Annotated in this window: 105 protein-coding genes, 2 tRNA genes and 1 riboswitch (1 of these 108 only partly in view); of the genes, 48 read left to right on the top strand and 59 right to left on the bottom strand. The window is 64.2% G+C overall.

Annotation, left to right across the window (positions count from 1 at the left end; genetic code table 11):
* The 6 genes from B0G57_RS14890 to B0G57_RS14865 all read right to left on the bottom strand — a co-directional run.
* Positions 1-492, bottom strand: partial view of a CorA family divalent cation transporter gene (locus B0G57_RS14890; RefSeq protein ID WP_158256619.1) — the 5' end (the start) only. Its footprint begins 495 nt before the window's first position; 492 of the gene's 987 nt are visible here — the first part of the coding sequence; the start codon lies at positions 490-492; its stop codon lies off the left edge, out of view.
* Positions 493-631: 139 nt separating this feature from the next.
* Positions 632-2,449 (bottom strand): glutamine--fructose-6-phosphate transaminase (isomerizing), encoded by a 1,818-nt coding sequence (glmS, locus tag B0G57_RS14885; protein ID WP_018441204.1) that lies wholly within the window; start codon positions 2,447-2,449, stop codon positions 632-634.
* A gap of 85 nt (positions 2,450-2,534) precedes the next feature.
* Positions 2,535-3,893: a bifunctional UDP-N-acetylglucosamine diphosphorylase/glucosamine-1-phosphate N-acetyltransferase GlmU gene (glmU, locus tag B0G57_RS14880; RefSeq protein ID WP_018441205.1), complete on the bottom strand. Its 1,359-nt coding sequence runs from the start codon at positions 3,891-3,893 to the stop codon at positions 2,535-2,537.
* 121 nt (positions 3,894-4,014) lie between these two features.
* A complete protein-coding gene (gene ttcA / locus B0G57_RS14875) occupies positions 4,015-5,064 on the bottom strand; it encodes a tRNA 2-thiocytidine(32) synthetase TtcA (RefSeq protein WP_018441206.1) in 1,050 nt (349 codons plus the stop codon).
* Positions 5,061-5,462 carry a dihydroneopterin aldolase gene (locus tag B0G57_RS14870; protein ID WP_018441207.1) on the bottom strand — a complete coding sequence of 134 codons (402 nt, stop codon included), beginning with the start codon at positions 5,460-5,462 and terminating at the stop codon, positions 5,061-5,063. Before B0G57_RS14870 ends, ttcA begins: the two co-directional genes overlap by 4 nt.
* 64 nt (positions 5,463-5,526) lie before the next feature.
* Positions 5,527-6,360: an SDR family oxidoreductase gene (locus B0G57_RS14865; protein ID WP_018441208.1), complete on the bottom strand. Its 834-nt coding sequence runs from the start codon at positions 6,358-6,360 to the stop codon at positions 5,527-5,529.
* A 13-nt stretch (positions 6,361-6,373) separates the two neighbouring features.
* Between B0G57_RS14865 and B0G57_RS14860 the strand changes: the two genes are divergently transcribed.
* The gene (locus B0G57_RS14860; RefSeq protein ID WP_018441209.1) at positions 6,374-7,594 is read left to right on the top strand and encodes a class I SAM-dependent methyltransferase; all 1,221 of its coding nucleotides are present in this window, start codon (positions 6,374-6,376) and stop codon (positions 7,592-7,594) included.
* Here the strand turns inward: B0G57_RS14860 and B0G57_RS14855 are convergent.
* The 4 genes from B0G57_RS14855 to B0G57_RS14840 form a co-directional block, all read right to left on the bottom strand.
* Positions 7,591-8,823, bottom strand: a complete 1,233-nt coding sequence (locus tag B0G57_RS14855) for a multifunctional CCA addition/repair protein (protein WP_018441210.1) — start codon at positions 8,821-8,823, stop codon at positions 7,591-7,593. The two genes, B0G57_RS14860 and B0G57_RS14855, sit on opposite strands and share 4 nt — an antisense overlap.
* Before the next feature lie 6 nt (positions 8,824-8,829).
* The gene (locus tag B0G57_RS14850) at positions 8,830-9,483 is read right to left on the bottom strand and encodes a glutathione S-transferase family protein (protein WP_018441211.1); all 654 of its coding nucleotides are present in this window, start codon (positions 9,481-9,483) and stop codon (positions 8,830-8,832) included.
* Positions 9,484-9,543: 60 nt separating this feature from the next.
* Positions 9,544-10,500, bottom strand: a complete 957-nt coding sequence (locus tag B0G57_RS14845) for a complex I NDUFA9 subunit family protein (protein WP_026229768.1) — start codon at positions 10,498-10,500, stop codon at positions 9,544-9,546.
* Between the two features lie 99 nt (positions 10,501-10,599).
* On the bottom strand, positions 10,600-12,573 hold the full coding sequence (locus B0G57_RS14840; protein ID WP_018441213.1) for a lytic transglycosylase domain-containing protein: 1,974 nt from the start codon (positions 12,571-12,573) through the stop codon (positions 10,600-10,602).
* Positions 12,574-12,593: 20 nt separating this feature from the next.
* Here B0G57_RS14840 and B0G57_RS14835 point away from each other — a divergent pair, with 20 nt between their 5' ends.
* A complete protein-coding gene (locus B0G57_RS14835; protein ID WP_026229769.1) occupies positions 12,594-13,193 on the top strand; it encodes a 5-formyltetrahydrofolate cyclo-ligase in 600 nt (199 codons plus the stop codon).
* Between the two features lie 38 nt (positions 13,194-13,231).
* On the opposite strand, the gene B0G57_RS14830 is transcribed toward B0G57_RS14835, so the two are convergent.
* Positions 13,232-14,869 (bottom strand): gamma-glutamyltransferase family protein, encoded by a 1,638-nt coding sequence (locus B0G57_RS14830; RefSeq protein ID WP_018441215.1) that lies wholly within the window; start codon positions 14,867-14,869, stop codon positions 13,232-13,234.
* Positions 14,870-15,064: 195 nt separating this feature from the next.
* On the opposite strand from B0G57_RS14830, the gene pxpB reads away from it, so the two are divergent.
* The 3 genes from pxpB to pxpA are packed head-to-tail and all read left to right on the top strand — an operon-like array spanning position 15,065 to position 17,538.
* Positions 15,065-15,718: a 5-oxoprolinase subunit PxpB gene (pxpB, locus tag B0G57_RS14825; protein ID WP_018441216.1), complete on the top strand. Its 654-nt coding sequence runs from the start codon at positions 15,065-15,067 to the stop codon at positions 15,716-15,718.
* On the top strand, positions 15,715-16,764 hold the full coding sequence (locus B0G57_RS14820; protein WP_018441217.1) for a 5-oxoprolinase subunit C family protein: 1,050 nt from the start codon (positions 15,715-15,717) through the stop codon (positions 16,762-16,764). Before pxpB ends, B0G57_RS14820 begins: the two co-directional genes overlap by 4 nt.
* A 21-nt stretch (positions 16,765-16,785) precedes the next feature.
* Entirely contained in the window at positions 16,786-17,538 is a 753-nt protein-coding gene (gene pxpA / locus B0G57_RS14815) for a 5-oxoprolinase subunit PxpA (protein WP_018441218.1), read from the top strand.
* Positions 17,539-17,629: 91 nt separating this feature from the next.
* Here pxpA and B0G57_RS14810 read toward each other — a convergent pair whose 3' ends face one another.
* Genes B0G57_RS14810 through B0G57_RS14790 form a run of 5 tightly spaced genes read right to left on the bottom strand, consistent with a single transcriptional unit; the run spans position 17,630 to position 22,755 of the window.
* Positions 17,630-18,778, bottom strand: a complete 1,149-nt coding sequence (locus B0G57_RS14810) for a TraB/GumN family protein (RefSeq protein ID WP_018441219.1) — start codon at positions 18,776-18,778, stop codon at positions 17,630-17,632.
* The gene (locus B0G57_RS14805) at positions 18,771-19,787 is read right to left on the bottom strand and encodes a peptide ABC transporter ATP-binding protein (RefSeq protein WP_018441220.1); all 1,017 of its coding nucleotides are present in this window, start codon (positions 19,785-19,787) and stop codon (positions 18,771-18,773) included. The genes B0G57_RS14810 and B0G57_RS14805 overlap by 8 nt, the downstream gene beginning before the upstream one ends.
* Positions 19,784-20,812, bottom strand: a complete 1,029-nt coding sequence (locus B0G57_RS14800) for an ABC transporter ATP-binding protein (protein WP_018441221.1) — start codon at positions 20,810-20,812, stop codon at positions 19,784-19,786. The genes B0G57_RS14805 and B0G57_RS14800 overlap by 4 nt, the downstream gene beginning before the upstream one ends.
* 5 nt (positions 20,813-20,817) lie before the next feature.
* Positions 20,818-21,735, bottom strand: a complete 918-nt coding sequence (locus B0G57_RS14795) for an ABC transporter permease subunit (protein WP_018441222.1) — start codon at positions 21,733-21,735, stop codon at positions 20,818-20,820.
* Positions 21,736-21,744: 9 nt separating this feature from the next.
* Positions 21,745-22,755: an ABC transporter permease subunit gene (locus B0G57_RS14790; RefSeq protein ID WP_020566240.1), complete on the bottom strand. Its 1,011-nt coding sequence runs from the start codon at positions 22,753-22,755 to the stop codon at positions 21,745-21,747.
* Here B0G57_RS14790 and B0G57_RS31360 point away from each other — a divergent pair.
* The gene (locus B0G57_RS31360) at positions 22,700-22,909 is read left to right on the top strand and encodes a hypothetical protein (RefSeq protein ID WP_189595313.1); all 210 of its coding nucleotides are present in this window, start codon (positions 22,700-22,702) and stop codon (positions 22,907-22,909) included. The genes B0G57_RS14790 and B0G57_RS31360 overlap by 56 nt on opposite strands.
* Here B0G57_RS31360 and B0G57_RS14785 read toward each other — a convergent pair.
* From B0G57_RS14785 to B0G57_RS14760, 6 genes are all read right to left on the bottom strand, one after another.
* The gene (locus B0G57_RS14785) at positions 22,876-24,510 is read right to left on the bottom strand and encodes an ABC transporter substrate-binding protein (protein WP_018441225.1); all 1,635 of its coding nucleotides are present in this window, start codon (positions 24,508-24,510) and stop codon (positions 22,876-22,878) included. The two genes, B0G57_RS31360 and B0G57_RS14785, sit on opposite strands and share 34 nt — an antisense overlap.
* Before the next feature lie 202 nt (positions 24,511-24,712).
* Complete coding sequence (gene metF / locus B0G57_RS14780) at positions 24,713-25,555, bottom strand: methylenetetrahydrofolate reductase [NAD(P)H] (protein WP_018441226.1); 843 nt, start codon at positions 25,553-25,555, stop codon at positions 24,713-24,715.
* A gap of 29 nt (positions 25,556-25,584) precedes the next feature.
* A complete protein-coding gene (locus B0G57_RS14775) occupies positions 25,585-25,938 on the bottom strand; it encodes a phage holin family protein (RefSeq protein WP_018441227.1) in 354 nt (117 codons plus the stop codon).
* 159 nt (positions 25,939-26,097) lie between these two features.
* Positions 26,098-27,519, bottom strand: coding sequence for an adenosylhomocysteinase (ahcY, locus tag B0G57_RS14770; RefSeq protein ID WP_018441228.1), 1,422 nt, complete (start codon positions 27,517-27,519; stop codon positions 26,098-26,100).
* Positions 27,520-27,552: 33 nt separating this feature from the next.
* A riboswitch (S-adenosyl-L-homocysteine riboswitch) is annotated at positions 27,553-27,661 on the bottom strand.
* A 102-nt stretch (positions 27,662-27,763) separates the two neighbouring features.
* Positions 27,764-28,495: an LrgB family protein gene (locus B0G57_RS14765; RefSeq protein WP_018441230.1), complete on the bottom strand. Its 732-nt coding sequence runs from the start codon at positions 28,493-28,495 to the stop codon at positions 27,764-27,766.
* A gap of 54 nt (positions 28,496-28,549) precedes the next feature.
* Complete coding sequence (locus B0G57_RS14760) at positions 28,550-28,984, bottom strand: CidA/LrgA family protein (RefSeq protein ID WP_018441231.1); 435 nt, start codon at positions 28,982-28,984, stop codon at positions 28,550-28,552.
* Between the two features lie 225 nt (positions 28,985-29,209).
* On the opposite strand from B0G57_RS14760, the gene B0G57_RS14755 reads away from it, so the two are divergent.
* The 3 genes from B0G57_RS14755 (at position 29,210) to B0G57_RS14745 (ending at position 33,776) form a co-directional block, all read left to right on the top strand.
* The gene (locus tag B0G57_RS14755; RefSeq protein WP_018441232.1) at positions 29,210-30,148 is read left to right on the top strand and encodes a LysR substrate-binding domain-containing protein; all 939 of its coding nucleotides are present in this window, start codon (positions 29,210-29,212) and stop codon (positions 30,146-30,148) included.
* 273 nt (positions 30,149-30,421) lie between these two features.
* Entirely contained in the window at positions 30,422-32,155 is a 1,734-nt protein-coding gene (locus B0G57_RS14750) for an isovaleryl-CoA dehydrogenase (protein ID WP_018441233.1), read from the top strand.
* Positions 32,121-33,776, top strand: a complete 1,656-nt coding sequence (locus B0G57_RS14745; RefSeq protein ID WP_399276344.1) for a coniferyl aldehyde dehydrogenase — start codon at positions 32,121-32,123, stop codon at positions 33,774-33,776. Before B0G57_RS14750 ends, B0G57_RS14745 begins: the two co-directional genes overlap by 35 nt.
* Here the strand turns inward: B0G57_RS14745 and B0G57_RS14740 are convergent.
* Both B0G57_RS14740 and B0G57_RS14735 read right to left on the bottom strand, forming a co-directional pair.
* Entirely contained in the window at positions 33,766-34,863 is a 1,098-nt protein-coding gene (locus tag B0G57_RS14740) for a serine/threonine protein kinase (RefSeq protein ID WP_020566242.1), read from the bottom strand. The two genes, B0G57_RS14745 and B0G57_RS14740, sit on opposite strands and share 11 nt — an antisense overlap.
* A gap of 88 nt (positions 34,864-34,951) precedes the next feature.
* On the bottom strand, positions 34,952-35,167 hold the full coding sequence (locus B0G57_RS14735; protein ID WP_018441236.1) for a hypothetical protein: 216 nt from the start codon (positions 35,165-35,167) through the stop codon (positions 34,952-34,954).
* 242 nt (positions 35,168-35,409) lie between these two features.
* Between B0G57_RS14735 and B0G57_RS14730 the strand changes: the two genes are divergently transcribed.
* Both B0G57_RS14730 and B0G57_RS14725 read left to right on the top strand, forming a co-directional pair.
* A complete protein-coding gene (locus B0G57_RS14730) occupies positions 35,410-35,592 on the top strand; it encodes a hypothetical protein (RefSeq protein WP_018441237.1) in 183 nt (60 codons plus the stop codon).
* 244 nt (positions 35,593-35,836) lie between these two features.
* Positions 35,837-36,022, top strand: a complete 186-nt coding sequence (locus tag B0G57_RS14725) for a hypothetical protein (protein WP_018441238.1) — start codon at positions 35,837-35,839, stop codon at positions 36,020-36,022.
* A gap of 25 nt (positions 36,023-36,047) precedes the next feature.
* Here the strand turns inward: B0G57_RS14725 and mgrA are convergent, their stop codons facing one another.
* Entirely contained in the window at positions 36,048-37,094 is a 1,047-nt protein-coding gene (mgrA, locus tag B0G57_RS14720) for an L-glyceraldehyde 3-phosphate reductase (protein ID WP_018441239.1), read from the bottom strand.
* Positions 37,095-37,243: 149 nt separating this feature from the next.
* On the opposite strand from mgrA, the gene B0G57_RS14715 reads away from it, so the two are divergent.
* Entirely contained in the window at positions 37,244-37,459 is a 216-nt protein-coding gene (locus B0G57_RS14715) for a DUF3185 family protein (protein WP_018441240.1), read from the top strand.
* A gap of 13 nt (positions 37,460-37,472) precedes the next feature.
* Here B0G57_RS14715 and B0G57_RS14710 read toward each other — a convergent pair whose 3' ends face one another.
* Complete coding sequence (locus tag B0G57_RS14710) at positions 37,473-38,234, bottom strand: phytanoyl-CoA dioxygenase family protein (RefSeq protein WP_018441241.1); 762 nt, start codon at positions 38,232-38,234, stop codon at positions 37,473-37,475.
* 478 nt (positions 38,235-38,712) lie between these two features.
* Here B0G57_RS14710 and B0G57_RS14705 point away from each other — a divergent pair, with 478 nt between their 5' ends.
* The 3 genes from B0G57_RS14705 to B0G57_RS14695 all read left to right on the top strand — a co-directional run bounded on the left by B0G57_RS14705 (position 38,713) and on the right by B0G57_RS14695 (position 39,755).
* Positions 38,713-39,066, top strand: a complete 354-nt coding sequence (locus B0G57_RS14705; protein WP_018441242.1) for a hypothetical protein — start codon at positions 38,713-38,715, stop codon at positions 39,064-39,066.
* A gap of 199 nt (positions 39,067-39,265) precedes the next feature.
* On the top strand, positions 39,266-39,478 hold the full coding sequence (locus B0G57_RS14700; RefSeq protein WP_026229771.1) for a hypothetical protein: 213 nt from the start codon (positions 39,266-39,268) through the stop codon (positions 39,476-39,478).
* Between the two features lie 46 nt (positions 39,479-39,524).
* A complete protein-coding gene (locus tag B0G57_RS14695) occupies positions 39,525-39,755 on the top strand; it encodes a hypothetical protein (RefSeq protein ID WP_018441244.1) in 231 nt (76 codons plus the stop codon).
* Between the two features lie 151 nt (positions 39,756-39,906).
* On the opposite strand, the gene metK is transcribed toward B0G57_RS14695, so the two are convergent.
* On the bottom strand, positions 39,907-41,094 hold the full coding sequence (gene metK / locus B0G57_RS14690; protein WP_018441245.1) for a methionine adenosyltransferase: 1,188 nt from the start codon (positions 41,092-41,094) through the stop codon (positions 39,907-39,909).
* 295 nt (positions 41,095-41,389) lie between these two features.
* Between metK and B0G57_RS14685 the strand changes: the two genes are divergently transcribed.
* The 7 genes from B0G57_RS14685 (at position 41,390) to dksA (ending at position 48,616) form a co-directional block, all read left to right on the top strand.
* On the top strand, positions 41,390-42,274 hold the full coding sequence (locus B0G57_RS14685; RefSeq protein ID WP_018441246.1) for a lipid A biosynthesis lauroyl acyltransferase: 885 nt from the start codon (positions 41,390-41,392) through the stop codon (positions 42,272-42,274).
* A gap of 44 nt (positions 42,275-42,318) precedes the next feature.
* Positions 42,319-43,185, top strand: a complete 867-nt coding sequence (gene dapF, locus B0G57_RS14680; protein WP_018441247.1) for a diaminopimelate epimerase — start codon at positions 42,319-42,321, stop codon at positions 43,183-43,185.
* A 47-nt stretch (positions 43,186-43,232) separates the two neighbouring features.
* The gene (locus B0G57_RS14675) at positions 43,233-44,000 is read left to right on the top strand and encodes a DUF484 family protein (RefSeq protein ID WP_026229772.1); all 768 of its coding nucleotides are present in this window, start codon (positions 43,233-43,235) and stop codon (positions 43,998-44,000) included.
* Positions 44,001-44,080: 80 nt separating this feature from the next.
* Complete coding sequence (xerC, locus tag B0G57_RS14670; protein ID WP_018441249.1) at positions 44,081-45,010, top strand: tyrosine recombinase XerC; 930 nt, start codon at positions 44,081-44,083, stop codon at positions 45,008-45,010.
* Positions 45,011-45,082: 72 nt separating this feature from the next.
* Entirely contained in the window at positions 45,083-46,405 is a 1,323-nt protein-coding gene (locus tag B0G57_RS14665; RefSeq protein ID WP_104489584.1) for a class I SAM-dependent rRNA methyltransferase, read from the top strand.
* A gap of 176 nt (positions 46,406-46,581) precedes the next feature.
* Positions 46,582-47,658: a CobW family GTP-binding protein gene (locus tag B0G57_RS14660; protein ID WP_018441251.1), complete on the top strand. Its 1,077-nt coding sequence runs from the start codon at positions 46,582-46,584 to the stop codon at positions 47,656-47,658.
* Between the two features lie 538 nt (positions 47,659-48,196).
* The gene (dksA, locus tag B0G57_RS14650) at positions 48,197-48,616 is read left to right on the top strand and encodes an RNA polymerase-binding protein DksA (protein ID WP_018441253.1); all 420 of its coding nucleotides are present in this window, start codon (positions 48,197-48,199) and stop codon (positions 48,614-48,616) included.
* 146 nt (positions 48,617-48,762) lie between these two features.
* On the opposite strand, the gene B0G57_RS14645 is transcribed toward dksA, so the two are convergent.
* Positions 48,763-49,815 carry a GSU2403 family nucleotidyltransferase fold protein gene (locus B0G57_RS14645; RefSeq protein ID WP_035468743.1) on the bottom strand — a complete coding sequence of 351 codons (1,053 nt, stop codon included), beginning with the start codon at positions 49,813-49,815 and terminating at the stop codon, positions 48,763-48,765.
* A gap of 330 nt (positions 49,816-50,145) precedes the next feature.
* On the opposite strand from B0G57_RS14645, the gene hslV reads away from it, so the two are divergent.
* Together hslV and hslU are read left to right on the top strand one after the other, a co-directional pair.
* Complete coding sequence (gene hslV / locus B0G57_RS14640) at positions 50,146-50,682, top strand: ATP-dependent protease subunit HslV (protein WP_026229773.1); 537 nt, start codon at positions 50,146-50,148, stop codon at positions 50,680-50,682.
* A gap of 15 nt (positions 50,683-50,697) precedes the next feature.
* Positions 50,698-52,050 (top strand): ATP-dependent protease ATPase subunit HslU, encoded by a 1,353-nt coding sequence (gene hslU / locus B0G57_RS14635; protein WP_026229774.1) that lies wholly within the window; start codon positions 50,698-50,700, stop codon positions 52,048-52,050.
* A 256-nt stretch (positions 52,051-52,306) separates the two neighbouring features.
* Here the strand turns inward: hslU and B0G57_RS14630 are convergent, their stop codons facing one another.
* On the bottom strand, positions 52,307-52,735 hold the full coding sequence (locus tag B0G57_RS14630; protein WP_018441257.1) for a type II toxin-antitoxin system VapC family toxin: 429 nt from the start codon (positions 52,733-52,735) through the stop codon (positions 52,307-52,309).
* Positions 52,732-52,986 (bottom strand): type II toxin-antitoxin system Phd/YefM family antitoxin, encoded by a 255-nt coding sequence (locus B0G57_RS14625; RefSeq protein WP_018441258.1) that lies wholly within the window; start codon positions 52,984-52,986, stop codon positions 52,732-52,734. The genes B0G57_RS14630 and B0G57_RS14625 overlap by 4 nt, the downstream gene beginning before the upstream one ends.
* 369 nt (positions 52,987-53,355) lie before the next feature.
* Here B0G57_RS14625 and B0G57_RS14620 point away from each other — a divergent pair, with 369 nt between their 5' ends.
* On the top strand, positions 53,356-54,396 hold the full coding sequence (locus tag B0G57_RS14620; protein WP_051090048.1) for an alpha/beta hydrolase: 1,041 nt from the start codon (positions 53,356-53,358) through the stop codon (positions 54,394-54,396).
* A 23-nt stretch (positions 54,397-54,419) separates the two neighbouring features.
* On the opposite strand, the gene B0G57_RS14615 is transcribed toward B0G57_RS14620, so the two are convergent.
* Genes B0G57_RS14615 through B0G57_RS14605 form a run of 3 tightly spaced genes read right to left on the bottom strand, consistent with a single transcriptional unit; the run spans position 54,420 to position 56,526 of the window.
* Complete coding sequence (locus B0G57_RS14615; protein ID WP_018441260.1) at positions 54,420-54,962, bottom strand: response regulator transcription factor; 543 nt, start codon at positions 54,960-54,962, stop codon at positions 54,420-54,422.
* The gene (locus tag B0G57_RS14610; protein WP_018441261.1) at positions 54,959-56,230 is read right to left on the bottom strand and encodes an ATP-binding protein; all 1,272 of its coding nucleotides are present in this window, start codon (positions 56,228-56,230) and stop codon (positions 54,959-54,961) included. Before B0G57_RS14610 ends, B0G57_RS14615 begins: the two co-directional genes overlap by 4 nt.
* 8 nt (positions 56,231-56,238) lie before the next feature.
* Positions 56,239-56,526, bottom strand: coding sequence for a cysteine-rich CWC family protein (locus B0G57_RS14605; protein ID WP_083925643.1), 288 nt, complete (start codon positions 56,524-56,526; stop codon positions 56,239-56,241).
* Positions 56,527-56,761: 235 nt separating this feature from the next.
* Here B0G57_RS14605 and argB point away from each other — a divergent pair, with 235 nt between their 5' ends.
* From argB to B0G57_RS14550, 11 genes are all read left to right on the top strand, one after another.
* Complete coding sequence (argB, locus tag B0G57_RS14600; protein WP_026229775.1) at positions 56,762-57,661, top strand: acetylglutamate kinase; 900 nt, start codon at positions 56,762-56,764, stop codon at positions 57,659-57,661.
* Positions 57,662-57,767: 106 nt separating this feature from the next.
* The gene (locus B0G57_RS14595; RefSeq protein ID WP_018441263.1) at positions 57,768-58,508 is read left to right on the top strand and encodes a pyrimidine 5'-nucleotidase; all 741 of its coding nucleotides are present in this window, start codon (positions 57,768-57,770) and stop codon (positions 58,506-58,508) included.
* 109 nt (positions 58,509-58,617) lie between these two features.
* On the top strand, positions 58,618-59,313 hold the full coding sequence (gene slmA / locus B0G57_RS14590) for a nucleoid occlusion factor SlmA (RefSeq protein ID WP_018441264.1): 696 nt from the start codon (positions 58,618-58,620) through the stop codon (positions 59,311-59,313).
* A gap of 220 nt (positions 59,314-59,533) precedes the next feature.
* On the top strand, positions 59,534-60,688 hold the full coding sequence (gene metX / locus B0G57_RS14585; protein ID WP_026229776.1) for a homoserine O-succinyltransferase MetX: 1,155 nt from the start codon (positions 59,534-59,536) through the stop codon (positions 60,686-60,688).
* Positions 60,685-61,293 (top strand): methionine biosynthesis protein MetW, encoded by a 609-nt coding sequence (metW, locus tag B0G57_RS14580; RefSeq protein ID WP_104489583.1) that lies wholly within the window; start codon positions 60,685-60,687, stop codon positions 61,291-61,293. The genes metX and metW overlap by 4 nt, the downstream gene beginning before the upstream one ends.
* A gap of 70 nt (positions 61,294-61,363) precedes the next feature.
* The gene (locus B0G57_RS14575) at positions 61,364-62,650 is read left to right on the top strand and encodes an AmpG family muropeptide MFS transporter (RefSeq protein ID WP_026229777.1); all 1,287 of its coding nucleotides are present in this window, start codon (positions 61,364-61,366) and stop codon (positions 62,648-62,650) included.
* Positions 62,632-63,645 carry a M48 family metallopeptidase gene (locus B0G57_RS14570; RefSeq protein ID WP_018441268.1) on the top strand — a complete coding sequence of 338 codons (1,014 nt, stop codon included), beginning with the start codon at positions 62,632-62,634 and terminating at the stop codon, positions 63,643-63,645. The genes B0G57_RS14575 and B0G57_RS14570 overlap by 19 nt, the downstream gene beginning before the upstream one ends.
* Before the next feature lie 187 nt (positions 63,646-63,832).
* Positions 63,833-65,674, top strand: coding sequence for a carboxylesterase/lipase family protein (locus tag B0G57_RS14565; protein ID WP_018441269.1), 1,842 nt, complete (start codon positions 63,833-63,835; stop codon positions 65,672-65,674).
* A 95-nt stretch (positions 65,675-65,769) separates the two neighbouring features.
* Positions 65,770-67,422: a carboxylesterase/lipase family protein gene (locus tag B0G57_RS14560; RefSeq protein ID WP_018441270.1), complete on the top strand. Its 1,653-nt coding sequence runs from the start codon at positions 65,770-65,772 to the stop codon at positions 67,420-67,422.
* A 159-nt stretch (positions 67,423-67,581) separates the two neighbouring features.
* On the top strand, positions 67,582-69,306 hold the full coding sequence (locus B0G57_RS14555; RefSeq protein WP_020566246.1) for a carboxylesterase/lipase family protein: 1,725 nt from the start codon (positions 67,582-67,584) through the stop codon (positions 69,304-69,306).
* A gap of 147 nt (positions 69,307-69,453) precedes the next feature.
* A complete protein-coding gene (locus tag B0G57_RS14550) occupies positions 69,454-70,359 on the top strand; it encodes an O-acetylserine/cysteine exporter (protein WP_018441272.1) in 906 nt (301 codons plus the stop codon).
* Positions 70,360-70,396: 37 nt separating this feature from the next.
* Here the strand turns inward: B0G57_RS14550 and B0G57_RS14545 are convergent, their stop codons facing one another.
* The 5 genes from B0G57_RS14545 to gatC form a co-directional block, all read right to left on the bottom strand.
* The gene (locus tag B0G57_RS14545; protein WP_018441273.1) at positions 70,397-71,173 is read right to left on the bottom strand and encodes an exodeoxyribonuclease III; all 777 of its coding nucleotides are present in this window, start codon (positions 71,171-71,173) and stop codon (positions 70,397-70,399) included.
* 28 nt (positions 71,174-71,201) lie between these two features.
* Positions 71,202-72,041, bottom strand: coding sequence for a PPK2 family polyphosphate kinase (locus tag B0G57_RS14540; RefSeq protein WP_020566247.1), 840 nt, complete (start codon positions 72,039-72,041; stop codon positions 71,202-71,204).
* Between the two features lie 128 nt (positions 72,042-72,169).
* Positions 72,170-73,645 (bottom strand): Asp-tRNA(Asn)/Glu-tRNA(Gln) amidotransferase subunit GatB, encoded by a 1,476-nt coding sequence (gatB, locus tag B0G57_RS14535; RefSeq protein ID WP_018441275.1) that lies wholly within the window; start codon positions 73,643-73,645, stop codon positions 72,170-72,172.
* 5 nt (positions 73,646-73,650) lie between these two features.
* Positions 73,651-75,144, bottom strand: coding sequence for an Asp-tRNA(Asn)/Glu-tRNA(Gln) amidotransferase subunit GatA (gene gatA / locus B0G57_RS14530; RefSeq protein ID WP_018441276.1), 1,494 nt, complete (start codon positions 75,142-75,144; stop codon positions 73,651-73,653).
* 34 nt (positions 75,145-75,178) lie between these two features.
* Entirely contained in the window at positions 75,179-75,478 is a 300-nt protein-coding gene (gene gatC / locus B0G57_RS14525) for an Asp-tRNA(Asn)/Glu-tRNA(Gln) amidotransferase subunit GatC (protein WP_018441277.1), read from the bottom strand.
* A gap of 406 nt (positions 75,479-75,884) precedes the next feature.
* Here gatC and B0G57_RS14520 point away from each other — a divergent pair, with 406 nt between their 5' ends.
* The 5 genes from B0G57_RS14520 to rodA all read left to right on the top strand — a co-directional run bounded on the left by B0G57_RS14520 (position 75,885) and on the right by rodA (position 82,415).
* A complete protein-coding gene (locus B0G57_RS14520) occupies positions 75,885-76,928 on the top strand; it encodes a rod shape-determining protein (protein ID WP_017772379.1) in 1,044 nt (347 codons plus the stop codon).
* Positions 76,929-77,077: 149 nt separating this feature from the next.
* Positions 77,078-78,208 carry a rod shape-determining protein MreC gene (gene mreC, locus B0G57_RS14515; protein ID WP_018441278.1) on the top strand — a complete coding sequence of 377 codons (1,131 nt, stop codon included), beginning with the start codon at positions 77,078-77,080 and terminating at the stop codon, positions 78,206-78,208.
* The gene (gene mreD, locus B0G57_RS14510) at positions 78,205-78,717 is read left to right on the top strand and encodes a rod shape-determining protein MreD (protein ID WP_018441279.1); all 513 of its coding nucleotides are present in this window, start codon (positions 78,205-78,207) and stop codon (positions 78,715-78,717) included. Before mreC ends, mreD begins: the two co-directional genes overlap by 4 nt.
* A gap of 33 nt (positions 78,718-78,750) precedes the next feature.
* Positions 78,751-81,249: a penicillin-binding protein 2 gene (gene mrdA / locus B0G57_RS14505; protein WP_018441280.1), complete on the top strand. Its 2,499-nt coding sequence runs from the start codon at positions 78,751-78,753 to the stop codon at positions 81,247-81,249.
* 14 nt (positions 81,250-81,263) lie between these two features.
* The gene (gene rodA / locus B0G57_RS14500; protein ID WP_018441281.1) at positions 81,264-82,415 is read left to right on the top strand and encodes a rod shape-determining protein RodA; all 1,152 of its coding nucleotides are present in this window, start codon (positions 81,264-81,266) and stop codon (positions 82,413-82,415) included.
* Positions 82,416-82,493: 78 nt separating this feature from the next.
* On the opposite strand, the gene B0G57_RS14495 is transcribed toward rodA, so the two are convergent.
* The 14 genes from B0G57_RS14495 to def all read right to left on the bottom strand — a co-directional run bounded on the left by B0G57_RS14495 (position 82,494) and on the right by def (position 94,844).
* Positions 82,494-83,276: a tetratricopeptide repeat protein gene (locus B0G57_RS14495; protein ID WP_018441282.1), complete on the bottom strand. Its 783-nt coding sequence runs from the start codon at positions 83,274-83,276 to the stop codon at positions 82,494-82,496.
* Complete coding sequence (locus B0G57_RS14490) at positions 83,273-84,055, bottom strand: HpcH/HpaI aldolase family protein (RefSeq protein WP_018441283.1); 783 nt, start codon at positions 84,053-84,055, stop codon at positions 83,273-83,275. The genes B0G57_RS14495 and B0G57_RS14490 overlap by 4 nt, the downstream gene beginning before the upstream one ends.
* Positions 84,056-84,119: 64 nt before the next feature.
* The gene (gene queD / locus B0G57_RS14485) at positions 84,120-84,566 is read right to left on the bottom strand and encodes a 6-carboxytetrahydropterin synthase QueD (protein ID WP_026229778.1); all 447 of its coding nucleotides are present in this window, start codon (positions 84,564-84,566) and stop codon (positions 84,120-84,122) included.
* Positions 84,567-84,576: 10 nt separating this feature from the next.
* Positions 84,577-85,209, bottom strand: coding sequence for a 7-carboxy-7-deazaguanine synthase (queE, locus tag B0G57_RS14480; RefSeq protein WP_018441285.1), 633 nt, complete (start codon positions 85,207-85,209; stop codon positions 84,577-84,579).
* Between the two features lie 48 nt (positions 85,210-85,257).
* On the bottom strand, positions 85,258-85,989 hold the full coding sequence (queC, locus tag B0G57_RS14475) for a 7-cyano-7-deazaguanine synthase QueC (RefSeq protein ID WP_026229779.1): 732 nt from the start codon (positions 85,987-85,989) through the stop codon (positions 85,258-85,260).
* Positions 85,990-86,247: 258 nt separating this feature from the next.
* A tRNA-Phe gene (locus tag B0G57_RS14470) sits at positions 86,248-86,323 on the bottom strand.
* Between the two features lie 59 nt (positions 86,324-86,382).
* Complete coding sequence (esaR, locus tag B0G57_RS14465; RefSeq protein ID WP_018441287.1) at positions 86,383-87,075, bottom strand: response regulator transcription factor EsaR; 693 nt, start codon at positions 87,073-87,075, stop codon at positions 86,383-86,385.
* Positions 87,076-89,511, bottom strand: a complete 2,436-nt coding sequence (locus tag B0G57_RS14460) for a sensor histidine kinase (RefSeq protein ID WP_018441288.1) — start codon at positions 89,509-89,511, stop codon at positions 87,076-87,078.
* Entirely contained in the window at positions 89,501-90,094 is a 594-nt protein-coding gene (locus tag B0G57_RS14455) for a DUF4390 domain-containing protein (RefSeq protein ID WP_018441289.1), read from the bottom strand. Before B0G57_RS14455 ends, B0G57_RS14460 begins: the two co-directional genes overlap by 11 nt.
* Positions 90,091-91,551 carry a 16S rRNA (cytosine(967)-C(5))-methyltransferase RsmB gene (gene rsmB / locus B0G57_RS14450; RefSeq protein ID WP_018441290.1) on the bottom strand — a complete coding sequence of 487 codons (1,461 nt, stop codon included), beginning with the start codon at positions 91,549-91,551 and terminating at the stop codon, positions 90,091-90,093. The genes B0G57_RS14455 and rsmB overlap by 4 nt, the downstream gene beginning before the upstream one ends.
* 120 nt (positions 91,552-91,671) lie before the next feature.
* The gene (gene htpX, locus B0G57_RS14445) at positions 91,672-92,529 is read right to left on the bottom strand and encodes a zinc metalloprotease HtpX (RefSeq protein ID WP_018441291.1); all 858 of its coding nucleotides are present in this window, start codon (positions 92,527-92,529) and stop codon (positions 91,672-91,674) included.
* 130 nt (positions 92,530-92,659) lie between these two features.
* The gene (locus tag B0G57_RS14440; RefSeq protein WP_018441293.1) at positions 92,660-93,307 is read right to left on the bottom strand and encodes a LysE family translocator; all 648 of its coding nucleotides are present in this window, start codon (positions 93,305-93,307) and stop codon (positions 92,660-92,662) included.
* Positions 93,308-93,329: 22 nt separating this feature from the next.
* Positions 93,330-94,313, bottom strand: a complete 984-nt coding sequence (gene fmt, locus B0G57_RS14435; protein ID WP_018441294.1) for a methionyl-tRNA formyltransferase — start codon at positions 94,311-94,313, stop codon at positions 93,330-93,332.
* 27 nt (positions 94,314-94,340) lie between these two features.
* Positions 94,341-94,844 carry a peptide deformylase gene (gene def, locus B0G57_RS14430; RefSeq protein ID WP_018441295.1) on the bottom strand — a complete coding sequence of 168 codons (504 nt, stop codon included), beginning with the start codon at positions 94,842-94,844 and terminating at the stop codon, positions 94,341-94,343.
* A 257-nt stretch (positions 94,845-95,101) separates the two neighbouring features.
* Between def and dprA the strand changes: the two genes are divergently transcribed.
* The 3 genes from dprA to B0G57_RS14415 all read left to right on the top strand — a co-directional run bounded on the left by dprA (position 95,102) and on the right by B0G57_RS14415 (position 99,593).
* On the top strand, positions 95,102-96,268 hold the full coding sequence (gene dprA / locus B0G57_RS14425) for a DNA-processing protein DprA (RefSeq protein WP_408646727.1): 1,167 nt from the start codon (positions 95,102-95,104) through the stop codon (positions 96,266-96,268).
* A gap of 68 nt (positions 96,269-96,336) precedes the next feature.
* Positions 96,337-96,714 (top strand): thioredoxin family protein, encoded by a 378-nt coding sequence (locus B0G57_RS14420; protein ID WP_018441298.1) that lies wholly within the window; start codon positions 96,337-96,339, stop codon positions 96,712-96,714.
* Between the two features lie 224 nt (positions 96,715-96,938).
* Positions 96,939-99,593, top strand: coding sequence for a DNA topoisomerase III (locus B0G57_RS14415; protein WP_020566248.1), 2,655 nt, complete (start codon positions 96,939-96,941; stop codon positions 99,591-99,593).
* Positions 99,594-99,707: 114 nt separating this feature from the next.
* On the opposite strand, the gene B0G57_RS14410 is transcribed toward B0G57_RS14415, so the two are convergent.
* A complete protein-coding gene (locus B0G57_RS14410; RefSeq protein ID WP_026229780.1) occupies positions 99,708-100,808 on the bottom strand; it encodes a LysR family transcriptional regulator in 1,101 nt (366 codons plus the stop codon).
* A gap of 245 nt (positions 100,809-101,053) precedes the next feature.
* Positions 101,054-102,913 carry a phosphoenolpyruvate carboxykinase (GTP) gene (locus tag B0G57_RS14405; protein WP_018441301.1) on the bottom strand — a complete coding sequence of 620 codons (1,860 nt, stop codon included), beginning with the start codon at positions 102,911-102,913 and terminating at the stop codon, positions 101,054-101,056.
* Positions 102,914-103,229: 316 nt separating this feature from the next.
* Here B0G57_RS14405 and B0G57_RS14400 point away from each other — a divergent pair, with 316 nt between their 5' ends.
* On the top strand, positions 103,230-104,243 hold the full coding sequence (locus B0G57_RS14400; protein WP_018441302.1) for a D-2-hydroxyacid dehydrogenase family protein: 1,014 nt from the start codon (positions 103,230-103,232) through the stop codon (positions 104,241-104,243).
* Positions 104,244-104,247: 4 nt separating this feature from the next.
* On the opposite strand, the gene B0G57_RS14395 is transcribed toward B0G57_RS14400, so the two are convergent.
* Entirely contained in the window at positions 104,248-105,135 is an 888-nt protein-coding gene (locus B0G57_RS14395; protein ID WP_018441303.1) for a patatin-like phospholipase family protein, read from the bottom strand.
* A gap of 40 nt (positions 105,136-105,175) precedes the next feature.
* A complete protein-coding gene (locus B0G57_RS14390) occupies positions 105,176-105,580 on the bottom strand; it encodes a PaaI family thioesterase (protein WP_018441304.1) in 405 nt (134 codons plus the stop codon).
* A 218-nt stretch (positions 105,581-105,798) separates the two neighbouring features.
* Between B0G57_RS14390 and B0G57_RS14385 the strand changes: the two genes are divergently transcribed.
* The 3 genes from B0G57_RS14385 (at position 105,799) to B0G57_RS14375 (ending at position 110,405) form a co-directional block, all read left to right on the top strand.
* Positions 105,799-105,874, top strand: a tRNA-Lys gene (locus B0G57_RS14385).
* Positions 105,875-106,113: 239 nt separating this feature from the next.
* Positions 106,114-107,700 carry a site-specific DNA-methyltransferase gene (locus tag B0G57_RS14380; protein ID WP_104489582.1) on the top strand — a complete coding sequence of 529 codons (1,587 nt, stop codon included), beginning with the start codon at positions 106,114-106,116 and terminating at the stop codon, positions 107,698-107,700.
* 8 nt (positions 107,701-107,708) lie between these two features.
* A complete protein-coding gene (locus B0G57_RS14375; RefSeq protein WP_104489581.1) occupies positions 107,709-110,405 on the top strand; it encodes a DEAD/DEAH box helicase in 2,697 nt (898 codons plus the stop codon).
* A gap of 34 nt (positions 110,406-110,439) precedes the next feature.
* On the opposite strand, the gene B0G57_RS31355 is transcribed toward B0G57_RS14375, so the two are convergent.
* Genes B0G57_RS31355 through B0G57_RS31115 form a run of 3 tightly spaced genes read right to left on the bottom strand, consistent with a single transcriptional unit; the run spans position 110,440 to position 111,293 of the window.
* On the bottom strand, positions 110,440-110,670 hold the full coding sequence (locus B0G57_RS31355) for a hypothetical protein (protein ID WP_199189637.1): 231 nt from the start codon (positions 110,668-110,670) through the stop codon (positions 110,440-110,442).
* A 60-nt stretch (positions 110,671-110,730) separates the two neighbouring features.
* On the bottom strand, positions 110,731-111,129 hold the full coding sequence (locus tag B0G57_RS14365; protein WP_104489580.1) for a DUF6573 family protein: 399 nt from the start codon (positions 111,127-111,129) through the stop codon (positions 110,731-110,733).
* A complete protein-coding gene (locus B0G57_RS31115) occupies positions 111,126-111,293 on the bottom strand; it encodes a hypothetical protein (RefSeq protein WP_158256618.1) in 168 nt (55 codons plus the stop codon). Before B0G57_RS31115 ends, B0G57_RS14365 begins: the two co-directional genes overlap by 4 nt.
* Positions 111,294-112,401: the final 1,108 nt, after the last annotated feature.

The raw sequence follows: 112,401 nt of genomic DNA, 5'->3' as shown, positions 1-112,401 counted from the left end.
CTGACCGTCGATTTCACTGACTGCATGTTCCAGTATTCCGAGTAGCAATTGCAGCACGATCGCGGCAGCACGATAAGGAGTCCCTTTCAACTGCCCAACGCGCTCGGCAAAACCTGTCATCGCTCCGTCTAGGGTGGCGGCGTCACCGTTCCAAATGGTCAGGATGAAGTTCCGCGTGCGTAGAAGGTGAATTTCGGTAAGGCCGCCGTTCGCCTCTTTGGCAAGCCATGTGACCGCACGCAATTTTTCGCGGTTGATGGTGATCCGGCCGGCTTGTCCAAAGCGCTGTGCCCATTCCCTATCGGTGTCTTCAAGCCCGAGTTGCTGCAATAGATCGGCTTGCGTGGGTTTCTCGCCGCCGACAATGTCGATCCAAAACAGGTCGTCGGAATCCAGCCACTTCGGCAGATTGGCTCCGTTTTCCAGTTCTTCGACCCCACGAACGCTCGATATCCTCGCAAGAGGGAAAGACGCTTCGTGCATTTGTTCCATAGGACCTCCCGTGAGGCGGATTAGGCACATCCGGCCGCGAGGAGATCGACATCATTGAGCCGGCCGTGCGCGGACTGCGGGCGCGCGAGTGGTGGTATCAGATTCGAGACCAGTACCATTCGCGACGCAAATACCCCCCTCACTCCACCGTCACCGACTTCGCCAAATTCCGCGGCTTATCGACATCCGTCCCGCGCGCACACGCCGTGTGATAAGCGAGCAACTGCAGCGGCACGACGTGAAGAATCGGCGAGAGCATCCCATAGTGCTCGGGCATCCGAATGACATGAATACCCTCGCCATTGACGATGCGTGTATCCGCATCGGCAAACACATAAAGCTGCCCGCCTCGCGCCCGCACCTCTTGAATATTGGACTTCAGCTTCTCGAGCAGCGCATCGTTCGGCGCGACCGTCACCACCGGCATCGCCTCCGTCACGAGCGCGAGCGGCCCGTGCTTGAGCTCACCGGCCGGATAAGCCTCGGCGTGAATATACGAAATCTCCTTGAGCTTCAACGCGCCTTCGAGCGCGATCGGATAGTGCATGCCGCGCCCGAGGAAAAGCGCATTCTCCTTGCGCGAAAACTCCTCCGACCAAGCGATGATCTGCGGCTCGAGCGCGAGCACGCTATTGAGCGCCGCCGGCAAATGCCGCAAGTGCTTCACATAGTCAGCCTCGGCCGCGGCATCGACATGTCCGCGCAGTTTCCCAAGCGTCACCGCGAGCGAGAACAACGCGACGAGCTGCGTCGTGAACGCCTTCGTCGAAGCAACGCCGATCTCCTGCCCGGCCCGCGTGAGAAACGCCATCTCGGTCAGCCGCACCATCGCGCTCGTCGAAACGTTGCAAATCGAGAGCGTATGACGATGCCCGAGCTTCTGCGCATGCTTCAACGCAGCCAACGTATCGGCGGTCTCGCCCGATTGCGAAATCACCACGACGAGTGCCTTCGGATTCGGCACGGAATCGCGATAACGATACTCGCTCGCAATTTCCACCTGCGTCGGAATCTTCGCGATCGATTCGAGCCAATACTTCGCCGTAAGCCCCGAGTAATGGCTCGTGCCACACGCGAGAATCAGGAGGCTGTCGATCTCGCGAAATGCCGCTTCGGCCGCATCGCCGAAGAGCGGCGCGTCGAACGTGTCCGTCTGTGGCACCGTGTCCGCAATCGCGCGCGGCTGCTCGAAGATTTCCTTCTGCATGAAGTGGCGATAGGGTCCAAGCTCGACGGCCCCGCCGTACGCATGCACGGTGCGGACCTCGCGCTCCGCGTCGCGGCCTTCGCGGTCGCGAATGCGCACGCCACCGAGCGTCAGTTCGGTCACATCGCCTTCTTCGAGGAAAACGAATCGCTCGGTGCTGCCCGCGAGTGCAAGCGCGTCCGATGCAAGGAAGTTCTCGCCTGCTCCTAGCCCGACGACGAGCGGCGATCCTTGTCGCGCACCCACCACGGTATTCGGCTCGTTCTTGTGCACGACGGCTATCGCATAGGCACCGTGCAATTGCTTCACGGCCTCGCAAACGGCGTCGTACAGGCTGCCGCGGTAAAGACTGTGAATCAAATGCGCGATCACTTCGGTATCGGTCTGCGTGACGAACTCGTAGCCCTTGCCGCGCAACACCTCTCGCAGCGACTCGAAGTTCTCGATGATCCCGTTGTGCACGAGTGCGACCGCATCGCGCGAGAAAATCGGATGCGCGTTATCGGTGACGGGCGCTCCATGCGTTGCCCAACGCGTATGCGCGATGCCCGTCACGCCCTCGAGGCGCGCCTCGCCCACTTGGGCGTCCAGATCGGCCACTCGCGACACGCTGCGCGCACGGTGCGGCTCGCCGCCCGCCAGCACGGCCACGCCGCACGAGTCGTAGCCGCGATACTCGAGCCGGCGAAGTCCTTCGATGAGGACGGAAACGATGTTACGTTGCGCAACCGCGCCGACAATGCCGCACATGGGTCGTTCCTTTTTCGAGTGATGCTGTTGCCGTTTCGGCGGGCGCGCTTCGTGGGCGCGCCGGCTCGCGAGACGGTCAGCCGTTTCAGCCTTTTTTCTTCACGGGACGCGTGTAATCGCGCGTCTTCTGCGTCTTCTCGTTCAGCACGAGCGTGCCCTCGGGCACGTCCTTCCAGACGGTCGTGCCCGCAGCGATCGTCACGCCGCGGCCCACGCGTACAGGCGCGACAAGCTGCGTATCAGAGCCGACGAAGACGTCGTCTTCGATGATGGTGCGATGCTTGTTCGCGCCGTCGTAGTTGCAAGTGATCGTGCCCGCGCCGACGTTCACGCGCGCGCCCACGTCGGCATCGCCGATGTACGTCAAATGATTGGCCTTCGAGCCCGCTCCGATGATCGCGTTCTTCACCTCGACGAAGTTGCCGACATGCACTTCATCGGCCAGCGTCGCGCCCGGTCGCAGCCGTGCGTACGGGCCCAGAACGGCTTGCGCGCCGACCGTCGCGCCATCGATATGCGTGAACGGCTCGACGCGCGTCCCGGCACCGATCGTCGCGTTGCGTAGCACACAGTGCGCCCCGATCGTCACGTCGTCGGCAAGCGTCACGGCACCTTCGAAGAGGCAATTGATGTCGATCGATACGTCGCGCCCGCACGTGAGCGTCCCGCGTACGTCGAGCCGCGCGGGATCGGCGAGCGTCACGCCCGCCTGCAGCAGCGATTCGGCGATATTGCGCTGGTGTATCCGCTCGAGCTCGGCGAGCTGCGCCTTGCTGTTCACACCCAGCGTTTCCCATTCCTGATCGGGCTGAGCCGTGACGATCTCAAAGCCCGCTTCGATCGCGCGCTCCACCACATCGGTCAAATAGAACTCGCCCTGCGCGTTATCGTTCTTCAGCGAGCCGAGCCACATCGCGAGCTGGCCCGTCGGCGCGACGACGATGCCGGTGTTGATTTCGGCGATGCGCAGTTGCTCGGGCGTCGCATCCTTCTGCTCGACGATACGCACGACGGAGCCGGCGGAATCGCGCACGATCCGGCCGTAACCGTGCGGATCGTCGAGCGTGACCGTCAGGACTCCATAACATCCGTCGATGGCCGCATCGACGAGGCGCTTCAACGTGGAGGCCTTCGTCAGCGGCACATCGCCATAAAGCACGAGTGTCGGCTCGGCCGGATCGAGCAGCGGCAACGCCTGCCGCACGGCATGGCCCGTACCGAGCTGCTCGGTTTGCAGCGCGAACCGGATGTCGGGCGCGGCAACGGCCTCTTGCACGGCTTGCGCGCCGTGCCCCACCACCACGACGATGCGTGAGGGATGAAGCGCTCGCGCCGTATCGATCACATGGGACAAGAGCGGCCGGCCGGCCAAAGGATGGAGCACTTTCGGCAACGCCGAACGCATGCGCTTGCCTACACCTGCGGCCAAAATGACGATGTTCATTGCGTCGGCGATAAAGTCGGATTCAAGGGAGCGATTTTAGCATCGCGTCGTGCGCCTTCATGTTGGGTGACGCACGGCACGAAGCGCCGCGGCGAGGCGCAGAAGAACAATCGCCGCGCCTTCAGAGATCGTCGAACTGGGCGAATGAAATCCGCTGCGCGCCCGGCTCGTCGCCGCCACTCGCTCCCGAGTCCGCACTACCGGCGCTCGTCGAGCAAGGGTCGTCGTCGAACGCGATATCGCCGAGCGGATCGGCGGTGCCCGTCGCCCGCAAGCCCGAAAACGGAAAAAGATTCGCATCCATCAGATGCGAAGGGACAACATTCGCCAGCGCGTTGAACATATTGTCGACGCGCCCCGGAAAACGCTTCTCCCATTCGCGGATCAGCGCCTTCATCTCGGCCCGCTTCAAGTTCGGCTGAGAGCCGCAGAGGTTGCAAGGAATGATCGGGAAATCGCGCAGTTCGGCATATTTCTCGAGATCGGCTTCCTTCACATAAGCGAGCGGCCGGATGACGATGTTCTTGCCATCGTCCGACTGCAGCTTGGGCGGCATGCCCTTCAACTTGCCGCCATAAAACAAGTTCAGCAAGACGGTCTGCAAGATGTCGTCGCGGTGGTGCCCGAGCGCGATCTTCGTCGCCCCCAGCTCGCCGGCCACGCGATAGAGAATGCCGCGCCGCAGCCGCGAGCACAGGGAGCACGTCGTCTTGCCCTCTGGCACGAGGCGCTTGACGATACTGTAGGTGTCCTGATTTTCGATGTGGAAGGGCACGTTGCGGCTCGACAGATACTCGGGCAGCACATGCTCGGGAAATCCGGGCTGCTTCTGGTCGAGGTTGACCGCGACGATCTCGAAGTCGATCGGCGCGCGGTCTCGCAGACGCAGCAGGATATCGAGCAGCGCGTAGCTATCCTTGCCGCCCGACATGCAGACCATCACCTTGTCGCCCTGCTCGATCATGTTGTAATCGCCGATCGCCTGGCCGACCTGGCGCGCAAGCCGCTTGAAGAGCTTGTTGTTCTCGTAGGCTTCCTTCTGCTCGCGGCGCGTGATCGGGCGGCTCGTGCCGCGCGCGTCGCCGCTGACCTCGGCGGCCCCGTGCTCGCCACGCGCGGCGCGTTCTTCCGTCGTCTCTCGTGCGATGGATACCGTCTCGGGCGCGTTCATGCCTGGTCCTCTTTGAAGCGAAAGATTTCGACGCCCACGGCGTCGCAATCCGGATAGACGTCGGGCTTTTCCGTCGATATGCAAACCGCGCGCACTTGCGGATGCGCGAGCATGGCCTCGGCGACGTCGTCGCAAAGCGTCTCCTGCAGGTGGATGTGTCCCTTGCCGACGCGGTGCGCGATCGTCGCGCGCATGAAATCGTAGTCGACGACCTCGTGCAACTTGTCTTCGACGGGCGTCGTCTCCTTCAACGGCACGAACAGCTCCACGTTGATGACGACGCGCTGCTCGCCGCGCTTCTCGAACTCGTGCACGCCGATGTTGATGTAAACCTCGTAGTTGCGCAGAAACAGCCTGCGGCAATCGGCGAGCCGGGGGTCCAAAAGAGCGGCAACCATGTTCGTTCCATCCAAAATGTTCGCGCCTCGCTAGAGCGACGGCGCAAAGCGGCTCGTGCGCGACTTACTGCGCCAGAAACATCACATCGCGCGGCAGCGGCACGAGGTGCTGACCGCCATCCACCAGCAACGTCGCCCCGGTCATGCCGCGCGCCTCGGCGAGATAGCGCGCCGCGGCAACGATATCCTCGAGCTTCGTCGCGCGGCCGAGCGGCGTTACACGGTGCGCGGCGGCGAAGCTCTCAGGCGTCTGGTCACCGGATTGCAGCGTCAGCCCGGGCGCCAACCCGACGATGCGCACTTTCGGTGCCAAGGCCTGCGCAAGCGTCACGGTCGCGGTCTGCAGCGCCGCTTTCGTCAGCGTGTACGACAGATAGTCCGGGTTCAAGTTATAGAGCTTCTGATCGAGCACGTTGATGACGACCGAGCGCAACGTCTCATCCTCGCGCGCCGCCTCGGGGGTTGCGTCATACAGCTTGCGCGCGAGCACGAGCGGCGCGCCGACGTTGACGGCCATCAGCCGCAGCAGCATCTCGTAGCCGACGTTTTGCGCGGTGTCTTCCTCGAAAATCGAGGCGTTGTTGACGACGCAAACGGGCCGCCCGAGCGCCGCCGTGCATGCCGGCACGAGCTCGGCGACGGCCGCCTCGACGGCAAAATCGGCATGAAGCGCGCAGGCACGGCGGCCGAGCGCCCGAATCTCGGCGACGGTCGCTTCGGCCTCGGCGCGCGCGCCACCGTAATGAACGGCCACGTCCCAGCCCGCCGCCGCGAACCCGAGCGAGAGCGCACGGCCGATCCGCCGGGCGCCACCGGTCACGAGGACGACGCGGCCCGTCGCAGCGGCCTGTGAGGAGGCGGCGTCAGTGCCGGTACCGGATTCGGGAAACGCGCTCATTTACAATGGCCACATGATTCACAATACTCACGAACCCGATAGTTTACCTGTTCCCGACGCTAACGCGCTCGCGGCCTCGGCGGCGCTTGTCGGCCTGATTCGCGAAGAGATTGCCGCCGCGGGCGGCTGGCTCCCCTTCGACCGTTACATGGAACGCGTGCTGTACGCTCCGCGCCTCGGCTACTACAGCGGCGGCGCGCGCAAGTTCGGCCGCGGCAGCGGCGACGGCAGCGACTTCATCACCGCGCCGGAGCTTTCGCCGCTTTTTGCGGCCACGCTCGCCCGGCCGCTTGCGCAAGCGCTCGAAGCAAGCGGCACGCGCCACCTGATGGAGTTCGGCGCCGGCACGGGAAGGCTCGCGGCAGGGCTTCTCAATGCGCTTGGCGCGCTCGGCGCGGAATTCGACAGCTACTCGATCGTCGAGCTTTCGGGCGAATTGCGCGAACGGCAACGCGAAACGATCTCGAAGCTCGCGGGCCCGCTCGCCTCGCGCGTGCGCTGGCTCGATGCGCTGCCGGACCGGTTCGAAGGCGTCGTGCTCGGCAATGAAGTGCTCGACGCTATGCCGGTCAAGCTTTTCGCGCGCGCGGGGGGAATCTGGCACGAACGCGGCGTGGCGAAGAGCGGCGACGGCGGCTTCGCCTTTGAAGATCGGCGGGCAGGCGAGGCAGGTCTCGATTTGTGCGAGCTCGACGCGGCGCTGCTGGCCGAAATCGATGCGGAAACCGACGTCGGGACTGACTACGTGACCGAAACGCACGCCGCCGCTACCGGCTTCACGCGAACGGTATGCGCGATGCTGAAACGCGGCGCGGCGTTCTTCGTCGATTACGGCTTTCCGCGCCGCGAGTACTACCACGTCCAGCGCACGGAAGGCACGCTGATGTGCCACTACCGGCATCGGGCCCACGGCGATCCCTTCGTCTATCCGGGCCTTCAGGACATCACGGCGCACGTGGAGTTCACGGGCATCGCCGAGGCCGGCGTGGAAACAGGGGCGGATCTGCTCGGATACACGTCGCAAGCGCGGTTTCTGATGAATGCCGGGATTACCGAAGCGCTAGGCGAGCTCGATCCGGCCGATCCGGCACGCTTTCTCCCGGCCGCCAACGCCGTCCAGAAGCTGCTGTCGGAAGCGGAGATGGGGGAGCTCTTCAAGGTGATCGCCTTCTCGCGCGGTCTCGACGGTACGCTCGACGCGTTCGCGCGCGGCGATCGATCGCACACGCTCTAACGGAGCGCCGCCTCCACCGCCTCCACGCGAGCGCGGTGCACCGCCTCCTTGATCTTCGAAGGCTTGTCGGCGTACTGCTGCGCAACGGCTCCCGCATCGACGCCGCGCGCGGCCACGAGGGCTACCCTTAGCCGCTCCGCCTGCGGATACTCGCGCGTCTCGAAGCCGAGCCGCCCGCGCGCATCGGCCTCGCATGCCTGCAGCGCCTCGGCGAACCGCGCGGGCTTGCGCAGTGCGTCGGAACGTTCGAAGAGCCGCACGAGCGCAGCCGCGCCCATCTCCATCACGCGATGAATGTTGCCGTGCTCGCGGGCGACGAGCACCGCGAGATCCCGGCATTCATTGGGCACGCGCAAACGCTCGCAAAGCCCCTTCAACAGATCGACGCTGCGCATTTCGTGGCCGATATGGCGAGGCAATACGTCCTCGGGCGTCGTCGCCTTGCCCAGATCGTGCGTGAGCGCCGCGAAACGCACGGGCAAGGCATAGCCGCGCGCGGCCGCATGGTCGACGACCATCATCACGTGCACGCCCGTATCGACTTCGGGGTGGTAGTCGGCGCGCTGCGGCACGCCGTACAACGCGTCCACTTCGGGCAGCACGCGGTTGAGCGCGTCGCACTCGCGCAACGTCTCGAACATGCGCGACGGCTTTTTTTCCATCAGCCCGCGCGAGATCTCCTGCCACACGCGCTCGGGCACGAGCGCATCGACCTCGCCGGCCGAGACCATCGTCTTCATCAAAGCGAGCGTTTCGGCTGCGACGTGAAAGTCATGAAAGCGTGCCGCGAAACGCGCAAGCCGCAGGATGCGCACGGGATCCTCGACGAACGCGCGCCCCACATGACGAAACCGCTTCGCGGCGAGATCGGCCTGCCCGCCGAAGGGGTCGATCACGGGCCCCGACAGCTCGCCGTCGGGCCGCAGCTCACGCGCCATCGCGTTGATCGTCAGATCGCGGCGCTCCAAGTCCTGCTCGAGCGTCACATCGGGCGCGTAGTAGAACTGGAAGCCGTGATAGCCGGCCGCCGTCTTGCGCTCGGTGCGTGCGAGCGCATATTCCTCGTTCGTCTGCGGGTGCAGGAAAACGGGGAAATCCTTGCCGACGGGGCGAAACCCTTGCGCGATCATCTGCTCGGGTGTCGCCCCGACGACGACGTAGTCGCGGTCCACCACGGGCACGCCGAGCAATTCATCGCGGATGGCGCCGCCGACTGCGTAGATCTTCATTGAAGTTCAAGCAAGGATGCTGTCGTATTTGTCGATACGGTGCGTTTCGCTGAGCGCCGCCTCGATCCACTCGTTCACGGCCGGCAACGCCGTCACGCGGCCGGCGTAGGCACTCGCGGCCGCGGAAAGCTTCGGTGCGTACGAATTGAAGCGCATGACGACGGGCGCATACATCGCGTCGGCAATACCGAACGCGGCGCCGAAGAGGAACGGGCCGCCATGGCGCGCCAGACACTCGGACCAGATCGCGTCGATCCGCGCGACATCGGCCAGCGCCGCCGGCGTACCGCCGATACCGGGCCCCTTCGCGCGGATGTTCATCGGCATCGCCGAACGCAGCTCGCCGAAACCGCCATGCATCTCGCTCGCGATCGAGCGCGCGTGCGCACGCATCGCCGCATCTTCGGGCCAAAGGGAGCGGTCCGGATAGCGCTCGGCGAGCGTCTCGAAAATGGCGAGCGATTCCCAGATCGATTGGCCGTCATCGGTCACGAGGCACGGCACCTTCCCCGACGGTGAATATTCGCGGATGCGCGCCGCCGAATCGGCCCGATCGAGCTCGATGAGCACTTCCTCAAAAGCAATGCCGGCGTGCCGCATGAGCACCCAAGGCCGCATCGACCACGACGAATAGTTCTTGTCAGCGATTATCAGTTTCATCGATCACCTTAACGAAGACGGACGGAGAAACAGGTTCAGGAGATGTTGCCGAATGGGATACTACCGGCCCGCCGTCGTCCGAAAAGTACTGAAACGCGAGCCGAACGACGCATTGCCGAGATAGGCGGGCGCGATCGCCTCCATGCTCGCCGGCTCGACGCCGAGCTCGGGCGCAAGCGGCCCGCGCATGACCGAATCGATCTTCATCGAATCGAGATTATCGCGCGTGATGAGCGGTGCGCCCGGTAGCAGCTCGAACGTCATCGCCTGCATATAGGCAAACGCCTCGGGCAGCCGCACCACGCGCGCGTGCCGCCCCGTCGCCTCGCCGCAAAAACGCACGATTGCCTCGAGCGAATAAACGGAAGGCCCGCCGAGCTCATACATCCGGCCCGTGGCCGCGTCGAGATCGAGCGTATTGACGATGGCCCTCGCCACATCGCCGACGAACACGGGTTGAAATTTCGCGTCGGGCTTCGCGAGCGGTATCACTGGAAAAAACCGCTGCAGCAGCGCGAATGTATTGAGAAAGCGATCCTCGGGCCCGAAGACGACCGACGGCCGAAAGATCGTCGAAGCAATCCGCATCGCGCCGCGCACGGCCTTCTCGCCATCGCCCTTCGAGCGTAGATACATGCTCGGCCCTTGAGGGTCCGCACCGAGCGCGCTCAAGTGGACGAGCCGATGCACGCTCTTGCCCTCGCAGGCCGCGACGATTTTCGTCGGCAACTCGACATGGAGCCTCGCGAACTCGGGGCCGTACGGATCGCATCGTCCGCCTTGCAAGGTGCCGACGAGATTGACGACGGCATCCGTTCCCTCCACGAACCGGGCAAGATCGACGGGATCGAACACGTCGACCTCGATGACGTCGAGCGGCAGCAGCGTCAGGTGCCGCGCGTTGTCGCGGCGGCGTGTCGCGATGCGCACCCGCTTGCCGGCCGCGACGAGCGCGTTGGCGAGATGACTGCCGATGAAGCCGGAGCCGCCGATCAAAGCAATCGATTCATGTCGCATCTTCGCCTCCTGACGCAGCGCCGCCAAGCCGTCGCGCCCGAATGCGCCATGCATCGCCGATCACCCTGGGCGCGGGCCCGGAGCGAGCGCATCAAAGCATCACTGCTCGGGCAGAATGACGCCGAGCCGCGCCTTCAGCGATTGAGGACGGCCTTCGAACAGCGCCGCATAATAGACGGTGTTGGACATCACGTTCTTGACGTAGTCGCGCGTTTCGTTGAACGGAATCGTCTCCGCGAAAATGGCACCGTCGACGGGACGCGTCAACGCTGCCCGCCACTGGCGCGGACGGCCCGGCCCGGCGTTATAGCCGGCCGTGGCGAGCACGGGCTGGCCGTCGAACTGATTGTAGATCATCGACAAATAACTCGTGCCGAGCAGGATGTTCGTGTTGATGTCGCTCAGCTGCTCGGCCGTGACGGGCCCGAGCCCGATCTTCTTGGCAACCATGCGCGCCGTGGCCGGCATCAGCTGCATCAAGCCGCCCGCGCCGACGCCGGAGCGCGCATCGATGATGAAGCGCGACTCCTGACGGATGAGACCGTAGGCCCATTCGACGTCGAGCCCGTTCGTCTGCGCGTCGCGCTCGACGATATCGCGGAACGGCGACAGATAGCGCAACGAGAAATCATGCTCGGCCTGCGTGCGATCGGCCGTGTTGACGGTGCGATCGTAGAGCTCGATGCGGCGCGCGTATTCGGCGACGGCGAGCAGTTGTCTATCCGTCATGCCGCGCAGCGGCCAGTTCCATTCGCGATTGCCTTCCAGCCGCAAATTGAGCGCATAAAAGCGCCGCGCGAGTTCGAAGCCCGGCGTCTTGCTCGCGGCGTCGACTTCCGCGTCGGTCACGACTGTCTTCGGCGGCAGCGTGATCTTGCGGCCCAGCTCTTCGGCCGCCAGTTGACCGTAGAAGTCGAAGCGCGAGGCGATGCGCTCGAACTCAGCGTTGGCCGTCGCGGTGTCGCCGGCCTGCTTCAGCGCGCGCGCGTGCCAATAGATCCAGGCCGGCCGGGCACGCAGTGCCTCGGGCATCTGCTCGATCGACCAGCGCACCATCGTCCAATCGCCGGCCAAAAGCGCGCTGCGCGTGCGCCACTCGTAAGCCGGATACGAGAGCGGCGCGTTGGCCGACAGGCGGTACCAGTCGACGGCGCCCGGCACCTGATGCACGGCGGCCTGATAGCCGATCGTGCCCCAGCCGATCGCGCGCTCGGCGAGCGACAGCGACGGCGCGATCGTCGCGAACGCGGCCGCGGCGGTGGCGGCGTCGTTGTGCGCCATCTCCGTGATCGCGAGCAACGCGAGCTGGTGCGAAGCGGCATCGATGCCCACCCCGCGCGCGAGCACGAGGGGCGGCGCGCTCGTCGCCTGATCGATCAGCGTCGGATCGGGCCGCGCCGTGCCGAGCGCGTCGAAGAGCCGGCCGCCCGTCGTGGTCGCGCCTTGCTCGTAAGAAAGGCGAATCTGCTGCCAGACGTCGTCGGACGTGAATTGCCCATTGATGGCCAGCGCCGTGACGAGATCGACGCAGCCGTCGCCATACCAGCGCGGCTCGACGAGCAATGCGCGCGCCGCCTCGGCCACGCTCTCGCCGCGCGCGGCGCGCGATTCGAGCGCGTAGCATTTCACCTGCGTGTCGTCGTTGAGGACGAAACGCGCGTATTGCGCATCGAAGTTCTTCCAGTCGTGACGCCCCCCGAGCACGACGAGGTAGTCGTTGCGTAGACGATCGGCGATGGCCTCGCCGTCGTGACGCTGCAGGAACGAAAGCACGGGCGCATCGGGCGCGTCGAGCCGTGCATGGCCGGAGCTGTCGAAGAGCTGCGGCTTGATCTGGAAATATTCGACGTACGACGGTGCCGGATAGTCGGGGATCATGCTCGCGAGCTGCGCCGCGCGCGCCGCATCGTTGTTGCGCGCCGCTTCGCGAAGCTGAACGAAGATCTGATCGTCTGTCAGCGCCGAGGGAGAAGTGCTGTGACGCCCGGCGGACGCCGTGGCGCACGCAACGAGTGCCGCCGCGGCGAGAGCGGAGCAAGCCGCGCGATATACTCGAAAAAGGCGATTCGACATCTTGGATCGTGGAGCAAAAATTGAGCGAAAGCATAGCACGCAACCCTGCCGAAAAATCGAAAGCCGAATGGCGAAAAGCCTTGCGCGAAGCGCGGCTCGCGGCGGCCGCCGAGAACGGCGCCGAGATCGCCTTGAAGGCCGCGATGCTCGATGTGCTGGCTCGCTACGAGCCGCGTACGGTCGGCTTCTATTGGCCGCTCGCCGGCGAATTCGATGCGCGCGGCGCGCTCGCCGAATGGCTCGCGGGCGATGTCCGCAGGCAGGCCGCGTTGCCCGTCATCGCCGTGAGAGGGCAGGCGCTCGCGTTTCACGCATGGAAGCCCACGACGCCGATGCGCGTCGGCGAGCACCGGATTGCCGAGCCGCAGGATACGCCCGCCGTGCTGCCCGATCTGCTCTTCGTGCCTTGCGTCGGCTTCGACGAAGATTGCTACCGCCTCGGCTACGGCGGCGGCTACTACGATCGCACGCTGGCCGCGTGGCCCGGCACCACGAAACCGGTGACGGCCGGCGTCGCGTTCGAAGCATGTCGTGTGACGGCGCTGCCGCGCGAGCCGCACGACGTGCCGCTCGACGCGGTCGTCACCGAACGGCGTGTGCGGATTCGATCCGCACGCTGACCTATAACGCCCGTCGAAGCAACCGGACGCCCGCGGACTCAGGACCCGGCCGCGATGCCGTCGCGCCGGCTATCGCTCGCCGCGACGTAGCCGTGATCGGGGTTCGCGCCGTCGAGACGCCAGATGAACTGTCCCGAGCCGAAATCCATGTAGGGATCGTCGACCGACTTCAGTCGATGCCCACGCGCCTGAAGTCCCGCGACCGTTTCGCGACTGATCGCCGTTTCGACATCGAGCGAGAAATCGCGATTGACCTTCCAGCGCGGCGCGTCGCAGGCCGCCTGCGGCTGCTGGCGATAGTCGAGCATGCGCACGACCGTCTGCAGATGGCCCTGCGGCTGCATATCGCCGCCCATCACCCCGAAGCTCATCACGCCTTCGCGCCGACCGTTCACGCGCCGCGTGAGAAAGGCGGGGATGATCGTGTGAAACGGGCGCTTGCCGCCCGCGACGACGTTCGGCGAGCGCGGGTCCATCGAAAACCCGCTGCCGCGGTTCTGCAGCGAGATGCCGTAGTCCGGCACGACGAGCCCGGAGCCGAACCCCATGTAGTTCGACTGAATGAAGCTCACCATCATGCCCTTCTCGTCGGCGGCCGAGAGGTAGATCGTGCCGCCCGCGCGCGGCATGCCGACATCGAACTGCGTCGCCCGGTCCGGATCGATGAGTTTGGCGCGCGCCGTGAGATAGGCGTCGTCGAGCATTTGCGCCGGCGTCACTTCCATCGAGCGCGGATCGGCCACATAGCGATAGACGTCGGCGAACGCGAGCTTCATCGCTTCGATTTGCAGGTGCTGCGACGCGACGCTGTCGAGCGGCAAGTCGCCGACGCCGAACTTCTCGAGAATGCCGAGTGCGATCAGCGCGGCGATGCCCTGACCGTTCGGCGGGATCTCGTGCACGGTGTAGCCGCGATAATCCTTCTCGATCGGCTCGACCCATTCGGCCTTGAACATGCGCAGATCCTCCTTCGTCATGGCGCCGCCGCACTGCGCGATAAAGGCCGCGATACGCTCGGCCAGTTCGCCTTCGTAGTAGGCGCGCGGCCCCTCCTTCGCCAGGATCCTCAGCGCGTGCGCATGGCCGGGAAACCGGACGAACTCGCCCGTCGTCGGCGCGCGGCCATGCGGCATGAACGTCGCGGCATAGCCGGGCAGGTCTTTCAGCTCGGGGACGGCGGCCGCCCACTTGTGCGCGACGACAGGGGCGACGGCGTGGCCGCGTTCGGCGATCTCGATCGCGCTCGCCATCAGGTCGGCGAACGGCAGGCTGCCGAAGCGCGCGTGCAGCGCCTCCCAACCGGCGACGACGCCCGGCACCGTGATCGAGTCAGGGCCGCGCTTCGGCTGGCGCGCGATGCCGCGCTCTTCGCCGTATTTCTTCCTGAAGTAGTCGACGCTCCACGCGGCGGGCGCGACGCCGGACGCATTGAGGCCGTGCAGCTTCTCGCCGTCCCAGACGAGCGCGAAGGCATCGCTGCCGAGGCCATTCGAGACCGGCTCGACGATGGTCATGACGGCCGCCGCGGCGATGGTCGCGTCGACCGCGTTGCCGCCTTGCCAGATCGCGCGCAGCCCGGCCTGCGCGGCCAGCGGATGCGAGGTGGCGACGACGTTGCGCGCGAAGACGGGCATGCGGACGGTCGGATAGGGGTTCTGCCAGTTGAATGTCGACATGGGAAGTGAAAGAAAAAGGAAAGCCAATCTAGTCAACGATTGCCCAAGCATAAGGCAATGCGCCGATTCGCCGCTGTTGAGCCGACGCCAAGCCGACGCCGCGCGCTTCCCCGATAATGTCGATCGTGCCGGCAAAAGGCGATGCCGCGTGCAGCGTCTTGAATGCCGATGCCCCCTATCGCCGAGACTGCGACCATGACCGCGCCCCGTATCTTCCCTTTCGGTGAAGCCGCGCTCGTCTGCGAAGCGCCGCCGCCGGCGACACTGGCCTGGCAGGAGCGCGTCTGGGCCGTCGCCGAAGCCGCGCGGCAGTGGCCGAACGTCGTCGAGGTCGTGCCCGGCATGAACAATCTGACCGTCGTTTTCGACCCGTTCGCCGCCGATGCGTCGACACTTGCTTCGATGCTCGCCGAGGCGTGGGAGCGCCCCGCGCAGGCGCGGCCGCCCGCGCGCGAAATCGAGATACCCGTGCAATACGGCGGCGAGTTCGGCCCCGATCTCGCCGATGTGGCCGCCCACACCGGCCTCGACGCCGAGGAGGTGATCAAGCGGCACACGCAAGGCGAATACGTCGTTTTCTTTCTCGGCTTCCAGCCTGGATTCGCCTATCTCGGCGGCCTCGACGCGGCGCTTCACACGCCGCGCCGCGCGGCACCGCGCATCGAGGTGCCGGCGGGGTCCGTCGGCATCGGGGGCGCGCAGACGGGCATCTATCCGGCTTCGTCCCCGGGCGGCTGGCAGTTGATCGGGCGCACCGAGGTCGCGCTTTTCGATCCGGCCCGCACGCCGCCGACGCTGCTGCAGCCGGGCGACCGCGTACGGTTCACGTTAGCGGGGTCCGCGCGATGATCGAAGTGCTGCGCGCCGGCGCAATTTCGTCGGTGCAGGATCTCGGCCGGCACGGCTACCGCCACCTCGGCATCGCGGCGGCCGGCGCGCTCGACACGCTGGCGCTCGAAGTCGGCAACCGGCTCGTCGGCAACATCCCGTCGGCGGCTGCGATCGAGGTCACAGTGGGCCCGACGGCGCTGCGCTTCACGGAAGCGACGCGCATTGCCGTGACGGGCGCGGAGTTCGGCGCAACGCTCGACGACGCGCCCGTTCCCGCATGGTGGAGCGTGCCCGTGCGCGCGGGGCAGGCGCTCGTTTTGCACGGAGCAAGGCGAGGCATGCGCGGCTACGTTTGCGTCCGCGGCGGCATTGACGTGCTCCCGATGCTCGGCTCGCGCAGCACGGACCTTGGCGCGCAGTTCGGCGGCATCGGCGGACGCTCGCTGCGAGAAGGCGACCGGCTCGCCGTCGGCGCGACGGTCGCGGGGGGCGGCGCGGCAGTGCCCATCGACGCACCGCCCGTCGGCGTCAAAGCGCCTGAATGGTGCCGCTTCGCGCAGGTCGGGCACGATCGCGTGCGGCGCGGCAAGCATGCGACCGGCGCCGAGCCCGGCGTTCCGATCCGCGTGCTGCGCGGTCCGGAATACGATAGCTTCGCGAACTCGGCGCACGAAGCGCTATGGTCCGAGGAATGGCGCGTGACGCCGCAAAGCAACCGTATGGGGTACAGGCTGTCGGGCCCGCAACTCGTGCGCGAGTCGCCCGGCGAGTTGGCCTCGCACGCGGTGCTGCCGGGCACGATCCAGGTGCCGCCGAACGGCCAGCCGATCGTGCTGATGAGCGATGCGCAAACGACGGGCGGCTACCCGCGTATCGGCGCCGTGATTCGTGCCGATCTCTGGCGGCTCGCTCAAGTCAGATTGAACGGCACGATTCGGTTCGTACCTAGTACGACTGAGGAGGCGCGTTTTGCACTCGGGGAGGAAAATGCCTATTTGCGGCAAATCGATGCGGCGATGGCCATGTATGAAGAGCGGCTGCAACGATCGGCACGCGCCGCTTGAGCGCAGTTCATAGAGGAAGTCATGGAAATCGATCTGAATGCCGATCTCGGCGAAGGCGGCGGTTCCGACGAGGCGCTGCTCGATCTCGTCAGCTCGGCGAACATTGCCTGCGGCTGGCACGCCGGCGGCGCGAACGCGATGCGCGACTGCGTTCGGCTCGCCCTCGCGAAAGGGGTCGCGATCGGTGCGCACCCGAGCTTTCACGATCCCGAGAATTTCGGCCGAAGGAAAATGGATCTGCCCGCCGACGACATTTACGCGGGCATCCTCTACCAGCTCGGCGCGCTCTCCGCGATCGCCCAGGCCCAGGGCGGGCGCGTCGCGCACGTCAAGCCGCACGGCGCGCTTTACAACCAGGCGGCGAGCGATCCCGACATCGCGGAAGCCATCATTTCGGCCGTGCACGACTTCGACCCGTCGCTCGCGGTGTTCGGCCTGGCCAACAGCCGTTTCATCGATACGGCCCGCGAGGCGGGGCTCATTGCGATCGAAGAAGGCTTCGCCGACCGCGGCTATCGTGACGACGGCACGCTCGTGCCGCGCAGCGAGCGCGGCGCGTTGATCGAAGGCGAGGAGGAAATGCTCGAGCACGTGCTTTCGATGGTGCGGGAAAAGCGCGTGCGCTCCGTGGATGGCCGCTGGGTGCCGCTCAATGTCCGTACGCTCTGCCTGCATGGCGATGGCGCGCACGCGCTCGAATTCGCAAGGCGGCTGCGGGCGACGCTCGAAGCGAACGGCATCGGCGTGCATGCGGTGTCAGAGGTACGCAGCTGAGCGGCCGGTTTCCGATACACGTCGACGGTCGGCAATCGCCGGCCGCCTCGGCTCCCGGAGGCCATCGGGGACTCACCGCCGTCAGCGCCCCTCAATTCGCTTCGACGACAAACCCCCGCTGCCGGAGCAGCGCAAGCACACCCTTCGGGCCGCCCAGATGCAGCGAGCCGATCGCGACGAAAACGGGCTTGTTCGGCGCGGCGATTGCCAGCATGCGCGTCACGAAACGCCGATTGCGGTCGTAGACGATCCGATTGTCGAGCGCGCGCGCCAGGGCTCGAGAACTCGCGAAGCGCTCCGTCTTCGCCGTCGACCAGGCGGCAATCGCATCGGCCTCGCCAATGCGCCAGAGGCGATGCAGTTCCTTCACGTCCGCCACCGTTTCGTCAGGCGTCTCCGCGAGGTCCTGCGCGAGCATCTCGCGCTGCTCGGCATGCGTGAGGTTCGTGAACGAGCGCATCTGCTCGGCAAGCGTCTCCAGCCCCACGATCTTGCCGTGCGAGCGCAGATAGACGTTCTGCAATTGCGCCTCGGTCCCGTACTCGGTCTGCAACCCCGCCGACAGCGAGCCATAGGTCTCGACGAGCAGCGCGGCGAGCCACGGCCGCGTCTTCTTGATTCCGTCCAGCGCGGCCGGATTGTCGCGCAGCCGCGTGGCGAGCTTGTTCCACAACGAGGCCGGCAACAGCCGCGGCAGGCATGCATACGAGCAGACGCCATACTTGGCGACATCGTCCTGCGATTCGATCAAGTCGTCGGGCGAAAGCTCGAGCGCAAGCGTGGGCGACGCGGCCAGCGCGGCGAGAATCGGGCGCCGGAACGGCTGGCCGACAGGGTAGTCGGCAGGATCGCCAACATGGAGCGTGCCGAGCAGATAGATCGTGACGGGCCCCTTCGTCGCCACATAGAACGGCATATGCGCCGGCTCGGCGCGCACGGGGCCGCTCACGGTCGTCGGCGAGCCCGGTGGTCCGTGGAAGCCGGGAATCGGCGTATAGGGATCGGCAGGCGCGGCCGTACGGGCCGGCGCGGGTGACGCGGGAGCGGGCTGAGCGACAGCCCGCACCGCGCCCAGCAGGTTTGCCGCGGCATGAGCCGCCTCCATCGGGCCGTCGCGAGAAAGTCCGGCGGCGGCGAGCAACAAGAGCGTCAGCGCGAGCGCACGCGCCGGCCGCGCGCAGACCGTGATCCGGCCATACGGCGAACGGCGCGCGTCGGGCGCCGCCCCTGCTTCAGGCATCCGCGTCCCCCACCTCCTCGGCGCGATGGCACGACACGAGGCGCCCGTCGACTTCGCGCAGCGCGGGCTCTTCGATCCGGCAACGCTCGATCGCATACGGACAGCGCTGGTGGAACGTGCAGCCCGACGGCGGATCGAGCGGCGACGGCAATTCGCCTTCGAGCTTGATCCGAATGCGCCGGTCCGACTCGAAGATAGCCGGCGTCGCCGACATCAGCGAGCGCGTGTACGGATGGCGCGGATTCGCGAAGATCGTCCGCTTGTTGCCGAGCTCCGCTACGCCCCCGAAGTACATGACCATCACATCGTTCGCAATATGCTCGACGACGGACAGGTTATGGGAAATGAACACGTAGCTCGTCTTGAATTGATCCTGCAGATCCATGAACAGGTTGAGGATCTGCGCCTGGATCGAGACGTCGAGCGCGGAAACAGGCTCGTCGGCCACGACGATGCGCGGATCGAGGATCATCGCCCGGGCGATCGCGATGCGCTGACGCTGCCCGCCCGAAAACATATGCGGGTAGCGCTTCGCATGCTCGGGCCGCAGCCCCACGGTGCGCATCATTTGCGCGATCCGCTCGGCGCGCTCCGCCGCGCTCATCGGCGCGTTGATCAGAAGCGGCTCGCCGAGCGTTTGCTCGACCGTCTTGCGTGGATTGAGCGAAGCGAACGGGTTTTGAAAGACCATCTGCACGCGGCGCCGCAGTGCAGCAATCTGCGCCTTGTCGGCGCCGGCGACGTCGTGGCCTTCGATCGCAAGCGCGCCCGACGTCGGCGATTCGATCATCGTGAGTTGTCTCGCCAGCGTCGATTTGCCGCAACCCGACTCGCCGACGACCGCGAGCGTCCGCCCGCGCGCCAGCGAGAACGAGACGCCGTTCAGCGCCTTCACCGTGCCGTGGCCGAAGAGCCCCCGACGTACCGGGTAATGTTTCGCGAGGCGCTGGGCGACGAGCACCTCGCCATCGTGCGAAGGCGCGCGCGGTGCATCGTGTACTGCGTTCATCGTGCGCCTCCCTGCGTTTGCGTGGTCGTCCCTTGCGGCATCATGCCAGACTGTAAGCCATCGAGATTGAGCGGCTTGATGCAGCGCGCGCGCATCCCTTCGTTGCGCGGATCGAGCGGCGCCAAGGCCGGCCGCCCCTTCCAGCAATCGTCGACGACGTACTTGCAGCGAGGGGCGAACAGGCACCCGCTCGGCCGGTCTTCGCGGCCGGGAACCATGCCCGGCAACGCGGCAAGGCGCTTCGCGCCGAGATTATGCTCGGGAATCGCGGCGAGCAGGGCTTCGGTGTAAGGATGATGGGGGCTCGCGAAGATGTCGGGGACGCGGTTCGTCTCGATGACCTCGCCCGCGTACATGACGGCCACACGCTGAGCGACCTGCGAGACGACGGCAAGATCATGTGAAATCAGCACGAGCGCCATGCCGCGTTCCTTCTGCAGTTGTACGAGCAGGTCCATGATCTGGGCCTGGATCGTCACGTCGAGCGCCGTCGTCGGCTCGTCGGCGATCAGCAGCTTCGGATTGCAGGCCACGGCCATCGCGATCATTACGCGCTGGTTCATGCCCCCCGACATCTGATGAGGAAACGCCGAAATGCGGTTCTTCGCATCGGGGATGCCGACCTGATCGAGCAGCTCCAGTGCGCGTCTCTCCAGCGCGGCTCCGCGCAGCCCTTCGTGCAGCTTCAGCACTTCCTTGATCTGGTAGCCGACCGTGTAGCTCGGATTGAGACTCGTCAGCGCGTCCTGGAACACCATGGCGATGTCCTTGCCGACGATCTTGCGCCGCTCGCGCGGCGCCGCTTGCAAAAGATCGACGCCGTCGAAGCGGACTTCGTCGGCCGTCACGACGCCCGGCGCGTCGATGAGCCCCATCACGGCCATCATCGTCACACTCTTGCCCGAGCCCGATTCGCCGACGACGCCGACGACCTCGCCCGGCGCGATCGTCAGGTCGACGCCGTCCACGGCCGGTGCGCCGCCGAAGTTGACGGCCAAATTGCGGATGGTGAGAAGCTCGTTCATCGTCTTTACCCTATCCGCTTGAGTTTAGGATCGAGCGCGTCGCGCAAGCCGTCGCCGAGCAGGTTGATGGCCAACACCGAGATCACGATGGCGAGTCCCGGAAAAGTGACGATCCACCAGGCGTTGTCGATGTAATCGCGCGCCGAGGCGAGCATCGCGCCCCATTCGGCCGTCGGCGGCTGCACGCCGAGCCCGAGAAATCCGAGCGCGGCCGCATCGAGAATGGCCGACGAAAAGCCGAGCGTCGCCTGCACGATCAGCGGGGCGGCGCAGTTGGGCAGCACCTGCGAGAACATGAGCCTCGGCGTGCTGGCGCCGGCCACGCGCGAGGCCGTCACGTACTCCTTGTGCAATTCGCCCTGGGCCGAGGCGCGCGTGAGCCGCACGTACCCGGGCAGCGCGACAATCGCGATCGCGAGCATCGTATTGAGCAGGCCCGGGCCGATGATCGCGACAACGGCGACCGCGAGCAACAGCGAAGGCAACGCGAGCAGCACGTCCATCAGACGCATGATCGGCGTATCGGCCCACTTCTCGAAGAACGCGGCGACGAGCCCGAGCACGATGCCGGGAATCAGCGCGAGGACGACTGACACGCAGCCGATCCAGAACGACATGCGCGCGCCGTAGATGAGACGCGAAAGCATGTCGCGGCCCGCCTCGTCGGTGCCGAGCACGAAGCGCCAATTGCCGCCGCTCTCCCAGACGGGCGGAATCTTGACGAAGTCGCGGTATTGCTCGATGGGGCTGTGCGGCGCGACGACGGGTGCCGCGATCGCCACGATAATGAGCGCGAGCACGATGATGCCGGCCGCGACGGCGCCGCGATTGCGCGAGAACTGCGCCCAGAACTCGCGAACGGCCAGCGCGCGGCCGCTCGCCGGCGCAATGGCCTCGGGGATTGCGTTTTGTATGTCTGCCATGTCAGCCTCTTAGCGTGTATGGCGAATGCGCGGATTGAGCACGCCGTAGAGCAGATCGACGATGAGATTGACGACGATCACGAGCGTGGCGATCAGCAAGATGCCGCCCTGCACGACGGGGTAGTCGCGCCGGCTGATCGCGTCGATGAGCCACTTGCCGATGCCGGGCCACGAAAACAATGTCTCGGTCAACACGGCGCCCGCGAGCAGCGTGCCGACTTGCAGACCAATGACGGTCACGACCGGAATCAACGCATTGCGCAGCGCATGCACGACGATCACGCGCACGGGGGAAAGCCCTTTCGCCCGCGCGGTGCGGATGTAATCCTCGCGCAGCACCTCGAGCATCGACGAGCGCGTCATGCGCGCGACGACGGCAAGCGGTATGGTGCCGAGCACGATCGACGGAAGAATCAGGTGGCTCACGGCCGACCTGAACGAGCCTTCATCGGGCACGAGCAACGAGTCGATCAGGAGGAAGCCCGTCACCCGAGGGATGTCGTACTCGACGGCGATGCGCCCCGACACGGGCGTCCATCCGAGCGTGACCGAAAAGAACATGATGAGAATCAGCCCCCACCAGAAGATCGGCATCGAGTAGCCGGTGAGCGCGGCGCCCATCACGCCATGGTCGAGCAGCTTGCCGCGCCTGAGCGCCGCGAAAACGCCGGCCGGCAGGCCGACGACGAGCGCGAACAGCATCGCGCAAACCGACAGCTCGACGGTGGCGGGAAAGCGGGCGAGGAACTCGCCCATGACGCTCGTGTCGGTGATGAACGAATTGCCGAGGTTGCCGTGCAGCGCCCGCCAGACATAGTGCAGGTACTGCATCGGCAGCGGCTCGTCGAGGCCGAGCCGGTGCAGCGCGGCCGCGTGCAGGGCGGGGTCGACGCCGCGCTCGCCCATCATCACTTCGATGGGGTCGCCCGGAATCAGGTGGATCAGCGCAAACGCGAGAATGGTGATGCCGATGAACGTCGGCACTACCATCCCGATCCGGCGCAAAGCGAATCGGAACATGGTTCGTCCCTATATCGTCGAGAAAGAAAACGCGATCGGCGACGAGGAGCATGCCGCCCCTGTCGCCGGATCCGTGTCGCGGTCGTGCATCACCGCCCGTTCAAAAGTAACGCCGATCGCCTACTTCATGCTGACGCCATCGAAGCGCGAGTAGCCGAGCGGATCGATCTTCATGTCGACGACGTTCTTCGTCGCCGGTTGATAGACGGTCGAGTGCGCGATCGGCGAGAACGGCAGTTGATCGGCGAAAATCCGCTGCGCCTCTTCATAGTATTTCGTGCGCTGCGCTTTATCGTTCGTGGTGCGGCCCTTCTGGATCAGATCGTCGAAAGGCTTGTAGCACCACTTCGAGAAGTTGTTGCCGTTGATCGCCTCGCATCCGAGCAGCGTGCCGAGCCAGTTGTCGGGATCGCCGTTGTCTCCGGTCCAGCCGATCAGCATGGTGTCATCCTCTCCGGCATGCGCACGCTTGATGTACTCGCCCCATTCGTAGGTGACGATCTTCGCGTTGACGCCGATCTTCTTCCAGTCGGCCTGGATCATCTCGGCCATCAGTCGAGCGTTCGGATTGTAGGGACGCTGCACCGGCATCGCCCACAGCGTGATATCGAATCCGTTCGCATGGCCCGCCTTCGCGAGCAGCTTCTTGGCCTCGTCGGGATCGTACTTCTGGGCTTTCAGGTCTTTGACGTACGACCACTGCGTCGGCGGCATCGGGTTCGTCGCGAGCTGGCCCGCGCCCTGATAGACCGACTCGATGATGGCCTGCTTGTTGATCGCAATGTCGAGCGCCCGGCGCACGTCGACATTGTCGAGCGGCTTGTGCTGCACGTTATAGGCGAGATAGCCGAGATTGAAGCCGGCTTGCGACGCCATATCGATGTTCGAGTCGCCCTTGAGCGTGGCGATATCGGCGGGCTTCGGATAGCTCATCACCTGACACTCGCCGCGCTTGATCTTCTGCGCGCGCACGCTCGAATCGGTCGTGATCGAGAAGATCAGCTTCGAGAGCTTGACCTCGCCGGGCTTCCAGTAGTCGGGGTTGCCGTCGTAGCGGATCGTCGCGTCCTTCGTATAACTGCGGAAGATGAACGGCCCCGTGCCGACGGGCTTCTGATTGATGTCGGCCGCCTTGCCTTCTTTCAACAGTTGATCCGCATACTCGGCAGACTCGATCGACGCATACTCCATCGCCATGTTCTGGATGAACGGCGCGCTGACCTCGTTCAACTCGAAACGCACCGTGTAGGGATCGACCTTCTCGACGTGCTTGATCAGTTTGTCGAGACCCATATCGGTGACGTACGGGAACGTCGCGGGATAGGCCTTGCGGAACGGCTGGTTCGGGTCGAGCATGCGCTCGAACGTGAAGACGACGTCGTCCGCGTTGAACTCTCGCGTCGGCTTGAAATAGGCCGTCGTCTGGAATTTGACGCCATGGCGCAAATGGAACGTATACGTTTTGCCATCCGCGGACACATCCCATTTCTCGGCGAGCCCGGGTTCCACATTGGTGCTGCCGCGCGCGAATTCGACAAGCCTGTTATAGACGGTAAACGTATTGGCCGTGAAGTCGGTGCTCGTCGTGTATTGCGCGGGATCGAAGCCCGCCGGGCTGCCCTCGGAACAATAAACGAGGGTCTTGTTCGGAATCGTCGCGGCCTGCGAGATCGTCGCGGCGCCGAGCGATACCGCCACGGCTGCGGCCGCGCAGGCGGTGGCCCGCGCGAATCGCAAACGTTTGTTTTGGTTCATATATCCTCCAGTCGTATGCCGGCTCCGCCGGCGTAGGCGGATATTACTGAGCTTTAATTACCCGAACAAGCGGTCGAAAATACCCATGCCGCACAGATCGAACCGGCGAACTCTCAGGACGGAAAAAGAAAAAGCGCGAGGCGATGCGGCCCTCGCGCCAATACCTCGATAAGGACACTGCTACTGGAGCAGTACGGTTCGCTTACGCGCCGTGACCGTATCCGAGTCGCTCGCAAATCGCCTTCGTGGCGGCCGCTCCGTTGAGCGTGTAGAAGTGCAGCCCCGGGGCACCTTCTTTCACGAGCCGCTCGCAAAGCTGCGTGACGACATCGAGCCCGAACGCGCGGATCGCCTCGCGATCGTCGCCGAAGCTTTCGAGCCGGCGCGCAATCCAGCGCGGCACTTCGGCGCCGCAGTTCTCCGAGAAACGCATGAGTTGCGTGTAGTTCGTGATCGGCATGATGCCGGGCACGATCGGCACTTCGACGCCGAGCTTGCGCGAATCGTCGACGAAACGGAAGTACGCGTCCGCGTTGAAGAAGTATTGCGTGATCGCCGAATTGGCGCCCGCCTTGACCTTGCGCGCGAAGTTCTCGAGATCGTGCCGCGGCGAGCGCGCCTGGGGATGGTACTCCGGGTAGCCGGCCACTTCGATCCAAAACCAATCGCCGTGCTCAGCGCGAATGAAAGAAACGAGATCCGACGCGTGGCGGCACTCGCCCAGCTCGACCATGCCCGACGGCAGATCGCCGCGCAGCGCCACGATATGCCGAATGCCGTTCGCGCGGTAGCGCTCGAGGATCGCGCGCAGATCGTCCTTCGACGAGCCGATGCAAGACAGATGCGGGGCGGCCTCGAGGCCGTCCTTCACCATTTCGAGGACGGTGTCGAGCGTGCCCTCTTGCGTCGAGCCGCCCGCGCCGAACGTGACGGAGACGAACTTCGGCTTCAGTCGCGCGAGTTGCCCGCGCGTGGCGCGCAGCTTCTCGACGCCTTCGGATGTCTTCGGCGGAAAGAATTCGAAAGAGATTTCGATGGGGTTCATTTTGCCTGCGCTTCGAAATGCCGCGGCCGTCAGCCAAGACTGCGATTGCCGAGTATCACGGCCGACAGCAGCCACGACACGATGCTGTAAAGGATGGAGCCGAAAAACGCCGACCAGAATCCCGACACTTCGAAGCCCTTCAACAGCGCCGCCGCGAGCCAGAAGCAAAGCGCGTTCACGACGAGGATGAAAACGCCCAGCGTGACGATCGTCACGGGCAGCGTGAGCACGATCAGGACGGGACGCAGCACGGCGTTGATGAGGCCGAGCACGAGCGCCACGATCAGCGCGGTGCCGAAGCTGCGGATGTGAATCGACGGCACGATGTACGTGATGATCAGGAGGGCGAGCGCATTGATCACCCAGGTCAGCAGCACGGTCATGTCAGCTCCAGTGGTTGTTTTAGAGACAGGGTTGCCGGTCTTCGTTCATCGATCGTCCAGGCGGCTGATTGCACCGCCCAGCCGAGGCCGGGGCGCCGATCGCGTCCGTGGCGAAGCATGCCACGGACGCACCGTCCCTGTCTTGCGCGAGACCGGCGATCAATAACGGTAGTGATTCGGCTTGAACGGCCCGTTCTTGTCGACACCGATATAGCCGGCCTGCTCGTTCGAGAGCTCGGTCAACTGCGCGCCGATGCGTGCCAGGTGCAGGCGCGCGACCTTCTCGTCGAGTTGCTTCGGCAACACGTAGACCTTGTTCTCGTACTCGCCGCCGCGCGTGAAAAGCTCGATCTGCGCGAGCGTCTGGTTGGCGAACGAGTTCGACATCACGAACGACGGGTGGCCCGTCGCGCAGCCGAGATTCACGAGGCGGCCTTCGGCGAGCAGGATGATGCGCTTGCCGTCGGGGAACACGATGTGATCGACCTGCGGCTTGATGTTTTCCCACGTGTACTGACGCGTCGACGCGACGTCGATTTCGGAATCGAAGTGGCCGATGTTGCAGACGATCGCATTATGGCGCATCGCCTTCATGTGATCGTGCGTGATCACGTGGTAATTGCCCGTGGCCGTCACGAAGATATCGGCCTTGTCGGCCGCGTACTCCATCGTCACGACGCGGTAGCCTTCCATCGCCGCCTGCAGTGCGCAGATCGGATCGATCTCGGTGACCCAAACCGTCGCGCCGAGCCCGCGCAGCGATTGCGCGCAACCCTTGCCGACGTCGCCGTAGCCGGCCACGACGGCGATCTTGCCCGCGATCATCACGTCCGTCGCGCGCTTGATGCCGTCCACGAGCGATTCGCGGCAGCCGTAGAGGTTATCGAACTTCGATTTCGTGACCGAGTCGTTGACGTTGATCGCCGGGAACGGCAGCCGGCCGTCCTTTTCCATTTGATAGAGGCGGTGCACGCCCGTCGTCGTCTCTTCGGTGACGCCGCGGATCTGCGCAAGACGCTTCGAATACCAGGTACCGTCGATGGCGAGATGACGCTCGATCGCCTTGTAGAGCGCAACCTCTTCCTCGTTGGTCGGCTTCGCGATGACGCTACGGTCCTTCTCGGCCTTCGAGCCGAGGATCAGCAGCAACGTGGCGTCGCCGCCGTCGTCGAGGATCATGTTCGCGAACTCGCCGTTCGGCCACTCGAAGATGCGGTGCGTGAACTCCCAATACTCGTCGAGCGATTCGCCCTTGAAGGCGAACACGGGCGTGCCCGTCTTCGCGATCGCGGCGGCCGCGTGGTCCTGCGTCGAGAAGATGTTGCACGAGGCCCAGCGGACTTGCGCGCCGAGCGCCGTGAGCGTCTCGATCAGGACGGCCGTCTGGATCGTCATATGCAGCGAGCCGGCAATGCGCGCGCCCTTCAGCGGCTGCGAGTCCTTGTATTCGGCGCGGATCTGCATGAGACCAGGCATCTCGGTCTCGGCGATGTTCAGTTCCTTGCGGCCCCAGTCGGCCAGCGAGAGATCGGCGACGACGAAATTCTGGTCTTGCTTGGATTCGAAGACAGCGGCGTTCATCACGCCCTCCTTTCTAAAAAGTCATAGAAAAAGTAGACGTGAGCGCCGTTCGATGGAGCCGCGAAACGCGCACGTGCGCGCACCGGTCCGATTGAAGTTTCCGAGCCTGGCGGAGTGATCCGTCGCAACGCTCCTCGGAAACGGCAGAAATTGTAGCAAAAACGCGGGGAGGGCGAGCGTCGCATCGATTTGGCCCGCAGCCACAGCCGCGATCGGTCGCTCGATCGACCGATCACGCGCCGTTTCAACGGAAGGCGCCGCCGAACACCGTGCCGATGAGCGGCGCGAGCAGCACCATGACGACACCGGCGATCATCATCGTGAGACTCGCGATGACGCCTTCCTCGCTGCCGAGCTCGCGCGCCTTGACGGTACCGACCCCGTGCGCGCCCGCGCCGAAGAGCGCGCCGCGCGCGAGACGCGTGCGCAGCGGCAGCAGCGCGAGCACGAGCTCGCCGACGAAGATGCCCACGATGCCGGTGGCGATGACGAAGAGCGCCGTCAGTTGCCGCGGCGCGTGAATGGCGTCTGAGACGGCCAGCGCGAACGGCGTCGAAACCGAGCGCGTGAGCAGGCTGCGCGAAGCCTCCGGCGAGATATGCAAGAGCTTGGCGAGCGCGAACGATCCGCAGACGGCGACGACGATCCCGACCGTCACCCCAGCTGTCAGCGAAAGCCAGTGACGCTTGATCAGCTCGCGATACTCGTAGATCGGCACGGCGAAGGCGACCGTCGCGGGCCCGAGCAGCCACATGAGCCAGCGCGTATCGGCGAAATAGACCGAATAGGGGATATGCGCCGCCAGCACGACGATGGCGAGCAGCGCCGGCACGACGAAAAGCGGCGTGAGCCACGGGCTCCTGACGCGCGCATAAAGCCGCTTCCCGCCCGCGTAAAGCACGATCGTCAGCACGAAGCAGGCGGCGGCGACCCACCTGGGGCCGGCGGCCAGCAGCGAATGGAACGAAGCGATCATTGGCTTCTCAGCGTGACAGGAATCGATCGGCGGCGCTCTTGCTCGCCGCCGGCCTCAGTGCGCGTTGCGCGCGACCGGCGGGCGCGAGACACGCACGCGGCGCAGCGCAAGCCGGCGCTCGAGCCGCGCGGTCTGGTCGACCGTAACGGCAACCGCCACCATCACCGTGAGCGTGCCGGCGACGACGGCAAGCGCGAGGCGCCAACCGTCCGACTTGAAGAGGCCGCCGTATTGCACGACCGCAACCGCCGCCGGCACGAAGAAGAGCAGCATATCGGCGAGCAGCCAGTCGGCGCCCGCCTTCACCCAACGCGGCGCGACGCGCCCCGAAAGCAGCAGCGCGAGCAGCGCCGCAAGCCCGAGCACGCTGCCCGGCACCGGCAGTCCGAGGCGGCGGGACACGAAATCGGCCGCGAACCACAGCGCGGCGAGAAACGCCGTCTGCCCCGCAATGCGCACCAAGCCTTCCATTCGCTTCATCGCCGACATCGCATAACTCCCTATTGACTCCATGGCCAAATTGTAGGCTGATCGACTTCATAAATAAAATGACTTAAACTCATCGAGTCCATTCCAATTCGGAACAGTGCGTCCCCGAGCTTCCGGTCCGCAATGCCACTCCCGACGGCGCCGATCGGAGCGGCCCAACGGTGAAACGGTGACACGGACCGGCTCAGTGACAGCAAACCATCGTGAGGCTGGGAGTCGTCGTTTATGGAATTGCGCGCGTTGCGCTACTTTGTCGAAGTCGTTCGGCAGCAAAGCTTCACTGCGGCCGCCGAGCGGCTTTTCGTGACTCAGCCGACCATCAGCAAGATGGTGAAAGCGCTCGAAGAGGAGATCGGGGCGCCGCTTCTTTTGCGCGAAGGCCGCCAGATGGTGCTGACGGACGAAGGCCGCATCGTCTTTCAGCGCGGGCAGGAAGTGCTCGCCGCGCACGCGCAGTTGCAAGCGGAACTCGACGATATCGGCACGCTCGGGCGCGGCGAACTGACGATCGGCACGCCCCCGATGGGGGGCTCACTCTTCACGCCCGCGATCGCCGAATTCAAGCGACGCTACCCAAAAATCGAGCTCAAACTCTTCGAGCAAGGCTCGCGCGGAATCGAAGCGGCGCTGCTCGCCGGCGAGCTCGAGCTCGGGGGCCTGCTGTTACCGGTCGATGCCGAACTTTTCGACGTCCTGCCGATCTCGCGCCACCCGCTTTGGCTCGTCGCGCGCCACGGCTCGCGCTGGGATGCCGCGCGCGAGGTGCGGCTCGCCGAACTCGCGGCGGAGTCGTTCGTGTTCTATGGCGAAAGTCTGGCGCTCAACGATGTCGTCACGCGTGCCTGCCGGGATGCGGGCTTCGCGCCGACCATCGTCGCGCGCAGCGGGCACTGGGATTTCATGGCGGCGCTGGTTCACGCCGGCCTCGGAATTGCGCTGTTGCCCGCGCTATATTGCCGCCGGCTCGACGCGGCCCAATTCACCTGCCGGCCTGTCATCGAGCCCGAGATATCGTGGGAGATGGCGGTCGGCTGGCGCCGCAATGGCTACCTCTCGCATGCGGCGCGCGCCTGGCTCGAAATGGCGCGCGAAACGTTGCCAGGCCGTTTCTCCACCGAATTCGATCTCCTATCTCCAATGCGAGCGGGATCGCCCCCGGCATGACTGCGCGCCATTGCTGTTCGGTATGCGTTGAAGACGGTGCGCGCGCGTCCGCGGCACTCGACGGCAGAGGCCGTCCTCTAAACGAATCAGCCGTACCGAACCTATCATGCAGGGACGCCCGACGGCGACACGCACGCCGCGACGAATGGACAACGCGGAACGCGTAACTCGCATGAAAGCCGGTTGACGCCCAAACGCGGCGCCGCCCGCAAGGTCAAAAGCAGAGAAACCCGAGCAAAGCCGAGACAACGGGGATAACGGGAGACAACGTCGATGAAAGCGCAGGTTCCGCAGGCCACGCACGCCGTGACGAACCAGACGCCGCCGCTCGAGCACTACAACCTCTACGCGACGGATGCGGCCCTCGTCGCGGCCGTCGAGCGCGAAGGCGCCGGCTGGCATGGCGAAGCGCTGGCGGGCCTGGGCGCGCTCCTCGGTACGCCCGAGATCCTGGCACTCGGGAGCCAGGCGAACCGCCACGCTCCCGAGCTCTTCACTTACAGCCCGCGCGGCGAGCGGATCGATACGATCGAATTTCACCCGAGCTGGCACCGTCTGCTCGCGCTGCTGCGCGAGCAAGGGCTCCATGCGCTACCGTTCTCGGATCCGCGACCCGGTGCGATGGCCGCGCGTTGCGCCGGCTATTTTCTGCACGGGCAACTCGAATCGGGCTCGCTGTGCCCGCTGACGATGACGTTCGCCAGCATCCCGGTGCTGCGCCGCGAGCCGGCGCTCTTCAGCGGGTTCGCCGATAAGCTCTACTCACGCGAGCACGATGCGCGCGATCTGCCGCTCGCCGAAAAGCGCTCGATGATGGTCGGCATGGGAATGACGGAAAAGCAGGGCGGCTCGGACGTGCGCGCGAACCAGACGCGCGCCTATGCGCTCGAAGCTGGCGGCCGCGGCGGCGCATACCGGCTCGTCGGCCACAAATGGTTCTTCTCGGCGCCGCAATGCGACGCCCATCTCGTCCTTGCGCGCATCGACGACGACGAGGCCATCTCGTGCTTCTATGTGCCGCGCTTCGCGCCCGACGGCAAGCGCAATGCAATACAGCTGAACCGGCTCAAGGACAAGCTCGGCAACCGCTCGAACGCCAGCGGCGAAGTCGAATTCCTCGACGCGTGCGGTGTGCTGATCGGCGAGGCGGGGCGGGGCGTGCCGACGATCATCGAGATGGCGAACTACACCCGGCTCGACTGCGTGATCGGCAGCGCCGCGCTGATGCGGGCGGCGCTCGTTCAGGCGATCCACCATGCCCGGCACCGCACCGCGTTCGGCCGACTGCTCGTCGATCAGCCGCTCATGCGCAATGTGCTGGCCGACCTCGCGCTCGAATCGGAAGCGGCGACGATGCTCTTCATGCGTCTCGCAGGCGCTTTCGATGGCCACTTGGCAGCCGAGGCGGGTAGCAGCGAACGCGAAGGCGACGTAGACCGCGCCTGGCGCCGCATCGTCACGCCGGCCGCGAAATTCTGGGTCTGCAAGCGCGCGCTGGCGGTTTGCGGAGAAGCGATGGAAGTGCTCGGCGGCAACGGCTACGTCGAGGAAGCGCCGATGGCGCGCTACTACCGCGAAGCGCCCGTCAACTCGATTTGGGAAGGGTCCGGCAACGTCATGTGCCTCGATGTGCTGCGCGCGCTCGAACGCGATCCGGTAGCCGCGCAGGCCCTGATCGCACATTGGCGGGGCGAGGCAAAAGGTCATCGCTCGATGGAAGCGGCGCTGGACGGCCTCGAGCGGTCCCTCGCCGCACCGCCCGAGGCCCGCGAGGCCCTGGCGCGCCGCCTCGCGCAGCAGCTCGTGCTGTGCGCACAAGCGGTACTGATGCTGCGGCATGCTCCCGCGTCGAGCGCCGAGGCGTTCATCGCCACGCGTCTTCCCGACCCGCCCGGTTTGTCCAGCAGCCCAGCAGCCGGCGGCGGCGCCGAATGGGGGCGCGTGCACGGGACCCTGCCGGGGGGACTCGATCATGCCGCCATCGTCGAGCGAGCATTCGCGCTTTGAGCCGAAAGCGGCTACCCCAACACCGGACCGACATCGAGTCGATTATTTTCCATCCTCGGCCAGTCGCGCCGAGGTCTTCCGGAGTGCACGGATGAAAAACGACTTGCCCGATGACGCGGCGCTCACCGAGCTGTTGCGCGCGCAACGAGCGGCCCACATGCGCGAGCCCTATCCGCCGTGGGACGCGCGTGCAGCCCATCTGACGGCGCTGCGCACCATGCTGCTCGACAACAGCGACGCGCTTGCCGACGCGCTCAGCGCCGATTTCGGACAGCGCGCGAAGGCCGAGCTGCTGCTGTCCGAGCTGTGGCTCGCGAGAAACGAGATCGACTCGGCGCTCAGGCACGGCCGCCAATGGATGAAGACGCAACGTCGAGCGACAGGTCTCTGGCTGTGGCCCGCGCGCGCCGAGGTCATGCCGCAGCCGCTCGGCGTCATCGGCATCATCGCGCCGTGGAATTACCCGGTTCTGCTCGCCGCCGGCCCACTCATCTGCGCGCTCGCGGCCGGCAATCGCGCGATGATCAAGATGTCCGAGTGGACCCCGCACACGTCGGCGCTGATGGAGCGGCTCATCGGCGCGACTTTCGCGCTCGATCACGTCGCCGTCGTCAACGGCGACGATTCCGTCGGCGCGGCGTTCAGCGCGTTGCCGTTCGATCATCTGCTGTTCACGGGCTCGGCCTCCGTCGGCAGAAAGATCATGCGCAGCGCCGCCGAGCATCTGACGCCCGTCACGCTCGAGCTCGGCGGCAAATCGCCCGCGATCGTGGGGCCGCATGCACGCTTTCATGCCGCCGTCGACAGCATTGTCGCGGGCAAGACGCTCAACGCCGGCCAGACCTGCATTGCACCGGATTATGTGCTCGTGCCGCGCGGCAGCGAGGAGGCGTTTATCGCACGCGCCCGACATCGTGTCGCCAAGCTTTATCCCGACTTCGCGCACAATCGCGACTACACGACCATCGTCTCGGACCGGCATTTCTTCCGGCTCCTGGATCTCGCCGACGAAGCCGTCGCGGGCGGCGCGCAGCTGCACCCGCTGGCGGACATGCCGCAGCCGCTGGCCAACGGGCTCGAGCCGGAATTGTCACGATCGGAAGGGGACCTGCATGGTGACTCAGAATCCGCGATCGGGCAGACGCGGCGCCGTAAGGCCTCGATCCCGGCAGACCCGACGAGCCGTCGCGTCGCACCTTGCATCGTGACGAATGCACCGGCGGACTGTTCGTTGATGCGAGAGGAAATCTTCGGCCCGCTGCTGCCGCTCGTTCCCTATGACACACTCGACGAAGCCATCCACCACGTCAACGCGCGCGAACGGCCGCTCGCGCTCTATCTGTTCGACGAGGAACGAGCGACGGTCGACCGCGTGCTGCGCGAAACGGTATCGGGCGGCGTCGCGATCAACGAAACCCTGCTTCATATCGCCTGCGAAGGATTGCCGTTCGGCGGCGTCGGCGCGAGTGGAATGGGCGCGTACCACGGCTACGAGGGCTTCATGACGTTCTCGAAAATGAAGCCCGTGTTCAGGCAGGCGCGCTTGAACGGCCGCGCGCTGTTGCTGCCGCCTTACGGAAGGCGATTCAATACGGTAATGAACCTGATGCTCAGGCGCTGAGCGGCGGTTCCTGCATCGCTCCAATCTGCTCGCGCAACTCGAGCACGCGGGCTTCCCAGTAGCGCTGCGTGTTGAACCAGGGAAATGCAGCCGGAAATGCAGGGTCGTCCCAGCGGCGCGCAAGCCACGCGGCGTAGTGAATGAGCCGCAGCGTGCGCAGTGGTTCGATCAGAAGCAGCTCGCGCCGCTCGAATTCGCAAAAATCCTCGTAACCGGCCAGCAAATCGGACAGCACACGCGTCGCATCGGCGCGCCCGCCCGGTAGCATGAGCCACAGATCCTGCACGGCCGGCCCCATGCGGCTGTCGTCGAAGTCGACGAAATGAGGGCCCGCGTCGGTCCACAGCACGTTGCTCGCATGACAATCGCCATGCAGGCGGAGCTGCCGCACGTCGCCGGCCTCCTCCAGCGCGCGCTCGACGCCCTCGAGCGCGAGCGCCGCGGCGGCCGCGTAGGCGGGCCGAACGTCGTCGGGCACGAAGCCGCTTTCGAGCAGAAAATCGCGCGGCTCATAGCCGAACGAGCGAATGTCGAGCGACGGCCGCGCGACATAGGGTGCCTGGCCGCCGACAGCGTGAATACGCCCGATGAACCGCCCCATCCACTCGAGCGTATCGCTGCGCTCGAGCTCGGGCGCGCGCCCGCCGCGCCGATCGAAGACGGCGAAGCGGAACCCGTCGAACGCGTGCAGCGTGCGCGCTTCGACCACGCGTGCAGGCACCGCCGGAACCTCGCGGGCGACCAACTCCGCGACGAAGGCGTGCTCCTCCAGAATCGCTTCGTCGGACCAGCGCTCGGGCCGGTAGAACTTGGCGACGACGGGGGGACCGTCTTCGACCCCGACCTGATAAACGCGATTCTCGTAGCTGTTGAGCGGCAGCAGCCGCCCGTCCGTGCGCTGTCCGGCCGGCGCGAGGACGCTGTCGAGCGCGTCCAGCACGCATTCGGGAGTGAGCCGCGTGAAGGGATGGGCACCGTCGCCCTCGGGCCGATGCGTGGCGGGATGCCCGGGCGGGTGTGTGTTCGCCGCGCTGGAAGAGTCCGACGAATCGGACGGATCGGGCGAATCAAAAGGGACGTCGTTCATTCCGGCATTGTGCCGCAACGGCGGCGGACCGGCGCTCAATATCCGAGCCGAATCTTCGAGGGCTGCGATCGGCGCGCTGGAGTCCGGCTCAGTGGACGAGCGCGCCTGCGGGGCGGGCGACGAGCTCCCCCGTATCGATGAGGTCCTCGAGGAAGAACGGCTCGGTATTGAGTTGCAGCGATGCGCCCGGCTCGCCCGCATACCAAACGACCATCGCCATGTTGCCGAGAATGCGCATGACGATGCCGCGCGCGCCCGCGGGCACCGCGATATGCACGGACCTGACGATCGAACCGACTTGCATGATGTTTTCCCCGTGGTCAGTAGTGGGTGGTTGGGCCGTGGCGCATGAAGCGATTGTTCACGGAACCGTCACGGCACGAAAGCCGAATCTAACGACCTATCTGCCGTCATTTCCCGCATTCATCCTTACGAATGGCTGTCTGCCGAAAGACGCTGCACGCGGTACGATTGTCGGTATGCGTGAAGTATGCCGCCAACGCAGAACCGCGGCGGCAATTCACATCGCGAAGGAGTGGGATTCGTATGGGCATTTCATTGCTGGCGGGAACGGCGCGCGTCGCCTGCGTTGCGGCAGCCGCCGTCGCGCTGGGCGGCTGCGCTGAGACAGCTCCCGATTACGTCAAGCCGACAGCAACCACGGCGAGGGCCGCCGATGCGCCGCAACCGGCGCCAAGCCAGGCGGCGCCGGCCAGCGACGCTCGGTAACGGCACCCGAGGACCGGCGTCACGGCGCCGTGCCTCGCTCGAGCGCCAATTCGGCGGCCGCATGGGCGTTCGCTGAAGATAACACCATCGGCTGAACCGTCTCCTATACTGATTTGAGGCATGGTGCGCTGCGGACCGATCGTCCGAAGCGCACCCACGGCGAACCCAGGGCGGCGAACGCGGCAAACGCGAACGCTCTGCCATCGGGGCACCGCGCGCCGAACAAAGAAAGGAGGAGACAAGCATGATGCACTACTTCACGATCAGCGACTTCATCCTCATCATTCCGATGGCGCTCGCGGGCGCGCTGTTCCTCGGGGCGTGTCCCACCTCTTCCACGTTCGTCCACAACTTTTTGCGGGTGATCGGCGCGATGCTCGGCGTCGTGTTCGCGGTTGTGCTCGTGGAAGGATTGCCCGCACTCGTCTAGCGGCGCGGGCCCCGGCCCGCCCGCCTTACCGGATCGGCTGATCGGTCGACGGCTTCTCCCAAAGGTTGATGCCGGCCTCCGTCGCATAGCGGTCGATCTCGGCCAGCTCGTCGGCTGAAAAGTCGAGGCGCGCCAGCGCCGCGACGTTTTCGCGTACCTGCTCCGCCCGACTCGCGCCAATGAGCGCGGACGTGACACGCGCATCGCGCAACACCCACGCGAGTGCCATTTGAGCCAGGCTTTGCCCGCGACGCTCGGCGATCGCATTGAGCTTGCGCACGCGCTCGATGTTTTCGGCGCTCAAATGGCTCTGCTGCAGCGAGCCGCCACCCGGCTTGTTGACACGCGCATCGGCGGGCACGCCGTTCAGGTACTTCGAGGTCAGTAGCCCCTGTGCAAGCGGCGTGAACGCAATGCAACCGGTACCACTTTCGTCGAGTGCGTCGAGCAGACCGCCTTCGATCCAGCGGTTGAGCAGGTTGTACGCGGGCTGATGAATCAGGAGCGGAACCTTGTGCTCGCGCAGCAATTCGGCGATCTCGCGCGTCTTGGCCGCCGAATAGGAAGAGATGCCGACGTAGAGCGCCTTGCCCTGCTGCACCGCGCTCGCCAGCGCGGCGGCCGTTTCCTCGAGCGGCGTCTCGGCATCGAAGCGGTGAGAGTAGAAGATATCGACGTAGTCGAGCCCCATGCGCTGCAGGCTCTGGTCGAGGCTTGCGAGAACGTACTTGCGCGAACCGCCGCCTTGGCCGTATGGGCCCGGCCACATATCCCATCCGGCCTTGGTCGAAATGAGTAGCTCATCGCGGTAGGGGCGGAAATCGTCCTTGAAAAGGCGACCGAAGTTGATCTCGGCCGTACCATAGGGGGGGCCGTAGTTGTTGGCGAGATCGAAATGCGTGATGCCGAGGTCGAACGCCGTGCGCAGAATGTCGCGCTGCGTGGAAAGCGGCGTCGTATCGCCGAAGTTGTGCCAAAGACCGAGCGACAACGCCGGCAGCTTCAATCCCGATTTGCCGCACGTGCGGTATTGCATTTCCGCGTAGCGGCTCGAAGCGGCTTCATAGGCCATTTTGGGTCCCCATGGATAGACTTGAAACACGACCGGCGCCCTCGGGTACGCACCATGCGGCGACTCGGCGGCGAGCGGGCTTGAAAAAACACACGGGCACGCGCCACACTACTTCCCGGGCGGCGACGTCCCCATTCACGCAAATTGTCATGACGAAAGCGGTTTCCATTGCATTGATCGTAGGCGGCGTCGTACTGCTCTATTTCGGCGGCCAGTCGATCCATTCGTTCGCGAACGACATGTCGCGCATCTTTACGGGCGCGCCGACGAACAAGACCATCTGGCTCGTTGCGGGTGGCGTCGTCGCCACGATCGCCGGGCTCATCGGACTGGCTTCGTCCGTGGGTTCATCGCGCAGACGCTAGCCGCCCCACCCGCTCAGAGCACCACCTCAGGTTTCGACGCCGAGCGCGAGCCCGGCAACGGTACGTTGCTCGCGCCGTGATAGGTGAAGACGAGCGAATACTTCACTTCGTCGGTGACGTTGCGGCTCGCCGAGTGGAGCGTGTTGCAGTGAAAGAATACGACATCGCCCGCCTCGAGCTCGGGCGAGACGGCAGTCGCGATCAGCGCGCTGTTTTCCGGAATATCCGAACGGAAGAACTTGGCCGCGTCGAAGCGATCGGATGTGAACGCCAGATTGTGCGAGCCGGGCACGAACCAGAGTGCGCCGTTATCGACGAATTCGGGACCGAGCGCAAGCCAACTCGAGACGAGATCGTCGCGCTCGAACGACCAATAGCGTGCATCGCGATGCCAGCCCGTGAGGCTGCCGTAAGCGGGGTGCTTCGTCATGATGCAGTTGTGATGCGCGCGCGAAAGATGCGGCGTCTCGCCGAAGTAAAGCTCCATCCATCCGCGCACTTCCACGGCCGTGGCCCATTCACGCAGCAGCGCGTGTCGCGCGTAGGCGTCGAGTAAGCGGCGCACGGTATGGCCGCCTGGCGCTTGCCTCGATTCGGGGGCGCCGGGATAGCGCAGATCGGCTTCGTATTCGATGGGCGGCTTCGCTTCGTCCAGCTCCTTCAACGCCAGTGCTTTCAGCGCGGCGCACCGCTCGGGAGAGACGAGCCCTTTCACCACGACGTAGCCGCGCTTACGTAGCGTGTCTACCTGCTCTTTCTTCGATTGCTCTGACATCGAAACGGTCCATTCCCGAAAGGCGGTTGTTGTAGCTGCACCGCCTATTGTAAAGCGGGCGCGAACGGTGTGCCTCCGGGTCGCGCATGGGCTGCAGGACAATCCAGGTCGCGCGACACCGCGCAGGTGCACCGGTACACCGGACCCGTGCAGAGCTGCCCCGGGGTGATACCGACTTTCCTCTGTCACCATCCCCGTGTAGGCTTCAGCGCTATATGGATCGCACTACCCTTTCTCCGGCGACGCGGCTCGGCCGCCGTTCTGACGCCGGACCGCGCGCCGTCTGTCCCTCGAGCTTGACATGGCACGATTGCTGCATCGAAGGCGGCGCCCTTGGACGGCCCTTGCTCATTTCCTTCACTGACTGCTCCCCAAGGGGATTGGCTGTGCGCGCCCGCGACGCAGCTGCGGGGCGCTCGCGGACCGATACTCCGCTTGGCGCGGCTCAGCGCGCACCGACTTTGTTACCAAACCATCCATGAAAAGACGAATTGCCTTTCGCCTGAAACAAGCCGCGCTGAAGGCGGCGCGCCCGGCACGGCGCGGCATCGTTCGCGCGTTGCGCCACCATGCCGCAAGCGCCCGCAGGCAATCGGCCCGCGCGAATCCGAGCGTGAGGTCCGAGCCGGCCGGCGTCCTGCGCGCCTGGCTCCGCGCGCTCGTTGCCGCGCTGCTGGCGAGGAATACAGCGCGGTCGTTCTCGCTGAACACCCTCCTGCGCCACAACACACGGCCTCGCGCCGCGGCGGCGCGCAACTCGTATCGAGCGACGGGCAGTCGGCGCGTGCGGCGGCTGGCAGGCAGCGCGGGATGGTTCTCGTTCGCACCGTGAGCATGGAAATTGCACAATCGTCAGAGGACCGCTGACGATCGGCGCTGAAGCCCCGAACCGTTGACGATCAAGTATCTTCACAAGGTCGGGAGGGACGACGGCTCGTGCCGCGGCGCGCGAGCGCGCATGCCGAGCCCGCCCCGGCGGTCGGCAGCGCACTAGAATACAGCCTATGAAACCGCGCTCGATGCCTCCGAATATGCCTCCTAACGAAGAAAGGCCGCGTAAGCGCATCTCGAAACGGATGCTGAACGTCCTCACCGCACTGGTCGGCGTGGGCACGCTTGCGGCCGGGATCGGCTGGCTCGTCTATAGCTGGGTCGTCGACCTCGAAGTGCCGTATTTCGCCATTCCGCTCGTGATGTGCATGCCCGTGATCGTGGCCGTCGCGTTCCGAAACTGCTTCGATTGAAATGTCGAACAGCTAACGCTCGCTCCGCCCGCGCTATCGCGCGGGTATGCGCATTGCGCGGCTTTCAATCGTCATTGTTGACGAATGGGAGCTGATGATGCCGATACCGACTTTCCGCGGCTTGAACGTCGATGAGTCGATAAAGCGCTTTTTCGGCGGCGGCGGTGCGGACGGCGATGGCGCGTCCGAACACCCGGCCGATGAGCCCGAACAGCAACAGGAAGAACCCGCGCAGCCCGAGTTGCCCGATCCGGTCGAAGTAGGCGAAGACGGCTAGTCTCGCCAGAGCCAGGACGACACGCCCTTATCCAGATAAAACGAAACCCGGTAGCCGCCGCAGCGAGCCACCGGGTTTCCTATGATCCTGACCGAATTCGGCCGTCAGCGCCCGACCCGGGCGCCTTCGGGTCACCCGACCATCTCGCGACTTATGCCACGGCTGCTACGGGTTCCGTGCCGGCCGCCTCCGCCAAAGCAAGCGCCTTATCGGTCGCTTCCCAGGAGAACTCGGGTTCTTCGCGGCCGAAGTGGCCATACGCAGCCGTCTTCTCGTAAATAGGACGCAACAGGTCGAGCATCTGAATGATGCCCTTCGGACGCAGATCGAAATGCTCGCGCACGAGTTCGGTGATCTTCGCATCCGAGACGCGTCCCGTGCCGAACGTGTTGACCATCACCGAAGTCGGCTGCGCCACGCCGATTGCGTAGGACACCTGGATCAGGCAGCGCGAAGCGAGTCCCGCCGCGACGATGTTCTTCGCGACATAGCGGCCCGCATAGGCGGCCGAACGGTCGACCTTCGACGGATCCTTGCCCGAGAACGCGCCGCCGCCGTGCGGCGCCGCGCCGCCGTACGTATCGACGATGATCTTGCGGCCCGTCAGGCCGCAGTCGCCCTGAGGACCGCCGATGACGAACCGCCCCGTCGGGTTCACGAGGAACTTGATATCGCCTTTGACGAGCTCGGCCGGCAGCGTCGGCTTGATGATCTCTTCGATCACGGCCTCGCGCAGCGCGGGGAGTTCGACGTCGGGCGCATGCTGCGTCGAGAGGACGACGGTGTCGATCGAATGCGGCTTACCGTCGACGTAGCGCACCGTCACTTGCGACTTCGCGTCGGGACGCAGCCAAGGCAGACGGCCATCGCGACGCAAGCTCGCCTGGCGCTCGACGAGCCGGTGCGACAAGTGGATCGGAAGCGGCATCAGCTCGGGCGTTTCATCGCAGGCATAGCCGAACATCAGGCCCTGGTCGCCCGCCCCCTGATCGAGGTTGTTGTCGTGCGCGCGATCGACGCCCTGTGCGATATCGGGCGATTGCTTGTCGTAAGCCACGAGCACCGCGCAGCCGCGATAGTCGATGCCGTAATCCGTGTTGTCGTAGCCGATGCGCTTGATCGTATCGCGCGCGACCTGGATGTAGTCGACGTTGGCCGTCGTCGTGATCTCGCCGGCCAGTACGACGAGACCGGTGTTGCAAAGCGTCTCGGCCGCGACACGCGAGTACTTGTCCTGCGCGAAGATGGCGTCGAGGATGGCATCCGAGATTTGGTCGGCGACCTTGTCGGGATGGCCTTCGGAAACGGATTCGGAGGTGAAGAGATAGTCGTTTGCCACGTTTCGGACTCCTTATTGGTTACGGTTCTTTGCGTTTCACGTAGCCAACTTCGGGAGCCTGAAGCGGCGACGCTTTAGCGGATTCCTGCACCGCGGGAGCGCTGATCGCGCCCTGCGGCTTCGCCCCGCAAGTTGTCAATTAACTCGGCGAAGGTCGTATTATAGCGGCTTTCCAAAATCGTCACACACCGAGCCTCGTGAATCACCCTGCCAGTAATCTGGTCTTTCTGTCGCCGATCACCGTTTCTTCAGCCCTGTGCGCGCTTGCCACCCCGGCGCGTTCGGGAGGCCGCGCATGCTGACGCGAGTCGGCACGAAGATCGCCATCGGGCTGCTCAAGCTGCTCGCCATGCTGCCCTACGGCCTCGTCGCGCGCGCGGGAGACGGCCTCGGCTGGCTGCTCTATCAGATTCCGAGCCGGCGGCGCCGCATCGTCCACACGAACCTGAAGCTCTGCTTTCCCGAATGGAGCGACGAAAAGCGCGAGGAAGTCGCCAGCAAACATTTTCGCCAGGCGATCCGCAGCTACCTCGAGCGCAGCGTCCAATGGTTCGCGTCGGCGAAGAAGCTCGACAAGCTCGTTCAGGTTGACAGCGAAATAGATCTGACCGATCCCGACATGCCGCCGACGCTGCTGCTCGGCTTTCACTTCGTCGGCATCGAGGCGGGCTCGATCTATATCAACCGGGCGCTCAGGCGCCAATGCGCCTCGCTCTATCAGCCCATGTCGAACCCCGAGCTTGAGGAGGTGGCCAAGCATGCGCGCGGCCGCTTCGGCGCCGACATGGCGAGCCGCGCCGACAGCGCGCGCATCGTGCTGCGCTGGCTGCGCGAGCGAAAGCCCGTGATGCTCGGCGCCGACATGGACTACGGCTTGCGCAATTCGACCTTCGTGCCGTTCTTCGGCATCCCAACCTGCACGCTGACCGCGGTCGGTCGGCTCGCGAAGGCCGGCAACGCGCAGGTCGTACCGTTCATCGGCGAGGTGCTGCCCAATTACAAGGGGTATCGGCTGAAAGTCTTCAAACCCTGGGCGAACTACCCGAGCGGCGACGACGAAACCGACGCGCGCCGCATGAACGCGTTCCTCGAGGAACAGATCCCGCTCATGCCCGAGCAGTACTACTGGGTCCATAAGCGATTCAAGACGCGTCCGCCCGGCATGCCGAGCTTCTATTGAAAGCGGGCCTCGCGAGCGCCGCGCGTCGCTTACAATAGCCCGCCATGAGACTCAAGTTCACCAAAATGCACGGCGCGGGCAACGACTTCGTCGTGCTCGACGGCTACACGCGCGAACTCGCGCTGACGCCCGAGCGCGTGCGCGCGCTGGCGGACCGCCATTTCGGCATCGGTGCCGATCAGCTGCTGCTCGTCGAGCGGCCGCGTACCGCCGGCGCCGACTTTCGGTACCGCATCTTCAACTGCGACGGCGGCGAGGTCGAGCATTGCGGCAATGGCGCGCGCTGCTTCGTCAAGTTCGTCCGCGATAGAGGGCTCACCGACAAGCGCAGCGTGCGCGTGGAGGTCCATGGCGGCCTCATCACGCTGACGATGCAGGAGAACGGCGAAGTGATCGTCGACATGGGCCGGCCTGTCTTCGAGCCTGAAAAGGTGCCGTTCGACGCCAGCGGTCTCGCGGGTCGCCGGGAAGGCGCCGATACCGTCTGGCCCGTCGAGGCAGCCGGAGCGACGCATTGGGTGTCGGTCGTGTCGATGGGCAATCCGCATGCGGTGCAAGTCGTCGACGATGTGGAGGCTTACCCCGTCCTGACGGTAGGCCCTGAGATCGAGCGTCACGCTCGGTTTGCCCAACGCGTCAATGCCGGCTTCATGCAAATCGTCTCGCGCGGCGCGATCACGCTGCGCGTCTTCGAGCGTGGCGCCGGCGAGACACTGGCTTGCGGGACCGGCGCCTGCGCGGCGGTCGCGGCCGGCATCCGGCGCGGCCTTCTCGATTCGCCCGTCATCGTTGAAACGCATGGCGGCATATTGACCATCGCCTGGGACGGTGCGCGCGACGAAACGGCCCCGCTCACGATGGCCGGCCCCGCCGCCACGGTGTTCGAGGGTGAAATCGAATTGCCGGATTGAGCAGACGTCGTTAGCGTTTGCCCCAGCCCCTTTTTTGCGCCCCCATGATGAACGATCGCGAAGTCGCCGAATTTCTGCTCGCCAACCCGGAGTTCTTCTCGCGGCACGCGGAGTTGCTTGCCGCCGTCCGGCTCGCGAATCCGCATGGCAAAGCCGCCGTCTCGCTGCAGGAGAGGCAGATGGACATGCTGCGTGAGAAGAACAAGCTCCTCGAGCGGCGGCTCGCCGAGCTCGTGCGCTATGGGCACGAGAACGACAGCATCGCGGCGAAGTTCAACCGCTGGACCGCGCGAGTGATGGCCGAGCGCGATGCGCATGCGCTGCCGCGCACCGTCACGCAGGGGCTGACCGAAGTCTTCGACGTGCCGAGCGCGGCACTGCGTCTCTGGGATGTCGCCGAGCCTTACGCGCAGGCGGAGTTTGCGCGCCATGTCGGCGAGGAAGTGCGGATCTTCGCGGCGAGCCTCGGGGCGCCTTATTGCGGAACCAACACGGGCTTCGAGGCGGCGCAATGGCTCGACGCCGCGGCACCCATGGCGAAAACAAGCGCCGCGGCATCGGAAAACGGCAGCGTCGAGGTCTCGCCGGGCGAATCGACCGAAGCATTTCAGTCGGTCGCGCTGATCGCGCTGCGCGAGCCGGCCCGCGCCTCGGCGAGCTCGACGCCGGGCGCCGACGATGCAGGCCCGACGTTCGGCCTTCTTGTGATGGGCTCGCCCGATCCGCGACGTTTTCATGAAGGAATGGCGACCGACTTCCTCATGCAAATCGGCACGCTCGCGAGCGCGGCGTTGAGCCGGTTGCTGATGCGATAGCCGAACAACGGGGGCCTAGCGTTGCGCGCCGTCTTGCTGTTTTCTTCTCGATACTTGCCCACCGCCCCGGGACCGCGACCGTGCAGCCGGCCGACAAAGAACTGATCGCTGCCTATCTGTCGAGCCTCGAGCACGGCCGCAGGCTCTCCGAGCACACGCTGCGCAGCTACATGCACGAGCTTGAGGCGCTTGCGGTGCTGGCGAACGGGCGCCCGCTCGCAGCCCTGACAGCGACCGACATGCGCGGCGCCGTTGCGCGCGCGCATGCGAACGGCCTCTCGGCGCGCTCGATCGCGCACCGCCTGTCGGCTTGGCGCGCGTTCTACCGGTGGCTCGCCGAGCGCATCGAGATGCCGGCCAATCCTGTGGCGGCCGTGCGCGCGCCCAAGCAGCCCAAGCGGCTGCCGAAAGCGCTGTCCGTGGACGACGCGGCGGCGCTCATGGATGCCGAGCGCAGTGTCGACGCCGAAGGCCTGCGCGATCAGGCGATCCTCGAGCTCTTCTATTCGTCGGGGTTGCGTCTTGCCGAACTCGTCGGACTCGACGTCGCGTTCGCCGAAGTCGACGGCTACCGCTCGGCCGGTTGGCTCGACCTCGCGGCGGCGGAGGTGACGGTGCTCGGCAAGGGCAAGCGACGGCGCACGGTTCCCGTCGGGCGCAAAGCCGTCGAGGCGCTGTCGGCCTGGCTCGCCGCGCGTGGCGCGTTCGTCAAGCTGGACCCGCATGCGCTTTTTCTCTCCGCGCGCGGGGCGCGCATGTCGCCGAACGTCGTGCGCGAGCGGGTCAAGCGCGCGGCGCTCACCGCGGGCGTCCCGGCGAACGTCCACCCGCACGTCCTGCGCCACTCGTTCGCGACGCATCTGCTGCAATCGAGCGGCGATCTGCGCGCGGTGCAGGAGCTGCTTGGCCATGCGAGCGTCGCCGCGACGCAGATTTATACGTCGCTCGACTTCCAGCACCTCGCGCAAATTTACGATGCGGCGCACCCGCGCGCCAAAAAGCGCGATTGACGCTCGCTGCGCGTCCCGAAGACCGGTGGCCTCCGTGATGAAGCATCGATGCGCAAACCTTGTTTCCTCCTCATGAATACCGTCACGCTCAAACCGTCGAAAGAAAAATCGCTGTTGCGCCGTCACCCGTGGGTCTACGCGAACGCCATCGAGCGCGTCGACGGCAAGCCCGCGCCCGGCGCGACCGTCGTCGTGCGCGCGAGCGACGGCCGCTTTCTCGCCCGCGCGGCCTTCAGTCCTCATTCGCAAATTCGCCTGCGCGTCTGGAGCTTCGATGAAGGGGAGCCGGTCGATCACGCTTTCTTCAAGCGTCGCGTGCAACGCGCCGTGGCCCACCGGCGCTCGTTCGTCAGCGGCACGCGGGCCGTGCGGCTCGTCTTCGGCGAAGCCGACGGGCTGCCGGGGCTCATCGTCGACTATTACGTCGCGGATGCCCCGAAGGTAGTCCCCGTGGGGGATGCCCCGGAGGAAATCCCCCACGGTGATGCCGCGGCGGAAATCCCTTTGGTCGACTCTTCGAAGGAAGACGGCAGTCTTCCGCAGCCCGGAGATGAAGCGACCGGGCGCGGCCAGCTCGTCTGCCAGTTCATGGCGGCCGGCGTGGAGGCTTGGAAAGAGGCGATCGTCGCCGCGCTCGTCGGCGCGACGGGCTGCCCCAACGTCTACGAGCGCTCGGACGTGGCGATCCGCGAAAAGGAGGGGCTCGAGCAAACGACGGGCGTACTCGCGGGCGCCGCGCCGCCGGAGACGCTGATCGCCAGCGAGAACGGCGTGCGCTATCACGTCGACGTTCGAAGCGGACACAAGACGGGTTTTTACGTCGATCAGCGCGACAACCGTGCGCTCGTGCAGGCCTACGCCGCCGATCGAGACGTACTGAACTGCTTCTGCTATACCGGCGGCTTTTCGCTTGCGGCGCTGAAAGGCGGTGCGCGCCGCGTGGTGTCGATCGATTCGTCGGGCGAAGCGCTCGCGCTCGCGCGCGCGAACGTCGAAGCGAACGGCTTCGACGCGGCCCGCGTCGAGTGGCTCGACGCCGACGCGTTCCGCACGCTGCGGCGGCTTGCCGACGAAGGCGAGCGCTTCGACCTCGTCGTTCTCGACCCGCCGAAGTTCGCGCCGGCACGCGAGCATGTCGATCGCGCCGCACGCGCCTATAAGGACATCAACCTGTCGGGCTTCCGGCTATTGCGCCCGGGCGGGCTGCTCTTCACCTATTCGTGCTCGGGTGCAATCGATGCCGACCTGTTCCAAAAAATCGTCGCGGGCGCCGCGGCGGATGCACGCGTCGACGCCCGTATCCTCAGGCGGCTAGGCGCCGGCGTCGATCATCCGCTGCTCGCTTCGTTTCCCGAGGGCGAGTATCTGAAAGGCCTGCTATTGCAAATCCTCTAGCGCACCCCCATTTGAGAGGAGTTTCCGTGCGGAGGCAGGCCGCCGGCGGCCGGCACGGCGCCAGTGCGGATGCGCCAGCGAGCGCGCCATCCCGCCGACGAGTATCCTTCGATATTTAGTTGACCGCCCGATAGCGGTTACGACCCTGATTCAACCCGATCCGACAGGCGATTCCCATGATTCCCGTCACCATCCTGACCGGCTTCCTCGGCAGCGGCAAAACCACGCTGCTCAAGCGCATCCTGAACGAAAAGCACGGCATGAAGATCGCCGTCATTGAAAACGAGTTCGGCGAAGAGAACATCGACAACGAGATCCTCGTCCAGGAGCAGGGCGAGCAAATCGTGCAGATGAGCAACGGCTGCATCTGCTGCACGATCCGCGGCGACCTCGTGCGGGCGCTTGGCGATCTGGCCGAAAAGAAGCGTTCGGGCGAGCTCGCGTTCGACCGCGTCGTCATCGAGACGACAGGCCTCGCCAATCCAGGCCCCGTTGCGCAGACATTTTTCATCGACAATGAAATCGCCGACGAATTCCTGCTCGACGCGATCATCACGCTCGTCGACGCGAAGCATGCCGACAATCAGCTCGACGAACATGAAGTCGTGCAACGTCAGGTCGGGTTCGCCGACCGCCTGTTCGTCACGAAGGCCGACCTCGTGGACGAAGCCGCGCTCGGCGAGCTACGTCACCGCCTCGTGCATATGAATCCCAAGGCGCCGATCAAGCTGGTCAACTTCGGCGACGCCGACATCAAGGAAATCTTCGATCTGCGCGGCTTCAACCTCAACGCGAAGCTCGAGATCGACCCGGACTTCCTTGCCGAAGACGATCACGATCACGATCATGACCACGCGCACGGCCATGACCATGATCACGATCATTCTGATTGCGATCATGACCACGGGCATTGCGCCCACGACGGCCATGCGCATCACCACCACGCGCACCACGACGACCGCATCAAGTCGTTCGTCTACCGCAACGACCGCCCGTTCGATCCGAACAAGCTGGAGGATTTTCTCGGCGGAGTCCTGCAAATCTACGGCGAGCGACTGTTGCGATACAAGGGCGTGCTCTACATGAAAGGCGTCGACCGCAAGGTGGTGTTTCAGGGCGTCCACCAGATGATGGGCAGCGACTTGGCCGCCAAGTGGCTGCCGGCGGAGAAGAAGACGAACAAGATGGTCTTCATCGGTATCGATCTGCCGCAAGATCTGATCACGGACGGCCTCGACGCCTGCCTCGTCTGAGGCTCCCGCCGACGACGCGTGCCGGAGCGTGCGCAAGCGAGCGCGGCCGCGAGAGTGGGTGATCGCTTTTTGTCCGCTCGCACGCTATATTTTTGGGTTATTAGAGGTGCCGCGACGCGGGTTTTCTCTGTTGCGGCGCGCAAGGGCGATTCAGTTACAATACGTGCCCGCCGGAGTATGGCAGGGGGGCCGCAAGGCTTCTCCGGCGGCGCGGGCGCCTGCTTAGACGGGGCTGAGCGGGTACGACGACACCGGAAAACCTTATCTGGGCATTGTCGAAACAAAAGACGACACGAAGCGAAACGTCGGCGCTCGGCCTCGTTTCGCGGATGACGGGCCGCCCGTATCGAGAAATATGGCTCGGGACGGGAAGGAGCATCCGAGGATCGGTTTCCAAGGAGTTCGGCCCCGCAGCGGCGCTCGCCGGATTGACGGCCGGGCTGCCGCAGGCGCCTCTCGTTTATGGCGCCGCTTGCGGGCAACACGAAAGTGCAGGCAATATGTATAAGTTTTGCCTCGCAATTGAAGAAGCACGCAGATGACGACGAAACGACTCTTGACCGAAGCCGAAATCCTGAAGATGAGCGAGAAGGATTACATGAACGAGGACCAGCTCGCCTTCTTCAAGAATCGGCTCGAACAGTTGCAAGCGGAGATCCTCCGCAACGCGGGTCAGACGACCGAGAACCTGCGCGAAACGGTGATCGTGCCGGACCCGGCTGATCGCGCGACGATCGAGGAAGAACATGCGCTCGAGCTGCGCACCCGCGATCGCGAACGCAAGCTGCTGAAGAAGGTGCAGCAATCGCTTGCGCGGATCGAATCGGGTGAGTATGGCTGGTGCGAGGAAACGGGCGAGCCGATTGGCATTCCGCGCCTGCTCGCGCGTCCCACGGCCACGCTGTCGCTCGAGGCGCAGGAGCGCCGCGAGTTGCGTCAGAAGCTTTTCGGCGACTGATACGCGCGTTTTTCGCGCGGCGGCAACGGCCGCGCGTCTTTACGCTGCTTCCTCAAGAGGCGCGCGGCATACCGCGCGCTTTTCTTTTTCCGCTGCTCAATGCGCCGCTGCGCGTTTGCCGGTCCCACTGCGGCTGCTCAGTGCGCTTACGGCTCCAGACTCGCTTCGAGTTCGTGCAGTGCTCCCTCGTGGGCGGACTCCATATGCCGGCGAACTTCGGGCACCACGCGGCGCACGAGCGAGCGGGAGGACTTCGGGAGTGCGGCGCATGCACCTTCGATCTCTCCGCTGCGATGCTCACCGAGCATGGCGAGTAACACGCAGGCTTGCTGGACATCCTTCTGAGACTTGACGAGCGTATTGGTCCGCAACCTCGAGACAAGTAGCTTGTGAACGGCGAATCTCGCCGGATCCGGTACGCGCACGGGTACCGCCCCATGGCGCGAAATCAAAGTGCCCATGTGCGACTTGCCAAGCAGATAGGCGAGATACGGCAAGCCCGTCGCATGCGCGTTGAGCTCAGGCACGGCAACCGTCGGGAAAGTATCGTCCTGCGAAGGGACGAGCAAATCGACATGGAAACGAGCGACCCCGGCCTGCTTGTAGGATGTCGACGGCGCACCCCGTGTCATCGCTGGAACTTCGACGAAGTGGATACCCGTTTCCTTCAGGATTGCCAACAGCCCGCCGGTCGGAACATCCTCTAAAGCGAGCTGGTGTCCGCGCGCGATATCGATATCCTCGGTCTGATAGGCGATCGCCTTGATCCCCAGCCCGTTGAGCAGCGCCGCGAAAGCGTGGGAGCCGATCAGTACAGCGCCGGCCTGAAACAAGCCATGGTTGAACAGGACGCCCATCGTGGCGAACGTCTTGTTGTCCGATAACTGGAAGCCGAGCTTGGCGAGTTCCCGAATGCGGTCAATGAGGCCCTTACCGAGCTCGATGCGCTCTCGAACTTGCTGGATGCGAGCCTCAACGTCCGGGTCGCCCTGCGGCCCGCCGAGATTTTCCTCCTGTTTCTTGCCCTCTGGGCTCATGTACTGCCTTGCGTAATAGACGAGTTCGCCGCGCTTATGCTCGATGATGGTGCCTGGCGCGCCGAGGAGGATCGTCTCCTGCGCCGCCGCAGCCTGCTCGACATTCGCAAATTGCAAGCAGTACGCTTGGTCGTGCTGCTCGTAAAGAGGCATTCCATGCATGTTGGGGGCTTTCAGTAATTTTTCAAATTTTACTGAAAGAGGCGGTGGGCGTCCAATTTCAGTAATTTTTCAATTTTTACTGAAAACTGTCCCTTATTTTTACCGTGCGCCTTCAGTCTTGCCGCTGCGCGCCCGCGTCGTAGGGCTGGAGAGCTACTTTCCGGTCCAGACGTGCCATTGGCTCTTGATAAAACAGCGCTCGCCCTAAAATGGACTCGACGTGCGTCGCGCGAGCGGTGGGCTTTTGCCGGCCACCGGTCGCCCACCACCCGTTTCTGCCGCGCGGTGCATGCGCCGACGGCGCTTTCGACGTTTTTGAAGGAACGCACAATGGAGCAATTTCACGGCACGACGATCGTTTCCGTGCGGCGCGGCAGCCAGGTCGCGCTGGGCGGCGACGGCCAGGTGACGCTTGGCAACATCGTCATGAAAGGCGGCGCAAAGAAAGTCCGGCGCATCTACAACGACAAGGTGCTCGTCGGATTCGCCGGCGGCACGGCCGATGCGTTCTCGTTGCTCGATCGGTTCGAGGCGAAATTGGAGAAGCACCAGGGGAATCTCACGCGCGCCGCCGTCGAGCTCGCCAAGGATTGGCGTACCGACCGTATGTTGCGCCGCCTCGAAGCGATGCTGATCACGGCCGACGCGAACACCACACTCGTCATCACCGGCAACGGCGACGTGCTCGATCCCGAAGGCGGCATCTGTGCGATCGGCTCGGGCGGAGCCTATGCCCAGGCCGCGGCGCGCGCGCTTGCCGAAAACACGAGCCTTTCGCCGCGCGAGATCGTCGAGAAATCCCTCGCGATCGCGGGCGACATGTGCATCTACACGAACCATAACCGCGTCATCGAGACAATCGAGTAAGGAAGGGAGAACAGAGTGAGCACCATGACGCCCGCCGAGATCGTCTCGGAACTCGACAAATTCATCATCGGCCAGCAAAAGGCGAAAAAAGCCGTTGCGGTCGCGCTGCGCAACCGCTGGCGCCGCCAACAGGTCGCCGAGCCGCTGCGACAGGAAATCACGCCGAAGAACATCATGATGATCGGGCCGACCGGCGTCGGCAAAACCGAAATCGCCCGGCGTCTCGCGAAGCTCGCCGATGCGCCGTTCATCAAGATCGAGGCGACGAAATTCACGGAAGTCGGCTATGTGGGACGCGATGTCGACAGCATCGTGCGCGATCTCGTCGAAATTTCGTTGAAGCAGACGCGCGAAACGGAGATGCGCAAGGTGCGCACGCAGGCGCAGGATCAGGCCGAGGACCGCATTCTCGACATCCTGCTGCCGAGCGCGCGGCCCGTCGGCTTCGGCTCGCAAGCGTCGAGCAGCGAGTCTGCCGAAGGCAGCGCGACGCGCCAGACGTTTCGCAAACGCCTGCGCGAGGGCCAGCTCGACGACAAGGAGATCGAGCTCGACGTCGAGCTGCCGCAGCTCGGCATGGACATCATGGGGCCGCCCGGCATGGAGGACATGACCGAGCAGATCCGCTCAATGTTCGCGAACCTGGGTGGGGGCAAAAAGACGCGCCGCAAAATGAAGGTCAAGGAAGCGCTGAAAGTGCTGACCGACGAGGAAGCGTCCAAGATGCTCAACGACGAGGAGGTCAAGTCGAAGGCCGTCCAGAACGTCGAGCAGAACGGCATCGTCTTTCTCGATGAAATCGACAAGATCGCCTCGCGCAGCGGCGAGCTGGGCGGCGGCGGGGGTGAGGTGTCGCGCCAGGGCGTGCAGCGCGATTTGCTGCCGCTCGTCGAAGGCACGACGATTAATACGCGCTACGGCATGGTGAAGACCGATCACATTCTCTTCATTGCGAGCGGCGCGTTTCATCTGTCGAAGCCGAGCGATTTGATCCCCGAACTGCAGGGGCGCTTTCCGATTCGTGTGGAGCTCGATTCGCTCTCGGTGCAAGACTTCGAATCGATTCTCGTGGCAACTGACGCGAGCCTCGTGAAGCAATATCAAGCGCTGCTCGCGACAGAAAGCGTCGAACTCGAGTTCGCGGACGACGGCATCCGGCGCATGGCTGAAATAGCGTACTCGGTCAACGAGCGCACGGAAAACATCGGGGCGCGTCGACTTTATACCGTCATCGAAAAGCTGCTTGAAGACGTTTCGTTCGCGGCCGGCAATCATGCGGGCAAGGTCGTGCGGATCGACGCAGCCTATGTCGATCAGGCGCTCGGTGACATCGCACAGAGTGAGGATTTGTCGCGGTACGTGCTTTGACCGTAATGCCCGTAAGCGCCACGTCGTAAGCGATTCCTGCCTTAGACAGCGCACTCGATGGCCAAATGCGGCGGCAAAAATCAGCGGCCTTTGTTGGGCCGCTGGTTTGAGGTGCTGCTAATCGAAACCCGCACGCTGTGGGCTCGACTACCCCTCGTCTGGCGACAGCTTCAGCCCTCACCAACGGGTTGCTGGCCGCCTTACCGCGTAGCGCAGCGTCTTCATAGCGTTGCGTCACCCATAGCTGACATGGCTGTCATGGCAAGGCCATCCAAGGATTGCAGATACCGACGCCTGTCGCGACGAAATCAGCTACGTTGCGCGTAGCGACGGTCATCCCATGCACGAGCGCCGTAGCGGCAATGAGGGCGTCGCGCTCAGAGCGTCGATCGGGCACGTGCAAGCGACCGCACCGCTGTGCCACGGTGCTATCGATGGGTAGCACCCGTCCTGCGAACTCCGGCAACACATGGTGATCTAACCAGCTTCTCAACATTGAGCCCTGCTTTGCGTCCCGTCGTTCCACTTGTAAGACGCCGGTCTCCAACTCCATGACTGTAATGGCCGAAATGAAGAGCGCTGCGGCATCGATACTCGCTGCCCACACCGCGACATTCGCATCGGCTTTGCCGGCTTTCACCTTTCGCAGTTCGGAAATAACATTCGTATCGACTACAAACATCATTCGAACTCAGCCGGGTGAGTCTTGATGTCGGCGCGCGGCGGATCGAATTCGATGTCTTCGATGCCAGGCATCGCAAGGGCGTCGGCGATGTTGCGGCGCTGCTGAGTGAGCTTTTGATATTCCTCGAAGCTCAACAGCACATGCGCGGGCCTACCGCGATCTGTGATGAACACCGGACCGTCCTTCGTCGCCTTCTTGGCTCTCGTCACGTCCTGATTGAGTTCCCGGCTTGACAGAGTCGTGATGGTCATGGGGCCCCCACAAGTAGGTTAGGCAGGAATGTAGATATGTTACTACATTGAGTCGACACCGGCAACCGCGCAGGTTACCGGTGTCGGCGCCTGAAGAGGGGATTGAGCGGCTACGGCTTCACCGGCCGCTTAGCGAGCTTCTGCTATGGAACTCTATCGCAAGCCTGGGCTTACCTGTTCAGGTGGTACGGCGGCGCTGATGAAAACCCCCTATCAATTCTGATAGGGCACTATCGAACCAGCGTGAATACACTCACTCATATCAGATCAAAATCATTGTTAGATCCAGAGCAGAGGCAACGCCCGCTCCCTTCTTGCGGGTGCGTACACGGCGACAGCAACGCAATGGAAGCGCCGGGAGAGTGAGAAATGGGGCAGAGTGTTGCATCATCGAATTCATCTAAATTGCCGGCATTGATCCCTCGCATTTTGGTGGGAGCCAGCATCGTCCTGATCATCAACGCCTTATTATTCCGGCTGACGCCGTGGCCTGGCGCAATAATCATCCGATCTGTATTTGAATGGAACGCCGCGCAGGTAACAAAAGCACTGGAGGCACACCAGCCGAAAGTGCCTATTACTCTGATAGCGGATCAGCAATACCGAAACGGTGACGGCGATGCTCTGTTGGATGTGTATTATCCGCAATCAACCCAGGGCTTGCTGCCGGTTGTGATTTGGACGCATGGCGGCGCTTGGATTTCTGGCAGTAAAAGCGATGCGGCGCCGTACTACCGGTTGATTGCCGCCGAGGGTCTTACCGTTATCGCACCTGATTACACCTTGGCTCCCAAAAAATCGTACCCAGTGCAGATCAATCAACTCAACGATGCATACGCCTATATCTTAAAGAACGCCAGGCGTTTTCATGCGGACACCTCGAGGATTTTCTTTGCGGGCGACTCCGCCGGCGCGCAACTCTCGAGTCAAATGGCGGCGCTTATCACGAACGCAGACTATGCGAAAGTGCTGGGAATTTCTCCCAATCTAAAGCCTTCGCAGCTCAAGGGAGTCATACTGTATTGCGGAATTTATCAGATGGACAAACTCGCCAATCCTGATCCGACATTGTCGTGGATCGTCAGCTGGGGAAATGATGTTGCGGTGTGGGCTTACTCTGGAGTGCGGGACTTCTCCGATCCGATTATCAACCAAATGTCACCGCAATATCACGTGACGAAAAATTTTCCCGCAACTTTTATGAGTGGCGGAAACGCCGATCCTTTGACGAATGTGCAGTCCAAGCCACTCGCAGAAAAGCTGCGGTCATTAGGGGCCGCGGTAGACACACTCTTCTTTCCGACTGACCATCAGCCTCAACTGGCACATGAGTATCAGTTTGATCTTGACGGCGATGATGGAAAGAATGCTCTTGTTCGCTCGCTTCAGTTTCTGAAAGCGCACATCTAGCCACCAAGGCTTACCCCCACAACCTACTGCTTCACCGGCCGCTTAGCCAGCTTCCTCTGCAACGTCCGACGATGCATGTTGAGCGCGCGCGCTGTCGCCGAGATATTCCCCCCATTCTCGGCCAGCGCCCGCTGAATGTGCTCCCATTCGAGCCGCGCCACCGATAGCAGTGACGGATTCTCGAGCGCCGCCTCCGCCTGCTCCACGCTCGCCTCGACCTTCAGCGCATTCAGAATCGACTCAATGTTCGCCGGCTTGGCCAAATAGTTATCGGCGCCGTCCTTCACCGCCTGCACGGCCGTCGCGATGCTCGCGTACCCGGTCAGCACGAGCATGCGCGCATCGGGCTGCAGATCGCGCAACGGGGCAACGAGATTCAACCCGGAATCCCCGCCGAGATGCAAATCGACCGTCATGAGCTCGAACTGATGCTCATTCGCGAGCTTGATGGCCTCCTTCGCGTCGTGCGCCTGAAAGACCGTGTAGCCCCGGCGCGTGAGTCCGCGTGCGAGAACGCCCGCGAATACTTCGTCGTCGTCGATCACGAGGAAGTTCGTATCGCTCATGTTGTACTCTCCTTCGAATCCGAAATTGAAGCCGACGAGGCGGCCGGCACGCGCAGCACAGCGCGCGTGCCGCGCGGCTCGCCTTCGACGAGCTCCAGCGAGCCGTTGAGTCGCGCCGCTGCCGAGAATGCGAGATACAAGCCCACGCCGTGGCCGCCTTGCGTACTGTCGACGGGCGCCGCGCCGAGTTGCGCGCGCAATGCCGGCGCAATGCCGGGCCCGCTGTCGCGCACTTCGAATTCGATCAAGCCGGCGTCGACCGTCGCCCGTAACGTCACGCTATCTCGGCTCACACGCGCCGCATTGTCGAGCAGAATTGTCAGAATCTGACCGACGGCCGTCGTGTCTTCCACCCAGGCGTCGCCTGAAGGAGCGGCAAGCCGCTCGAATTTCACATGCGGATGCCGCAGCCGCCATTGCTCGCTGAAGCCGGCGAGCCACTCGCCGAGCTCCTCGCGATGCGAGGATACCGAGGCGCGGCTCCTCAGCCGCGCCAGCGCCGACGTGCAAAGCGTCATCTGCTTGTCGAGCACTTCGAGATCGGCTGCGTAAGGCGCAAGACCCTTGTCCGCGCGTGCCGCGTCGCGGAGTTCTTCGGTGATCATGGAAATCGTCGACAGCGGCGTGCCCATCTCGTGCGCGACGGTCGCGGCCTGCACGCCGAGCGCCACCGCCCGCTCGTCGCGCAGTAAACGCTGCTGCGCGTCGCCGAGCGCCGCATCGCGCTGGCGCAGCGCATTCGACATGCGTGCAACGAACCAGGCGATGAGACCCACGCTCACCATGAAGTTGACCCACATGCCGGCGCGGTAATAGTCGAAAAGGTTCGCCGGATTATCCATATTGAGCGGCACCGAGTCGAAGCCGAGCGCGACGTAGCAGCACATCGCGAAGATCGCGAGCCAGATCATGTGGGTCCACGGCAGCACGGCGGCCGCGATCGCAAGCGACGGCAGATAAAGCGAGACGAACGGGTTCGTCGTGCCGCCCGACAAAAACAGCAACCCGGACAGCGCGCCGAGGTCGACCCAGAGCTGCCCCAGCAACTCCAGGTTCGTCTCCGGCCGCGCGCCCTTTACGCGCATCCAGGTCAGCGCGTTGAACATGACTTCCAGCGCGATGATCATCAGCATGGCCGGCAAAGGCAGATGCACACCGAAGAACTGCTGGACGACGGCGATCGTCGTCAGCTGGCCGATGATGGCGAGGCTGCGCAGCCAGAACAGATGGCCCAGATTGACGCGACCGGTGTTGGTGATACGCTGCATCGGAACGATCAGTCTGACGGAGAGGACGAAGAGGGCGGAAACGACGAATCGTGAGTCCCGGCCGCCGAACGCCCGGAAGACTCGCCGGCCGAGGCCGCGAGTTCCGTGGCGAGGCATTGCGGACACAAGCACGGCGCGCCGGGGACGAGACGCCCGGCAGGCAGCTTCGGCATCGAGGCGCACCAGCAGTCGGAGGACCCGCTCTCGCGCCCGCAATCGAACGCCTCGCCGCAACGCGGACAACGTGCCGGTGCGGCGGAGGCCGGCGAGGCCGCGGATCGGTTCGGGGGACACATGACGGTTCGCCGCGGGAAAATGACAATATAAGTGCATGATGCCAGCGTTCGAGGCACGCCGCATGCGCGCCCCGCCGCCGAGCCGCGTGTAACCGTTGCGCCTGCGACTAAAAACCGCGGAGCAAGCCGCCCGTCCACAATCAGTCCTGTACAATTCGGCCTGTTTTCGCCCCGGTTCCGCGCGTTTTCGACCGTTCCTACCGTTTCAACCCGTTTGCCCGCCGAGCTTGCCGCCATGTCCGAGCCCATCGACCTCTCCCAGATTCCGCCCGCTCTGAAAGCCGAAATACTGGCCGAGGCCCTGCCCTATATTCGTCAATACCACGGCAAGACCGTCGTCATCAAATACGGCGGCAACGCGATGATCGAGGAGCGGCTCAAGCAAGGCTTCGCGCGCGACGTGATCCTGCTCAAGCTGGTCGGGATCAATCCGGTCATCGTGCACGGCGGCGGCCCGCAGATCGACCAGGCCCTCAAGAAGATCGGCAAGCAGGGCACGTTCGTGCAAGGCATGCGCGTCACCGACGAAGAGACGATGGAAGTCGTCGAGTGGGTGCTCGGCGGGGAAGTGCAGCAGGACATCGTCACGCTCATCAACCACTTCGGCGGCCACGCCGTCGGCCTGACCGGCAAGGACGGCGGCCTCATTCATGCGCGCAAGCTGATGATGCCGGACCGCGAGAATCCCGGCCAGTACGTCGACATCGGCCAGGTCGGCGAGGTCGAGTCGATCAACCCGGCCGTCGTGCGCGCGCTGCAGGATGACGCCTTCATCCCCGTCATTTCTCCGATCGGCTTCGGCGAGGACGGCCTCTCGTACAACATCAACGCGGACCTCGTCGCCGGCAAGCTCGCCGTCGTCCTCAACGCCGAGAAGCTCGTCATGATGACGAACATCCCCGGCGTGATGGACAAATCGGGCAACCTGCTGACGGATCTCTCGGCGCGCGAGATCGACGCGCTGTTCGAAGACGGCACCATCTCGGGCGGCATGCTGCCGAAGATCGCCTCCGCGCTCGACGCGGCGAAGAGCGGCGTGCGCTCTGTCCACATCATCGACGGTCGGATCGAGCACTCGGTGCTGCTCGAAATCCTGACCGAGCAGCCGTTCGGCACGATGATCCGCTCTCATTGAGCGCTCCCTGAACGCGCTCCCAAGGCAGGAGGCGGCTGCGCCGGTGCCCCGAAGGTAATCCCCTTGGGGACGCGAGCCGCCGGCCGCCGCAGCTCCGTCCGCAACCATGCCCAGCCTGCTGACCCGGCGCCGCCGACTGCGCCGCACCTCGAACGCCTCGCGCCCCGTCTGGCTCTTCGACCTCGACAACACGCTGCATCGCGCGTCGTTCGCGATCTTTCCGGCGATCAACGAGGCGATGACGCAGTACATCGTCGATGCGCTGGGCGTCGAGCGCGCGGAGGCCGACCGTTTGCGACTCGGCTACGTCCGCCGCTATGGTGCGACGCTGACGGGGCTGGCGCGCCATCATCCGATCGATCCTCACGATTTCCTGCGGGTCGTTCACACGCTGCCGGACTTGAGCGACATGCTGCGCGCCGAACGCGGCCTCGCGCGCCTCATCGCCGCGCTGCCGGGCCGCAAGTTCATTCTCACCAATGCGCCCGAAGCTTACGCGCGGGCCGTGCTGGCTGGGCTCGGGATCGAGCGGCTTTTCGAGCGCGTCGTCGCCATCGAGCATATGCAGCAGGGTGGCGTCTGGCGCGCCAAGCCCGATCTCGCGATGTTGCGCGGCGTGCTGCGCGAGGCCCGTGCGAGAATGGCCGACGCCGTTCTCGTCGAAGACACGCGCGGCCACCTGAAGCGCTATCGGCGTCTCGGCATCCGCACAGTCTGGGTCGTCGGTCACCTCGTCGCCGCGCCGAAGCGCGATGGGTCGAGCCCGCGCCTGCCCGGCACGGGCCGACCGCATTATGTCGATCGCCGCGTTCGTTCGCTAAAATCGCTGCAAAAGCAAAAGCTCTAACAGGTTTCCCGAGTCGGGACACCTGGCAAACGCGGTCCCTGCGAGCGGCACGCCGCCGGGGTCACGGACGCACGTTCCAAAACGGAAGACAACGTTGCCGGGGGCGCAAATGCAATCGAGCGAGCGGCAGTCAGCAGCGATCGTAGACGGCGAGCCGGACCCCTCGGGCCCCGCCCGGGCACCGCGCATGAAGCCGGGCGAGCGGCGCGTGCACATCCTTCAGACGCTCGCGGCGATGCTCGAAGCCCCCAAAGGCGAAAAAATCACGACGGCCGCGCTCGCGGGTCGGCTCGGCGTCTCCGAGGCGGCGCTTTACCGGCAATTCGCGAGCAAAGCGCAAATGTTCGAAGCGCTCATCGAATTCATCGAAGGAACGCTCTTCGCGCTCATCAACCAGATTGTCGCCAAGGAGCCGAACGGCGTCCTGCAGGCGCGCGCGATCGGCCTGATGCTGCTCAACTTCGCCGCCAAGAACCCCGGCATGACGCGCGTGTTGACGGGCGAGGCGCTCGTCGGCGAGCACGAGCGCCTCGCCGAGCGCATCAACCAGATGCTCGAGCGCGTCGAGGCCTCGGTGAAACAATGTCTGCGGCTGGCGCTGATGGAGGCCAATCAAGCGGCGGGCGCCGCGCCCGGCGCCGACGGGGCGCCAAGCGTGCCGCTGCCGGCCGACTACGATCCCGCCGTGCGCGCGAGCCTGGTCGTCAGCTATGTGCTCGGCCGCTGGCACCGCTACGCGAAGAGCGGGTTCACGCGCGCGCCCGCCGAGCATGCCGACGCGCAACTTCGGCTCATTCTGCAATAGCTGATAGCGCCTAATGACATTTTCCGCTATGCTTTGCGACTCGCCCGGGAGCGTCCTGGGCAAGTGAAGTGACGCGCCGATTTGTCGACTCGATTGCGGGCGCGTGAACCCTGGTGTCCTGAGGTTCGGTATAAATGCGGCTAAAGAGGTCGTCAGCCGCGCAACCGCCCGCCCGCGCACCGCCGACACCATTTAGCCGCTCAATCAGAAGGCGGAGTGAATGGAATCAGTCGGGATCGTCGCCCCACAACGGATGCAGTTCAGCCAGCCGCTCGCGCTGCAAAACGGCAGCGCGCTCGCGGGCTACGAGCTGATGGTCGAAACGTATGGCACGCTCAACGCCGCGCGCTCGAACGCGGTGCTCGTCTGCCATGCGCTCAACGCCTCCCATCATGTCGCCGGCACGTACGCCGGCGAGCCTAAGAACGTCGGCTGGTGGGACAACATGGTCGGCCCCGGCAAGCCGCTCGATACCAACCGCTTCTTCGTGATCGGCGTCAACAATCTGGGCTCGTGCTTCGGCTCGACGGGCCCGATGAGCATCGATCCCGCCACGGGGCGCCCGTTTGGCGCGAGCTTTCCCGTCGTCACCGTCGAAGACTGGGTCCATGCGCAAGCGCGCGTGGCCGACGCGTTCGGCATCGAGCGTTTCGCCGCCGTGATGGGCGGCAGCCTGGGCGGCATGCAGGCGCTCGCCTGGAGCATGATGTATCCCGAGCGCGTCGCGCACTGTATCGATATCGCATCGACGCCGAAGCTTTCCGCGCAGAACATCGCGTTCAACGAAGTGGCGCGCTCGGCGATTCTCTCCGATCCCGACTTTCATGGCGGCGACTATTACGCGCATGGCGTGAAACCGAAGCGCGGCCTGCGCGTCGCGCGGATGATCGGACATATCACTTATCTGTCCGACGACGACATGGCGACGAAGTTCGGCCGCGCGCTGCGCCGCGAGAACGGCTCGGTCGGCGCCGCGGAGGCCTACAACTTCAGCTTCGACGTCGAGTTCGAGGTCGAGTCGTATCTACGGTACCAGGGCGAAAAATTCGCCGACTACTTCGATGCGAACACTTACTTGCTGCTCACGCGCGCGCTCGACTACTTCGATCCGGCCAAGGCGTTCGGCGGCGACCTGACCGCCGCGCTCGCGCTGACGAGCGCGCGGTATCTCGTCATCAGCTTCGCGACGGACTGGCGCTTCGCACCCGCGCGCTCGCGCGAGATCGTGAAGGCGCTGCTCGACAATAAGCGGCACGTTACGTACGCGGAAATCGATGCGCCGCACGGCCACGACGCCTTCCTGCTCGACGACGCGCGCTATCACAACGCCGTGCGCGCCTATTACGAACGCATTGCCGAGGAGGTCGGAGCGTGAACCAGGCCGTCATCGATTCGCTCGCGACGCGAGCCGATTTTCGCGCGATCGCGCGCTGGGTCGAGCCGCGCTCGACCGTCCTCGACCTTGGCTGCGGTGACGGCGCACTGCTCGCCCTGCTCGGCGAGGAGCTCGAGGTGCGAGGCTACGGCATCGAGATCAACGATGCCGGCGTGCTGGCCTGCGTCAAGCACGGTGTCAACGTCATCCAGCAAAACCTCGAAGACGGCTTGCGTCTCTTCGAGGACGACAGCTTCGATTTCGCCATCCTCTCGCAGACGCTGCAAACGATCCATCAGACGGCCGCGATCCTGCGCGAGACGGTGCGCGTCGGCAAGCAATGCATCGTCTCGTTTCCGAACTTCGGCTACTGGCCGCATCGGCTGTCGGTCATGAAAGGGCGCATGCCGGTTTCGAAGTCGCTGCCGTATCAGTGGCACAACACGCCGAACGTGCGCGTGCTGACCATCGAAGACTTCGAGGCGCTCGCGCCCGAGGTCGGCATCGAAATCCTCGATCGCGTCGTCCTGCACGACGGCCGCACGGTGCGATGGGGCGAGAACTGGCGTGGTAGTCTTGCGGTCTACCGCGTGAAGCGCAGCTGAGCCCCCGGGGCCATCGCCCGGGCTTTCGGGCGTTGCGCGCGAACCGACGAGGCCGACTATCAAACGCGATATTCCCAATCCGCCGCACGAGGCGCGCGCGCTCGCCGCCCACGAGGACCATCCCGGCTGGCGGGCGTTTCTCAACCGGCGCATCCTGATTTGCGTCTTTCTCGGCTTCACGTCTGGATTGCCGCTCTTCACGCTCGTTTATCTCGTGCAGGCCTGGCTGCGCTCGGAAGGCGTCAATCTCAAGGAAATCGGTCTTTTCGCGCTGATTCAATTTCCATACACCTGGAAGTTCATCTGGGCGCCGCTGATGGACCGCTACGTGCCGCGCCTGCCCGGCTGGCGCCCAGGCCGCAGGCGTGGCTGGATGCTGGCCACGCAGATCCTCGTCGCCTGCGCGATCGCCTCGCTCGGCTTCGTGTCGCCGCGCGACGCGATCTGGACCGTCGCCGCGCTGACCGCGCTCGTCGCGTTCTTCGGCGCGAGCCAGGACATCGTCATCGACGCCTACCGGCGTGAGCTGCTCGCCGATACCGAGCAGGGGCTCGGCAATGCGGTGCACGTGAACGCGTACAAAGTTGCCGCGCTGATTCCGGGCTCGTTGTCGCTGATTCTGTCCGACCATCTGCCCTGGACCTCGGTCTTCGCCGCGACGGCCGCGTTCATGCTGCCCGGCATGGCGATGACGCTCGTCGTGCGCGAGCCCGAAGTGCATGGCGCACCGCCAAAAAACCTGCGCGAGGCGATCGTGTTGCCGCTTTCGGAATTCGTCGCACGCGACGGTTGGGTGGCGGCGCTCGTCGTCCTTGCGTTCATCTTCCTCTACAAGCTCGGCGACACGATGGCGACGACGCTTTCGACGTCGTTCTTCCTCGATCTCGGCTTCGAAAAGACGCAGATCGGCGTGATCGCCAAGACGACGGCGTTCTGGGCCAGTCTCGCCGGCGGCATAATCGGCGGCGCGTGGCTCGTCAAGATCGGCATCGCGCGCGGGCTGTGGATCTTCGGCGCGGTGCAGATCGTCTCGACGCTCGGCTTCGCCTGGCTCGCGAAGATCGGCCCCTCGCCCGCGGCGCTGGCGCTCATCTACGGTTTCGAAACGTTTTCGACGGGGCTCACGCTCGCCGCTTTTACCGCATACATCGCGAGCACCACCGATCCGCGCTACACGGCGACGCAGTTCGCGCTATTCACGAGCCTCGCCTCGGTGCCGCGCACACTGGCGTCGGCCGCGAGCGGCTTCATCGTCGCCCGCATCGGCTGGTTCGACTATTTTCTGGTTTGCGCCGTGCTGGCCGCGCCCGGCATGCTGCTGTTGCCGAAGATCGCACCATGGCGGGTTCGCACATAACGGCTCAGGGCCGTCCGTACAATCGTTCGCTCGATCGGCGCTGCTTCGCGTCGGCGCGCGTGCTGCTGTCAGCATTCGCTATTTTACTGGGCCTTGTCGGATTGCCGGGAGGCACACATGCGGCCAAGCCGAGCGCGACCGCGGGCTCGGCCGCGAAAGATCCGGCCTATACGCCCGGCACCGACATCCACTTCGGCAACGACGCCATGTTCCGCAACCTCGTGCCGCCGCCGATTCTCGAGGCGCAGTCGGCAGTGGAATACGCGGCGCTCGTCGAGCGCGCGCGCGAGTCGGGGCGGTTGCTTCCGGCGAGCGATGCCCGAGTTGACCGAGTCCGCGCCATCGCCATGAGGCTTGCCCCGCTTGCCGAAAAATGGAGCGACCGCATCAAGGACTGGCATTGGGAAGTCAACGTTGTCCGTTCGTCTCGAATCGGCATGTCTTGCTTGGCCGGCGGCAAGATTCTCGTCTATTCCGGGCTGCTCGATCGGATTCGCCTGCGCGACGACGAGCTCGGCCTGCTCATCGGGCATGAGATCGCGCACGCACTGCGTGAGCAGGTGCGCGAGCGGCTCGGCGGTCAACCGCCGTCGATCCCCTTGGGCGCGAACCCGATTCCACCGCTTTTCGGGGTAAACGGTCTCGACGGCACCCCGGCGACGGGAGCGACCTTCGGTCCGCCTGCCGCCTCGACGAAATACGACGCGACCGACGAAACCGAAGCCGACGTCATCGGCGCGGATATCGCCGCCCGCGCCGGGTTCGATCCACGTGCCGCCGTGCCGGCCTGGGACAAGCTCGCCGATGCCACGCGGCGCGACAAGGACGGCTTCATTCGCGCGCACCCTTATACCGTAGCCCGGCGGCTCGATATCATCAAACGGCTGCCGGACATGCTCGCGCTTTACGCCAAGGCGCGCGGCGTATCGGTCAATCAGCTGCCGGACTATCCCGGGATGCGGGGAATGCTCGGCACCGTCACGCGCCATCGGTAGGTCCGCTCCCGCCATTTCTCTCTCGCTTTCTTTTTGAACCGCCTCGACGCAACGAGGCGCGGGGGGTTATTTCGTCCGATTTTCAAACAATGAGCTCTCTCAAAATCGCCCCCAAAGATGATTGAGGGCCTCACGCGAGGCAGGCGCCATCTCGGTGCCGGCGTGAGCGAACTATGGAGGCAAAAAAATGAGAATCACATTACGCAAGCCCGAACCATCTCGAGCAGCGGCCGCCGCGGCCCTCGCGCTGTCATGCCTGCTGCCATGCGCCGCGCAAGCGGCTGCGGCCGCGCCGACGCCGCCCTCGGTGCTGCTTTCCGACGGCATCGTGGAAGGTATGCGCGTGCCCGCGTTCGGCCGCAGCATGCGAGCGCCCACCGTGAAGGTGTTCCGCGGGATTCCTTACGCCGCACCGCCCGTCGGCGAATTCCGCTGGCGCGAGCCGCAACCCGTTGCCCGGTGGGCCGGCGTTCGCCCCGCCCGACAGTTCGGTCCCAGTTGCATGCAGCTGAAATCGTCGAAGCGCGACACGCGCGCCACTGGCATGAGCGAGGATTGCCTCTATTTGAATGTCTGGACGCCGGACATCGGCGAAAACAACAAGCGGCCCGTGCTCGTCTATTTTCATGGTGGCGGCTTCGCAGCCGGAGATGGCTCGGAGGCCCGCTATGATGGGGCGGAGCTTGCCTCGCGCGGCATTGTCGTCGTGACGGTCAACTATCGTCTCGGCGCATTCGGCTTCCTCGCGCTGCCCGAAGCGGCAAGCGAGTCGTCGCACGGGGCAACGGGAAATTACGGGCTGCTCGATCAGGCCGCCGCGCTGCGCTGGGTCCGCAACAACATCACGAAGTTCGGAGGCGACCCGGATCAGGTAACGATCGCCGGCAATTCTGCCGGTTCTGTTTCGGTCAGCGCCCACATGACCTCACCGGTATCGCGCGGGCTCTTCGCGCGCGCGATCGGCGAGAGCGGCGCGGCGTTCGGGTCGGTCGGGTTCAAGAAACGCGATGAGGCCGAGCATGCGGCCACGCAATTCGCGGCGATGCTCGGCGGCACATCGCTGCAGCAACTGCGCGCAGTGCCGGCCGACAAGGTGCTCGCCGCCACGAAGACGAAGTCGACGGCCGCCATTTTCTGGCCGACTGTCGACGGACATTTCGTGACCGAATCGCCTGAATCGATCTATAGCGCGGGTCAGCAGGCATCGGTCCCGCTGATGCTCGGCTCCAATTCGCAGGAAGCCCACTTCACTACGCTCCTTGGCGATGCCGCGCCTACGCCGGAAAACTGGCGCCAAACGGTCACCACGATGTTCCCGGGTCATGCGCAGGAAGTGCTCGCGCATTACCCCGGCAATGACAACAACGAGGTGATGCACGCCGCCACGGCGCTTGCTGGAGATCTTTTCGTCGGCAACAGCGCCTGGCGCTGGATGCAGTCGCACCTGCAAGGCGGACACGCGCCCGTCTACTATTACCGCTACACGCAACCGCGGCCGCCTGCGACGGATTCGGCGAAAGAGCAGCATAAAACGCCGCAGCCCACCCTCGGGGCGGCACACAGCGCAGAAGTGGAGTACGCACTCGGCAACCTGCAGAAGCAGCGGCGATACGCATGGACCGCGGTGGACTACGACGTCTCGCGCATTTTCTCCGGCTACGTCGAGCAGTTCGTGAAGACCGGCAATCCCAACGGGACAGCGTCCGCCGGATCCGGCAGCGACACGGCAATCGAGCTGGTGCAGGTAGCCGCCGAACCCGAAGCGCCGGCCCCCGTCACAGGTGGGGCACAGCAGGCGTCTGCGAGCCGTCAAGCCGGCATGCACATCCCTGTCTGGCCGGCCGTGCGCGCCGACAACAGGGGCATTCTGCGCCAAGTGATCGGTGAAAACACGCACTTGGCGTGGGACCGCGAAGGGCCGCGCCAAGGCCTGGTTCAGCGGCTGCTTGAAAGCCGCGGCGGGAGCGGTCCTCGAGCATTGACGAGCCTTGCGCCATCTAGCAGTCCGGCGGCGCCAGCCGAGCAATAAGGCTTGCCGTCGCGCGCATTCCGCCTCGCCGCTCGGTTCGATCCGGAATGCGCGTCTCTCTTCGAGAAGCACGACTCAATAGCTGGAGCCAGTCAATGAAACTCGCCCTGGGGCGCGCCGCAGGGCGCTTTGCCGCAATAGTCGCAGCCGCAGTGACCGTATCGTTTTTTTTGATGCTTCCCTGCGCTGCGAGCGCGATGACCGCGCAGCCATCGCTTGAAGTACCACTCGTCAATGGAACGATCGAAGGCAAGCGAATGCGTGTCGGCGAGACGGACCTGCGCGTGTTTCTCGGGATTCCCTATGCGGCTCCCCCGATCGGCACGTTGCGCTGGCGCGAGCCGAAGCCGGTCGAGCGATGGGCCGGCGTGCGCCGCGCCATCGAATTCGGGCCGCGCTGCATGCAGGCGCCACCCTACGAGATCACGTTCCGTTCTGCTCAGATGAGCGAGGACTGCCTTTACCTCAACGTCTGGACGCCGGCATCCGGTCAGGAAAAAAAGCTGCCCGTGCTCGTTTACTTCCACGGCGGCAACTTCGACGTCGGAGACGGCTCGGAGCCGCGCTACGACGGCGGCAACCTCGCCGCACGCGGCATCGTCACGGTCACCCTCAATTACCGCCTAGGCGCATTCGGCTTCCTCGCTCTGCCGGAACTCGAAAGTGAATCTCCCCATGGCACGGCCGGGAATTACGGCCTGCTCGATCAGCACGCGGCTCTCGAATGGGTCCGGGATAACATCGCTGCATTTGGCGGGGATCCCGCGCAGGTGACGATCGCCGGCGATTCGGCCGGCGCATTTTCCGTGAGCACCCATATGGCCTCACCGTTGTCCCGCGGCCTTTTCGCCCGTGCCGTCGGCTTCAGTGGCGGCGCGTTCAGGCCTCAACTCGCGCTTCCACGTGACCTGGCCCGAGCCTTGTCGACCGTATTTTCGTGGACGTCGGGAAGAACGTCGGTCGAATCGCTGCGAGCTGCCCCGGCCGATTCGATTCTTGCCGTCACGGGGTTGACGGGGCACCCCGCAATTGCATTCTGGCCGTCCGTCGACGGCCGGTTCTTGCCCAAAGCGCCGGGCGGCATCTTTGCCAGCGGCTCGCAGGCCCACGTGCCGCTCCTCGTCGGCTCCGATTTATACGTCGGCCACCATGATATGGCGCTCAAAGGCGCCGCGCCAACGCCACAAAACTGGCAGCATGTGCTCAAGGAACGCTTCGGCGATCGATCCGGTGAGGCGCATGCGCTCTATCCGGGCCAAAGCGAAGAAGAGATCAAGCGATCCGCTTCCGCCTTGGCCGGCGATGAGTGGGTGGGCCATTCGGCGCGGCGCTGGATGACCAGGCATCGGCAGACGAGTCTCGCTCGAATCTATTTTTATGGCTATACCCATCGGCACCCTATCGCCCCGAACGAAGAAGACTTCCCGGATCCTGTAGTCCGCCCCTGGAATGCGAAGGAGGCTCTTTTCGCACTCGACAACCTCGACAGTCGTCCCTCGTATCCTTGGAGCGCCGATGACCGAGAGATTTCGCGCGTCTTCTCGGGCCATGTCGAACAATTCATCAAAGACGGCAATCCAAACCGCGCCGGACTGCCAACGTGGCCCGCCGTACAGGACACTCGCGAGGGCAGTTTGCGGCATGCGATTGGCGCTGATAAGCAAAGGGCCGCTCAAGATGTCGACGCCCGGCATGCTCTCTTGGAAGCCAGCTACGCAGTAAGAAAGGCCGGCGCGCTCGCCCGTTGAAGTGCGACGCAAACGCTCGTGTCCAGAACGACGCGATCCGTAAATTGGTCTGATTCTTAATAAAGAGACGATCTCGAAATCGATCGGTAAGACGATGAAAGCCTCCCACGAAGTGCCATTGTCGCGAACATGGCGCCCCATCACCAAGGAGGCAAAAAGATGAGATTCATCGTCAGTCGAGTTGTGCGCCGTACGGCCGCTGCAGCCGCCCTATCGCTGATTTGCACGCTGCCCAACGCGGCGGGCGCGCTCCCCACGTCTCCCTCAGCCGAGGTCCGGTTGAACGAAGGCGTTGTCCAGGGCGAGCGTATCCGCGTCGGCAATACCGATTTGCATGTGTTTCGCGGCATTCCCTATGCCGCGCCGCCCATCGGCGAACTTCGCTGGCGCGAGCCGCAGCCCGTGGGTCGGTGGGCCGGCGTGCGGGACGCGCGCGAATTCGGTCCTCGCTGCATGCAGTCGTCGCCATTTAGGCCCGTGTTCCGCTCGAAGGAGATGAGCGAGGACTGTCTTTATCTCAATGTCTGGGCGCCGGCGCCCGGGCAAGACGCACGAGAAGGCAAGCGCCCGGTCCTCGTCTACTTTCATGGCGGTGGTTTCATCGGCGGCGACGGCTCCGAAGGCCGCTACGACGGCGAGAATTTCGCGGCGCGCAGGCTCGTCGTGGTGACCGTCAACTATCGGCTGGGCGTTTTTGGATTTCTCGCGCCACCGGAAGCGGCTCGCGAGTCGCCGCACGGCACGGCCGGCAATTATGGGCTGCTGGACCAGGTCGCCGCATTGCGCTGGGTGCGGGACAACATCGCTCAGTTCGGCGGCGATCCGGAGCAGGTGACCATAGCGGGCAACTCAGCGGGCTCGATCTCGGTCAGCGCGCATATGGCCTCGCCTTTATCGCGTGGTCTCTTTGCTCGCGCGATCGGCGAAAGCGGCGCCGCATTCGCGCCGCTCAGACCGTGGTCTCGCGAAGAAGCCGAACGTGCGGCCGGCTATCTTGCCGAGCGCGTCGGCGCCACTTCGTTGAACCAACTACGCGCGTTGCCTGCAAGTACATTGCTGGACGCCACGGCCGAGACCGCCAAGCCAATCTACCGATTCTGGCCTCATGTCGACGGCCATTTTCTCCCCGAGTCCCCAGAATCAATTTTTGCGAGCGGCAGACAGGCGCCGGTGCCCCTGTTGCTTGGCGTCAATTCGCAAGAGGGCCACTTCGACCAGGTGCTGGGCGGCGCGACGCCAACGCCCGAGAACTGGCGTGCTTCCATCGGCGAGCTATTCCGTGATGAAGCCAACGGAGCCTTGGCGTTCTATCCCGGCAAAGACGATGACGAAGTGATGCGCTCGGGCACCGCACTCGCGACCGACTTATTCGTGGGTCACAGCACATGGCGGTGGATGGACTTGCATCGGCGCACCGGTCGCGCACCCGTCTACTTCTACCATTACGCGCATATCCGTCCGCCCGAAGTCGAGGTCGGTACAGAACAACAACACGGGCCGAAACCGACCATCGGTGCGGTACACAGCGCGGAGATCGAATATGCGCTCGGCAACCTCGACAAGCGGCCGCGATATGCATGGCGGCCCGAAGACTACAAGGTGTCGCAGGCGTTCTCGACGTATATCGCCCAATTTGTGCGAACGGGCAACCCGAACCGTCGCCAAGCAGAGAATCCGCTCATGTATTTTTCCGCGCTGGGATTGACGCGCAAACCAAACCTTCTTACGCCGCCCAATTGGCCCGCCGTAAGAGAGGAGCAAGACGGGCTTGCCCAGCAAGTGATCAGGACGACCCCTTACACGTCGTGGAACCGCGACGCACCGCGGCATGCCTTCCTGCAGCGGTTCATCGAAAGCCGCGACTCGCCTTTGAGCGGCGACTGATAACAAGCCTCGTCGCCGCTGCGGTCGCTCAAGGTCGAATCCAAGAGCGACCGTCAGCGGAAAGCCAGCAGCACACCGTCATCGGGCCATTCGAGAATCAGGGCGACAGGCTACACTCTCCCCTTCAGCCAATGAAGGGGCCGCACAATGTCGCCGAAGGATTTGCTGCTTGCACTCGTCGTCGTGTTGGTGTGGGGCGTGAACTTTGTCGTGATCAAGGTCGGTCTGCACGGTGTGCCGCCGATGCTGCTCGGCGCCTTGCGTTTCGCCGTGGCGGCCGTTCCGGCCGTATTTTTCGTCAAGCGGCCGAAAGTGGCATGGCGTTGGCTCTTCGCTTACGGGCTCACGATCTCGTTCGGGCAGTTCGCGTTCCTTTTTTCAGCAATGAACGTCGGCATGCCGGCAGGGCTCGCGTCGCTGGTGCTGCAGGCTCAGGCCTTTTTCACATTGTTATTCGCACGGTGGCTCCTCCACGAGCGGATGCGTGCGCAAAACATCGTGGGCCTTTTCGTCGCAGCCGCCGGTCTGGCGGTCATTGCGTTGCAAGGCGGCCAGGCGATGACAGCGGCCGGTTTCGTCCTGACACTTTGCGCGGCGGCATCGTGGGGGCTCGGCAATATCGTCGCGAAGAAGATCGGCAAAGTCGATCTGGTCGGCTTTATCGTGTGGGCGAGCCTCATCCCGCCGCTACCGTTTCTCGCGCTCTCCTACCTGTTCGAAGGCCGCGAGCGCATCGTCGCGGCGCTATCCGGCATCGGGCCGTCGTCGATCTTCGCCGTTGCTTATCTTGCGTTCGTGGCCACGTTGCTCGGCTATGGACTGTGGAGCCGCCTGCTTTCGCGCCATCCGGTCGGGGAAGTCGCTCCATTTTCGCTGCTCGTGCCGATCGTCGGCCTTGCCTCAGCATCGCTGCTGCTAGGCGAAGCGTTGTCGGCGGCTCAAATGGCCGGTGCGGCGCTCGTCATGGCAGGCCTCGCCGCGAGTGTACTCGGTGAGCGCATCGTCGGCGCTTTCCGTCCGCGGGAACGGACATCGACAGAACGGAATCGCTAGCCTGGATGCCGCAAACGAGCGGGAGCCCCGCTCGTTTTTACTTCACTTCGTGCTCGTAATCGACTGTCAACGGCGCGTGGTCGCTAAACTTAATGTCGCGAAAGATAGAGGTGCCCTTCGCCTTGCCCGCGATTTCAGGCGTCGCGATCTGATAGTCGATCCGCCACCCGACGTTCTTCGCATAGGCCTGCCCGCGATTGCTCCACCAGGTGTACTGTTCGGGTCGCGGATCGAGCGTGCGGAAGACGTCGACGTAACCGACGTCGTCGAATAGCTTCGTCAGCCATGCGCGCTCCTCGGGGAGGCAGCCCGAATTCTTCTGGTTGCTCTTCCAGTTCTTGATGTCGATTTCCTTGTGGACGATATTCACGTCCCCGCAAAGAACGACCTCGCGCTCCTTCTTGAGCGCCGCGAGATGTGGCATGAACTCGTCCATGAAACGGTACTTGGCCTGCTGCCGATCTTCGCCGCTCGATCCTGACGGAACATAGACCGATACGATCGAGAGCTTCCCGAAACGCGCCTCGACGTACCGCCCCTCCGGATCGAACTCCTCGCTGCCGAAGCCGATGATGACGTCGTCAGGCTTGTGACGCGTGTAAAGCCCCGCGCCGCTGTAGCCCTTCTTGACCGCATGCTGAAAATAGCCGGTGAAGCCGTGCGGAGCCAGGAACTCGGGCGTCATGTCGTCTTGCGAGCACTTCACTTCCTGCACGCAGACGATATCGGCGTTTTGTTGTCCGAACCATTCGAAAAAGCCTTTCTTCGCGGCGGAGCGAATACCGTTCAAATTGGCGGTGATGACTCGCAGCATGGTATTTTCCCGTTCCTCTTTTGTTCGTTCAAGCAACCGTGACGCCCTTCAGCGATTCCTTCGCCGGCGGGTATTCGAGCTTGAGGCCTTCGAGCAAGCGCAAGAGCAGCGTTGCCACCATTACATTCCGATGCGACTTCGAGTCGGCCGGAACGACGTACCACGGCGCACGCTCGGTCGATGTCGCCGCGAGCGCGTCGCGATAGGCCGCTTGATAGGCGTCCCAATGCTGCCTCGCTTCCAGGTCGGAGAGGTCGAACTTCCAGTGCTTGGTGGAATCATCGATGCGCGCCTGCAAGCGCCGGCGCTGCTCATCCTTCGATATATGCAGAAAACATTTGACGATCGCCGTGCCTGAATCGGCAAGCAACGCCTCGAAATGCCGAATATGCTGATAGCGGCATGCGAGCTCGGCATCCGTGAGCTGGCCCAGCACGCGCGGCACGAGCACATCCTCGTAGTGACTGCGATTGAAGATCGCGAGCTCGCCGGCCGCGGGCGCATAGCGATGGACGCGCCAAAGAAAGTCGTGCGCGGCCTCATCGAGCGTCGGTGCGCGAAATGACGTAATCCGCAGTCCGAGCGGATCGGTTTCATGGAAGACGGCGCGGATCGTGCCGTCCTTGCCGCTCGTATCCATCCCCTGCAGGATCAGCAGCACGCGCTCGCGGCGCTGCGCATGCAAGCGCTCCTGCAGCTCGTCGAGCCGCACGGCCAACTCGGCGAGGCGCTCGCGATCGGCCGACTTCGAGCCCGCCGAAAAAGGCTTCGCGCGGGTATCGAAATCATCGAGCGCAAACGCGTGAGCCTTCTTGCCGTTTTCAAAGAACGGAATGCGGAAATCGTCGAGATGCGCCTGTTTCATCATGCGGTGCTGTCCTTTCGTCCAGGGCTTGTTCACTCGCAGCGGCCCACCCTCCTGCGCTGCGGCCGGCAACGCACGTTCGCAAGCCCGCAATCGAGGGTGAACATGCCGTGGCGTCACGACCGCCTTGTTCAGGACGACAGCTTCTTCTTCAAGAGCTCGCCCACCTGCTGCGGATTGGCCTTGCCTTTGGTCGCCTTCATCGCCTGGCCAATGAGCGCGTTGAATGCCTTCTCCTTGCCGGCACGATATTCGTCGACCGACTTCGGGTTCGCGGCGAGCACCTCGTCGATGATCGCCTCGAGCGCGCCCGTATCCGAGATCTGCTTCAGGCCCTTCGCCTCGATGATGCGGTCGGCCGCGCCTTCGTCCGTCGCCTTCTCTTCCCACATCGCGAGGAATACTTCCTTTGCGATCTTGTTCGAGATCGTTCCGTCGGCAATCCGTTGCAAGACCAGCGCCAGTTGCGCGGCCGAAACGGGGCTTTGCTCGATGTCGAGGCCGTCGCGATTGAGCTGCGACGATACTTCGCCCATCAGCCAGTTCGCCGCCATCTTTGCTTGAGCCGCGCCCGTCTTTGCGACGACCGCCTCGAAGTAGCCTGCCATTGCCTTGCTCGACGTGAGCACCGATGCGTCATAGGCCGTCACGCCGTATTGCTCGACGAAGCGCTGCTGCATTGCCGCCGGCAGTTCCGGCATTTCTCCCTGCACGCGCTCGATCCAGCCCGCATCGATGACGAGCGGCATCAGGTCGGGATCGGGGAAATAGCGGTAATCGTGCGCATCTTCCTTGCTGCGCATCGAGCGCGTCTCGCGCTTATCAGGATCGTAAAGGCGCGTTTCCTGCACGACCGTGCCGCCGTCCTCGATCAGCTCGATCTGGCGGCGCACTTCGTACTGAATCGCCTCCTCGAGGAAGCGGAACGAGTTCAGGTTCTTGATCTCCGCGCGCGTGCCGAACTCCTTCTGGCCGACCGGACGCACCGACACGTTCGCGTCGCAGCGAAAGGACCCTTCCTGCATGTTGCCGTCGCAGATGCCGAGCCAAACGACGAGCGCATGCAGGGCCTTCGCGTACGCGACGGCCTCGGCCGCGCTGCGCATGTCGGGCTCGGTGACGATCTCGAGCAGCGGCGTGCCCGCACGGTTCAGGTCGATGCCGCTCATGCCCGCGAAGTCCTCGTGCAACGACTTGCCTGCATCCTCTTCGAGGTGCGCGCGCGTGAGATGGATCGTCTTTTCGTACGCTTGCGTGCCCGCCTTTTCGTTGGCGGGGACCTGGATCGTGACGCTACCGCCTTGCACGACGGGTATTTCGTACTGGCTGATCTGATAGCCCTTCGGCAGATCGGGGTAGAAATAATTCTTGCGCGCGAAGATGCTGCGCGGCGCGACCGTCGCGCCGATCGCGAGGCCGAGGCGGATCGCACGCTCGACGGCACCGCGATTCAGCACGGGCAACACGCCCGGCAGCGCGAGATCGACGGCGCATGCCTGCGTGTTCGGCTCGGCGCCGAAGCGCGTCGACGCGCCCGAGAAAATTTTCGAGTCCGTCGACAGTTGCGCGTGCGTCTCGAGACCGATTACGACTTCCCATTGCGACATAGGGTTCAAGCTCCTGCGGGGGACTGCGTATGCCAGGTCGTGACGCGCTGGAACGCATCCGCGACTTGCAGCATCCGCGCCTCGCTGAAATAGTTGCCGATGATTTGCAGACCGACGGGCCGCTTTGCATCGCCGCCAGTGCCGCCGAAGCCGCACGGCACGCTCATGCCGGGGAGGCCGGCCAGGCTCACGGAGAGGGTATAAATGTCGGCGAGATACATCTGCACGGGGTCGTCGCCCTTCGCTCCGATATCCCAGGCGACCGTCGGCGCCACGGGGCCCATGATGACGTCGCAGACCTTGAACGCCTCCTGGAAATCCTGCGCGATGATGCGGCGAATCTTTTGCGCCTGCAGGTAATAGGCGTCGTAATAGCCGTGCGAAAGCACGTATGTGCCGACGAGAATTCGGCGCTTCACTTCGGGCCCGAACCCTTCGGCGCGCGACTTCTTGTACATGTCGAGCAGATCGCGGTACTCGGCCGCGCGATGGCCGTAACGCACGCCGTCGAACCGCGAGAGATTCGACGAGGCTTCCGCCGGCGCGATCACGTAATAGACCGGAATCGAGAGCTCCGTCTTCGGCAGCGAGACGGGCACGAGCGTCGCGCCAAGCGCCTCGTACTGCGCGAGCGCCGCGTCGATGGCCGCGCGCACGTCATCCGCCAGGCCCGCGCCGAAATACTCATTCGGCAGACCGATGCGCAAGCCGGCGAGCGGCTTGCCCGCCGCTGCGTCGTCGCCCCACGTCTTGCCGAGATGACGCGCGAAGTCTTCGTCGGGCCGCTGCAAGCTCGTCGAATCGCGCTCATCGAAGCCGGCCATCGCGTTCAGCAAAAGCGCGCAATCGGCCGCGCTTCCCGCCATGGGGCCGCCCTGGTCGAGCGACGAAGCGAACGCGATCATCCCGTAACGCGAGACGCGCCCGTAGGTCGGCTTGATCCCCGTCACCCCCGAGAACGAGGCGGGCTGGCGAATGGAGCCGCCCGTATCGGTGGCGGTCGCCGCGGGCGCGAGTCTCGCGGCCACGGCCGCGGCCGAGCCGCCCGATGAGCCGCCCGGCACCGCTCGCGTGTCCCAAGGATTGCGCACGGGCCCGAACGCCGAATTCTCATTCGACGAGCCCATCGCGAACTCGTCCATGTTCGTCTTGCCGAGCGTCACCATGCCGGCACGCGCGAGACGCTCGACGACGGTCGCGTCGAACGGGCTCTCGTAGCCGGCCAACATCTTGGAGCCCGCCGTCGAATGCCAGCCGCGCGTGACGAACACGTCCTTGTGCGCGACGGGTACCCCCGTCAGCGGCCCGGCGCTGCCGGCCGCGATCCGCGCATCGGCCGCACGCGCGGCTTCGAGCGTGCGCTCCTGCTCGACTTCGACGAACGCGTTGAGCTCGCGCGCGGCCTCGATTCGCGCAAGGTAGTGCTGCGCGAGCTCGACGGCGGAGATCTCTTTGGTGGCCAGCGCGCGCGCCAGCTCGGTCAAACTTTTGTCATGCATCTCGAATTCGTTCCTGTCCTGTCGTGAAGGCTTTCTACTCGATTACCTTCGGCACGAGGTAAAGGCCGTCCTGCACGGCCGGCGCGCTCTTCTGATTGTCCTCGCGATCGACGGTCTCGGTGACGGCGTCGTCGCGCAAGCGCAGCGCCACGTCCTCGATCTGCTCGATCGGATGGGCGAGCGGGGCGATGCCGGTCGTGTCGACCGCCTGCATCTGCTCGACGAGCCCGAAGAACTCGTTGAGCTGGACGAGGGTATGCTCGGCGTCGGCGTCCGCGAGCTCGAGCCGCGCGAGGTGGGCGATGCGTTTCACATCGGTCAAGGTCAAGGCCATGCTCTCACCGGAAAAATAGGGCGCGGCGCAGCGTAAAAAGCCTGCTGCGCCAAAGGGTCGGGACATCGGATCGGGCCCTCCGACCATGGGCCGAATAGCGGCAAAAAGGACCGTCTCTTCACTACAAATAGGTCGAAATTATAAGGTATCATTACGCGTTCGAATCAAACCCGGACCGCCCCGGGCCCAGGCCACTCGGCGCTCTTCGAAGCCGCCGCCTCGCCCGCCGTCTCGTTTAGGGCGGCCCCCGGTCGAATTCATCATCGCAGCTTCGCGCTCGCGGTGGCGGCGCCCTCCATGTTCTCATGCGGCCGCTTTCGCCCGATCCCGAAGCTTTTATTTTAATTTCCGCTGCCGTGGCGGCGCCTCGTGGCGAAGCACGGCTCTCCGGCGAGACAGGAATTTCATGTTCGGCTTTTTGCGCAGCTACTTCTCGAACGATCTGGCGATCGACCTCGGCACCGCCAACACCCTCATCTACATGCGCGGCAAGGGCATCGTCCTCGATGAACCGTCCGTCGTGTCGATCCGCCAGGAAGGCGGTCCCAACGGCAAGAAAACGATCCAGGCGGTCGGCCGCGAAGCAAAGCAGATGCTCGGCAAGGTGCCCGGCAACATCGAAGCGATCCGGCCCATGAAAGACGGCGTGATCGCCGATTTCACGGTCACCGAGCAGATGATCAAGCAGTTCATCAAGACGGCGCACGAATCGCGGATGTTCTCGCCTTCGCCGCGCATCATCATCTGCGTGCCCTGCGGCTCCACTCAGGTCGAGCGCCGCGCGATCAAGGAAGCCGCGCATGGCGCCGGCGCCTCGCAGGTCTACCTGATCGAGGAGCCGATGGCCGCGGCGATCGGCGCCGGGCTCCCGGTCTCCGAAGCGACGGGCTCGATGGTCGTCGATATCGGCGGCGGCACCACGGAAGTCGGCGTGATCTCGCTCGGCGGCATCGTCTACAAGGGCTCGGTGCGCGTCGGCGGCGACAAGTTCGACGAGGCGATCGTCAACTACATCCGCCGCAACTACGGCATGCTGATCGGTGAGCAGACGGCCGAAGCGATCAAGAAGGAAATCGGCTCGGCGTTCCCGGGCTCCGAAGTGAAGGAAATGGAAGTGAAGGGGCGCAACCTCTCGGAAGGCATCCCCCGCAGCTTCACGATCTCGAGCAACGAGATTCTCGAAGCGCTGACCGATCCGCTCAACCAGATCGTCTCCTCGGTCAAGATCGCGCTCGAGCAGACCCCGCCGGAGCTCGGCGCCGACATCGCTGAGCGCGGCATGATGCTGACGGGCGGCGGCGCGCTGCTGCGCGATCTCGACCGGCTGCTCGCCGAAGAAACGGGCCTGCCTGTGCTCGTCGCCGAAGATCCGCTCACCTGCGTCGTGCGCGGCTCCGGCATGGCGCTCGAGCGGATGGACAAGCTCGGCAGCATCTTCTCGTACGAGTGATGGCGTTCGCGGGCGCCTCCCAAGCGGACTGCCTCAGGGAGCCCCCGAAAGGGTGCTCCGTTCGGGGCGCCGCAGGCACGACATCCCCGGCGCAGCCGATGCGCTGAGGAACGCGTCGCCCGCTCACGATCACGCCCCCGGCGTCGACCATGGAATACAGTCCGCCGCCGCTATTCAAGCAAGGCCCGTCCGCGCTTGCGCGGCTCATTTTCTTCGTTGCCCTGGCCCTCGCGCTGCTCGTCTCCGACGCCCGCTTCAGGACGCTCGAGATGTTGCGCGCGGTACTCGACATCGGACTCTACCCGTTGCAACGAGCGGCGCTCGTTCCGCGTGACATGATCGTCGGCGCGACGAGCTTCGTCGTCTCCACGGCGACATTGCGCCGAGACAACGCGAAGCTGAGCTCGGACAATCTCCGGCTGTCTGTCCAGGCGAATCGAACCGCGTCGCTCGCCGCCGAGAACGCGCACCTGCGCGGGCTGCTCGCGCTTCGCGAACAAACGGGCGTGCAGACGACCCCGGCCGAGATCCAGTACGACATGCGCGACCCGTTCACGCAGAAGGTCGTCATCGGGCGCGGCTCACAGCAAAGCGTCGCGGAAGGTTCGCCCGTCGTCACCGAGGACGGCATGATCGGGCAGGTCACGCGCGTCTTCCCGATGCAGTCGGAGGTCACGCTGCTCACGGACAAAGACCAGGCCGTGCCCGTGCAGATCGTGCGCACCGGGCTGCGCGGCGTCGTCTACGGCACACCCGCCGGCAATGCGCTCGAATTGCGCTTCGTGCCGATCAGCGCCGACATCGTCGTCGGCGACGAGCTCGTGACGAGTGGCCTGGACGGCATTTATCCGCCCGGACTGCCCGTCGCGAAAGTCGTGCGTGTCGACAAGCTCGCCGATACGGCGTTCGCACGCGTCGTTTGCGTGCCTGTCGCCGCCGTGCGTGGCGCGCGCGACGTGCTCGTGATCAGCTACAGGAGCGGCATACCGCCGCGCCCCGAGCCGTTGCCGGCGCCGGCCGCGCAGAAGGACGCGAAAGGCAAGAAAACGGCAAAGACGGCCGACAAAAACGACAAGGCCGCGCAGGGCGGCAAGACCGACAAGGCCGCCTCTCAGACAGTCGGGAAGCCCGTCGACAAGGCGGCGTTCGACTCGCAAGCGAGCTCGGCGACCGGCAAAGCGGCCGGGCACACCGCGACGCCCGCGGACAAACCGGCTGACGGCACGAAGAAACAACAAGCGCCGGCCGCGGGTCATGCGGCATCGGGAGCCGCGCGATGAATCGTCCGCAATACATCCTGCTGCCGGTCAATCCGTATTTCATCGCGTTCAGTCTCGCGGCCGCGTTCCTGCTGAATCTGATGCCATGGGGCCGGCTCATCGGCGTGCCCGACTTCGTCGCGCTCGTCCTGCTGTTCTGGAACGTCCATCAGCCGCGCAAAGTCGGCATGGGCATCGCGTTCCTGCTCGGCCTCCTGATGGACGTCCACGACGCAAGCCTGCTCGGCGAGCACGCGCTCGCCTACACGCTGCTCTCGTACGGCGCGATCACGATTCACCGGCGCGTGCTCTGGATGCCGCGCGGCCTGCAGGTCTTCGCCGTCGCGCCGCTGCTCGTCACGGCGCAGCTCGTCCCGTTTGTCACTCGCCTGCTGACCGGCGCCGCGTTTCCGGGCTGGGGCTACCTGATCCACGGTTTCGTCGAAGCCGCGCTCTGGCCGCTCGCCTGCACGCTGCTCTTGATTCCGCAGCGCCGCCCGGCCGATCCGGACGACACGCGTCCCATCTAATCAAGCGCCGCGAAGACGCGAGAGCGCGAGAGCATGACCGAATTCAAGAACACTCAGCAGCAGGTATGGCAGTTTCGCGTGCGCGTGGCGGCGGCGGGATTCTTCGTGCTCGTCTGCTTCGGCCTGCTCGTGCTCCGCTTTCTCTTTCTGCAGGTCTGGCATTACAGCAAGTACTCGCTGCAGGCCGACGAAAACCGCATCTCGGTCGCGCCGATCGTGCCGAACCGCGGCATCATCACGGATCGCAACGGCGTGGTGCTGGCCCGCAACTATTCGGCCTACACGCTTGAGATCACGCCGTCGAAGCTCGACGACACGCTCGAGAACGTCATCAACAAGCTGGCCACGGTCGTCAATATCGATGCGGTCGACAGGCGGCGCTTCAAGAAGCTGCTCGAGGACTCGAAGAACTTCGAGAGCCTGCCCATTCGTACTCGGCTCTCCGACGAGGAGGTCGCGCGCTTCACGGCGCAGCGTTTCCGTTTTCCGGGAGTCGACGTGCGCGCGCGGCTCTTCCGCAATTATCCGCTCGGGCCGACGGCCGCCCATGTGATCGGCTACATCGGCCGCATCTCGCAACGGGACCAGGAGCGCATCGACGCGGCGAGCGAGCAAAACGACAGCGATCCCGATCACTACGATCCGCGGCTCGACGCAAACAATTACAAGGGCACCGATTACATCGGCAAGATCGGCGTCGAGCAAAGCTACGAAACCGAGCTTCACGGCCTCACCGGCTTCGAGGAGGTCGAAGTCACGGCGGGCGGCCGGCCGGTACGCACGCTCTCGCGCACGCAGGCGACACCGGGCAACAACCTCGTGCTTTCGATTGACATCGGCTTGCAGGAAGTCGCCGAGCAGGCGTTCGCGGGACGCCGGGGCGCCCTCGTCGCGATCGAGCCGTCGACGGGCGACGTGCTCGCCTTCGTCTCGGCGCCGAGCTTCGACCCGAACGCGTTCGTCGACGGCATCGATCAGCAGAACTGGGACGCGCTCAACAATTCGCCCGATCACCCGCTGCTCAATCGCCCGCTCCACAGCGCCTATCCGCCCGGCTCCACCTACAAGCCGTTCATGGCGCTCGCCGCGCTGGCGTTGAAGAAGCGCACACCCGAGTGGGGCTTTCACGATCCGGGGTTCTATACGTTCGGCGGCCATACGTTCCGCAACGACGTGCCGCAGGGCCAGGGCTGGATCGATCTGGACCGCGCGATCATGGTGTCGAACGACACCTACTTCTATATGCTGGCGCACGATCTCGGCGTCAATGCGATCGCCAATTTCATGAAACCATGGGGCTTTGGCCAGATCACGGGCATCGACATCGCAGGCGAGGCGCGTGGGATTCTGCCGTCCACCGACTGGAAGAAGCATGCCTATCGCAAGCCTGAGCAACAGCGCTGGTACGAGGGCGAAACGATCAGCCTCGGCATCGGCCAAGGCTACAACTCGTTCACGATGCTGCAGATGGCGCACGCGGTAGCGACGCTCGCGAACGACGGCGTCGTCATGCGGCCGCACCTGGTGAAGGAAATCGAGAATCCGATCTCGCATCAGACGAGGCTCACCGTACCGCACGAGAGCGGGCGCATTCCGCTCGTCACGCAAGACGAGATCGATCTCGTCAAGAAAGCGATGACCGAGGTGACGAGCAACCCGTCCGGTACAGCCTATCAAGTGTTCCGCAACGCAGCCTATAGCGTCGGGGGCAAGACGGGCACGGCGCAGGTGTTCTCGCTGCAAGGCCAGAAGTATCACGGCGGCGCCCTTGCTGAACACTTGCGCGATCACTCGCTTTTCATCGCATTTGCGCCGGCCGATCATCCGCAGATCGCCGTCGCGTTGATCGTCGAGAACGGCGGCTGGGGAGCCAGCGTCGCGGCGCCGATCGCGAAGAGCGTCCTCGATTACTACCTGCTCCAGCGCAATAAGCCGGGCGTGCTCGCGCAGGAAGTCGCGGCGGCCGCCGCGACGGCGTCGGCGACGGCCGCGTCAGAAGCCGCCGCTGTGTCCGGGGTGGGGCAAGTCGCGCAGCCGGCCGAGGCTGGCGCTGGCGCCAGCGCCAGCGTGGTTGCCAGCGCCGTCAATTCGGAGCCGCATGCCGATCAATCGCTCCCGATCAAGGTAGCGGCCGGCTTCAAAGCACTGCCTGTGCCCGATGTACTGGCTTCCGTGCCGCCCGCCGCATCGGCGGCCGAAGCCGCAATCGTCGCTTCGGGACTGATGCCCGCTTCCGACGCGTTCGCCTCCGCGGCTCCGGCCCCGGCGTCCGGCGCATCGGGCTCGGCCGCCGATCTATTCCCGGCCGCCGATCCCGACGCCGGCATGGGCTCGTCGGCCAGCGCAACGAGGTCGCGCTCTACGGCATCGCTGCCGGGCCTCAGCGCGGCCGCATCGGCGGCGCTGGCCGCCAAGCTGAGGCATCATGCGCCGGCACCGCGTCCGCCCGGATCCGTCCAGGGCGGCGCTTTAGGGCCCGCGAGCGAGCCGCGCGGCGCCGCGTCGGGTACATCGCCCGCCGCACACGATTAAAGGACCAGGGGAACATGAATTCCGACGACAAGCGCGTCTGGCTCGAACGAGTCAAGAAGCTCTTCGTGGGCTTCGATCGCCCGCTGGCGCTGATCGTCTTCCTGCTGCTCTGTGTCGGGCTCGTCACGCTCTATAGCGCGAGTCTCGACGTGCCGGGCCGCGTGGAAGACCAGATGCGCAACATCGTGCTGACGTTCATCCTGATGTGGGGGCTCGCGACCGTGCCGCCCTCCACGCTGATGCGCTTCGCCGTGCCGCTCTACACGTTCGGCATCGCGCTGCTCGTCGGCGTCGCGCTCTTCGGCATCACAAAAAAGGGGGCCAAGCGCTGGATCAACGTCGGCGTCGTCATTCAGCCGTCCGAGATTCTCAAGATCGCGACGCCGATGATGCTGGCCTGGTACTACCAGAAGCGCGAAGCGGGGCTGCGCTGGTGGGACTTCATCGTCGGCTTCGTCATACTGCTCGTGCCCGTTGGTCTTATCGCGAAGCAGCCCGATCTCGGGACGGCCATGCTCGTCTTCGCCGCCGGTCTTTTCGTCATCTACTTCGCGGGCCTCTCGTTCAAGATCATTGCGCCCGTGCTCATCGCCGTCGTCATCGCGGTGGGCTCCATCGCCGCATTCCAGGACAAAATCTGCCAGCCGCAGGTGCAATGGCCGCTCATGCACGACTACCAGAAGCACCGTATCTGCACGCTGCTCGATCCGACCTCCGATCCGCTCGGCAAGGGATTTCACACGATCCAGGCCGTCATCGCGATCGGCTCGGGCGGACCGCTCGGCAAAGGCTGGTTGAAGGGGACGCAGGCGCATCTCGATTTCATCCCCGAAAAGCACACCGACTTCATTTTCGCGGTGTTCTCCGAGGAGTTCGGGCTCGCCGGCGAGCTCGTGCTGCTCTTGCTCTACTCTGCGCTGATCGCGCGCGGGCTCTTTATCGCGGCGAACGGCGCGACGCAGTTCGCGCGCCTCTTGGCCGGCTCGCTGACGATGGCGTTCTTCACCTATGCGTTCGTCAACGTCGGGATGGTGAGCGGAGTCCTGCCCGTCGTCGGCGTGCCGCTGCCGTTCATGAGCTATGGCGGTACGGCGCTGACGACGCTCGGCGTCGCGATCGGCCTCATCATGAGCGTCGGCCGGCACAAGCGGCTCATGAAGTCGTAAAGCTTCGACTCGGCCGCGTGCTGCAGAGCGCACGCCGCGGTGGCTGCGAAAGTCAACCGGCTCCGAACGCGCTCGGGGCTACTGCGGCTTCGGCTGCTGCCCTTGCGCTTCCCGCTTCAACTCGCTGGAGAGCTGTTGAAATTTCAGGCGCGCCGCCGGATCGCCCTGCGCGGCCGCGGCCGCGTAGTAAGCGCGTGCGACGTTGATGTTGCGCGTGACGCCGTCACCGCCTCGCTCATAGAAAGAGCCCGTCACGTATTGAGCCGTCATATCGCCACCTTCGGCCGCCTTCTTGTACCAGTAGAACGCCTGCTTGTTGTCGCGCGCGGTGCCGCGTCCGTCGAGAAACTGGTTCGCGAGCGCGAGCTCGGCCTGCACGTGGCCCTGCTGCGCGGCTTTCAGGAACCACCGGTGCGCCTCGGCAGGGTCGCGCGAAACGAACTCGCCGTCGTCGTACATGCGGCCGTAGACGTACTGCGCGTGTGACATGTTGGCGTCCGCCGCTTTGCGTAGCCATCGGCGTGCTTCGTCGACGTTCGTCGGCGTGCCCTCGCCGTTGAGCAGCATCATCGCGTAGTTGAACTGCGCGAGCCGATTGCCGCGCTCGGCCGCATCTTGGAACTCCTTGAGCGCCGAGCTGAAGTTGCCGGCGTTGTAGTCCGCGACTGCCGACTGCGTCTCGGGGTCGCTCTCCGCAGGAGCGGGCGCGGCCGGCTTCGCCTGCGGAGACTTCGCTTGCGCGAGCGGGGCTTCATCGGCGAGCGCGGCTTTGCCGTGCACGAGCCCGCCGAGGGTCAGCGCGAGCGCGGAAACTGCCGGGAGCGCCGAACGCGCCCACGCGGCCAGCATCTCTTTCCTCATGTCCGTACCTCCTGCAACGCGCTGCGCGCGGCGCGCACGAGCCACAGCACGTCGGCGGCGAGCGAGATGAACTGAAAGCCCGCCTCGCGGTATTGCCGGGCGCTCGCCGGGTCGAGCGCGAAAATGCCCGCCGCCACCGCGGCCTGCCTGGCCGCCGCGGCCACGCGAGCGAGCGCGGCCAGCACGTCCGGATGCTTCGTATCGCCGAGATGCCCGAGGCTCGCGGCCAGATCGGCAGGCCCGACGAACAGGCAATCGACGCCCGGCGTCGCGGCGATCCGCTCGACCTCTTCGAGTCCGCGTGCCGATTCGATCTGCACGATCGTCGCGATTTGCGTGTTGGCGCTCTGCAGATAGTCGCGCCGCGCACCGAACGCGGACGCCCGGACGACTCCCGCCACGCCGCGCAGACCATCGGGCGAACCCGCGCCGGGATACCGCGTAAGACGCACAACGCGTGCCGCGGCTTCGGCCGATTCGATATTGGGGAACATCAGCGTCCGCGCGCCCGCATCGAGGACGCGCTTGACGAGCCAAGGCTCGTCCGCCGGCACGCGCACGACGGGCTCGGTCGGCATATGGGCTGCCGCGATGGCCCGCAACTGGGCCGTGACGTCGGCCGAATCGTTGGGCGCGTGCTCCATATCGATGCAGAGCCAGTCGAACCCGGTATGCGCGAGCGCCTCGGCCGCGTCGGGGCTGCCGAGCGACAGCCAAAGCCCATAGAGAGGCTCGGCTTCCTTCAGGCGCTCTTTGAGGGGATTCGTGAATGCGCTCATCGGCCGCTTCCTCCCTTGAACGCCACCGATCATACCGTGACAATAACGCGGCCGCCCGACGCCGTCATGCGTCGCGGACGAAATCGGCCCAGCAGTTCGGCGTTTCGAAAAGCCGCACGCGAGTGAGGCGAAGATTGACGCCATAATGCGCGTCATAGACGTGAGAAAGCGTCTCGAAAGCGATCGCCGCGAGATTTTCGACGGTGGGTACGCGCTCGAGCACGACGGTCTTGTGATCGGGCATCGACTGGAGAAAATCGCGCACGCGCTCGTCGCCTTCATAGACGAGGAATGCGTGGTCCCAACGGCTCACGAGATGCTCCATCGCGAGCGATTTCACGTCGGCGAAATCCATCACCATGCCGCGATCGGGCGCGCCCTCCGTCTCGATCACGTCGCCTTGCAGCGTGATTTCGAGCACATAGCGATGCCCGTGCAGATTGCGGCACTGGCTGCGGTGATCGGGAATGCGGTGACCCGCATCGAATTCGAGTTTTCGAGTAATCGTCAGCACGGCAACGTTAGGGAATGTTCAGGTACTTGTGCGTTTGCATCGACAAGCGCCATTTCGGATGGCGCTTGCACCAGTCGATCGCGAGCCGCGTGTTGATGTCGCGCGACGGGCCGTCCATCGGCTGCACGAGGAAGTGATCGAAATCGAGCGCCGCGTATTCGGCGAGACGCTGATTGTCCTGCGGAATGACGACCTTCAGCTCGTCGCCCTTCGTGACGACGAGCGGCGCGTCGGCCTTCGGGCTCACACAAACCCAATCGATCGATTCGAGCACCGGGAGCGAGCCGTTCGTCTCGATCGCCACTTCGAAGCCGGCCGCATGCAGCGCATCGATGAGCGGCGCGTCGAGCTGCAGCATCGGCTCCCCGCCCGTGCAGACGACGAAACGATAGTCCTCGCCCGTCGGCCAGAGCGAGGCGATCTTGTCGACGAGCGCGGCGGCATCGCGATACTTGCCACCGTTTTCGCCGTCCGTGCCGATGAAGTCCGTATCGCAAAAGCGGCACACGGCGCTCTCGCGGTCCTCTTCGCGCCCGGACCAGAGATTGCATCCGGCGAAGCGGCAGAAGACTGCGGGGCGCCCTGCGTTCGCGCCTTCGCCCTGTAGCGTGTAGAAGACTTCCTTGACTGCGTATGTCATGTTGCCTTTTTTCCGTCCATGCTCGCGGCGACGCGCGGTGCGCCCGGCTCACGCGGGCTGGGTCACCTTCTCGCCGGTCAGATAGGCCTCGTAGCCGCGCTTGCGAAGCCGGCACGCCGGGCATTCGCCGCAGCCGAAACCCCAGTCGTGCAGCTCCGCGCGCTCGCCGACGTAGCACGTGTGAGTTTCGACCCGAATCAACTCCACGAGCGCCTGCCCGCCGATCGAATCGGCAAGCCGCCACGTGTCGGCCTTGTCGAGCCACATCAGCGGCGTTTCGATGATCTGGCGGCTCGCCATCCCGAGATTGAGCGTGACCTGCAGCGCCTTCATCGTGTCGTCGCGACAATCCGGGTAACCCGAAAAGTCAGTCTCGCACATTCCGCCGACGAGCACGCGCAGACCGCGCCGATAAGCCACCGCGGCGGCGATCGTCATGAACATCAGGTTGCGGCCCGGCACGAACGTATTCGGCAACCCGCTCGCGGCAGTCTCGATCTCGATCTCTCGCGTCATGGCGGTATCGCTGATCGAGCCGAGCACGGAGAGATCGATCAGATGATCGTCGCCGAGCCGGCCGGCCCACGCGGGGAAGTCTCGGGCGAGCCTTTCACGGATACCCTCGCGGCACTCGAGCTCGACGCGATGGCGCTGGCCATAATCGAAGCCGATCGTTTCGACAGTCTCGTAGCGATCGAGCGCCCAAGCCAGACACGTGGCCGAATCCTGGCCGCCCGAAAACAACACGAGCGCGCCTGTCGTAGCGTCTCTCTCAATCACCGTGAACACTCCGTGAGGCGTAATGAAAAGGAACCGCAGCGATTGCGCGGCGCATCGCGCGCCGCGCCGACACGCCTTCGGCTTCCCCAGTATAGGCCTCGCCTTCCGAAGCCAGGCGTTCCGTTCCTTATACCTGGGGTCGGGCCGGCAACATCTGCGCTGCCCGCACAATTGACGTGCGCCGATGCGCCCCGGCGACGATCCCGAAGCAATGAAGAAAACCCCAAGAACCTTGCGATTCTTGGGGTTATGTACCGCTGGTGGCCTGGGGCGGAATCGAACCACCGACACGCGGATTTTCAATCCGCTGCTCTACCAACTGAGCTACCGGGCCACGAAGAAGCGAGATTATAGCAAGGTCTTCATGGCTCCTCAAGCGCTTTTGACGCCTCGTCATTCCCCTTTGTTCTTGCCGAGGTCGACGCCGAGTTGCTTGAGCTTTCGATAAAGGTGGGTGCGCTCGAGGCCCGTCTTTTCGGCCACGCGCGTCATGCTCCCGTTCTCGCGCGCGAGATGGTACTCGAAGTAGGCGCGCTCGAACGCGTCGCGCGCGTCGCGCAGCGGGATATCGAATGAAATCGAGGCCGCCTGCGCGGCGACGGCGCCCGCCGACGCATTGTCGGCAGTGAGGCCGGGCAGCGCAACGGCCGCGGCGACCGTCGTCGCGTTGGCGGGTACGGTCGACTTCGCCGCGGCGACGCCGCCTACGGCCGGCAGCGCGGTGCCACGCGCCAGCCCTTGCTCGACTGCCTTCAACAACTTCTGCAACGCGATCGGTTTTTCCAGAAAGTTGAGCGCGCCGATTTTCGTCGCTTCGACGGCCGTATCGATCGTCGCATGTCCCGACATCATGATGACGGGCATCGTCAATTGCCCCTGCGCCGCCCACTCCTTGAGCAGCGTCACGCCGTCCGTATCGGGCATCCAGATGTCGAGCAACACCAGGTCGGGCGCTTGGCGCAAGCGGTAATCCCGCGCCTGCTGCGCGTTTTCCGCCACTTCCACGGCATGTCCCTCGTCGCTCAGGATTTCCGAGAGCAACTCCCGAATACCCATTTCGTCGTCTACCACCAGGATGGTTGCCATTTATGCTGCCCTTGTCTGCGCTATTGCTTTTGTCGTTCCCGGCGTGGCGCCCCCGCGCGTTGCCACATGCCCTGCCGCGGGCGGCGCGCCGTCGTCCGCCATTTCCAGGAACAAAATCGAAATCTGCGCACCCTCGACGGTCTCGCCCGACTTGACGCGATTGCGAATGTCGATGCGAGCGCCGTGCTCGTCGACGATCTTCTTCACCGTGGCAAGCCCGAGCCCCGTCCCTTTGGCCTTCGTCGTCACATAAGGCTCGAATGCGCGCGTGAGAATGCGGGCGGGAAAGCCCGGTCCGTTGTCCGAGACCGTCAGGCGCACCGCGACGCGCACTTTGCCTTGGGCGTCGGGATCGCCATATTCTACTGTCTTGGTCTCGAGCACGACACGTGGATTTTCGACGTCGGCGACCGCGTCCTGCGCATTTTGCAGCAGATTGTGAATGACCTGGCGCAACTGCGTCGCGTCACCTTTGATGACCGGCAACGTGTGCAGATCGACGACGATCGGGCTCTTGCCTTCCTCGATGCCATAAAGCGAAAGGACTTCGGTCACGAGTTCGTTCAGCTGCAAGTTCGCCAGCACGGCCGGGGGCGTGCGCGCGTACTCGCGAAAATCGTCCACCATTCGCTTCATCGCGGCCACCTGGTTCACGATCGTCGTCGCGCCACGCTTGAGCACGTCGGCATCGGGCGGTGTCAGCTTGTCCGCGAGCTTCATCTGCAATCGCTCGGCCGAGAGCTGAATCGGCGTGAGTGGGTTCTTGATCTCATGGGCGAGCCGCCGCGCTACTTCTCCCCACGCAGCGGAACGCTGCGCCGAGATCACGTCGGAGATGTCGTCGAACACGATCACGTAGCCCGTCGTTTGCGCTTCGTCGGGTTCCGCGTCGAGGACGCCCTCGAGACTCGCAACGAGCCGCGAGCCACGCACGAGCAGCGTGATCGGCTCCGTTTCACCGGCCACCGGCACGGCGAATTGCTGCTGCCAGTGGCCGTCGTCCGGGCCGCCCGTGCTCGCCGCGTCGCGATCCGCAAACGCCTTGCGGACCATCGCCGCGAATTCCGCCATGACGCCGATGCGCTCGAGCGAAGCGCCGAGCATTGACTGGAACGGCTGCCGGAAGATGCGCTCGGCGCCGCGATTGGCCGTGGTGAGACGGAACTGCCGGTCGAGCACGAACACGCCTGCCGTCAGATTCGCGAGGATGCTCTCGAGGTAGGCCTTCGAGTGCTCGAGCGCGATGCGGTTTCGTTCCACGGCCGCGCGTGCTTCCGAAAGCTGGCGCGTCATCGCATTGAACGACTGGGTCAGAAAGCCGAGCTCGTCGCGCGTCTTGATCTCGCGCTTGGGCGTGTAGTCGCCCTCGGCGACTTCCTTCGTTCCCTGCGCCAGCAGGAAAAGCGGCCGCGCGAGCTGATTGCCGAGCGCGAGCGCAAGCATCATCGCGATGAACGTCGCGAGAAAGAGGGCGAGCGTCAGCGTCCCGATGTACATCTTGCGCAGCCCCGTGCGGCCCAGCGCCTTCTCCTGGTATTCGCGATAGGCGCGTTGTACCGCGTCGGCATTGCGCGCAAGCGAGGGCGATACGGGTTGCGTCAGTTGCAAGTAGCGCTCGGCCGGCTGCAACAGCGACGTGCTGGCATCCGGAATGCGCTCGACGACGCGCAAGCGCAGTGCACCCTTGGAGCCTTTCGCATGCGAATCGTCGTCGACTTCGCCCTCGACCGCCGCGAAACCGCGCCTACGAGCCTGATCGATCATGAGCGCTGTCGGCATATCGTCCGGCACGAGCGACGCGATGTTGCCGCCCGACGCCTGCGCGACGACATGCAGTCCCGGCGCCGCACCCGACACGCCGCCGCTCACCGATTCGAGGACCATCGCCTCCTGAACCCCGAACTGATCGCGCAACCGCAGCAGCGTGATCGTCGTATTGGCCGGACCGGCGCTCGCGAGCTGCTCGGACATCAGGCGTGCCTTCGTCTGCAGATCCGAGAGCGTCGCGTCGAGCATGCCGCGGCCAAGATTCAGACCCGACGTGAGCGCCGTCTCGACGTTCACGTCGAACCACGACTCGATGCTGCGCGAGACGAATTGATACGAGACGACATAGATGATGGCACCCGGCACAACGCCGACGAGGGCGAAAAATATAGCGAGCTTCGCAAGCAGCCGCGTGCCGAATTTGCCCTTGCGCAAGCGCACGAGAATCATCACGCAAAGCGCGACGACGACGAGCAGAAAAACGAGCGCAACGGCGATGTTCGCTGCGTAGAGCCACGAATAGTAGCGATCGAAGAACTCGGTGTTCGCGCTCGCGGCGGCCAGCAGCAAGAGCAGCAAGAGCGCCGTCACCGCGACCGTCGAGACGAGCACGCGCAGCACGATGCTCTTGGCGTCAGCGGCACGACGCACCTGCGCCTTACTTAGCATGTTCGGCCACCGTAAACGTAAAGCGCTTCCAATCGGAAGCAAGCGACCAATCGCGGTTGTTCACCGCGTCGACCTGAAACGGCTTCGGCATCAGCGCCGTATCGAGCGCCATCCGTACCGATGCCGTGTACGTTTCGCCCGCCCGCACCTGCGTGCGGTCGATCACGTGCCAGGAGGTCACGTGCTTGATGACCGCGAGGGCGTCGTCGAGCGAGCCGAAACCGAGCTGCAGACCGCCACTCGTGACACGGTACTCGCGTGTGAGCGGCTGAAACGAAAGACGCCACGTCTGGGAGATCGACACCGGCTGCTCGTCGAACCAATACCAGCGCGCGCGCGTCAACTCGAAGTCGGTCGTGAAATAAAGCGGCACCCCCCGATTGACCGCCTCGACGAGGCTGCTGTTCAGCTCGAACTCGAAGCGCGCATCGAGACTCCATCCCGAACCGTCGGCCTGCAGCGATGCGCGCTGGACGGCAATCGGATCGGCATGCGCCGGCGCCGCCGCGGCGAGGCAAAAGGTCAGCCCTATCCAGAGCACGGCCACGAGCCGAAGCGGGAAAAAGCGTTTGCTGATCGTCACCGTTTCTGAAAGCGCGCGTAGAAAAAACCGTCGTGGTCGATGTCGGACCCGGTGCGCTCAGCGGCGCGCATGCCGGCTGTCGTGGACGCCGCCAGCGCGTTCGCCGCGCTGGCCGAGACCGGCGCCAGTTGCCCCGGCGCGTCCAATCGTACCGCATCTTGATGCACGCGTTCAAACCGCGCGGCCTGCTGCTCGCCCTCCTCGGGAAAGATCGAACAAGTGACGTAAAGCAGCTCTCCTCCAGGCGCGACGAGCGGCCAAAGCGCATCGACGATACGTTGCTGCTCGCGCGCGAGCGCCGCGATGTCGGCGGGCCGGCGCAGCCAGCGGATGTCCGGATGACGGCGAACGATGCCGGACGCCGAACAAGGCACGTCGGCAAGAACGCGATCGAACGCGGTGCCGTCGTGCCACGTCCCGGGCGCGCCCGCATCGCCGATGCGCACTTCGGCCTTGAGCCCGAGACGCTGCAGATTTTCGCCGATGCGCACGGCTCGCTCGGCATCGCTCTCGAGCGCGACGAGTCTCACGTCGGCAAGCTCGAGGACGTGGCAGGTCTTTCCGCCCGGTGCCGCGCATGCGTCGAGCACGCGCATGCCGTCGCGCGCGCCGAGCCATTCGGCCGCGAGCTGCGCCCCGGCGTCCTGCACCGATACGACGCCCTCGGCAAAGCCTGGAATTCGCTCGACCGGCAATGGGGCCGCGAGCCGCAGCGCATGTGTGCCGATTGCGAGCGCCTCGATTCCCGCTTCGCGCAGCGTCTGCTGATAGGCCGCGACTGTCGCGCGTCGCGCATTGACGCGCAGCGTCAGCGGGCCCGGCCGGTTGCCGACGTCGAGAATCTCCCGCCAACGCTCGGGCCACGCGCGCGCCACCGCGTCGATCCACCAGCGCGGATAGTTCCATCGCGCGACGGCATCGGTCGCGGCCTCGCCGAGCAGCGAAGCCCGCTCGCGCACGAAGTTGCGCAGCACCGCGTTGACAAGTCCCTTGGCAAAGGCCAGCTCGCGCCGAGCACCAATCGCGCTGACGGCTTGATCCACGACGGTATAGGGAGCATAGGCCGAACGGCTCTCGGCTCCGGTCACCGCGCCATCTTCCTCGTCGGCAAGCAAAGCGAGCGCACAGGCGAGCAGGCAAGCGACATGAGCTGGCGGCGGCTTGCGAACGAGCCGGGCTACCAACCAATCCGCCGTGCCGAGGCGGCGCAGCGTCCGATAAGCGATATCCTGCACCGCCCCCCGCGATAGCGCGACCGCGGCGGCCGGGCTTTGCGCGTGGACGGCGGCGAGCGCCGCGGGCAACGCCGTGCCCCCGCGCACCACGCACACGGCTTGTGCCGCCGCATCGAGTGCAAAGCCGAGCGAATCGGGTGCGAGATGCAGTGCCGACAGATGGAGGCCGCGCGCGGTTGCAGGTTTAGCGGCGTGGCGGCGCGGCGACGAAGATCGGGTCATGGGAAGAGACGAACCGGCATGCCGCTCAGGGCATCGCGTAGAACAAACGCGACATTGTAGCCGCTCTCGTCGGAGAGCCCGATACCATGGACGGGGCGCGCACGGCCGCCCCGTTTGCGCTCAGTCGTAACGTCCCGTACGAGCCATTTCCATGAGGCGCGCAATGCGCTCCTCCGTGGACGGGTGCGTCGAGAAGAGATTCGCGATACCGCCGCCCGAGAGCGGATTCAGAATCATCATTTGCGCCGTGGTCGGATGGGCTTCGGCCGCCGGGAACGGGATGCCCGAGGCGTACCGGTGGATCTTGTCGAGCGCCGACGCGAGCGCCTGAGGATCGCCGGACAGCCGTGCGCCGCCGCGATCGGCCTCGAACTCGCGCGAGCGCGAAATTGCCATCTGGATCATCGCCGCCGCGATCGGTGCGAGCAACGCCACGGCAATGCCCGCGATCGGATTGGCGGGACGCCCTTCCTCGTCGCGCCCGCCGAAGAACATCGCGAAATTGGCAAGCGCGGAGATCGCGCCAGCCATCGTCGCCGAAATCGTCGAGATCAGGATGTCGCGGTGCTTCACGTGCGAGAGCTCGTGCGCCATCACGCCGCGCATCTCCCGCTCGGACAGGATACGCAAGATGCCCGTCGTCGCGGCGACGGCCGCATGCTCGGGATTGCGGCCCGTTGCGAAAGCATTCGGCGCATCTTCGTTGATCAGATAGACGCGCGGCATCGGCAGTTCGGCGCGTGTCGCGAGCTCACGAACCATCCTGTAGAACTGCGGCGCCGCGGCCTCGTCGACTTCCTGAGCGTTGTACATGCGCAGGACCATCTTGTCCGAGAACCAGTACGAAAAGAAATTCATCGCAAACGCAATGACCAGCGCGAAGACCATGCCGCGCGAACCGCCGATCATCCCACCGATCACGACAAAAAGGGCCGTGATCGCCGCCATCAGCATCGCGGTTTTGACCCAGTTGAACATGTGGACTCCTTTTCCTTTCTTCTCACCAAGGGCTTCGTTGCCGGCGCGCGGAAAGCGCGCCGCGTCGCCATACGCAGCGATCGATTGTAAGCGATTCGTTAGGTTGTGGCAGAGCAGAAAAATTCAATGTTCAATGTTGCGCCGTGGCGAGTTTCAGTCCCAGGCCGACAAATGCGCTGCCCACGACGCGGTCGAGCCACTTCTTGACGCCGGGCTTGCCGCCGAGACGCTGCGTCACGCTGCCGGCAATCCAGGCCACGAAGCTGTTCCAGACCGCGCTCATCGCGATGAAGACGGCGCCGAGCATCAGGAACGCGAGGGTGTTGTGTTCGCTTTCGGCCGCGACGAACTGCGGGAAAAAGGAGACGAAGAACAAGACTACCTTCGGGTTCAGCACGTTGGTCCAGAAGCCCTGGACGAAAAGCTGCCTCAGTGGCTTCGGCGCGGCGGGCGCGCTTGCTTGTCGTGCGGCGTCCGTGCCCTTCTTGGAAGGACCGGTGAAAATGAGCCGCACGCCGAGATACATCAGATAAAACGCGCCGACGATTTTGACCACCGTGAAGGCAGCCGCAGAGGCAGCAATGAGCGCAGTCAGGCCGAACGCGCAGGCGAGCGTATGCACACAGCAGCCGGCCGAGATGCCGAGCGCCGACATCAGCCCCGCCCCGCGTCCTTGCGCGACGCTGCGGCCAACGATGTATGCCGTGTCCGGCCCCGGCGTCACGTTCAAGAGGAAAACCGCGACGACGAAAAACGGGAAATGGGTGATGCCGAACATGGGCCAGTGCTCCTTGCCAAAACTAGTGCGGCAGCGCGAACCGCCTGCCGGCCTCGAGCGGAATGCCCGCGAGGAACTCGCGTACCGTCAGGCGCTTGCCGCCGGGCCTTTGCAACTGCGTGAGTCGCAGGGCGCCTTCGCCGCAGGCGACGACGACGCCTGCGGACGCGACCTCGACGATCGTACCCGGTTCGGTACCGTTTCGCTTGGAGGCAACGGGCTCGGCGGCCCAAATCTTCAGGGGCGAGCCGTCGTCGAGCGTGGCGGCGCCCCCGGGGAACGGATCGAATGCGCGGACTTGCCGGGCAAGCGCCTCGGCCGGCCGCCGCCAATCGAGCGTGGCCTCGTCCTTGCCGATCTTTTCAGCGTAGGTCACGCCGACGTCAGGCTGGGGCGTGGCAACGAGCCTGCCGCTCCGCTCGAGCTCGACAAGCGCGTCGACGATCAGCCGGGCGCCGAGCGCGGCAAGCTTGTCGTGCAGCGTCGCCGTCGTGTCGCGCGGCTCGATCGGCGTTTGCGCGACGCTCAGCATCGGCCCCGTGTCGAGTCCCGCGTCCATCCGCATGATCGTGACGCCCGTTTCGACGTCGCCTGCCTCGATCGATCGATGGATCGGGGCCGCGCCGCGCCAGCGCGGCAACAGCGAGGCGTGGATGTTGATGCAGCCATGCTGGGGGATGTCGAGCACTTCCTGCGGAAGCAGCAGCCCATAGGCCGCTACGACCATCACGTCGTGCGGCGTCGCCTTCAGCTGTTGGATCGCGGCCGCGGCCTCGGCCGGGAACTTGCCGTCACGGCGCAGCGACGGGGGCTGCGCGAGCGCGAGCCCGTGCTCGACGGCGTAGCGCTTGACGGCGCTCGCCTGCAGCTTCATGCCGCGGCCGGCGGGCCGGTCCGGCTGGGTCAGCACGAGCGGCACGGGAAAGCCCGCCTCGTGAATCTCGGCCAAGCCCGCCGCGGCGAACTCGGGCGTGCCGGCGAAAACGACGCGTAATCGGTGTGTCATGAGCAAGCGCGTATCCGAAGGCGGGCGTTACATCGCGTGCTCGAGCTTTTTCATCTTCGTCTTGATGCGCGACTGCTTGAGCGGCGACAGGTATTCGACGAAAACGCGCCCCAACAGGTGATCCATTTCGTGCTGGATGCAGACCGCGAGCAAGCCTTCGCAATCGAGCTCGAACGGCTCGCCGCGCTCGTTCAACGCGCGCACGCGGACCTTTTCGGCGCGTTCGACGTTGTCATAAATGCCCGGCACGGAGAGGCAGCCCTCTTCGGCAATCTTGCGCTCATCGCTCGACCAGACGATCTCGGGGTTGATGAAGACGCGCAGCTCCTCGTGCGTCTCGGATACGTCGATCACGATGACGCGCTCGTGGACGTCCACCTGCGTCGCCGCGAGTCCCACGCCGGGCGCCGCGTACATCGTCTCGGCCATGTCGGCGACGAGTTTGCGGATGCGCTCGTCGACGACCGCGACGGGTTTGGCGACCTTGTGCAGCCGCTTGTCTGGGTAATGGAGGATGTTCAACAAAGCCATGATTCAAAAAGTCTCGTTCCCGAGCGCAACGCGCGCGACGTTCGTTCGCGCATGAGCCGATACGACGGCAGGCGCTCGCATACAAATGATGATGGTCGGAATTCCCGCGCTCGTCGATATGCCGTTCGGCCAGCTTGTCCGGTCCCGATCGCACGGCCAAGATACGCCGGAGGCCGCGCGCCTCAGCCCCCTGCGAACCAAGGCAGGCGGGCGCTCGCGTTGCACAGGAGATCATTTCGGATGATGAAAATTCTATCATGCACCTCGCCCTTTCGTGCGCGGCGAGTCCACGCCCCATGCAAGCGCCGCGCATGACCGACGCCGAGTTGGCCGCGTGGCTGACGCTCGCCGGCGCGCGCGGGCTCACGCACGCCGCGCTACGCGCGCTCATCGACACATTTGGCACGCCGCAGGCGATACGCGTCGAGCCGTTCCAGTCGCTCGCGGCGGTGGCCGGCGAGCCCGCCGCACGTGCCGTGCTTGCGCCGCCCTCGGCCATGCTCGATGAAATCGTGGCAAGCGTTGCCGCCTGGTGCCGGGGGGCCGGCAACGCGCTCGTTTCCCTGCGCGACGCGGCCTATCCGGCCGCCTTGCGGGCCATGCACGATCCGCCGCCGCTGCTCTATGTGAAAGGGCGGCTGGAACTGCTGCTCGAGCCGGCAGTGGCCATCGTCGGCAGTCGCGGCGCCACGCCTCAGGGGCTCGAGGATGCCGAATACTTCGCCAGCGCCCTCGCGAGCGCGGGGCTCACGATCGTCTCCGGGCTCGCGCTCGGCATCGACGGCGCCGCCCACCGCGGCGCGCTCGATGTACACGGCGACACCGTCGCGGTCGTCGGCACGGGCGTCGACATCGTCTATCCGGCTCGGCATGGGGCGCTCGCCTCCGAGATTGCCGAGCGCGGTGCGATCGTCTCAGAATGGCCGCTCGGCACACCCGCTCGGCGCGAGCATTTCCCACGGCGCAATCGGCTGATCGCGGGGCTGGCGAGAGGCGTCCTGATCGTCGAGGCAGCGCTGCGCTCGGGATCGCTGATCACGGCGCGGCTCGCCAACGAAATGGGGCGCGAGGTGTTCGCCGTGCCCGGATCGATCCACTCGCCGCTTTCTCGCGGCTGCCACCGGCTCATCAAAGACGGCGCGAAGCTGACCGAGACGCCGGAGGACGTCTTCGAGGAACTCGGCATCGAGCCGGCGGCAGCGCAGCAACGCGCGGGCAGCCGCGACACGCCACCGCCCGACGGCCGCGCGGCTCGCGTGCTCGATGCGCTCGGCCACGCACCCGCGACCCTTGAAATCCTCGCGGCCCGGACCGACATCGACAGCGCGACACTCCAGGGCATGCTCCTCGAGCTCGAACTGGCGGGACGGCTGAACGCGCTGCCGGGGGGCCGATTCGTGAGAACCGTGCGGCCCCCGCGCTGACCGACAAGACTACGGCGTGCTAGAGTCACACGAGACAAAGAGCCAAAAACATTGCAAGGAATACCTCGATGCCCGCGCTGAACCTCGATACCGATTCGGACCGGATCGCCGAGCGCGTGAATGACGACGAGACGCTTCTCGTCGCGTGCCTGTGCGCCGAGTGGTGCGGTACATGTCGGGACTATCGCGCCGATTTCGACCGGCTTGCGGATGCCCATCCCGAGATTTGCTTCGTCTGGATCGACATCGAAACGCATGCGGATCGCTTCGAAGACCTCGACGTCGAAAACTTTCCGACCCTGCTCATCGAAGACGCCACAACCACGCGCTTTTTTGGCACCGTGTTGCCGCACGTCTCGATCGCTGAACGCCTGCTTTCGGAGCTGACCGCCCTGCCCGGCGCCGTCGGAGCCCCGAAGCTTCGTCCGGCGCTGATCGCAGCCTGACCCTTTTTCTTTGCGTGCCCCAAGCGCGATTGCGCAATCGGGCGATCGCGGCACCGACGATGCTGGATGGCTGATCTGTGTCGCGACCACGGCGCTTGAAATAATGCATAAACGACGCTCGTTTTCGGATGGAAGGCCGCCATCCGCGCGCCGTGTGCTATAAAGCGGTCGTTGAAGGGAACCACTATACGGGTTATGACCCCGAACACCCACGATATCCAGTCATGTCCAAAGCACTGATCATTGCCGAGAAGCCCTCCGTCGCGAACGACATCGCTCGAGCGCTCGGCGGCTTCACGAAACATGACGATTACTTCGAGAGCGACGAATACGTTCTTTCGTCGGCGGTCGGCCATTTGTTGGAGATCGCCGCACCCGAGGAATACGAAGTCAAGCGCGGCAAGTGGAGCTTCGCGCACTTGCCCGTGATTCCGCCGCACTTCGATCTGAATCCCATTGCGAAAAGCGAGTCGCGGCTCAAGGTCCTGACCAAGCTGATGAAGCGCAAGGACGTCGATCGACTCATCAACGCATGCGACGCGGGCCGCGAAGGCGAGCTCATCTTTCGGCTGATCGTCCAGCATGCGAAGGCCAAGCAGCCGGTGCAACGGCTGTGGCTGCAATCGATGACGCCCGCCGCGATCCGAGATGGCTTCGCGCGTCTGCGTAGCGACGCCGACATGCAGCCGCTCGCCGACGCGGCGCGCTGCCGCTCCGAGGCCGACTGGCTCGTCGGCATCAACGGCACGCGGGCGATGACGGCGTTCAACAGCAAGGGCGGCGGCTTCTTCCTCACGACCGTCGGGCGCGTGCAGACACCTACGCTGTCGATCGTCGTCGAGCGGGAGGAGAAGATCCGCACGTTTGTCGCGCGCGACTATTGGGAAGTGCGCGCCGACTTCGTCTGTGCGGGCGGCTTCTACGAGGGCCGCTGGTTCGACCCGAAGTTCAAGCGCGACGAGTTCGATCCCGAAAAACGCGAATCGAGGCTCTGGAGCGTTGCCGCCGCCGAGACCGTCGTGGCAGCGTGCCGCGACCAGATCGGCACGGTGACGGAGGAATCGAAGCCGTCGAGCCAGCTTTCGCCGCTGCTCTTTGATCTGACGAGCTTGCAACGCGAAGCGAACGGCCGCTTCGGTTTTTCCGCAAAGAACACGCTCGGCCTCGCCCAGGCGCTTTACGAGAAGCACAAGGTGCTCACCTACCCGCGTACCGATGCGCGCGCACTGCCCGAGGACTACCTCGGCACGGTGAACAGCACGCTCGAAATGCTGAAAGAGAGCAACAACTACCTGCCGTTCGCGAAGCAGGTGCTCGACAAGAACTGGGTCAAGCCTAACAAGCGGATCTTCGACAATTCGAAGATCAGCGATCACTTCGCGATCATTCCGACGCTGCAGGCACCGAAGTCGCTCTCCGAGCCCGAGCAGAAGCTTTACGATCTCGTCGTCAAGCGTTTTCTCGCGGTCTTCTTCCCCGCGGCCGAGTATCGCGTCACGACGCGCATCACCGAGGTCGCAGGGCATCAGTTCAAGACCGAAGGGAAAGTACTGGTGGAGCCGGGCTGGCTGCAAGTGTACGGCCGTGACGCGGGCGGCGAGGAAGGCAACCTCGCCCCTGTGCAGAAAGACGAGAAGGTCAAGACCGACAAGATCGCCGCGCACGGGCTGACGACGAAGCCGCCCGCGCGCTACAACGAAGCGACGCTGCTCTCGGCGATGGAGGGCGCCGGCAAGCTCGTCGAAGACGACGAGCTGCGCGAGGCGATGGCGGCAAAGGGACTCGGCACGCCGGCCACACGGGCGGCGATCATCGAAGGCTTGCTCGGCGAGAAGTATCTCGTGCGCGAGGGCCGCGACCTGATCCCGACCGCCAAGGCGTTTCAGCTGATGACGTTGTTACGCGGGCTCGGCGTCAAGGAACTGACGGCCCCCGAGCTCACGGGCGAGTGGGAGCACAAGCTTGCGCAGATGGAGCGCGGCGGGCTCGCGCGCGACGCGTTCATGCAGGAGATCGCGCGCATGACGCAAACCATCGTCAAGCGTGCGAAAGAATACGACTCGGACACGATTCCCGGCGATTATGCGACGCTTTCCACGCCTTGCCCGAATTGCGGTGGGCAGGTGAAGGAAAACTATCGGCGCTTCGCCTGCACTCAGTGTGATTTCTCGATCTCGAAGATTCCGGGTAGCCGGCAGTTCGAAATCGACGAAGTGGAAACGTTGCTGGCCAAGAAAGAGATCGGCCCACTGTCAGGTTTTCGCAGCAAGATGGGGCGGCCGTTCTCGGCCATTCTCAAGCTCGCGTTCGACGACGAAATCAAGAACTACAAGCTTGAATTCGACTTCGGCCAGGACCAGGGAGGCGAGGACGGCGAAGCGCCCGATTTCTCCGATCAGGAACCCGTAGGCGCTTGCCCGAAATGCGGATCGAACGTCTACGAGCATGGCATGAGCTACGTCTGCGAGAACGCCGTGGCGACGCCGAAGAGTTGCGATTTTCGCTCGGGCAAGGTCATCCTCCAGCAGGAGATCGCAAGAGACCAAACGGCGAAATTGCTCACGGAAGGCCGTACCGATCTGCTGACGGGCTTCAAATCCTCGCGCACGGGCCGCAATTTCAAGGCCTACCTCGTCAAGCAGAGTGACGGAAAGATCGGCTTCGAGTTCGAAAAGAAGGAGCCCTCGGCCAAGACCGCGGCCAAGTCGGCCGGACGATCACCGAGAACGGCGCGGGCCGCGGCGGCCGACGAGACGCAAGAGCATGAAGCCGAGGCCGTAGCAGCGCCGGCAAAGAAGACGGCCGCAAAGACGGCCGCAAGGACGGCGACGAAGGCGCCGGCCGCAAAGAAAGCGCCCGTTCGGAAAGTCGGGGCGTGACTGCCGCGATCGATCTGAGCCCGTGCTTCAGCACTGACTCAGATCATCTCTTGCAGCGGCCGGCACCGGAAGCGGAACCGGAACCGGCTGCGGGCTCGATTCGAAAACGACGAATCAGAGCGGCGACGGCGTGCTGACACGCGGACGGGCCGCCCTCGGCACCTTGGATAGCGCACCGTCGTGCCGCCCGTCATACGAATGCTGCGCACCCACCTCGTACTCTTCGTTCGATTCGACGATGTCCTCGTCGTCCCGCTGCGCGAGGGCTCCATCCTGCACGGCCGAGCCGTCCTGGTGTAGCCAGAGCTCGCCGAGTGTGCCGTTCGGCGTGCGGCTGAAGTGCTCGACGAGATGGTCGATGAACGTGCGCACTTTCGCCGGAAGATGCCGGCGGCTCGGATAGCCGATATTGACCTCGACCTTGGGCAGCTTATAGTCGGCGAGCACACGGACGAGATTGCCACGCGTGGCGTCGCTGCCGATCAGATAGCTCGGCAAAATCGCGATGCCCATGCCGAGCAGCGCGAACTGGCGCAGCATTTCGGTGTTGTTGGAAACGATGACGTTCGACGGGCGCACGCGCACCTCGCCCTCGGGCCCCGTGAATACGCGCTCTTCGCCCCAGTACTCGGAAGGAAGACTCAGGCACGCATGATCGGCGAGGTGCTCGGGCCGCGTCGGCACGCCGTGTTTCTCGAGATAGGCCGGTGTGGCGCAGACGATCATGCAGCCTGTGGTGAGACGTCGCGTGACGATGCTGGCGCTGCGCATCTTCTGTGCGATGACGATGCCGACGTCGAACCCTTCTTCGACGAGATCGACGCCGCGATCGACGAGCGTCAGATCGGGGATGACCTTCGGATAGCGACGGACGTAGGTCTGCAATACGGGGGCGAGGTTATGCAGGCCGAAGACGACCGGTGCGACGATGCGCAGCGTGCCGACCGGTTCGTGATTGCGGGCGACGACCATCTGCTCGACGTCCTCGAGTTCGTCGAGAATCTGGCGGGCGCGCTCCAAATAGACTTGCCCTGATTCGGTGAGCGAGAGGCTGCGGGTAGTGCGGTTCAACAAGCGCGTGCCGAGCCGGGCTTCCAGGTCCGCGACATGGCGCGTGGCGACCGCGTTGGAGATATCCATCGCGCTCGCGGCGCGGGCGAAACTGCCTAAGTCGGAGACTTTCACGAACACGCGCATTGACTGCAAATGATCCATTGACAACTCCTGCCGCTGTTATTGCTCAGAAAAAAATTCCCAAGCCAATACGTAATTGTCCTACGACTCTCGAATCGGTGCAGAGTTGCGCGCCGCGGCGCTTTTTTTCCGATCTCGAAGTAGTGACAGGTTTCCGTCCGTTACGCGGCGGCGCTTGCAGTGGATGCGGGGGCACGCCAAAAGGCCGCCCGCGGGCGGCCTTTCGATCGTCGGGAAAGGCGGCGCTGAGCCGCCCAGTCTGGGTGTCAGGCGGCGGCGAGCCGTTCCTCGATACCAGCCTTCGTCTGCGTCAGCGCAGCAGGCAGATGATCGTGGAGCTTTTCAAAAAGCTCGTCGTGCAGCGCGAGCTCCTGCCGCCATGCCGCCTCGTCGACGGAGATCACTTGATCGAATTGCTCGCGCGTGAATTCGAGCCCGGTCCAGTCGATGTCCTCGTAGTGCGGCGAAATGCCGAATGCGTGCTCGACTCCGGCCGCGCGGCCTTCGATTCGCCCGATCATCCAGCGCAACACGCGCATGTTCTCGCCGAAGCCGGGCCAGACGAACTTGCCGTCGGGTCCCTTCCGGAACCAATTGACGCAGAAAATTTTCGGCAGCTTGCCGGCGAGCGCGTCCACGCGCTTGCCGAGCTTGAGCCAATGGTCGAAGTAATCAGCCATGTTGTAGCCGCAAAACGGCAGCATGGCGAATGGATCGCGACGCACGACGCCCTGCTGGCCCGCGGCGGCGGCCGTGGTTTCCGACCCCATTGTCGCGGCCATATAGACGCCCTCGACCCAGTTGCGCGCCTCGGTGACGAGGGGCACCGTGCTCGAGCGCCGCCCGCCGAATATGAATGCATCGATCGGCACGCCGGCCGGATTTTCCCAGTCCGGATCGATCGACGGACATTGCGCGGCCGGCGCCGTGAAGCGCGCGTTCGGATGCGAGGCCTTGCGGCCGGTCTCGCGTGCGATCTCGGGTGTCCAGTCGTTGCCTTGCCAGTCGATGAGATGCGCCGGCGGCTCGTCCGTCATGCCTTCCCACCAGACGTCGCCGTCGTCCGTCAGCGCCACATTCGTAAAGATGACGTTGCGCTTGAGCGTCGCCATCGCGTTGTAGTTCGTCTTCTCGCTCGTGCCCGGCGCGACGCCGAAATAGCCGGCCTCCGGGTTGATCGCGTAAAGTCGGCCGTCCTTGCCGGGCTTGATCCAGGCGATGTCGTCGCCGATCGTCGAGATCGACCAGTCGCTCATCGCGGGCGGCGGGATCAGCATGGCGAAGTTCGTCTTGCCGCAAGCCGACGGAAAAGCCGCCGCCACGCGATACTTGCGCCCCTCGTTCGACGTGACGGTAAGGATCAGCATGTGTTCGGCGAGCCAACCCTCGGTGCGGCCCATCGTCGAGGCTATACGCAGCGCGAAGCACTTTTTGCCGAGCAGCGCGTTGCCGCCATAGCCCGAGCCAAAGCTCCAGACTTCGCGCGATTCCGGGAAATGGACGATGTATTTCGTGTCGTTGCACGGCCAGGGCACATCGCGTGCGCCGCCCATGAGCGGAGCGCCGACCGAGTGCACACACGGAACGAAGTCGCCGTCGTCGCCCAGAACTTCATACACCTGAGCGCCCATGCGCGTCATGATCCGCATGTTGACCACAACGTAAGGACTGTCTGTCAGCTCGATGCCGATATGAGCGATCGGCGAGCCAAGGGGCCCCATCGAAAACGGCACGACATACATCGTGCGCCCGCGCATGGCGCCGTCGAAGAGACCGTCGAGCGTCGCGCGCATCTCGCCCGGCTCCATCCAGTTGTTCGTCGGGCCGGCGTCTTCCCGACGTTTTGAGCAGATGAACGTCCGATCTTCCACTCGCGCCACGTCCGAAGGGGCGGACCACGCCAAGTAAGAGTTCGGGCGCTTGGCGGGATTGAGCCGCTTCAACGTACCGGCCTCGACCATCTGCGCGCAGAGCCGGTCGTATTCGGCTTCCGAACCGTCGCACCAAACGACGCGATCGGGCTTCGTCAAAGCGGCGATGCGCGCGACCCACTCGCGCAGCCGCTTATGTCTGACATATGCAGGGACCTCAAATGCGGCTGCACCTCCAAAGGCGATCTCGTTCATTGAGCAGTCTCCGTTTTATGGTCGTTGAAGGGGAAACGGTGGGCGCTCGATGACGCCGAGGGCGGAAAACGCATGCATTTCGCGGCAAAGCGCGCATGCGGAAGGGCGTCAAGAGCCATACAGCTTGCGCGGCGTCGCAACAAGCTGTTAAAAAGAGGCCTTCCTGCCTAGCGACAGCAGCATTGAAAGCAGCACCGAGCATCGTGACGACAGGCGTTGCATCGCTCATGCCAGCTCCCATCTCTCCGACAGGTTGGAACTGACAAGGATATCACCGCGTCTATCGCGTTCAACGTGCACTGCAGAACCTTCCCCTATGAAAATTGCCATTCTCGACGACTACCAGGACGCCGTCCGCAAGCTCGATTGTTTTCAAATGCTTGCGGGACATGACGTCAAAGTGTTCAACAATACGGTGCGCGGCTTAGGTCAGCTGGCAAGCCGTCTGGCAGAAGTCGACGCGCTCGTCCTCATCCGTGAGCGCACCCGCGTGAGCTCCCAGTTGCTCGACAAGTGTCCGCACCTGCGGATGATCAGCCAGACCGGCAAAGTCGGCGCCCACATCGATCTCGCTGCCTGCACCGAGCGCGGCATCGCCGTGCTCGAAGGCGTCGGCTCGCCCATTGCGCCGGCGGAGCTGACGTGGGCGCTCATCATGGCCGCGCAGCGGCGCATTCCACAATACGTCGCGAATCTGAAACAGGGTGCGTGGCAACAGTCCGGGCTGAAGACATCGGCGCTGCCGCCGAACTTCGGCCTTGGGCAAGTGCTGCACGGGCACACGCTCGGCATCTGGGGCTATGGCAAAATCGGCCGGATCGTCGCGGGCTATGGGAAGGCCTTTGGCATGCGCGTTCTCGTTTGGGGGCGCGATCATTCGCTCGAAGCCGCGCGCGCCGACGGTTTCGAGACCGCCGCGAGCCGCGAGGCGCTGTTCGAAGAGAGCGACGTGCTGTCGCTGCACCTGCGCTTGAACGACGCCACGCGCGGCATCGTCAAGCAAGATGATCTGATGCGCATGAGGCCGACGTCGCTTTTCGTCAATACGAGCCGCGCCGAACTGCTCGAGGAGAACGCGCTTGCGAATGCACTGACGCGCAATCGGCCCGGGATGGTTGCCGTCGACGTGTTCGAAACAGAGCCGATCCTGCAAGGCTATGGACTACTGCGCCTGGAGAATGTGATCTGCACGCCGCATATCGGCTATGTCGAGCGTGAAGGCTACGAGCTCTATTTCAGCGCGGCGTTCAAGAACATCCTCGCGTTCGATGCCGGCGATATGTCGAGCGTCGTCAATCCGGAGGCGCTGACCGCTCTTCGGAGGCGGTAGCGAATCAGCTGTGCCCGGCGGGTCGCGCGCTCGCGGCCCGCTCGAGCAGCTCCGGCACACGGCGCAGGAAGGCTTCGCCGTCGGCGCGGCCGAGGTCGTACGTCGGCCGCATCAGCGCCGGCTGCGTGTAGTCCCAGCTCGAAATCGGCACCTTGCGCGAGGGTTGCACGTAGACTCGTTGCTGCGCGCCATGCGCGAGCACGAAAGTCTGCGGCCTCGGGTAGAGTCGCGTGACCATCACGAGCACGCGGCCGGGCGTGGCGTCGAGCGCCGCGACGGGAACATTGTCGACCATGCCGCCATCAAGCACGGGCTTGCCGCCGCGGCGGAGGACTGGCGTGAACGGCGGCGTGCACGACGACTGCAGGATGAGGTCGGCGAGTTCCTCCGCATCCGCGCAGTCCTGAGCGCGCATGTATTCCGGGCGGAAGCCGAGCGCCTGGCCCAGCGTTGGGTGCAGCTTCTTGCGAACGTACTTTTCGATGTTGTAGGCAACGAGGCCGGCCGCGACCGAAATATGTGCGCCGAGCCAGCGTGGAACGTGCGAGACGCCGATGCGAATTTCCGGTCCCTTGGCGAGCTCGGTGAAACGCTCGCCATAGATGTCGAGCAGCGCCTGCCGATAGATGCGGTAGTGCGGAAACACCGACGCGCCGCGGCGCCATAGGTTGCCCCAGTATGCGTTCTTGCGGTTGTCGCGCAGCGCCTCTTCGTAATAGCGCATGACCCAATGCGAATCGCGCGTGTAGAGCATGCATGCGGTCGCGGCGCCGGCGGAAATGCCGGCGATGACGCGCGGCGCCAGCGCTATTTCAGGCTTCACGACGTCCCAGAATCCGGCTTGCCACCAGCAGCGGTTGCCACCGCCCGCGAAGACGACCTGGTCGAACATGTTGTGATCGAGCTCCGTGATCCGCCGCGCCCGCTTCGCGTCAGGTGAGCAGCGAGTAGGTGGTCGTGGCGTGGACGGCCATTTTGCCATCTTCGTCGAAGAGCTCCACTTCGCCGAAGACGAGACTTCGGCCCAGGCGCAGTACGCGCGCAGTGACGAGGACGTCGCCTTTGCGGACGGCGCGCATGAAACTGATGTTGAGCGAGACTGTGGTCATCGGCTGGTATTCGCCTAGCGCGGCCGAGATGGCGACGATCATCGCAGTGTCGGCCGCGGCCATGAAGACCTGGCCGCAAATCACGCCGCCCGAATGGCGGAACTCGCCGGAAAAGGGCAAGCGCAGCGTGACACTGCCTTCGCCGACCGAGACGGGCTCGAGTGCCAGCGATCGTACCCACGGCGCCAGCACGCGCTCGAGCAGCGCGGCGGTTGCGGATTCGTTCATTCGTGTCTCCGTCCTGGTTTGCGGCGCGCCACTCGCGCGGTTGCGCGGCGTGCGTCTCAGCGGAATGATAGCCGTGGTCAGACGAATGCGTTGAAAACGGGTGCAACGCCGGTGTTGCCGCTCCACGTGCCACAGGAGCCAACACGCTGGCTCAGCCATGAAAATTAAGAAGGGGACTTGGCAAGCACGAAAAAGTACGTCATACTTTGCAGTCTGTTGGGGCGTTAGCTCAGTTGGTAGAGCAGCGGACTCTTAATCCGTAGGTCGAGTGTTCGAGTCACTCACGCCCCACCAAAGAATTCAAAGGGTTAGCGAAAGCTAACCCTTTTTTCTTTTCTCGCGGGCTAACATGGGGCTAACAACAGCCTAGAATGTTAGCTGCCGCTCAGGACAGTCCCTCCCGCACGTTTTGACGCGGGCGCAGACTTCCTCGCTCGCCCGTAACAGCGACGACGCTCCCAGCTCCGCCTCACCCAGCTCGATTGAAGCCCTACAATGACGGCTTCAAATTTCCTATGGCCACCGAATAAGAAATGCCGTTTCTCGACTGGGTCAACAAGAATCAAGCTAAGGACGCCTCCCTTGAGGTGCCCTACCACCTTCTCAAGCGCGAGAGGACCTACGGCGACAACTCTGCAACCGACAATCTCATCGTCCAAGGTGACAACCTTCTAGCATTGAAAGCGCTGCTTCCGTTCTATGCAGGCCGCGTGAAGTGCATCTTCATCGACCCGCCCTACAACACGCAAAGCGCCTTCATCCACTACGACGACAATCTAGAACATAGTCAATGGTTGTCGATGATTTACCCACGGCTGTCTCTGCTGCGCGAGCTGCTTGCTGAAGACGGAAGCATATGGGTAACGGTTGATGATAACGAGGCACACTACCTCAAGGTCGTCATGGACGAAATCTTTGGGCGAAGAAATTTCATCGCCAATGCGATATGGGAAAAGAAGTCTGCCCCTCAAAGCAATTCAACGTGGCTTAGCGACAGCCATGACCACGTTCTCGCGTTCGCCCGCGATAAGTCTATTTGGCGTCCGTCAAAACTCCCACGCACGGAAGAACAAAATCAGATTTACAAAAATTCTGACGCTTTCGATGGGGTCCGGGAAGACGGCACATGGTATGGGCGCGGACCGTGGTACGCAGACAACTTCACGCTAAGCCTCAAATCAGGACAGCGTGGCAAGCAGTTTGCGAAGACTGGCGAAAGCGCCAACATATACGAAATTGTCACTCCGAGCGGGCGCGTAACGCTTCCCCCGCCCGGTAGAGCTTGGTCATACACCAAGGATTCGTACGAGAAACTTGTGTCGGATAACAGGATGTGGTTTGGCAAAGATGGTTCAAACAAACCCACCATCAAGCGCTTTCTTTCTGAACTTCAGGTTAAAGGCGTCGTCCCGACAACTGTATGGCATTATCGCGAAGTCGGTGAGAACCGAATAGCCGCTCAGGAATTGCTCAAGCTATCCACAGAATTTAATTTTTCAACACCGAAGCCGGAAGCGTTAATTCAACGAGTATTGCAAATCGCCAGCGCACCAAACGATTTGGTTCTTGATTCCTTCCTGGGCTCCGGCACAACGGCTGCGGTGGCCCACAAAATGGGCCGTCGGTACATTGGAATCGAGATTGGCGAGCACGCAATCACGCACTGCGTACCGCGCCTCGAAAAAGTCATTGCTGGCGAACAAGGTGGGATTAGCGAAGCCAACGGCTGGAAGGGTGGCGGTGGCTTCACGTTCTGTACCCTGGATGGTGCAGCCTTTGACGAAAACGGCGGCATCAATCCGAACGTGAGCTTTTCGATGCTAGCCGCCTACATCTGGCACATCGAAACAGGTACGCCCGCAACGCAGTCTTTCGATTCACCGTTACTCGGTATTCGGAATGGCGTAGCTTACTATCTTCTATATAGCGGCGTCCCCGGCGACCGACGACCCAACGGCGGAAATGTCTTTACTCGCGCCGCTCTTGCCGCTTTGCGTGAATATCATCCTCATGAAGGGCCGGTAGTTGTCTACGGGGAGGCATCGCGTATTGGTCCGGCAACGCTTGCAGCAGAAAACATCACATTCAAGCAAATTCCCTACGACGTGAAGATGCGCTGAGAAAGACAATGTTCGAATTAAAAGAATATCAACGCAAGACTTTAACTGCCCTTGTACAGTTCCTCGAAGCGAGCCGTTGCAAGCCTGTCAGCGATGCCTACCTCGCTGCATTGGCCGAGCAAAGTCGCGTCAACGAGACTTACCACGATATTTTTCCAGACACCCCTTGTGTGTGCTTGCGTATTCCGACCGGCGGCGGAAAAACGCTGCTCGCGGCACACGCAGTCGCCTTGGCTGGTAAGACTGTCCTCGATAGCGATGCCCCGATTGCATTGTGGCTGGTCCCTTCGGACGCCATCCGCTCGCAAACGCTGGACGCGCTCTCCAACGCGCGTCACCCCTACCGCCAAGCACTGGCACATTATTTCGGCGACCGTGTGCAGGTCTGCGACCTGGAAAGCCTGCAAACCGTCAGCCCTCACGATTTGGGCAAGGCATGCATCATCGTCGTCGCCACGATTCAATCGTTCAACGTCACGGACACTGCAAAGCGCAACGTGTACTCGTTCTTCGAGGAACTCGCCCCGCACTTCGATACCCTTCCGGCCTCAGTAACCGCCGGTTTGGAGAAGGTCACGGAAGGCGACCTCGAAAACCAGCCCTACCTGACTCCCAAGGACATTGGGAGGGTCAAGTTCTCTGTGGCGAATTGGCTGAATTTATACCGTCCGATAGTCGTCATTGACGAAGCGCACAACAATCGTACTGACCGATTTTTTAAGACTCTTGGCAGACTCAATCCTAGCTGTGTGATTGAGCTGACGGCTACGCCCGTCGTCGGTAACAACGTCCTATATCATGTCTCGGCGCGTGAGCTGCGCGCCGAGCAGATGATTAAGCTGCCTATCGTTTTGGCGGAACATCCTGAAGGCTGGCGTGAGTGCCTGCGTGACGCGATACTCACGCGTCGAGGCCTTGAGACGGTGGCCCAGAAGGAGCCCGATTACGTCCGCCCTATCGCGCTGATTCAAGCGATGCCCAAGGGCGGCGATGCTACGGTAGAAGTGGTCAAGCAGTATTTGCTTGAACAGGAGAATATCCCCGAAGACCAAATTGCGATTGCTACTGGTTCGCAGAAGGGACTGGACGGCATCAACCTGTTTGACCCAGCGTGCCCTGTCCGCTACGTAATAACAATCGAAGCACTGAAAGAGGGCTGGGATTGTTCCTTTGCCTATGTCCTGGCGAGCCTGCAATCCATCAACTCAGCGAAAGACGTGGAACAACTGCTGGGCCGTGTTCTACGCATGCCTTACGCCAGCGACCGTTCTCAGGCCGAACTCAATAAGGCCTATGCCCATATCGTCGCTGCGAATTTCGCCGAAGCGGCGAGCGGTCTGCGCGACCGCCTTGTACAAAACATGGGTTTCGAGCGCCTAGAAACGGCGACCCTTCTAGTGCCGCAGCAAACGCTGCCTCTTGTTGGCGGCGGCCCGGTCTCCGCATCAGCAGGCGGAGCCACGGGCACCGCTCCGACCGTTCCCGACTGCCACATCGAGCTGCCCGCTCCACCCGATACCCAGCATTGGCCCGAAGAACTAAAAGCGAAGGTTGAAATACGTCCGACCTCGCAGGGCGCAACGGCCTTGGTCAAGGGCAACGTGGACAGCGATACGCTGAAGCAGGTTGAAGAATTTATCAAGGCTGGCTTGCCCAAGAAAGCGCAAGAGAAAGTCGAGCAGCAGTTTGCCGAGCACCGCGCTATGCGACGTGCCCTTCGGGCTCCCGCACAGCTCGGCCTCACCTTCGCCGCAGTTCCGCAGCTCTGCCTGGAACTTGACGGCTATCTGGAGCTGGTCGAGAAGGAGACCCTGACGAGCCTTGGTGATTGGAATCTCCTCGACTTTCCGGTCCAACTTGCCGGATTTGACATTCACGAAACAATCAATTCGTTTGAGATTGACCTGAACGGCGAGAAGGTCAAGTTCCGCCATATCGACGCGCAGCAACTGAGCCTCAACGAAGTGCCGAGCAGTGTTAGTGAACTCGACCTAGTTCGCTGGCTCGACCAGGAGGTACGTCAACCGTACCTGCCACAGTCGCAGTTGCAGGCGTACCTAGTCAAGATGCTGTCCCACCTGCACGAAAAAGGACTAGGCCTGACCGCCCTCGTTCGTGCTCGATTCCAGCTAGCCAAGGCTATCGGCTTGGAAATCGAGCGCTTGCGCCAGCTCGCCATGAACAAGGGCTTCCAAGGCCGCCTGTTTGAAATGACGGTACCCAAGCTGGAAGACGTTGCCCATTTCAGTTTCCAATTTGACCCAGGTAGATACCCCGCGCGCAATACGTACCAGGGCAGCTACGAATTCAACAAGCATTTCTACCCTGAAATTCACGACCTGAGACAGAAGACATCCGCAGGCAAGGACGCAGAGGAATTCCGGTGTGCGATGGCAATTGACGCGCATCCCAAAGTCAAACATTGGGTACGGAACATCCAGCAACAGGAAAAGACGTCGTTCTGGCTTCCCACCTCTTCCGATTATTTTTACCCGGACTTTGTCGCGGAGCTGACGGACGGTCGCGTGCTCGTAGTGGAATACAAAGGCGAGCTATACAAGACCACCGACGACTCAAAAGAGAAGAATCAGGTCGGTTACCAGTGGGAAAAGTCGAGTAACGGTCGCTGCCTGTTCCTTTTCGCCGTCGAGCGCGATGATGTTGGCCGCGACGTATTCAAACAGCTCGAAGACAAGCTCAAGTAAGTAAGCGAGGCCCGCTAAGCGGGCCTCCCCTCAGTTATCGCATCCAGTCGTTATCGAATCCGCAGCCAGTTGACGACGGTGACCACTGCGTGTGCTCGTGAACGTTCGTCCCGAACGAACTGCCTCCGTAGTCGACGCTAGTGTAGCTATTGCCGACCATCGGCAAGCCCGTCGCTGGGTTGAAGACCATCTGCGGCGAACTCTCACGCACGCCGCCGTTGTCGGCGGATGAGCAGCCGCCGAATAGGCGATTCCATATTGACATCCGATTTCTCCTGAAAAAATATGCCAAAACGCGCCCCGCCGATCGGCGGGGCCTTCGGACTCAGTCTTCGTCCGGCAGCATCACCGTGAAGACCGGTTCGCCATCGTCGCCGGGACCAATGACGAGTCGCAACCGCGTCCGGTGCGGATAGACGCTGTGACCGTCACGCGGCACCCGCCGCACATCGAACATCACCTGACTGCCCTGACCGTTACGCGCGGCCAACCGTGCCAACCACAACACATCGAGCAACCGCCAATGCTCGCTCTGCTCCGTTTGTCGTTCGCTATCTGCGTCCGTCCATGCAACGCAATCCGCCCACGTTGCAGACGTCAGAGCGACTGGATGCCGGAAACCGGCTTCTAGCGCTGCGCTCGAAACGTCAACCAACACTCCGTCTGCAATTGCCTGCGCGCGCGGGTAGCTGAAAATCACGGGGCCAAACGGTGACTTGTTCATTTCTTCTCCTTCACGACTGTTACGGGTACCAGACTCGTGCCATGCGTGGTCCAACGCAGCACGTACCGCTGTCCGTCGATGGTGGTTTTGAAATCGCGATGAGTGCGCCGCCACTCCTCGGCGCTTATCTGCTCCACTTCGACTTGCTTTACCGCTTCCTGCATGGATGTCGCTCCTTTAAAGCTGACCGGGTTCCTAGATGTCGAGCCCCAACCGTTTCCCGGCACCGGCGTAGGGGGCGGTGTGTTGCCGTTGCCGCCGTACTTCCTGAGTGTTTCGCCCGTGGCGCAACGTGACGCCGGGCGATAAGGCCGGAATGCAAGGGCATGGCCGGAAGCCGCAGCCCACAGGGACCGGGTGATGGACATGCGCGGAGCGCCGGAGGCCCTTGCGTTCCGGACCGCCTGGCGTAAAGTCGCCATCGATTGGGCGAAGCAGGCAGGAAGAGCGGCGCACGCGCCGCTCTTGCGCCGGTGCCGGCGTCGCGGCCATTGCCGCGACCTCTGCACGGTCATGACCGTGCCCGTAACGCAAGCCGTAGGCGCGCAGGCAGCAGGCAAACGCCTGCTGACGTAGGGGGGCCGCGTCACGCAGTGATGCGGGGCAAGGGCGTCCAGCCCGCCGCCCACGCAATCGCACCGCCCCCTAGGGCGGTCGATGGCGTGCATGGGGGGGACCGGCTATCGCTGCACGCCCTAGCGTGCAGAGGCGCGCCCACGCGCTGGCAGATTGCCGGGGGGCGAAGCCCCGCGCCCCGGGCTACGCGCGGGCAACCTGTTCAGCCAAGCGAAGCGCTGGTCGAGGCGAAAGCCGAAGCCGGGAACGCGTCCAGCGCTCTCGTGTGAAGAGGTTGCCCGCGCGCAGCGTGGGGCGCTCATGTTGTTTGGGGCAGCTGATGCGTCCAGCAGCAGCAGTGGCAGGCCGCGCGTCCAGCGCGGAGAACCTGTCACGGTGCCCCTCGTGTGCGCAGCACACGATACGTTCTCCCAGTACGCCCCCCGGCGTACTGGGAGCTGTCCGGTCCAGGCGTCGCTATACCAGCTATCGACATACATGGGGATAGCAATGGGTAGAGCGAAAGACGGACGAGAAGTCGCCCGGGAAAACGAAACCAAGGCGCTTCGAGCCTTGCACCGCTTTGGTTGGCTGCGGACCCGCGACCTTGCGTGTTTGCTGTGTAAGCGCTAAATCTGCCACACATCGGTAGATTTCGCGTTACCGGGTAACATGTTTCGAATCGATAGTTACCGGGTAACGAGGGAGATACGAGAT

The sequence above is a fragment of the Trinickia symbiotica genome (assembly GCF_002934455.1).
GTDB lineage: Bacteria > Pseudomonadota > Gammaproteobacteria > Burkholderiales > Burkholderiaceae > Trinickia > Trinickia symbiotica.
Note: the sequence above shows the minus strand (reverse complement) of the source record. Positions and strands in the feature narration are given on the sequence as shown.

What these genes read in the sequence shown, in the direction of transcription:
- B0G57_RS14775 (WP_018441227.1), bottom strand. Translation starts at nt 25,938, where the DNA reads ATGACCGTGCTGCTGACCTGGGTGATCAATGCGCTCGCCCTCCTGATC.
- B0G57_RS14715 (WP_018441240.1), top strand. Translation starts at nt 37,244, where the DNA reads ATGACGAAAGCGGTTTCCATTGCATTGATCGTAGGCGGCGTCGTACTG.
- B0G57_RS14810 (WP_018441219.1), bottom strand. Translation starts at nt 18,778, where the DNA reads ATGCCTGAAGCAGGGGCGGCGCCCGACGCGCGCCGTTCGCCGTATGGC.
- B0G57_RS14440 (WP_018441293.1), bottom strand. Translation starts at nt 93,307, where the DNA reads ATGTTCGGCATCACCCATTTCCCGTTTTTCGTCGTCGCGGTTTTCCTC.
- B0G57_RS14570 (WP_018441268.1), top strand. Translation starts at nt 62,632, where the DNA reads ATGGCGGGTTCGCACATAACGGCTCAGGGCCGTCCGTACAATCGTTCG.
- B0G57_RS14790 (WP_020566240.1), bottom strand. Translation starts at nt 22,755, where the DNA reads ATGTTCCGATTCGCTTTGCGCCGGATCGGGATGGTAGTGCCGACGTTC.
- B0G57_RS14745 (WP_399276344.1), top strand. Translation starts at nt 32,121, where the DNA reads ATGCCGCCATCGTCGAGCGAGCATTCGCGCTTTGAGCCGAAAGCGGCT.
- B0G57_RS14730 (WP_018441237.1), top strand. Translation starts at nt 35,410, where the DNA reads ATGGGCATTTCATTGCTGGCGGGAACGGCGCGCGTCGCCTGCGTTGCG.
- B0G57_RS14685 (WP_018441246.1), top strand. Translation starts at nt 41,390, where the DNA reads ATGCTGACGCGAGTCGGCACGAAGATCGCCATCGGGCTGCTCAAGCTG.
- rodA (WP_018441281.1), top strand. Translation starts at nt 81,264, where the DNA reads ATGAATTCCGACGACAAGCGCGTCTGGCTCGAACGAGTCAAGAAGCTC.
- B0G57_RS14630 (WP_018441257.1), bottom strand. Translation starts at nt 52,735, where the DNA reads ATGATGTTTGTAGTCGATACGAATGTTATTTCCGAACTGCGAAAGGTG.
- B0G57_RS14380 (WP_104489582.1), top strand. Translation starts at nt 106,114, where the DNA reads ATGCCGTTTCTCGACTGGGTCAACAAGAATCAAGCTAAGGACGCCTCC.
- B0G57_RS14830 (WP_018441215.1), bottom strand. Translation starts at nt 14,869, where the DNA reads ATGTCGACATTCAACTGGCAGAACCCCTATCCGACCGTCCGCATGCCC.
- B0G57_RS14490 (WP_018441283.1), bottom strand. Translation starts at nt 84,055, where the DNA reads ATGAGCGCATTCACGAATCCCCTCAAAGAGCGCCTGAAGGAAGCCGAG.
- htpX (WP_018441291.1), bottom strand. Translation starts at nt 92,529, where the DNA reads ATGTTCAACTGGGTCAAAACCGCGATGCTGATGGCGGCGATCACGGCC.
- B0G57_RS14550 (WP_018441272.1), top strand. Translation starts at nt 69,454, where the DNA reads ATGTCGCCGAAGGATTTGCTGCTTGCACTCGTCGTCGTGTTGGTGTGG.
- metX (WP_026229776.1), top strand. Translation starts at nt 59,534, where the DNA reads ATGGAATCAGTCGGGATCGTCGCCCCACAACGGATGCAGTTCAGCCAG.
- B0G57_RS14595 (WP_018441263.1), top strand. Translation starts at nt 57,768, where the DNA reads ATGCCCAGCCTGCTGACCCGGCGCCGCCGACTGCGCCGCACCTCGAAC.
- B0G57_RS14805 (WP_018441220.1), bottom strand. Translation starts at nt 19,787, where the DNA reads ATGAACGCAGTACACGATGCACCGCGCGCGCCTTCGCACGATGGCGAG.
- B0G57_RS14400 (WP_018441302.1), top strand. Translation starts at nt 103,230, where the DNA reads ATGAAAATTGCCATTCTCGACGACTACCAGGACGCCGTCCGCAAGCTC.
- B0G57_RS14675 (WP_026229772.1), top strand. Translation starts at nt 43,233, where the DNA reads ATGAACGATCGCGAAGTCGCCGAATTTCTGCTCGCCAACCCGGAGTTC.
- mgrA (WP_018441239.1), bottom strand. Translation starts at nt 37,094, where the DNA reads ATGGCCTATGAAGCCGCTTCGAGCCGCTACGCGGAAATGCAATACCGC.
- fmt (WP_018441294.1), bottom strand. Translation starts at nt 94,313, where the DNA reads ATGACACACCGATTACGCGTCGTTTTCGCCGGCACGCCCGAGTTCGCC.
- pxpB (WP_018441216.1), top strand. Translation starts at nt 15,065, where the DNA reads ATGACCGCGCCCCGTATCTTCCCTTTCGGTGAAGCCGCGCTCGTCTGC.
- B0G57_RS14755 (WP_018441232.1), top strand. Translation starts at nt 29,210, where the DNA reads ATGGAATTGCGCGCGTTGCGCTACTTTGTCGAAGTCGTTCGGCAGCAA.
- B0G57_RS14610 (WP_018441261.1), bottom strand. Translation starts at nt 56,230, where the DNA reads ATGCAGCGTATCACCAACACCGGTCGCGTCAATCTGGGCCATCTGTTC.
- B0G57_RS14750 (WP_018441233.1), top strand. Translation starts at nt 30,422, where the DNA reads ATGAAAGCGCAGGTTCCGCAGGCCACGCACGCCGTGACGAACCAGACG.
- B0G57_RS14820 (WP_018441217.1), top strand. Translation starts at nt 15,715, where the DNA reads ATGATCGAAGTGCTGCGCGCCGGCGCAATTTCGTCGGTGCAGGATCTC.
- metF (WP_018441226.1), bottom strand. Translation starts at nt 25,555, where the DNA reads ATGAACCCCATCGAAATCTCTTTCGAATTCTTTCCGCCGAAGACATCC.
- B0G57_RS14710 (WP_018441241.1), bottom strand. Translation starts at nt 38,234, where the DNA reads ATGTCAGAGCAATCGAAGAAAGAGCAGGTAGACACGCTACGTAAGCGC.
- B0G57_RS14855 (WP_018441210.1), bottom strand. Translation starts at nt 8,823, where the DNA reads ATGAAGATCTACGCAGTCGGCGGCGCCATCCGCGATGAATTGCTCGGC.
- B0G57_RS14415 (WP_020566248.1), top strand. Translation starts at nt 96,939, where the DNA reads ATGTCCAAAGCACTGATCATTGCCGAGAAGCCCTCCGTCGCGAACGAC.
- B0G57_RS14565 (WP_018441269.1), top strand. Translation starts at nt 63,833, where the DNA reads ATGAGAATCACATTACGCAAGCCCGAACCATCTCGAGCAGCGGCCGCC.
- B0G57_RS14620 (WP_051090048.1), top strand. Translation starts at nt 53,356, where the DNA reads ATGGGGCAGAGTGTTGCATCATCGAATTCATCTAAATTGCCGGCATTG.
- ahcY (WP_018441228.1), bottom strand. Translation starts at nt 27,519, where the DNA reads ATGAACGCCGCTGTCTTCGAATCCAAGCAAGACCAGAATTTCGTCGTC.
- mreC (WP_018441278.1), top strand. Translation starts at nt 77,078, where the DNA reads ATGGAATACAGTCCGCCGCCGCTATTCAAGCAAGGCCCGTCCGCGCTT.
- B0G57_RS14795 (WP_018441222.1), bottom strand. Translation starts at nt 21,735, where the DNA reads ATGGCAGACATACAAAACGCAATCCCCGAGGCCATTGCGCCGGCGAGC.
- B0G57_RS14850 (WP_018441211.1), bottom strand. Translation starts at nt 9,483, where the DNA reads ATGAAACTGATAATCGCTGACAAGAACTATTCGTCGTGGTCGATGCGG.
- B0G57_RS14765 (WP_018441230.1), bottom strand. Translation starts at nt 28,495, where the DNA reads ATGATCGCTTCGTTCCATTCGCTGCTGGCCGCCGGCCCCAGGTGGGTC.
- B0G57_RS14555 (WP_020566246.1), top strand. Translation starts at nt 67,582, where the DNA reads ATGAGATTCATCGTCAGTCGAGTTGTGCGCCGTACGGCCGCTGCAGCC.
- B0G57_RS14520 (WP_017772379.1), top strand. Translation starts at nt 75,885, where the DNA reads ATGTTCGGCTTTTTGCGCAGCTACTTCTCGAACGATCTGGCGATCGAC.
- gatA (WP_018441276.1), bottom strand. Translation starts at nt 75,144, where the DNA reads ATGCATGACAAAAGTTTGACCGAGCTGGCGCGCGCGCTGGCCACCAAA.
- B0G57_RS14410 (WP_026229780.1), bottom strand. Translation starts at nt 100,808, where the DNA reads ATGGATCATTTGCAGTCAATGCGCGTGTTCGTGAAAGTCTCCGACTTA.
- glmU (WP_018441205.1), bottom strand. Translation starts at nt 3,893, where the DNA reads ATGAACATCGTCATTTTGGCCGCAGGTGTAGGCAAGCGCATGCGTTCG.
- B0G57_RS14495 (WP_018441282.1), bottom strand. Translation starts at nt 83,276, where the DNA reads ATGAGGAAAGAGATGCTGGCCGCGTGGGCGCGTTCGGCGCTCCCGGCA.
- queE (WP_018441285.1), bottom strand. Translation starts at nt 85,209, where the DNA reads ATGACATACGCAGTCAAGGAAGTCTTCTACACGCTACAGGGCGAAGGC.
- B0G57_RS14695 (WP_018441244.1), top strand. Translation starts at nt 39,525, where the DNA reads ATGCGCATTGCGCGGCTTTCAATCGTCATTGTTGACGAATGGGAGCTG.
- B0G57_RS31115 (WP_158256618.1), bottom strand. Translation starts at nt 111,293, where the DNA reads ATGCAGGAAGCGGTAAAGCAAGTCGAAGTGGAGCAGATAAGCGCCGAG.
- B0G57_RS31355 (WP_199189637.1), bottom strand. Translation starts at nt 110,670, where the DNA reads ATGTCAATATGGAATCGCCTATTCGGCGGCTGCTCATCCGCCGACAAC.
- B0G57_RS14860 (WP_018441209.1), top strand. Translation starts at nt 6,374, where the DNA reads ATGATTCACAATACTCACGAACCCGATAGTTTACCTGTTCCCGACGCT.
- B0G57_RS14760 (WP_018441231.1), bottom strand. Translation starts at nt 28,984, where the DNA reads ATGTCGGCGATGAAGCGAATGGAAGGCTTGGTGCGCATTGCGGGGCAG.
- esaR (WP_018441287.1), bottom strand. Translation starts at nt 87,075, where the DNA reads ATGGCAACCATCCTGGTGGTAGACGACGAAATGGGTATTCGGGAGTTG.
- B0G57_RS14545 (WP_018441273.1), bottom strand. Translation starts at nt 71,173, where the DNA reads ATGCTGCGAGTCATCACCGCCAATTTGAACGGTATTCGCTCCGCCGCG.
- B0G57_RS14540 (WP_020566247.1), bottom strand. Translation starts at nt 72,041, where the DNA reads ATGATGAAACAGGCGCATCTCGACGATTTCCGCATTCCGTTCTTTGAA.
- glmS (WP_018441204.1), bottom strand. Translation starts at nt 2,449, where the DNA reads ATGTGCGGCATTGTCGGCGCGGTTGCGCAACGTAACATCGTTTCCGTC.
- hslV (WP_026229773.1), top strand. Translation starts at nt 50,146, where the DNA reads ATGGAGCAATTTCACGGCACGACGATCGTTTCCGTGCGGCGCGGCAGC.
- B0G57_RS31360 (WP_189595313.1), top strand. Translation starts at nt 22,700, where the DNA reads ATGCCGATGAACGTCGGCACTACCATCCCGATCCGGCGCAAAGCGAAT.
- gatC (WP_018441277.1), bottom strand. Translation starts at nt 75,478, where the DNA reads ATGGCCTTGACCTTGACCGATGTGAAACGCATCGCCCACCTCGCGCGG.
- pxpA (WP_018441218.1), top strand. Translation starts at nt 16,786, where the DNA reads ATGGAAATCGATCTGAATGCCGATCTCGGCGAAGGCGGCGGTTCCGAC.
- B0G57_RS14605 (WP_083925643.1), bottom strand. Translation starts at nt 56,526, where the DNA reads ATGTGTCCCCCGAACCGATCCGCGGCCTCGCCGGCCTCCGCCGCACCG.
- B0G57_RS14660 (WP_018441251.1), top strand. Translation starts at nt 46,582, where the DNA reads ATGATTCCCGTCACCATCCTGACCGGCTTCCTCGGCAGCGGCAAAACC.
- slmA (WP_018441264.1), top strand. Translation starts at nt 58,618, where the DNA reads ATGCAATCGAGCGAGCGGCAGTCAGCAGCGATCGTAGACGGCGAGCCG.
- B0G57_RS14420 (WP_018441298.1), top strand. Translation starts at nt 96,337, where the DNA reads ATGCCCGCGCTGAACCTCGATACCGATTCGGACCGGATCGCCGAGCGC.
- B0G57_RS14460 (WP_018441288.1), bottom strand. Translation starts at nt 89,511, where the DNA reads ATGCTAAGTAAGGCGCAGGTGCGTCGTGCCGCTGACGCCAAGAGCATC.
- dprA (WP_408646727.1), top strand. Translation starts at nt 95,102, where the DNA reads ATGCACCTCGCCCTTTCGTGCGCGGCGAGTCCACGCCCCATGCAAGCG.
- gatB (WP_018441275.1), bottom strand. Translation starts at nt 73,645, where the DNA reads ATGTCGCAATGGGAAGTCGTAATCGGTCTCGAGACGCACGCGCAACTG.
- B0G57_RS14705 (WP_018441242.1), top strand. Translation starts at nt 38,713, where the DNA reads ATGAAAAGACGAATTGCCTTTCGCCTGAAACAAGCCGCGCTGAAGGCG.
- B0G57_RS14700 (WP_026229771.1), top strand. Translation starts at nt 39,266, where the DNA reads ATGCCTCCTAACGAAGAAAGGCCGCGTAAGCGCATCTCGAAACGGATG.
- B0G57_RS14845 (WP_026229768.1), bottom strand. Translation starts at nt 10,500, where the DNA reads ATGCGACATGAATCGATTGCTTTGATCGGCGGCTCCGGCTTCATCGGC.
- ttcA (WP_018441206.1), bottom strand. Translation starts at nt 5,064, where the DNA reads ATGAACGCGCCCGAGACGGTATCCATCGCACGAGAGACGACGGAAGAA.
- B0G57_RS14615 (WP_018441260.1), bottom strand. Translation starts at nt 54,962, where the DNA reads ATGAGCGATACGAACTTCCTCGTGATCGACGACGACGAAGTATTCGCG.
- mrdA (WP_018441280.1), top strand. Translation starts at nt 78,751, where the DNA reads ATGACCGAATTCAAGAACACTCAGCAGCAGGTATGGCAGTTTCGCGTG.
- rsmB (WP_018441290.1), bottom strand. Translation starts at nt 91,551, where the DNA reads ATGACCCGATCTTCGTCGCCGCGCCGCCACGCCGCTAAACCTGCAACC.
- B0G57_RS14740 (WP_020566242.1), bottom strand. Translation starts at nt 34,863, where the DNA reads ATGAACGACGTCCCTTTTGATTCGCCCGATCCGTCCGATTCGTCGGAC.
- B0G57_RS14870 (WP_018441207.1), bottom strand. Translation starts at nt 5,462, where the DNA reads ATGGTTGCCGCTCTTTTGGACCCCCGGCTCGCCGATTGCCGCAGGCTG.
- B0G57_RS14840 (WP_018441213.1), bottom strand. Translation starts at nt 12,573, where the DNA reads ATGTCGAATCGCCTTTTTCGAGTATATCGCGCGGCTTGCTCCGCTCTC.
- def (WP_018441295.1), bottom strand. Translation starts at nt 94,844, where the DNA reads ATGGCTTTGTTGAACATCCTCCATTACCCAGACAAGCGGCTGCACAAG.
- dapF (WP_018441247.1), top strand. Translation starts at nt 42,319, where the DNA reads ATGAGACTCAAGTTCACCAAAATGCACGGCGCGGGCAACGACTTCGTC.
- B0G57_RS14725 (WP_018441238.1), top strand. Translation starts at nt 35,837, where the DNA reads ATGATGCACTACTTCACGATCAGCGACTTCATCCTCATCATTCCGATG.
- B0G57_RS14365 (WP_104489580.1), bottom strand. Translation starts at nt 111,129, where the DNA reads ATGAACAAGTCACCGTTTGGCCCCGTGATTTTCAGCTACCCGCGCGCG.
- B0G57_RS14405 (WP_018441301.1), bottom strand. Translation starts at nt 102,913, where the DNA reads ATGAACGAGATCGCCTTTGGAGGTGCAGCCGCATTTGAGGTCCCTGCA.
- dksA (WP_018441253.1), top strand. Translation starts at nt 48,197, where the DNA reads ATGACGACGAAACGACTCTTGACCGAAGCCGAAATCCTGAAGATGAGC.
- argB (WP_026229775.1), top strand. Translation starts at nt 56,762, where the DNA reads ATGTCCGAGCCCATCGACCTCTCCCAGATTCCGCCCGCTCTGAAAGCC.
- B0G57_RS14800 (WP_018441221.1), bottom strand. Translation starts at nt 20,812, where the DNA reads ATGAACGAGCTTCTCACCATCCGCAATTTGGCCGTCAACTTCGGCGGC.
- B0G57_RS14865 (WP_018441208.1), bottom strand. Translation starts at nt 6,360, where the DNA reads ATGAGCGCGTTTCCCGAATCCGGTACCGGCACTGACGCCGCCTCCTCA.
- mreD (WP_018441279.1), top strand. Translation starts at nt 78,205, where the DNA reads ATGAATCGTCCGCAATACATCCTGCTGCCGGTCAATCCGTATTTCATC.
- B0G57_RS14625 (WP_018441258.1), bottom strand. Translation starts at nt 52,986, where the DNA reads ATGACCATCACGACTCTGTCAAGCCGGGAACTCAATCAGGACGTGACG.
- B0G57_RS14560 (WP_018441270.1), top strand. Translation starts at nt 65,770, where the DNA reads ATGAAACTCGCCCTGGGGCGCGCCGCAGGGCGCTTTGCCGCAATAGTC.
- B0G57_RS14395 (WP_018441303.1), bottom strand. Translation starts at nt 105,135, where the DNA reads ATGTTCGACCAGGTCGTCTTCGCGGGCGGTGGCAACCGCTGCTGGTGG.
- B0G57_RS14390 (WP_018441304.1), bottom strand. Translation starts at nt 105,580, where the DNA reads ATGAACGAATCCGCAACCGCCGCGCTGCTCGAGCGCGTGCTGGCGCCG.
- B0G57_RS14785 (WP_018441225.1), bottom strand. Translation starts at nt 24,510, where the DNA reads ATGAACCAAAACAAACGTTTGCGATTCGCGCGGGCCACCGCCTGCGCG.
- B0G57_RS14665 (WP_104489584.1), top strand. Translation starts at nt 45,083, where the DNA reads ATGAATACCGTCACGCTCAAACCGTCGAAAGAAAAATCGCTGTTGCGC.
- B0G57_RS14735 (WP_018441236.1), bottom strand. Translation starts at nt 35,167, where the DNA reads ATGCAAGTCGGTTCGATCGTCAGGTCCGTGCATATCGCGGTGCCCGCG.
- B0G57_RS14375 (WP_104489581.1), top strand. Translation starts at nt 107,709, where the DNA reads ATGTTCGAATTAAAAGAATATCAACGCAAGACTTTAACTGCCCTTGTA.
- B0G57_RS14645 (WP_035468743.1), bottom strand. Translation starts at nt 49,815, where the DNA reads ATGCATGGAATGCCTCTTTACGAGCAGCACGACCAAGCGTACTGCTTG.